The sequence below is a fragment of the Flavobacterium sp. 103 genome (assembly GCF_003096795.1).
In the GTDB taxonomy this organism is placed as follows: domain Bacteria; phylum Bacteroidota; class Bacteroidia; order Flavobacteriales; family Flavobacteriaceae; genus Flavobacterium.
The window spans coordinates 1,095,761-1,211,103 of record NZ_QENX01000001.1; the positions used below are offsets into that span (position 1 = coordinate 1,095,761).

Below are 115,343 nucleotides of genomic sequence, written 5' to 3' on the forward strand. Positions count from 1 at the left end.
ATCGCATCTGCTATATTTCCGGTACCTGCTTCAAAACGATTGGGCGCTTTGTGATATTTTATTTGCTCAAAAGTCACATCTTGTATCATATTCCCTCCCGATTGATAGGGTTCCATTTCATTCAGCAAATCTTCTTTACCATACAAAGCACCAATTCCTGTTGGGCCAAATAATTTATGACCCGAAAAAACCAACCAATCAGCATTGAGATAACGAACATCGACTTTCATATGTGAAACAGATTGCGCTCCGTCCAAAAGCACTTTGGCCCCAACAGCGTGAGCCATTTCGACCATTTGCTTGGCAGGCGTTACAGTTCCCAATGCATTTGATACCTGCGTAAAAGCAACCAACTTAGTTTTAGAATTCAACAATTTAGCATATTCATCCAACAGAATTTGTCCGTCATCATCCACTGGAATCACTCTCAATTTTAGTCCTTTTTTATCGGCTAACCGCTTCCAAGGAACAATATTGGCATGATGCTCCAAATGACTCACGATGATCTCATCTCCGGCCACCAGTTTATGGTTTCCCCAACTTTCAGCTACCAAATTGACTCCTTCGGTTGCTCCACGCACAAAAACAATTTCGTTTACTGAACCTGCATTCAGGAACATCCTTACTTTTTCACGGGCTGCTTCATAAGCATCTGAAGCACGTGCAGCCAACTCATGCGCTGCACGGTGAATATTAGAATTTTCATGTTCGTAAAAATAGGTAACACGATCAATCACTGACTTTGGTTTTTGGGTAGTCGCAGCATTATCAAACCAAATTAATGGTTTTCCATTTACCGTTTCACTCAAAATCGGGAAATCTTTCTTAATTAAATTAGCATCAAAATTAGACCCAACCCATCCGCTTCTGGATTGTGGTTGAATAGGCACAACAGATGAAATCACAGGTTTTCTGGAATCAAAAGCAAACGGATTTTCATCCAAAAAATAATAACTGCTCTTTGGTTCCAATCCAACTGACCCTTTTTCCAAAGGAATCCCAAAACTAGTGTTTACCAAATCCAATGCTGCTTTTAATTCAGCTTCAAAAGAAGCTCCTTCATATTCAAATGGCAAATAGGATGACTCTCCTTTTTTATCCTTTAAATTCAAATCAGAAAATCCAGTTTGTGGATCTTCCATCTTGACGTTATTACCTGTACCGATTGCAAACGGCGCTTCTCCACTTCCCAATGCATATTTTGAAGTATCAATTCCATTTAGATTTTGCTCAAAAAAAGCAGGATCTGAAACACTCGAAAAGGGATGTCGAGATTCCCCTACAGGTACTATATTAGCATAGGATCCAACTGATGGAGATCCACCAAAACCTCCCATCGACGGAGGAGATTGAGAAAAAACCAAAGGACTTCCAGCCTGATTTGGAATTACAGGTGGTGCATAACCAGATTGAGCCATTAAAGTATCATGGCCACTTACCGGAAATATGGTTTCTACCTGACCTAAATTACCAGCTGAGAGGAGTGTTTCGGCTATTTTAGTGGCGCGAGGATGTTCATTATGATCTGGGCTCAAGGAAATCTCTTTTGGAAATTCGTTGGGCAAAGCACTGAACAACTCATTGGCTAAATGCTGCAAATCCTCAATATTCGGCAATCCAGGATTGTTAGTATTTGTATTCATGATACTTGTCTATTTGCACATCTTCCAGCACCGCAATTGCATCATCAACAGTTACTACCAATGAACAATACAACGATACCAAATAGGAAGCAATCGCTTTTTCATTGATACCCATAAAACGAACAGATAATCCAGGAGATTGTTCTCCTTGCAATCCAGGTAAAATAAGTCCAATTACACCTTGACGACTCTCACCTGTGCGCATCAATATGATTTTAGATTTTCCGTTTTTAATTGGTAATTTATCCGAAGGAATAAGGGGAATCCCTCTCCAAGTTAGGAATTGGGAACCAAACATGGAAGTTGTTGGCGGCGGAACTCCACGACGGGTACATTCACGACCAAAAGCTGCAATAGCCAACGGATGCAACAAGAAAAAGCCCGGTTCTTTCCATACTTTGGTCAGCAATTCATCCAAATCATCGGGGGTAGGCGCTCCTGTCCTAGTTTTTATAATTTGAGAAGGAACCACATTGCTCAACAAACCATAATCTTTATTATTGATTAATTCGCTTTCTTGTCTTTCCTTAATAGTTTCAATAGCCAAACGCAATTGCTCTGTAATTTGGTTATATGGTTTACTGTACAAATCCGAAACACGGGTATGTACTTCAACAATTGTTTGAACCGCTGCCAAATTATACTCCTTGGGATTATCGATATAATCCACAAAAGTATTGGGAAGTGAACGTTCATCTCTCGCCGAACAATCCACTTCGATATGTGTAGCATCTTTAACTTTATTCAAACGGTACACCCCTGCTTCTACTGGAACCCAATGCAAAAGATGCGTAAGCCATCTTGGGGTTATTGTCCCCATTTGAGGAACCGAACGGGTTGCAATTGCTAACTGTCTCGCTGCTGCGTCTCCTAACGCAGTTTGCTGTTTTTTTAATTCTGCCATTGTTCTATTTATTAAGTTATATCTAATATTACTAAATCACGGACAAGGTTGATTCAAAATAACAGAACATGTACATAATCATGTCAAACAATTTCAAACCAAATCAAAAAAGAAAAGAGCCAATTTCTAAGAGGAGTTTCATTGACCATTAATCAGAAAAGCACGACTCTCAAAAAAACTGTTTCCAATCAAGAATGCATAAAAAAAGAATGCATTATTTTCTTCACTAATTTAGCACAATTATATAACTATCACAATAACAATAATTTAAATAATTAAATTTTAATACTAAAAAAAACAAGAATTCAATAAGCTAGAGTCGACTATTGATATTGGAGCAGGAACATTTGCTTTGTCCATTCACTATCGCTAGAGTGGCTTTTTTGCGAACATTATGCCATTTACCATTATTTATAAAAGAAAAAAAGAGTAAGAATAAACAATAAACACAATTATCGTAACGTACAAAAAACGAAAAACCCTGTAATGTATGAGGTTACAGGGTATTCTAACTAAATGTATTAAAACAAACAACTTTCAATCTCTTCAATCCTTGCAAAAATGTTTTACCCTTTAATAACGGGTAATGAAACTACGTTTCCTACTTCATTTCGCATGGTCATATTCAATTTATCCAATAATGACAATCTGTTGGAAACTAGTCCCGAGAACAGATTATAGGATATATTCATTTTTTTTAAATGAATTAATTTCTCCAATTCTAATGGAACTTGCCCCCTAAAATCATTGTCAAAAAGGTTTAAATTTTCTAATAATACCAGATTACCAATCGCCGGACTTAATTTTCCGGTAAATCTATTAGAATATAAAGACAACGATTTTAATGATTTTAACTCATAAAAAGAAACAGGTAATTGTCCCTGAAACGAATTTTCATATAATGATAAATTCTCTAACATCGAAAGTTTTCCGATTTGTGGAGGCAATTCACCAGACAATATATTTCGATCCAGTACTAATACTTTTAAATTAGGCAAAGTACAAATTGAAACAGGAATAAAACCGGTCAATTTATTAAACGAAAGGTCCAATATTTGCAAATTCTTCAGATTGCCGATATTGAGGGGAATTTCACCATTCAATAAATTGGTACCCAAATTTAGTTCCTGCAAATTCAACAAATTAGTAATCTCAACAGGAATACGACCCGTCAAATTATTGTTGTTTAAGTTTATCGAAATTACCTTATCGTCAACGACTTTTACTCCGTACCATTTGTTCATTGGCAAAGAAAAATCCCATTTATTAATCCATTTAGCACCATTGGTAGCTTGGTTTAATTTTATAAGGACATCCTTTTCTGCCTGCGAAACATTAGCAAAAACTGAAAGTGAAAATAGTACGGTAAAAATAAGTGTAATTTTATTACTCATTTGCTTTACTTAAATATTCATTGCTTCAAAAATAATTAAAAAGTTCGCTAACCAACAAAAAAAATCGACAAATTAACACAACAAAATATTTAACGAATACATATCTTACAAAAAAAGTGCAACAATTCAAAAAATGAATTATTGCACTTACAAAAAAAAAAATCAGGTATGACCCAAAATCAATTAACTCTGTCCCGTATGAAAAACAGAATTAATTTTACTGTACAACTCAGGAATTGTCCCATTCCAAAAGCCTATTTATTGTACTCATTTACCGAACAAAATAAAGGCAATGATTAAAGTAATGATAACATTAAACGTTTGTGCTAGTAAAAAAGCATAGAACGGTTTTTTACTATTTAAATTGAATAAATCTTTAAAATTGGTCTCTAAACCAATACTGGTAAAAGCCAAAGCAAACCAAATGCCTTGAAGGTTTTTCAAGCTGTCTTTCACCTCATCTCTTGTCTCCGACAACACAAAAAATGAAAAAAGCAAAGAAGCTCCTATAAATCCAAGTACAAACTTTGGAAAACGTTCCCAGATTATACTTAAGGTCGGTTTGGATTCGATAGCCTCCGACGATTCATTCTTTGTATATGTCCAGTACACGGATATTGCAAATGCAGCAATACCCAAAAGCACATTTTGTGAGAACTTAACAATTGTACTTATTTTCAATGCAGTCTCTCCTACCAGCGTTCCAGAGGCAACCACTGCTCCTGTAGTATCAATGCTTCCTCCCAGCCAAGCTCCGGTAACCTCCTCTGGAAAGTTAAAATACTTTGCTATAATTGGCATAAAAATCATCATGGGAATAGCTGTAATCAAGACCATAGAAATCACATAGGAAAGTTTTTTTGAATCTCCTTTGATGGCTCCAGAGGTCGCAATTGCTGCCGAAACACCGCAAATAGAAACAGCACTAGATATCATCATCGTCAGTTCATCATCTACTTTTAATTTTTTACACAACCAAAAGGCAAAATACCAAACAGACAATACCACGACCAAAGCCTGTGTTAATCCCAAAAGACCTGCCTTAAGAATATCCGAAAAAATGACACTGGTACCCAATAATATCAATCCAACTTTAACAAAAAGCTCGGTAGAAAGTGCTGAACGAAACCAAATTGGAAGCTTAAAAAAATTGCCGATGAATAAGCCTATAAAAAGACTAAAAATCACCGCTTCCAAATTGAGTGCTTTGACCTGCCCATTTCCTGCAATAATCAATGCAATAATGGTTAAAAAATAGACGGCAGGAAATCCAAGCAGAAAATTCTTAATCGATTTTCCAGTCAAAAAAATACCAAAAGACCCTACCGCCAACAAGTATATAAATTGTTGTAAAAGCGTTTTCAAATTACCTAAGCCAAAAACATTTTCGGTAAGTTCTTCATAATTCCCCCATTTAAAAACAGGAACCGGAAGAAGAAAAACCGAAAGCGATAACCCAATAATCAGAAAACCTAAGATTACTACCGTCCAATCTTCGTGAATAGCAAATTGTTTTGCGTTTTGTGACATTTTTAAAAATTTTTATTTAGAACTTAATCTTATTATTTATCCTTCACACATCGAAACCCTAAGTGATTACAGGCACTTGTTGTTTCTCCTTTTCCGCGGCTTCCCGCAACGTATCGAATGCAATATTGATCACTACATAAGAAAGATCCGCCTCTTTGAACATGTTTTTCGACGCCCGGTTCTTCGGAATCCTTACTAGTCGAAGGCCCTTTTGGATTATCACTAGGACTGTCTTTATAATAATCGTCACGATATAAATCGCTACACCATTCCCATACATTTCCTTCCAAATCATAGATCCCATAAGGATTTTTAGGGAAAGACTTTACAGGTGCAGCTCCTATAAAACCATCTTCAGCGGTGTTATTATTTGGGAAACTCCCCTGAAAAATATTGGCAGCCCATTTACCGTTTGGCTTAAGATCTGTCCCCCAATAATATTTCGTTTGAGATCTTCCAGCTCTCGCAGCAAACTCCCATTCGGCTTCGGTCGGGAGTCGTTTACCAGCCCATTTCGCATAGGCTTGTGCGTCTTCATAGCTAATTTGGACTACAGGATTATTGTCCAATCCAACGATGCTGCTTTCAGGTCCTGTTGGATGCTGCCAACTGGTACCCGGCACATATTTCCACCATTGCTGCATATTCTCCAAAGAGACTTTACCTGTTGGAGGTAAAAATACCGCAGAGCCCGGCACTAGATTTTCAACCGGTACACCCGGAAAATCAGCTGGATTCAATGGCCTTTCGGCTACAGTCACATAATTTGTTGCTTGCACAAAAGCGCCAAATTGGGCATTCGTAACTTCATTTTCATCCATCCAATACCCTTTGATACTCACTTTATGAATAGGCCTTGCATCAGGATAATCATTAGTTCCCATATTGAATTCACCGGATGCAACCCAAACCATTCCAATGGTTGAAGTAGCATCAAGAGCTTCTGGAACGTTCTTTGTCATTGCCCGAAGCAACAAAGCTTTTTTAGAAGTGTTTGCCTTGCAAAATGCTTGACACTCTTTTGTAGCCACAACTGACAGAGATTTATTTTCTTGCGCAAAAGCAGAACTTAAACCCGACAAAACAATTCCAGCTATTAAACTATATATCTTCATGTTTCTATTATTCATCATCCGTCGCCCCGAAAGCATAATGTCATTAAAACTAAGCCCAAACCTACCTAAAACTTTCTTCCGAATTTCCAACAGCTTCTCACAATCATTTAAAGAAATCACATTTATTGCTCATCATGTGATTCGCTTTACCTATTTGATAATACTCGAATCTCCATTCGGTCAAAATAACCAAAAAAACTTACCTTAATTCCACTACTTATCCCTTTCGGGAACAACTGATGACTATTTTTATTTATTTACGGCCAAAGCCAAATCAACATCCTTTTTCAAATCACCCAAACCGTCTTTTTTGAAAACAATTTTACCGTTTTGATACAAAATCAAAGTTGGAAATACGTTAACCGTTTTCAAATCGGCTATGACTTGTGGGCTTTCTTCCAAATCAATTTCGATAATTTTCAAATTGGTTCCGTATTGAGCTCTGATGGTTTCCAAAACAGGTTTTACTTTTTTGCAGGCTCCACAATAACGGGAACCGATATCGACCAAAACGGCATTGTTGTCGGCTATGATTTTTTTATATTCCGCCAATGATAATTTACTTTTCAAATTGGTATAAAAAGGCTTTCCTCCTCCTATCCAAGCTGCAATTCCTCCTTCTAAATCGTGTACATCGGAGAAACCGTTTTTCAATAATTCTTTGGCCAATGCGTTACTTCTTCCTGCACCGATTGAATAGATAAAAACTGGTCTTGAGTTATCCAATTGAGCAACATATTTCGCATAATTTTCCGTTTGCAGATTAAAATTAACCGAACCTTCAATATGGTTTAATTCAAACTCTTCGGGACTTCTGGCATCAATTATCTGTGGGCTTTTTTGACTTTTTATTTTTGTATAAAAAGCATCCAACGGCAATGTAATCGTGTTTTGATTTTGGGCAAAAGCACCCAACGCAACGAACAAGACTACCGCAGTGACACTATTTTTAAATCTTTTAAGATTGAACTGGCTCATATCGGTTTGGATTTGATGAAACGGACTCTTTCTTTTGAGAAATTGGCAAAGCAATAACGCCTTCTGCCAATGGGCTTCCTTCTTTTTTAGATTTGAATATTGGCCACAAAAACTGTGCATACCATTCTTCCTGTTTGTACGATTTCGTTCCGTAGGACTTAGGAAATTTGCGAGTAATTAAACCCGTTCCAAAAATCACGTCCCATAGGAAAAACATATTTCCAAAGTTGCCTTTAAAATGACCAATTCCGTCACCGCTTGTATCGGCATGATGCGCGTGATGAGTAGCTGGAGTCGAAATAAAGCGTTCCAAAACCCAAGCGATAGGATGCAAAATTCTGTATTTATAAAAGGGTTTATCCCAAGCAATACTCGAATGTGCTCCCAATGTTATGAAACTTTTTATCACCGTAACAAACAAGGCTGGCAATCCTAATCCTAAAAACGTCAATGTAGCCGTCAAGTAAATTTGGGAGAAAAACACGGTATAAATAAAGTTTTGTCTCGAAGCCATCGCCATTCCCATGTACGGAGCTGAGTGATGAGTTCTATGAAAACGCCATAAAAACGGTACCTGATGGTGCAAACGATGATACCAATATTGGGTTAAATCATCAGCTATAGCAATTAGGAAAAATCCTCCCCAAAATGGAACCCATGAAAGTGTATTCGCTAAATTTGGAATTAAAAATGGTAAAGCAGTTAAGCTAAAAAAAGCAATTACCGGAGGTAAAAGCAGTTTTGGCGCCAAAAAACAAACAATATCTATTTTACGTTCTGTTCCTGTCCATTGGTCGTCATATAAACCTGCCGCAAATTCAACAACTCCTAAAACGAGCATGAAAGCAACCAAACCCCAAGTGCGAATGTTCTCAAACGCCGGTTTTGCAAATTCCAAAAACGATGGCAATGTAAGGTGTGATTCTGTAACGATACCGTTATTTAATTTAAAATAAAGGTAAATTGCCAACACCGGCAAGCTGTACAACAAAAAACTGATACTCAAATCTCTTGTTAGTTTTCTTTTTAAATTTTGATCTAATGCCATGATTTACTATTTTAAAAAATGATTTACTAATGCTAAGCCACCAGCCAAAATAACTAGCGGCACTAAAAAGACAATCGCCCCGACGACAATCTTTTTTCCTATTATTTGAAAATCTATTAGTTTCATATCTGTGAATTTTAAAAGAATCAGGTCTTTTTTAAGTTCTGATAAAAGACCTGAATTCCAGATTGAGTTATTAATTAGTGCTACCTGCTTGGGTTGCTTTATGAATCAATTCCTGAAGATTTTGGTTTTTATCTCCAGTTGGGTTATGAATTCTTCTGGCAAATACATCTTGCCAATCAATTAACGGATAAAGGTTATTCTCTTTGGCTTGCTCATCAAACAGTTTTTTAAGTTCTTCCAATTTTTCAGGATACTTTTTAGCCAAGTTAACACGCTCGTTAAAATCCTCATTCAAATTGTACAATTCCCAAACATCAGCATCAAAATTACTGGCTACCGGTTTTTCATTTTTACCCAACGAATTTTTTAAGGCAAAAGAATCTGGAAGATGTGCCGCTGCCGCTTTCCAACCATCTTTGTAAATGGCTCTGTTACCAAAAATATAATAGTATTGTACTTTGTGTAATGACTCGGCTTTAGCATCATTTAAAGAAGCATATAAAGAAGATCCTTGTATTACATCTTGCTTAATTTCTTTAATATATTCTGGTGCTTTTATTCCGGCAATTTCCAATGTAGTAGGAAGTATATCCGTTACGTGGCTATATTGGTTTCTGATTCCTCCTTTTTCCTTAATCCCTTTTGGATAATGAATAATCAATGGATTACGAGTTCCTCCTTCTGAATGTGCATCTTGTTTCCAATTTTTGAAAGGGGCATTTGTAGCTTGTGCCCATCCCAAAGGATAATTGGTATTTAATCCTTTTGCAGTACCGATTTCTCCTATGTTGTTTAAATTATCCTGAAGATTTTTTTCATCAGAAACCCCTTGAGCAAAAAGATTTTGGCTAATTGTACCTTGGGTAGTACCTTCTTTACTGGCTCCATTATCACCAATTGCAAGAAAAATCAAGGTGTTATCCAGTTGATTGCTTTCTTTTAAATAATTTACCACTCTTCCAATTTCGTGATCCGTATAGGTAAGATATCCAGCATACACTTCCATGAATCTTGCATACACTTTCTTTTGGTCTGGGGTCAATTTTTTCCAATCAGTAATTAGTGGATTGCGTTCCGGTAATACTGCATTGGCAGGAATCACGCCCAATTTCTTTTGATTTGCCAACACTTTTTCACGATAAACATCCCAGCCTTCATCAAATTTTCCTTTATATTGATCACTCCATTCTGGGGCAACTTGATGTGGTGCATGGACAGCTCCTGGTGCATAGTATAAAAAGAATGGCTTTCCAGGTGCCGCTTTTTGTTGTTTAGTAATATAGCTAATGGCCTTATCGGTAATTTGATCTGTTAAATGGCGTCCATCCGGTTTTACATGTGCCTGATCTTCTACCAAATCAGGATTGTATTGATCGGTTTGAGAACCTAAGAAACCAAAGAAATGATCAAATCCTTTACCTGTTGGCCATCTGTCAAATGGTCCTGCATCGGTAGCATCTTCATCTGGAGTCACTCCATATTTACCAACTGCAAAAGTATTGTAACCATTCTCCCTTAAAATCTCAGCTATAGTTCCTTTATCCGCCGGAATTCTTCCGTCCCAACCTGGGAAACCTGCTGATAAAATAGTGTGTGAAAAACCACTAACGTGAACTCTTCCTGAATTTCTTCCTGTCAATAATGCCGCACGAGTTGGAGCGCAAATTGCCGTGGTATGAAAATTCGTGTATCGCAGTCCATTATTTGCCAAGGCATCAAAAGTTGGCGTTTGAATTAAACCTCCAAAAGCACTGGAAGCCCCGAATCCAACGTCGTCCAATAAAATCCAAACAATATTTGGTGCACCAGCTGGCGCTTTTACAGGCTCTGGCCAATATTCTTTGGATTCTGCCAATGTTTTACCGATAACGCCTTTATAGTTTGCATCCGGCTTATTTTGAGCAATGCTAAATTGTGCTACAAGCAAAGCAGTAACTAGTAGCCCTTTTTGAGGGCTTTTAAATTTTGAGCTGATTTTAAAATTTTTCATTTTTTATATAATTTAAGTTTAATAGCCTGGATTTTGTGGTAACCCTACTGGGTCAATGTTGCGTTCACTTTGAGGAATTGGATACAAATTATTTCTTTCGGAAACAGAATTTTTGGCAGTTACTTTTTTCACTTCGCTAACCAAAATTCCCCAACGCACTAAATCGTACCATCTTTGCCCTTCCTGAACGAATTCTTTTTTGCGTTCCTCACGAATAGCGTCTCTTAGCTGCACATTTGTAAGTCCTACTAAATCCACTGTTGCGTCCGGAGTTAAAATTGCTTTTCCAAAAGCCCTTCTTCTAACTTGATTCACTGCTTCAAGAGCCTCTGCTGTTGGTCCACTTTGCTCATTGGTCGCTTCCGCAAAAGACAATAAGATATCTGCATAGCGAATCACCGGAAAATTAATAGCCACATTCGATGGTGTCGCTAAGTTTGTGAGATCCAGGAATTTTTTAAAGAGTGGCTTCGGGAAAGTATAAAGTGTTCCAGTAGCAGGATTGAGCAATTGTTTTACATAACTCGCATCTCTTCTAGTATCTCCAGCCGCATAGATATCATAAAACAAGGCTACATCCGAAATAATATCAGCTGGCTCTGTGGCCGTAAATCCGGTAAAAGAAGTCGCTTGAAAAGTACTGCCGCTAGAACCATTCCCCGCTTGATTCGGTTCGAACTGAACAGAAAAAATATGTTCTTTTCCATTCTTTTTCGCTTTATTGAATATGTCTGCAAAATTTTCAAAAAGGGCATATCCGTAACCGCCATTAATGACTTCTTTGGTTTTAAGAATTGCATTTGGCCAATCTTTTCTAGTCAAATACACTTTGGCTAAAATCGCTTTTGCAGCTCCTGAAGTAGCACGCCCAGCCTCATTTGCCGGATATGTAGAAGGTAAACTTTGCGCATCCGTCAAATCCGAAATAATTTGCGCATAAACCTCGTCCACAGTAGCTCTTTTTGATTTTAAGCTTTCCAATTGAATGGAAGTTGGTTCATGCAAAACTATCGGAACCCCACCCCAAAGGCGAACCGCCTGAAAGTACAATAACCCCCTGATGAATTTAGCTTCATTAATCAATCTTGCTTTTACAACTTCAGAACCCGCTACTTTTGGAATATTATCAATAGCTATATTGGCTCTGTTGATTCCGTTATAAATTTGGCGCCAAGCCACTTGTACACGATCTGAAGTGGCATCATGAGTCAAACTGCTTAATGCCCTTACTTGAGGATTCGTAGCCGAAACTCCTGCAGCAGCATAATCGGAGCCCATATCGGTCAAGAAATATAGATTTCTTCCGAATAAACTTTGCTCTCCCGGATCAATACTCAATGAGGCATATACTGCTGTTACGCTTGCAACCGCATCATCTTGAGTTTTGAAGAAATTATCTTCGGTTATAAAAGAGGTTGGTGTTACCTCCAGCTCCGTGCACGATACTAATATCGTGGCACTTAATAGGAATGTTATTATTATTTTTTTCATCTGTAGATATTTATTATTTTTTTATCGGTCAGATGTAATTCGCATATCTTCATTGGTGTTTATGACCAATTTACAGTTAAGCTCATTTCATCACTTTATTTTTTATTTTACTTAGAAAGTTACGTTCACACCCGAAATGAATGTTCTTGAATTTGGATAAGCACCAAAATCAATTCCAGGATATAAATTATTTTGTTCATAGGAGCTTACCTCTGGATCATAGCCTGTGTATTTCGTCCAGGTAACCAAGTTTTCGGCAGATACATAAAATTTTATGCTCTGGGTTCCCAGTTTTGAAGAAATGCTCTTCGGAAATGTAAATCCTAATGTTATAAGCTTTAATCTCAAGAAAGAGGCATCTTCCACATAGCGTTCAGAAACTATTCCCAGTGGCGAGCTTGTTGCTCTTGGGATTTCATTGCTTGGATTTGTAGGAGTCCAACGATCCAATAAGGTAGCAGCGGCATTGGTTCCAAGAGTGGAGATTTCCAATTGCTGATTCAGGGCGTTGAATACTTTACCACCAGAAGCTCCTTGGAAAGAAAACTGCAAATCGAAGTTATTATAAGAAAGAGTGTTACTGAAACTTCCAACAAATTTTGGTTGCGAACTACCAAGATTTCCTTTATCAAGAGCGGTAATTACTCCATCTCCATTGGTATCTACATATTTTCGGTCCCCAACTTTTGTGTTAGCAAGACTGTTTATTTTAGGTTGGGTATTGACTTCTTCCTGTGTTTGGAAAATACCATTGGTTTTGTATCCCCAGAAAGTACCTAGAGGCAATCCTACTTTTACAGTTACGGGTTGTTGTTGCAACAAAGAACCATTTGGAACTACTGGAAAAAATTGGTTAACTCCATTTCCAATTTCCACTACCTCATTTTTATTGGATGAAAACACAAAGTTAGAATTCCATGAAAAGTTTTCAGTTTTTATATTTTCGGTAATCAATCCAATTTCAATACCTTCATTCTCAACACCTCCAATGTTCTGAAGAACTGTAGAATAACCAGAAGTCAACGGAATAGGAACATTTATTAATAAATCATTTGTTTTCTTGTAATAGGCATCAAAAACAAAATTGATTTTTCTGTCCAAAAGTGCTAAGTCCAAACCAATATTATATTGTGTTGTTTTTTCCCATTTCAAATCTGGATTTACTAAACGAGTTGGCGCCAATCCTGTTTGTATTGTACCTCCAAAAGCATAATTTACAGAACCTATTTGCGCCAAGGAAAGGTAATTACCAATTTCTTGGTTCCCAGTTGTTCCAACACTTAATCTAAGTTTAGCATCATTTATTACTTTAAGGTCTTTTGCAAAATCTTCTTCGGTTATGTTCCAAGAAAAACCTGCTGAAGGGAAATAACCCCAAAGCGATTCCGAGCCAAATCTTGAAGAACCATCAGCTCGTGCCGATACGGTAAGATTGTATCGCCCATCATAAGAATAATTTGCTCTTGCCAACCATGATTTCAATACGCTTTCGAATGCATCGCTATAGGGTTTTACCGCTACACCATCTTGTAAAGCATTGTAGGTATTAGCATCATTTACAAACTTATTTGCACCAGCATTAACCACTTCTCCTTGAGTGTATTGAAGTGTGTATCCTACCAAAGCCGAAAACTTGTTTTTTTCTCCAAAATGGGTATTGTAATTCAAAGTGTTTTCATTCAATACCGAACTTACTAATCTGTCACCAACAGAGGCTAGTCCTTTGGTTCCCGCTCCAGTTGTAGTCGTTGATGGAGCATAGTAATTTTGCTTGGTATTAATCACATCTCCGCTAACAGCAACTTTAGCAGTAATTTCTTTGTTGATTTTATACTCACCAAACAGACTGGCCAAAGTTCTATTAATTTTGGTCTCATTGATAGTGCTTTCCAAATCATTAATAGGGTTGCCTATAATTCCATTTACAGCTGTCGAATACGGATTATCAGTCAAATTATAGCTCCCATCAGCATTCTTAATAGGTACAACAGGAGGCGTATATAATGCAACAACTAATGGATTAGGCTGTCTCCCGGCGGCCGTACCACCATTGGTTCCTATACCGTTCGATATTGAATTGGAATAATTGACATTCACTCCAAATTTAAATTTTTGTGAATAATTTTTTTCGTAATTGGCACGAAGTGAAATTCGTCTGAAATCAGTTCCAATCACAACTCCATCCTGATCAAAATAGCCTGTTGAAACAGCGTATCTGGAACGGTCATCCCCTCCTGAAAATGTTAGTTGGTGACTCTGAATTGGTGCAGTTCTAAAAGCTGCCGACTGCCAGTCATATCCACCTGATTTTCTAAGGGCTTCAATCTGTTCAGCCGTAAATGAAGGAGCTTGTCCTATACTCGCCTGAACATCATTACGCAAACTTGCCCATTGTGCAGCATCAAGCAAATCGAGCTTTTTTGAAACTGATTGTACCCCAAAATATCCCTGGTACGAAATGGTATCCAAGCCTTTTGTTCCTTTCTTGGTAGTAATAAGGACTACTCCATTGGCACCACGTGAACCATAAATTGCAGTTGCTGATGCGTCTTTCAATACTTCAATAGACTCAATATCGGCAGGATTAATTGTAGAAAGCACATTAACACCCGCTCCGGCATTACTCACTCCAGCAGTACCATCATTGTTGTCATTATAAATCAATACTCCGTCTACAACATAAAGAGGTTCATTACCTGCAGTAATTGAGTTTCCTCCCCTAATTCGTACACTTGAAGTAGCTCCAGGACGACCTGAACTTTGGGTAACTACCACTCCAGGCACGGCTCCTCTCAATAAATTATCGGCAGAAGAAGTAACTTGATTTAGATTTGCTTTGGGAACAGAGGCTATGGCACCTGTGATGTCTTTTCTCTTTTGAGAACCGTATCCTACAACCACTAATCCGTTGAGTTCTTGAAGTTCTTCCTCCAAATTGATGATAACTGGGCTTCCGTCTGCAATGTATTCTGTTTTCTTATACCCTATATAAGTTACGACTAAGGTATAAGGGAATTTTTGACCCGTTTGAAAATAAAATTTACCTTCAGTATCTGTTACCACTGCGTGCGTGGTTCCTTTAATAGTCACAGTAGCTCCTGCAACAGGCAGATTCGTGATTTTGTTAACTACAGTTCCGTCAAGTTTCGACTGGATAAGTGGTTTAGTGTTTTGGGCATAGATTCCGACTGAAATCAGAAAAATGCCAATCCATAAAAGATTATATAATATTTTTTCCATTACTTTGTTTTGGTTTAATAAATAAGGAGTTTGAAAACTGATTTAATCAATTTTCATTTTCCGACTAACGATAACATTTTTTTAAGCCTGCCATTTCTGTTGCCGCAGAAATGGCTTTTTTTTTTATCTACAACACATTCGTTTTTTCATTTTATTTCTTTTTTTATTAATATTATTATTTGGATTGAATATTGTTTTTTTTGAAAAAAGGATATACCAAGCAATCAAAATAATTTATATCTATCTGTATAAATTATTTTTAAATTGATCATTAGAAAAATGGAAGATGGTATAAATTGAAGAATACTAACAGCAACAACACATTCGACGAAGAGTGTCGAATGATAAAGATCCTTGCTTGATCAAAAAAGAGATGTTTTTGATTGTCTTCAAAATTTTAGTTTTTAGTGTTAATATCGTTTTTTTAAACTCTACTATTTCTATAGACAAATGTAAGTTAAAAATATTAACTACCAAAAAAAATGATAACTATTTACTAAAAAAATGTTAACCCCTTTTAAATATCAAGTATAAAACCATTAAAAACAGAAAATTACATCTAATTCAGAAGGTGATTTGCTAAGAAATCCAATTAGTATTTATAAAAAAAAATGGCTTTTAATGCCATAAACAAAGTCAAGCTTTGACAAAATTTAAATTTTGAAGAAAAAACTGCAACAAATTAGGTTGTATTCAAAAAAAAATCAAAAGTGCACAAAAAAAGCGCAGTAATTTAGAAACTAAACTACTGCGCTTTTGGCAACCATAAAAAACTATTATTACTAACTAAACCAATTTATTTATTGTTTTGCAGTTTATTCATCTGCAGCCAAAACACCTTTGGCATTACTCGACACTTCCAACTGGAATGCAAGACCGGATTCATTAATCATCGTAAGATTAAAACCTTCTTTTTGGGCTAAAGCTTGAGAAACAGCGCCAGAAAAAGAATTATAAGCTAAATTAACACTTTTCAAATTATCCAATTTTGCAATTGTATATGGGATGTGTCCATTCATTTTATTGTCAAACAAACTTAAATTTTCGAGTGATTTTAATTTTTCTACATTCCAACTTATCTGTCCCGAAAATTTATTACTGCTCAAGACCAACTCTTTTAGATTTTTTAGTTCATATAATGACGCGGGAAGTTGACCAGATAATTCATTGTTGAATAAAGACACAACTTCTAATTCTTTTAAATTCCCAATTTGATTAGGCAATTCTCCTGAAAGCCTATTCATGAAAAGCATTAATGTATTTAAATGAGGTATTTCACAAATGGAATTCGGTATTGTTCCTGATAACTTATTAAAAGAAAGATTTAATTCTTTTAAGTTTTTCAATTTTCCAATCTTTTCAGGGATTGTCCCTGAGATTTGATTTTTAAACAAATTTAATTCTTCTAAATTTTTCAAATCGGTAATTTCATTGGGTAATGTCCCTACCAAATTATTATTGGAAAGATCGATTCCAACTACTTTATCATTTTGAATTTTAACACCGTACCAAGTTGAAACGGGTGCATTCAGATCCCATTTCACTTTCCATTGGCTACCATTTGTACTTTGATTCAATTTTATCAAAATATTTTTCTCGGCATTTGGAACGTTTGCCAATAACGAAATCGAAAAGACTACTGTAAGAAATAATGTAATGATATTTTTCATATGTAGATATTTACTGTTTTGTCGGTCATATGTAATTTGCATATCATCATTGGTGTTTGCAACCAATTTAGAATCATGCTCCTTTCATAATCTTTATGTTTACGTTTAATACAACAAAAGTAATGACAAAGTTCTATTAAATACAAAAATAATCGATTAAATACATTTTTTAATAATATATATAGTCTTTATATTACTTAATTTACATTTTAAAGACTTAAAATACATATCAAAAAATTAATTACATTTGATGCATAACCTTAAAACCTTAAATTATGGAAATGAATTGGATTGCAATTTTTGTAAGTGCATTAGCAACATTAGTAGTAGGATTTATTTGGTACAATCCAAAAGTCTTCGGTACTGCATGGATGAAAGAAACTGGCCTCACTCAAGAGGAACTGCAAAAAGGAAATATGTTGAAGATTTTTGGCTTGACCTATATTTTCTCTCTTCTTATCGTACTTGTTGAGATGTCATTAACAATACATCAAACAGGAGCTATGAGCATGATAGGTGGATACGCCAAAATAAACGAAGCGCTTCCTTCATTTAAAGCTTTCATGGCTGATTACGGTGCTGCCTTTAGAACATTCAAACATGGCGCTTTACATGGATTCATCTCCGGTTTGTTTTTTGCTTTCCCAATGATTGCAATAAACGGTTTATTCGAAAGAAAATCTTGGACATATATTTGGATACACGCCGGATACTGGATAGTTACCTTGACTATTATAGGAGCTTTGATTTGCGGATGGTTGTAAATCAAAGCTAAAAATATAAGTAAGCCTTATTTCTATACGTTATAGAAATAAGGCTTTTTTTATTGAAACAAACTTTCAATTTGACCTGCCAATTTAAAATCTCTGGTGGTCACTCCTCCCGAATCATGTGTATTCAAACGAATATTCACTTTATTATATACATTAAAAAGTTCAGGATGATGATTCATCCTTTCGGCCAATACTCCAACCTGTACTATAAAACCTAGTGCCTGAGTGAAATTCTTGAATTTGAAATCTTTTTCAATGGCATTTTTCTTGAAATGCCAATCTTTTAAATTTTCCAAAATGGGGCTTGCTGATTCTTCGTTATATGTTTGCATAATCGTTTCTTTTCTATAAAGTTAGAGAAAAGATACTGAGATTCAAAGTATCTAAGATTCTAAGATTTTGAAAAAGAATAATTACAGAATTCATAAAATTCAAATCGGAGTTCGATTATTACTTTTATTCTTTTTTTAGATAATACCAAAATAGCAAAAATGTTTCCCTTTAGCCCAATGTCATTAAGTTAAGGAAAAAAATAAAAAATAGCACGCAGATTCAGCAGATTCGGCAGATTTTTTTCTCATTTTTCTGCGGAAATCTGCGAAATCTGCGTGAAAAAAATAGTTTTTCCTTAACTTAATGGCATTGCCCTTTAGCCCCGATTGCTTCGCCAGTTCGGCTTTCAGCCTCGTGTGCGGGACAATGTCGAAAAAAATGCCAAATTTTCCTACTCCAAATCCAACTTAGAAACTTAATAACAATTTCATATAAATTGGCTAAATTTGAAAAAATATACTTACCCAATTTGAAAACAACACTTTCATATCAGATTTACGAGACCAATGCCCAACTTCCTGAAAACTGGAATGATTTAGGCTCTAAAAATATTTTTTTGTCCAAAGAATATTTTGAAATTCTAGAAAAGTCGGCTCCCAGTAATATGATTTGTCATTATATTGGTCTTTTTAAGGATCAAAACTTAGTAGGTATCGCGATCTCTCAATTTTTGGATTTAAACAAGTTGGAATCTTTTGGAGATAGAGATCGATGTGTTAAGGCTAGTGTCCGGAAATTTATTCTGAAAAATTTCGCTTCTCACGTTCTTCTCATTGGCAATAATATGCTCACAGGGCAAAATTCCTTTGTTTTTTCTGATTCCATATCGACAGTTGAAGGCATTAAAACTTTAAAAAAAGCAACTAATGATTTAAAATCTAAATTTAAATCGATAGGTAAAAAAGTGCACATCACCACTTTTAAAGATTATACTCAAAAAGATGTCGAAAACTTCACATCAGATGTCTTTACAAAAAACTATAAATATTGCATTCAGCCTAATATGACCTTTCCAATTCGTGATGAATGGAGAACGGAACAAGATTATATCGATTCTTTGATAAAAAAATATCGTGACCAGTATAAAAGAGCCCGAAAAAAAGCAGAAGGAATTGAAAAAAGAAAACTGCATCTAGAAGACATAATCAGGTATGAAGAAACGATTTATGACTTATACCACCACGTTGCGCAAAATGCGCCTTTCAACACTTTTTTTCTAACCAAAAACCATTTTAGGATTTTTAAAGAAACTTTAAAAGACAATTTCTTATTCTACGGTTATTTTTTGGATGAAAAACTTATTGGTTTCAACACATTAATCAAAAATGGCAGCACGATAGATACTTATTTTTTAGGTTATGACGATACTGTCCAAAGAGAAAAAATGCTGTATTTGAATATGCTATATGATATGATCGCTTATTCTATCAATAAAGGATTCAAAGAAATTATTTTCTCCAGAACGGCTTTGGAAATTAAAAGCTCTGTTGGGGCAAAGCCAATGGAAATGTTCGGTTTTATGGAACACAGTAATAAACATATAAACAAGCATGTCCCTAAAATATTTCCAAAATTGGAACCCGAAATTGCCTGGCAGGAAAGAAATCCATTTAAATAATTAACGAAATTTAGGCAACGGCTACCTTTAATTGTTTGGGCAAAATAGAAATTTCCAAAATACTTTCGGCTCCACAATACTCACCATCAATTTGAAAACTTACAGGAATATTAGTTTTTATGGTGGCTCTGTCTGTTGAAATTATTTCAATATCATCTGATTCAATCGGCATATTTCCGGTGATAATTTTTCCAAAAACAATTAAATCCAAATTTTTAAGAATCACTACTTCAAATTTGCCATCGTTCATTGCTCCATCCGGATTAATGATTACTCCAGTTCCATACTTTTGTGAATTGGCAATCACAATCATTCGAGCTACACATGCAATAGTTTGATTGTTTGCGGTGATTGTTGCTTCAAAAGGATCCTGCATATCTTTCAAAGTAGTATAGGCCTGAATGGCATATCCCCACATGCCGCGCGTTTCGCTATTTTCATAATTTTTGACGAGATCCGCATTGAGTCCAATATCACTCAAATGCAAACTTTTTTTACCGTTGATAGCAATCATGTCAATCTCAATATAATTACCATAAAAAGCAATCTCTAAATTTTCTTCAAGTGCTATTGGCAAATTCAAATCAACCGACAAACCGTTTGCGGAACCAGCTGGCAAAATCCCAAGAATTACATCATGCTTTTCTATTGCCTCAGCAACCATTTTTATTGTTCCGTCACCACCTGCAACCAAAATTCTTTCGGGTTGATGCTCTTTATACAATTCTCTTACTTTAAACAAATCACCTTCTCCAGAAGTCTCATATAAAATGAGTTCCAAATTTTCTTTCTTTGCAAAAAAACTGACCGCTTCCACAAATTGGGCTTTATCAACATCTCCCGATATTGGATTCACTACCATGATGATACTCTTTTTCATAATTTCGGATAGTATGTTAATAAAAAACAATAAATTTAGTCATAAATAAAATCAATCATATCAAATGAAGCCTTTTTTAAAATTATATCGTGGATATGCCAATGAACAAGAACTCATTGTCATGGGCCATGTTTTTAATTCCAACAAAGTCAAGGATTATGATTATAAAAAAAATAATTTCAAAAATGCGACTGCGATAATTAATTTATTTCGAGCAAAAACAAAACCAAATGCCGATGTGTATTTAAAATACAAAAATTCAACAATCCGTACGAGAACATTAGACGACGGTTATTTTAAGTTTTGTATTCCTGTTGATACTTCAGTTGGCTTTGGCTGGATTGATTATGAAGTAAGTATCATACATAATAATGAAAGCATAGTAGAAAAAGGAAGTTATATTCGCCCAACTGAAGGCAGTCTTGGAATTATCTCAGACATCGACGACACTTTTTTAATTTCTTACACATCAAATCCTTTAAAAAAACTGTATGTCTTATTATTTAGAAATGTAAACAGCAGAAAAATTTACCGAAACGTAGTTTCCCACTATCAAGCTTTAAGTTCTGCAGGCAGAAATAATAAAAACGAACAAAATGCCTTTTTTTATGTCTCAAGCAGTGAGTGGAATTTATATACTTTCATAATTCGTTTTACCGAAATTCACCAGTTGCCCAGAGCGGTTTTATTGCTAAAAGACATCAAAACAAGTTTAAAAGATTTTGTCTTTACAGGAAGAGGAGGCCACAACCATAAATTTGAAAAAATAAAACATATTTTGGAATTTTATCCAAATTTAAAATACGTTTTGCTAGGTGATGATTCCCAGGACGACCCCTATTTATATGAGGACATATGTAAAATTTTCCCTGTAAATGTAAAAGCGGTTTATATCAGACAAACTGGAAGTTCCAAGTCAAAAAAAGTTACATCCGTGCTGAACAACTTAAAGGAATTAAATGTAGAAATCTGCTATTTTAAAAACAGCGACGAAGCGATTGAGCATTCAAAAAGAATTGAAGTCATTTAGACCTAAAAACTAACTACATATAATAAAAAAAGCTCCGAAATGGAGCTTTTTTTATTATAAATTATCAATTTCTTCCTGAACAATTTCCCAGTCCAAAAGTAATTTATCCAACTCGGCTTTCTTTTTATTATAAGCTATAAAAAAAGAAGCATCTTCAATATGTTTATCATAATTGGAAGCCAACAATTTATCATCGTGCTGAATGTCTCTTTCCAATTGTTTAATTTGACTTTCAACTTTACTTAACTTATTTTGTAAAGCCTTGCCTTTTTTCTGATCTTCATAGGAAGCTTTGTTGCTTTCTTTTGCTACAGTAGCTTTCAAAGCATCTTTTTTCTCCACTTCACGCATATTTTCCATATTGCGTTCTTCCAAGAAATAATTGATATCCCCTAAATATTCTCTAATTCTTTGATCTTTGAATTCGTAAACAATATTGGACATTCCTTGCAAGAAATCTCTATCGTGAGAAACTAACAGTAAAGTTCCACCAAATTTTTGTAAAGCCGCTTTCAAAACATTCTTAGATTTGATATCCAAGTGATTTGTAGGCTCATCCATCAACAATACATTAATAGGTTGCAATAACAATTTACATAGCGCTAAACGGTTTCTTTCACCTCCGGAAAGCACTTTTACCTTTTTCTCTACATCATCACCACGAAACAGAAAGGAACCCAACATATCGCGTACTTTCATACGGTTCGTGTCCATTGCAGCATCTTCCATAGTTTGCAACAAGGTAATCTCTCCATCAAGATATTCGGCTTGATTTTGGGCAAAATAACCCAATTGTACATTATGACCTAATTTAATCGAACCTTGGTATTCAAATTCATTAACAATCGCTTTAATAAATGTAGACTTTCCTTGACCGTTTTGACCAACAAAAGCAATCTTACTACCACGCTCCACTAATAAACTAATATCTTTAAGAATGGTTTTATCGCCGTAGCTTTTAGTCACATTTTCGGCTTCTATAACTACTCTACCCGGCTCTTTGGAAACAGGGAAAGAAATATTCATAACCGAATTATCGTCTTCATCAACTTCGATACGTTCTACTTTATCAAGCTTTTTGATTAAAGATTGTGCCATCGAAGCTTTAGAAGCTTTGGCCCTAAACTTTTCAATCAGCTTTTCAGTCTCTTCAATTTTCTTAGCCTGGTTTTTCTGTGTCGCCAATTGTTTTTCACGAATTTCATGACGCAATTCTAAATATTGAGAATACGGCTTATTGAAATCATAAGCTTTCCCAAGAGAAATTTCAATGGTTCTATTGGTTACATTATCCAAAAACATCTTATCATGAGAAACGATAACCACTACTCCGGGATAATTACGCAAAAAGCTCTCCAACCAAATGATACTTTCGATATCCAAGTGATTAGTAGGCTCATCCAGCAACAAAACATCATTCGATTGCAACAACAATTTGGCCAATTCAATACGCATTCTCCAACCTCCGGAAAAAGTTTCAGTTTGGTTGTCAAAAACTTCACGTTTGAAACCTAGACCTAAAAGAATCTTTTCCGTATCACCAACATAATTATACCCGCCCAACAATTCAAAACGATGGGTATAATCAGATAAATCTTCAATGATTTGGCTATACTCTTCGCTTTCGTAATCTGTACGAGTTACCAAAAGGTGATTAATTTCAGCTAATTTTTTCTCGACAATTTTGATTTCGGTAAAAGCTTCATAAGCTTCTTCCAAAACTGTCCTTCCTCTTTCAAAATCAATATCCTGACGTAAAAAACCCAACCGAATTTCCTTCTCCTGAGAAATTACTCCAGAATCTGGAGCAAAGTCTTTAGCCAGTATTTTAAGCATAGTCGATTTCCCCGCACCGTTCTTTCCGACAAGACCAACACGGTCTCCCGCTCCTAATCGAAAAGTCACTTCCTCAAACAAATAAGAACCACCAAACGAAACCGATAAATTATGTATATTAAGCATGTATTATTATTTTATTCCTTTATGAATTAGTAAATTTGGTCTTTCTACAAATAGAAAAATTAAATTTTTTGCAAATGTTAAAAAAAGGATCCAAATTATATAGCATTTTAACAGGAACTTGTCCAAAATGCATGAATGAGAGTATGTATGTGGACAAAAATCCTTTACATTTAGGTTCAGTACTCAAGATGAATGAACATTGTAGTCATTGCGGTCTAAAATATCAAATTGAGCCTTCCTTCTTTTATGGGGCCATGTATGTTAGTTATGGTTTGAATGTTGGAGTAGGAATTGCAACTTTTATCGTATCCTATCTTATATTAAAAACCAGTATCCAAACTTCTTTTATTGCAATTATTGCAACATTAATTATATTATTTCCGATAGTATTAAGATGGTCAAGAAATATTTACATCAACATGTTTGTATCTTATGACCCAACAACTAAAATTTAATTAAACTTTCCCTGAACGCTTATTCGTAAATCTTTTAATATCGATTTCCCTATCGAGCTGAATATCACTTTCAATATTATCAAATAATGCTTTGGCCATTGCTGGGCCAAGCATTACACCGCGAGTTCCTAATCCATTTAATATATGAACTCTTTTATATTCTGAATGCGTTCCCACTAATGGTCTCCTGTCTCTAACAGTTGGTCGGACTCCTGCATAGTGTTCAATAATTTCAAAATCACATGAAATAATTTCTCGAATTCTCTCGATTAATTCCGCTCTTCCTTCTTCAGTAGGCAAATTGGTTTTATCTTTCCAATTATATGTAGCCCCAACTTTAAAAAAATCATTACCCAATGGCAAAATAAAAACACTGGTATTTACAACAACATCCAAGTTTAAAAGTGGAGCCTTAATAATAAACAATTCGCCTTTTGTACCATCCAAAGGAAGTTCATTAAAAAAAGGATTGGCATGTAGACCAAATCCCTCTGCAAACACAACATGCTTCGCATCTATATCTTTATAAGAAACTCCATCATCTTTAACAATTAAAGCACCATAATTAAAAGTTTCATTTCTCAAAAGTTGGTGAGATAACAGATAATCATGATATTCAGAAACCAACAAAGCTGTATCAACATATCCAGTCTGTAATACTTCACCATAACCAAAAGGAGAATCTATACCTTCAAAAGTTTTAAAGATTAAAGAAGTAGACAAAAAGGGTGCCAAAGCTGGTTTATCCGATGCAGCAAACCAATTATTTTGTTCTTCGATAGAGAAAAACTTTCTTAATATTGGTATTTTGAAATCGACCTTAGTTTCAATCTTATTGCTAAGTCGCGAGTAAAAGCCCTCCATTAATTGTAATTGCTCTTGAGCTTGCCAAACTTCACTAAAGCGCTTTAAGATAACAGGATTATAAAGCCCTCCAGCAATCTTAGAGGAATTTTGAGAATCATCGTTAAAAACCACGACAGTTTTATTATTCAACAAAGCCGTCTCAGCAAAAGAAATACCAGCCAAACCTGACCCAACAATTATATAATCAATCATAAATAATGTAATAAATGTAAAAAACAAAAAACTCTTACTTAAATTAAGTAAGAGTTTTTATTGTAAAATATTATGAAATTAGTAATTCCACATATCATGTTCGAAATCACGAATTTTATCTTTAATTCTATCAGATTCCAATAATTGATTCAAAGCATTTTCGTTTACATATTCAGTAATCAAACGGTCACCGTATACATTTTCTTCTTTGTAAATTACACCACTAAATTGACGTGAATCTAAAATTCTATCAAAAGAAACTGGCATAGCCGAATTTTTCTCGTTGAAAGCCAAATACTGATGCAAATAATCACGAATCGAAGGATAGAATATCCAGAACAAATCAATATAATCAGGATTTTCACTACCAACTTCTCTAGCTTCTGGAGCAATTGGACAGATACCTAATAAACGATATTTCAATTCACTTTGACGTTTATCAAAATACCAATACCCTTTTAATTTGTATCCTGTGATATCTTGTGCTGTTAGTTCTCTTTTATCAATAAATTGAGGATCTAAAACTTTAGCAACGGGAACAGTAGCAGGACCAACCACTTTTACTTTTTTACCTTTGACAGTTTTATAAGTAACCGACGCTTTTGCTTTTGGGTAATACAAGTCTCTATTGGCATTTACTTCTTCTCTACCTGCATTGGTAGTATCAATATAAGTAAATGAACTACTCATGTCTTTGAAAGTTTTTTTGGTATTAAAATAATCATCAGCATACACTTCAGTTATTTTATTTGTCTTAATACCTTTAATCAAAACATCAAATAATGATCTTCTGTCTTTTCCAATATTAGTTGAATCGATTGGAAAATAAAGAGGAAAATTAAATCTTTCGCTCAAATCAACAATCTCCCATGTAGTTTTACCCATCAATATATCTCTATCATCCACATAACCATAAGCCAATGGCTTATCATTGTCAAGAGATACTTGAGATTTAGTTTTTACCCCAATTTGATCTGGCGTCTTAGCATTCAGCAAATTAGACTGTGCAAATGAAGAAAAACTTCCCGCAACAAATGCTATAACCGCAACTAAATTTTTAGTCTTCATCTTTATTAATTATTAAGTTATTTAAGTAGAATAGTAACTTAAATATTATTGTATTTCGTAAATTACTGCAGCAGTTCTTGAAAGCATGATATCAGAACCAACCAATTTAGTTTTAATATCTGAAATAGTTACTTGATCTCCTCTTGTTGCTCTGGCTAAAGCAGTTTTACATTGTGCATTAACTCTGTCACCAGATACAATCACAGCAGCCTGTCCAGCAACTTTCAAAGTAAATCCAACAACATTCAATTGAACATTAAAATCAAAATCTGGAAGTTTTGCAGAAATTTGTGAAACTTCTAAACGAGACTTAGCTCCTTTAACAACTCCCATTTCTCCACCAATTGCACCAACTGGAGGTGGAATACCTTTAATTCTGTATGCTTTTTTATCTGACACTTTAGATCCGTCAGGCAAAGTACCTGTTACATTAATAACAACTTCAGAACCTTGTCCTGGATTCATGTTGTAAGCACCTGGTTTTCCAGCAGAACTCAATCCTGGAGCTGATGCTGAAACTTTATCAGCAGAAACTCCTGCAAAAGAAATTGTCATAGGATTAATAACACCTCTATAAACAACATTCATTTTATCTGCAGAAATAGTTGCTGAGTTTGGTTTTGGAACCACTACATAGTTTCCTACAATAGGAATAGCAACTGGTTTACCATCTTCCATAAAAGTAAAGTTACCATTAATGTCGTGTTCACCAACATTACCTGCACCAAAACTAAAATCAACTTGACCATCATGCAAAGCAGAACCAAGATTTAAATTACTACCGTTCACTACAACTTTAGTAGGAACTGTTGCTTTGTCAAAACGTCCAAGAACGATTTTTCCTTTTACAGCTTCTCCAGCGAAGAAAGCAGATTTTTCAGGAATTACAATTGCAGTATAATTTTTCATAGATGCAGCTGCAACAGCAGTTGAACCGGTTAATCTACTCAAAATTTGATTCTCAATTGTATTAACATCATTTTGAATAGCAGTTAACTTAGCCACAGAAGCGATAAGAGGGAAATGTTTAAAATTATAATCTAAATTATTTTTTTTAACACCTTCTCTATCAACTACATCTCCTGTATTGAACTTCGTATTAAACTCTGCTGCAATATCTTTAAATTTAGCATCGCTTCCAATTGCAGATTTAATAGCAGACTTATATGCCTCAACAGCTGCAACAACTTCTTTACCTTTTGCTGACAAGCCATCTCCACTAAACCAAGATTCATCTAATTTTGATGAATTATCCATAGTCTCGTATGGTAATTTACCATTCTCTTCTCTTTTTATATCTTTAGTAAAATCTGATTTCAAAGATTCTACATATTTATAAAAAGTATTAGTTGCTGCGTTAACCTTTTTCCCAATTTCATTAGGTACTTTATATTGCTCTGGTTTATCTTGCGCTTTAAGATCCAAATCCGCCAAAATAGCTTCATTTGAAGATAATGCTAAACCATTTGCTGTTTCAAATCTTTCATTTATTAATCCAAAAGCTGATAATACTTCTTTGGACATATTCAATGCTAACATCGCGATGAAAACCAAGTACATCAGGTTAATCATCTTCTGTCTAGGGGTTAATTTTCCTCCTGCCATTTTTTCTAATTAGTTTATTATTTAATATTATAATATATAGTTAAAAAACTAATTATCCTTTATTACTCATTGCAGTAAGCATACCACCATATACATTATTTAAAGATGCAATATTTGCAGTCATTGATTGCATTTGCTCTTTTAATTTACCAGCATTCTCGGCAATTTCTTTATTAGCTTCAGCATTTCTAGCAGCACTCTCTAACTGTACTTTATATAAGCTATTTAAAGATTCCATTTGAGCAGCAGCCATAGACAATTCTTCACTGTATTTTTTAGTTGCAGCGATAGAATCAACTGTAGGAGAAATATTTCTTGACGCATCTTCAAAATTTCTAATACTACTTCCAAGACTACTCATCAATTCACCATCAATTTTAGCTTCTTTTAACAATGCATCTAATTTAGAAGATAACATTCCGTCAGCATCATCAGAAGCAACTTCTTTTTTCTCTGATTTTTCACCACCTGCCAATTCAGGATATACCAACGACCAATCTAATTCATGTTCAACTGGTTCGAATGCCGATAGAGCAAAAATGAAAGCTTCTGTACAAAGACCAATTATTAATAACGCACTAGCTCCAGGGTAATGTTGAATTTTAAATAGGGCTCCGATAATTACTACTGCCGCTCCCATACCATAGGTAAAATTCATTGCTTTTTTGCTCAATATTGCCATCTTTTTAAAAATTTTAAAGTTAATTTATAGGTTATTTTTATTTAAATTTGGGGTTATTTTTTATTCTTACCGGTAGTCTGAGTTCCCATATAATCTTGAACTGTTCTGAATCCGATATAACTTCTAGCTGAATCTGCGTATTCAAATGCACGTGTACTTACTTGAAGGAAATAAGCAACATCTTTCCAAGATCCACCTCTTACAACTTTACGTTTATTTGAATTATCTATAACAGCAGGATTCATTGTAGATACAAAATCATAAGAGTTCGCATCATAAGCAGAATCCGTCCATTCTGAAACGTTACCAGCCATATTATATAAGTTATAGCCGTTAGTTTCATAAGATTTAGCCTCTACAGTATACAAAGCTTGATCTGCAGCATAATCACCTCTATTAGGTTTGAAATTAGCCAAGAAACATCCTCTGTCACTTTTTGTGTAAGGTCCTCCCCATGGGAAAGTAGCTGATTCAAGACCACCTCTAGCAGCGTATTCCCACTCTGCTTCTGTAGGCAATCTAAACGAGTTCACATTATCAACGTGATTTTTCTTAGATTTTAAATAGCTATTTTTGTTTAAAGTTCTCCATTCACAAAAAGCTTTTGCCTGACTCCACGTCACACCAACTACAGGATATTCACCATAAGCTTTGTGCCAAAAATAATCATTGTGCATTGGTTCATTATATGAATAAGCAAAATCCTTAATCCAAACAGTAGTATCAGGATACACTTTTACCTCTTCAGTTCTAATAAAATCTTGTCTTTTACCTACTTTAGCTTTAGCAGCAGCTTGAATATCCATCCATGTATAACGGAATTTAAGCTTATTTACATCTATAGTTCTCAATCCATTATAAGATGCTTCTAGAGGCAAATACATAGAATCCATTACTTCTGTGTAATACTCATCTGGATATTTTTTAACATCCTTAACTAATTTAGCTTTTCTATTCAATCTTTTATAAGCGTTCGGATCTTTATCTGTACCGATACTATAATAGTTATCATACATGTATTTATCGTAGGCAGTCATTTTTTCTGGATCGGAATTATTATTACTAAAAGAATAGTCAGCTATACTTCCTGTATTTTTCCCTTTACCTTTTCCATCGCTAGCTCCACCTTGACCGCTATCTTCAGCCAAAATAGCTAAACGAAAACGAATCGTAGAATCTTTTACCCATTCAACAAATTGTCGGTATTCACTATTTGTAATTTCTGTTTCGTCCATATAAAATGCCCTAACAGTAACTGTTTTTGTTGGCGCGTCTGCAACATTGGCAACATCATCATCAGATTTACCCATGATATATGATCCACCAGGTACTAGTGTCATTCCATAGGGTTTTTCAGGATGCCACTTTGCTCCTTTTACACCAACCAACTCTCCTTTGTCGCTTGATCTACCACAGCTAATCAACACTGTTAAAATTGCCGTAAATGCAATGAAATTCTTCATAAAAATTGGGGTTATCTATTCATTATTAATAGGACTGCAAACCTATTTATTTTTTATCTAAAAAACAATTCTTTTATAGTCACTTAATATTTGGTCAAATGTATGTTAAAAATTCTAAAAAAAAAATATTTTATCGCCAAAGCGCTAAAAAAGAACGACAAAAAACATCATTTTAAAATATTTGTAAGTATATCGTAAATATTTTAAATATCCACATAAAATTAACGCTTTTACTACAAATTCAATAAGCGATTTAAAACTTAAAATTTATATAACGTTTTTTCGCTGCGCTTTCCACCACCTTTCAGGCATTTCCTGATTACAGGCAGCCAAATACTCCTCATAAGAACACGGTAATAACGTGTTTTTTTTCAATTTATTGCTGGTGTTTGAAATAAATGGTATCTCAATCCACCAACGATCCGTTTTATCACTTTTATAAAATACCAAATCCTCTTCTTCAAGCGGAACTATATATTTTAAATAATTTTCTCTACTCCCAAAAGGATACTCATTTGATCTATAATGATAACCTTCTATAAAATACCAAAATATCTGCGCTATAATTACAGCTTCTTGTTTTGTATTATTGTGATTAAAAACTCCAAACGAACTTACTTTATCGCTTATCCCAGCATATCTCGATAATGTGCAAATTTCTTTACCATTAAATCCATTTGGGTTAAAAACTGTAAAATTACCAGAATCTGATGATTTTACTGAATTCAAATCTATACTCACAACATCTGCATCTCTAAAAACTGGTTCCGAAATTGAAATATTATTCGAAACTTCACCCAAACGATATGCATCAAAAAACAACTTCTCTATAAGATCAATTTCCTCCTGAGAATTGTAATAGGTCTGATAGCCAATATTACAAAAATTAAACAGATTATTAGGCTCATCTATAATAATTTTAGTTAAAAAAGAATCAGAACTAATAGTCTCATTTTCCTTACCAAAATCAAACCTACTATCAATAGATACTAAATTCACCATTTGCTCCAAATCATCGTATCCTCTATATAATGCATAGGTTAAATCCTGAGATCCTCCAATAACTATAGGTATGATTTTTCTTTTTATAAGACTTGAAGCTATTTTTTTTAATGCAAAAAAAGTATCCTCTTTTGAGTTTCCAGGAAGAATATCGCCTAAATCTCCAATTGTAACATTCCAATTACCTGGAAACATTCCATATAATTCTTTTCGAATCGCGTTTAGATCAACATCAATATTACAATCCTTATCACCTCTATTCTCAAGAACACCAATTATTGCAATATTAATTTTATTCAAATCGGGTATTGCTTCATTAGTATGTAAAACAATTTTACTGCCCAAATGTTGAGCAGACAAACCTAAAACATAGTTTAGAAATTCTTCACTTAATGGTTCTAAAAAATCAAACTCCATTTTTTGCTTCTTTTACCTCTCCTACATTACTTTCCACGAAAGAAAAAATGAGGACTAATTGAATTTAATTCTTTATTTCTTTTTGGCTACTGCTTTTTTAACGGCTGGTTTCTTCGCTGTAGCCGTTTTTTTGGATGCAACTTTTTTGGCCGGTGTTTTCTTGGCTGGTGTTTTCTTGGCAATCATTTCTTGAACTTCAGCCAATGTTAACTTTGTTGCATCAACATCTTTACTTAATTCAATTTTTATCTTGCCTTTCGTTATAACCGAACGACCCCAACGTGCCTTCTCAACTAATATTCCTTCTTCCTCCCAATTGTGAAGGACTTTATCAATATTCTTCTGTAATTTATCCTCAATCAATTCTTGTATATCCGACTGAGATAAATTATCAAAATTATATTTCTTACTTACATTTATAAAAATTCCATTCCATTTGATAAAAGGACCGAAACGACCAGTGCCTTTTTGAACTCCTTCTCCTTTATAAACAGCAATTGGAGCATCTGCGACAGCTTTTTCATCAATTAATTCCTGAGCCCTAACCATCGAAACATCCAAAGGATCTTCCCCTCTAGGCAAAGAGATGAAAACACTTCCATGTCGTACATATGGTCCATAACGACCATTACTCACTTCGACTTCTTCTCCTTTATATATACCCAAGTTTTTTGGAAGCAAAAATAAATTCAAAGCATCTTCTAAGGTAATATTACCTATATTTTGTTCGTGTCTAAGACTCGCAAATTTTTTATCTTCATCTTCAGCATCACCAATTTGAGCCATTGGTCCAAATTTACCCAAACGAACCGAAACTGGCTTCCCTGATTCTGGATCAATTCCCAATATTCGTTCTCCACTTTCTCTATCAGCATTGGCTTCGACATCTTTTACTGTTGGGTGAAATTTATCGTAGAACTCCTGCATCATCTTTGTCCACTCAATATTTCCTTCGGCAATTTCATCAAAATCCTGCTCGACTTTTGCAGTAAAATTATAATCCAAAATATTCCCAAAATTCTTTACCAAGAAATCAGTAACAATTGTTCCAATATCTGTGGGAACTAATTTTCCTTTATCAGAACCTGTATTTTCCTTAAGCAACTTCTCTGCTAATTTCCCAGATTGCAAAGTCAACTGAGTATAATTTCTCTCTAACCCTTCAAGATTTCCTTTCTCAACATAATTTCTGTTGATAATAGTCGAAATAGTTGGCGCATAAGTAGAAGGACGGCCAATACCTAATTCTTCCAATTTTTTTACCAAAGAAGCCTCTGTATATCTTGCCGCAGCTCTTGAATATCTTTCGGTTGCAGTAATAAAATTGTTTTGTAATTTTTCATTCACTTTCAAGGCAGGTAACAAACCTTCCTGCTCTTCCTCTTCATCATCATGTCCTTCAAGATACACTTTCAAAAACCCTTCAAAAAGCAAGACCTCACCTGAAGCAGTAAATATTTCACCATGATTATTGGCTTCTATTTTTACATTGGTGCGTTCCAATTTGGCATCACTCATTTGAGAAGCCAAAGTCCTTTTCCAAATCAAATCATATAAACGCGCTTGATCTCGGTCAATATTTACCGTATGAAGTGACATATCGGTCGGACGAATTGCTTCGTGAGCTTCTTGCGCCCCTTTACTTTTATTAGCAAAAACTCTTGGGTTAGAAAACTCTTTCCCATACGATTTGATAATTTCAGCCTGAGCTGCATCCATCGCCTCTTTGGACAAATTCACACTGTCTGTTCTCATATAGGTAATAAGTCCAGCCTCGTACAAACGTTGCGCCAATTGCATTGTGATTCCAACAGGCAAATACAATTTTCTTGCAGCTTCTTGTTGCAAAGTCGAAGTCGTAAAAGGAGCCGTTGGTGATTTTTTGGTAGGCTTAGTCTCTAAGTCCGCTACCTTATATGTAGAACCGATATTTTGCTTTAAAAAATCTTCGGCTTCTTTCTTTGTATTGAAATTTTTTGGAAGTTTGGCTTTAAAAGTCTTACCAGCTTCATTTGTAAACTCCGCTACAACCGAATAAGTTGCCACAGCAGTAAAGTTTTGAATTTCACGTTCTCTTTCCACAATCAATCGAACAGAAACCGATTGCACACGTCCTGCAGATAAACCACCTTTTACTTTTCTCCAAAGAACCGGTGACAATTCATATCCAACCAAACGATCCAAAACTCTTCGCGCTTGTTGTGCATTAACTAAATTATAATCGATTTCGCGTGGTTTTTCAATGGCTTTGAGAATAGCCGTTTTGGTAATTTCATGAAAAACAATACGCTTAGTTTTTTCTTTTTTAAGTTTTAATTCTTCCGCCAAGTGCCAAGAAATAGCTTCTCCCTCGCGGTCCTCATCACTCGCTAACCATACCATGTCGGCATTTTTAGCTAAAGTTTTTAATTTGGACACCAATGCTTTTTTATCCGAGGAAACTTCGTACTTGGGTTTAAATCCATTTTCGACATCAACACCAATTTCCTTAGAAGGTAAGTCGGCAATATGCCCGTAACTAGATTCTACCTGATAATCACTTCCTAGAAATTTTTCGATTGTTTTTGCCTTTGCAGGGGACTCAACTATCACTAAATTCTTTGCCATTTTGCTATTGTTTGAATCGCAAAAGTAATTTTTTTTTTTAAATATCAACCTTTCATTGATTTTAAAAACTAATTAAATCGGTAAATGAACGAATTCAACAACACAAAGCACATCTATTTTCATCAGTCTATAATGATGTAATCCCAACTTTAACCTGAAATAGGCAAAACCATTAAATACAAAAACCACCTTTAAAACAATAAAACAACAATTTCATTTCACCTATATATATAGGTATAAAAAAGAAAATTACATTTAATTTTTCAAAAAGTAAATCCATTTAATTATTTGGTTAAATTTACTACAAGAGACCAGATCAAATCTGCAAAATTATTTAATGAAACGAACTGAACAGCTACAAAAATTAAAACATAACCAAGCTTGGGACTTCATCATTATTGGAGGAGGTGCCAATGGACTCGGCGTTGCAGTAGATGCGGCAAGCCGAGGTTTCAAAACAATACTTCTCGAAGCGGTGGATTTTGCAAAAGGCACCTCAAGCAGAAGCACCAAATTAGTTCACGGAGGTGTTCGTTATCTAGAACAAGGCAATCTCTCCTTAGTCATTGAAGCGCTAAAAGAAAGAGGCTTAATGGAAAAGAATGCAGGACATTTGGTCAAAAATGAATCGTTCATTATCCCAAATTACAACTGGTGGGGAGGTTATTTTTATACCCTTGGTTTAAAATTCTATGATTTATTATCTGCCAGATTAAGCCTCGGAAGTTCTAAATATTTATCCAAGAAAAAAACATTGGAATTAATTCCTTCCCTTGAACCAAACGGATTACAAAGTGGCGTACTGTATCATGATGGGCAGTTTGATGACTCTCGATTGGCCATAAATCTGGCGCAAACAGCCCTCGAAAAAGGAGCTTGCGTGCTTAATCATTTTAAAGTTGTCCAATTAATAAAAGATGTCGAAAACAAAGTCACAGGCGTCAAAGCTATTGATCAAGAATCAGGAGAGGATTTTACTATACAAGGAAAGGCAGTGATTAATGCAACTGGTGTATTCACGAATGCCATCATGAAAATGAATGATACGGTTTATAAAAAATATATCGTTCCCAGCCAGGGTATTCATTTAGTATTTGACAAATCTTTTTTACCGGGTGATTATGCATTAATGATTCCGAAGACGAGTGACGGAAGAGTGCTTTTTGCTGTTCCTTGGCACGACAAAATTGTTGTGGGTACCACGGATACTTTGGTCAAAAAATCAAATATTGAACCAATAGCATTAGAAAAAGAAATTGAATTCGTATTGGAAACAGCGCAAAGATACTTAACCAAAAATCCAACACGAGCCGATGTACTTTCGGTTTTTGCAGGTCTCAGGCCTTTGGCAGCACCCGATAAAAAAGGGCAAAGCACCAAAGAACTTTCCAGAAGCCACAAAATAATTGTTTCCGAAACCGGGTTAATCACCATCACGGGTGGAAAATGGACAACCTACCGCAAAATTGCCGAAGAAATCGTCAACAAAGCCATTGCTGTACATCAATTAAGCCCAAATAAATGTATAACCGAACATTTGGCTATTCATGGAAACAAAAAAAATAGTGCTGAAGATTTTGAAAATCATTTATTCATTTATGGCACGGACAGCAAAGCCATTCTTCAACTGCAAGAAAACGAGCCCGAACTAAAGGAAAAACTACATCCTGATTACAATTACACTTTAGCGGAAGTTGTCTGGGCAATTCGAGAAGAGATGGCAACCACGGTTGAGGATGTTTTGGCGAGAAGGGTTCGATTGTTATTTTTGGACGCACGGGTTGCAATTTCTTGTGCAGACAAAGTAGCTCGTTTAATGGCAAAAGAATTAGGACATGACGAAAACTGGATTCAAAATCAATTGGCCGAATTTAAAACTGTAGCTAATGGTTTTCTTTTGAAAGAGTTTCGGGTTCCATAAAGCATATCAAACTCATTCTTTAAGATAAAATACAGCTATAAAAATGACTGCCTTAGCCCCGATTACATCACTATACCTTTATTTTCGTAGGAGTTCAGCGAACTTCGTTTGAAATGAAAAGCGGGAATTAGCTCCCTTACAACTTCACTAAATTATCAGAATTTGGAAGGACTTAAAAAGTTGTTAATTCTTCGGCTGACATCTTGTCATAATCACTGTATTTCCCTTATCTTTGCGCTTTGAAAATGCCATATGGAAAAGATAATTGAAGAAAGCAAACAAGGGAATAGCCTTGTTCTAGAACATAAACCAGAGAATACAAAAAAACTTTTTATAGAAAGCTATGGCTGTGCGATGAATTTTTCGGACAGCGAGATTGTGGCTTCCATATTGTCTGATGGTGGTTACAATACCACTTCAGTTTTGGAAGAGGCGGATTTAGTTTTAGTAAATACCTGTTCTATTCGGGACAAAGCGGAACAAACAATTCGCAAACGCCTGGAGAAATACAATGCGGTAAAACGCACCAATCCGAAGATGAAAGTTGGAGTTTTGGGATGTATGGCGGAACGTTTGAAAGAAAAATTTCTTGACGAAGAGAAAATTGTAGACCTAGTTGTGGGACCTGATGCCTATAAAGATTTACCAAATTTATTAAGTGAGGTCGAAGAAGGTCGCGATGCTATCAACGTGATTTTATCCAAAGAAGAGACCTACGGTGACATTTCACCAGTTCGATTGATGAGCAACGGAATTACGGCATTGGTTTCTATCACGAGAGGTTGCGATAATATGTGTACGTTTTGCGTGGTGCCTTTTACCCGTGGTCGTGAGCGCAGTCGCGAACCACAAAGTATTATGAACGAAATTCAGGATTTGTGGAGCAAAGGATTTAAGGAAATTACACTTTTAGGTCAAAACGTTGATAGTTATTTATGGTATGGCGGCGGTTTGAAAAAGGATTTTGTCAATGCTACTGAAATGCAAAAAGCAACAGCGGTGGATTTTGACCAATTACTGGAAATGGTAGCGGTTGGTTTCCCAAAAATGCGTATTCGTTTTTCGACTTCAAATCCTCAGGATATGCACGAAAGTATTTTGCACGTTATTGCGAAATATCCTAACATTTGCAAACACATACACTTACCGGTACAATCGGGCAGTAATCGAATCTTGAAAGAAATGAATCGTTTGCATACCAGAGAAGAATATATGGCTTTGATTGATAAGATTCGTTCTATCATTCCAAATGTTGCCATTACTCAAGACATGATTTCGGGCTTTCCGACAGAAACGGAAGAAGACCATAAAGACACCTTGAGTTTGATGGAATATGTAAAATATAATTTTGGTTATATGTACAGCTATTCCGAACGTCCTGGAACTTTGGCGGGAAGAAAAATGGAAGATGATGTTCCTGAAGAAACTAAAGCAAGAAGACTGCAGGAAATTGTCGATTTACAACAAAAACATGCTTGGATTCGTTCTGAGGAATTCATTGGCAAAACAGTGGAAGTTTTGGTTGAGAAAGTTTCGAAAAAATCTACTGAGGAGTTTTCTGGTAGAAATTCACAAAGCATAACTGTCGTTTTCCCAAAAGAGAATTATAAGATTGGTGATTTTGTGAATGTAAAAATTAATTCTTGCACCTCTGGAACTCTGAAAGGAGAAGCGGTAGGTTTGAGTGATATGAATTAGAAAAAAACAGACACAGATTTCACAAATTAGCACAGATTAAAAAATTATAGATGGAAAAAGAAATTACAATTGAATACAATCCAAACATAGACACTTTAGTAAAAGTCTCCAAGTATTTATTAATACGTATGCCTTTTTTAAAAATTGCTCCTTTTCTAATAGTAATATTTATTCTACAAAGCAATTTAGGAACTCTTTTAGAATCCAATAACAATGCTAATTCAAAAAATTGGGATATTATTGATGTCTTCCCTTTTGTCCTAATCATTACAATATGGGCTTTTGTCTATTTTCGAACAATATCGACAATGAAAAAAAATATACTGAAAAATAAAAAAAACCTAGAAACTCAAAAAATATTATTCAAAAACAACTCTTTCATTCAAGAAGGCGAAACTTTTAAAATAGAGAATTTCTGGAAAGATTCATATCAAATCAAGGAAACTAACGAGTGGTTTCTAATTTATTTACAGAAAAATTCTGCTTTACCAATTATCAAAGCAAATTTAAAAGACAATGAATACAATGAATTAAGACTGCTTTTTAATTCAATCGATATAAGAAAGAGTTTCAAAAATTAAAATTATTATGACCAAAAAAAATATACTTATCGCTTTGATTACTTTTATTATTGCTTTTGGAACAACATTCTATGTCATTAGAACTTATTTCCCAAAACACAAAGTTGAAAAAACAGCTATCCAAAAAGATACGCTAACAAAGCCTCAATAGTAGAAAAAGAATCGAACAGTTATTCAATCAAATTTCAATTTTAATAATCAGGAAAATTTTCAGAGATTTTTAATTTGTTACAATCTGTGAAATCTGTGTTAGAAAAAAAGCAAATGGATACAGTACAATCAATAAAACAGCGCTTTGAGATTATTGGAAATGATCCAAAGCTCAATCGTGCCATAGAAAAAGCAATTCAGGTTGCCCCTACCGACATTTCGGTTTTGGTGGCTGGAGAAAGTGGTGTAGGAAAAGAGAATATCCCAAGGATTATACATTCATTATCACACCGAAAACACGGTAAATATATTGCTGTAAACTGTGGAGCAATTCCGGAAGGAACTATTGACAGTGAACTTTTTGGTCACGAAAAAGGGGCTTTTACAGGTGCCACAAGCACCCGTGAAGGGTATTTTGAAGTTGCCAATGGTGGTACTATTTTCCTTGATGAAGTGGGAGAATTACCCTTGACTACACAAGTGCGTTTGTTACGTGTTTTGGAAAATGGGGAATTCATAAAAGTGGGATCTTCTCAAGTTCAAAAAACGAATGTCCGAATCGTGGCTGCGACCAACGTCAATTTATTCAAGGCTATTGAAAAAGGGAAATTTCGTGAAGATTTATATTATCGTTTAAGTACCGTTGACATTCAATTGCCACCACTTAGAGAACGAAAAGAAGACATCCATTTATTGTTCAGAAAATTTGTGGCTGATTTTGCCCAAAAATATAAAATGCCTCCATTGAAACTGGATGATGCCGCTATTTTGCTTTTGCAAAAGTTTCGCTGGAGCGGTAATATTAGACAATTGCGAAATGTTGCCGAACAGATTTCGGTATTAGAAACCAATAGAGACATTACAGCTGCGACTTTACAGACTTACCTTCCAAGCGAAGACAGTAATTTACCATCGGTAATTAAAGACAAAAAAAATGACAGCGATTTTAATACCGAAAGAGAGATTTTGTACAAAGTCCTTTTCGATATGAAAAGTGACTTACATGATTTGAAAAAACTGACATTGGAATTAATGCAAAATAGCAGCTCCAATGTTCAGGAAGCCAATAAATCGCTTATCAAAAAAATATACGGTTCCAAGGAAGAGGACAGTGAAATTGATTTTGAAGAAGAACCAAGAACTTCGTTTATATCCAATTCAAATAGAGAACAGAATTACGAAGAACAGGACAACAATAATTACCTTTTGGCCGAAACCATTGAAGAGGAAGAAATCTTGAGACTCGAACAAAAAGAAATCGAGATGATTAAAAAATCATTGGAAAAAAACAAAGGAAAAAGAAAAGCCGCAGCAGATGAATTGGGTATTTCGGAACGCACTTTGTATCGAAAAATAAAACAATTTGATTTATAACAAAAAATAAAATTTCAAAAAAACAAATTTCAAATCACTAATTCGATTTTTGTACATTTGAAATTTGAACCAAATTAGATTTTGGAACTTATACATTTTATGAAAAAAGCACATTATCTCTTATTAATAATTAGTTCATTCATCCTAAACAGTTGTTCGGTATATAACTTTACAGGAACCGGTAAAATTGATGCCAAAACATATCAGGTAAATTTCTTTCCAAACAATTCTGATTTGATTGAACCGGGAATTGACCGAACTTTTACACTTACATTACAGGACTTGATTCAGAATCAAACTAATTTGCACTTAGTAAAAAATGGAGGAGATTTAATGTATGAAGGAGAAATTACAGATTACCGCATCAGTCCAATGACTGCAACTGCCGACCAAAAGGCGGCACAAAACCGATTAAAAATTAGAGTAATGGTTAGATTTACCAATAAAAACAAGGAAGCTGACGATTTCGAAAAATCTTTTGAGTTTTATTATGACTTTCCTGCTGCCCAGCAATTGACAGGAGCAACGAAAGATGCCGCGATCAAAGAAATTTTCGAAAGAATTACTCAGGATATTTTCAATGATTCACTTGCAAAATGGTAACCGGCAGTAATCAGATTGCAGTTTTCAGTTAACAGAAAACAATTTAATTTTTTAGTGTTCGATTTCAGACAAAAGAATACTAAAATAACAAGACAAAACACTTAAATTAAGGAACACAAAAAAAATGAACGTTAGTAGCTATAATTATTTATTAAACCAACCCGAAGAAATCAACGAGATACAAACGGTGGCTTTAGAAAAAGTATTGGATGAATTTCCATTTTTTCAGAGTGCACGAGCGTTGCGTTTAAAAGGGCTGTACAATCAAAATAGCTACAAGTATAATTTTGCATTAAAAGTTGCCGCCGCACACACTACCGACCGTAGCGTTCTATTTGACTTTATTACTTCCGAATCTTTTACAGCTATTCAAAAAAAGACTTATGAGAAAAAAATTCAGGAACTCCTTAACATAACCGTAATTGACAGTCAAATCGTCGAAAAAGAAGAGATAACGCCAACTGCAACAACTCCATTGCAGCATTCTATCCTTACTTCCATAAAAGAGGCTAATGCTAATCCTGCTCAAAGCAATTCTCTCTTTATTGAAAAATTAGAAATCGATAAAAATGTTGAACAATCGATTCTCGACTCTATTAAGGAAGCTACACCAATAAAAACGGAAGAAGTAACAACGGAAGCTGAGAAAAATTTAGAAATTGGGAAACCACTGGATTTTTCAAAATCAGAAACACATTCATTCCATCAATGGCTTCAAATTTCGAGGATACAACCCATTATGCGAGAAAATCCACAAGAAAATAATAGTATGGCAAAAGAACCCGAATCTATCATTGACGAGAGTAAAAAGAAAAAAGCAGAATTGATTGATAAGTTCATCGAAACCAGTCCAAAGATTCCGCCTATAAAACCCGGAGTAGTCTTCACACCAAATATAGATCTCAACAAAGAGGATAATTCTTATTTAATGACAGAGACTCTGGCTAAAGTGTATTTGGAACAAAAAAAATATCAAAAAGCCATACAAGCTTATGAAATATTAATTTTGAAATATCCAGAAAAAAGTAGTTTCTTTGCAGACCGTATAAAGGATATTAAAATAGTACAACAAAATAACAATTAATAATAAATAGTATGTTTTCAATTTTTTTAGTTTTAATTACAATAGTATGTTTTCTATTGATCGTAGTAATAATGGTTCAAAACCCTAAAGGCGGTGGACTTTCTTCTACAATAAGTGGTTCTCAAATGTTAGGTGGTGTACAAAAAACTACTGATTTCTTAGACAAAAGTACTTGGACATTGGCAACTATATTAATTGCTTTAATCTTACTTTCAGGTTTAAGTTTCACAGGAACTTTAAGTGATGCTGATTCAAAAATCATTGACAACACTGAAACTGCAGCACCAAAAACTAATGCTCCTGCGACAAATGCTCCTGCACAAAGTACACCTGCAACTCCAGCAAAATAATTTATTTACATAAATACTCAAAATGCCAGCCTGTCAAAGCTGGCATTTTTTATAAGAAAAAATGTCAGTTTACGTACTGTGGCATAATTTCTGAAATACAACAACAGTAAAAATTAACATAAACATAAAAAATCATGACTTTAAACATTAAACCACTTTCAGATCGAGTTCTTATCGAACCAGTTGCAGCTGAAACGAAAACGGCGTCAGGGATTTTTATTCCAGATACCGCAAAAGAAAAACCACAAAAAGGAACTGTAGTTGCAGTAGGAAATGGAACTAAAGACCATACCATGACTGTCAAAATTGGTGATACAGTACTTTATGGAAAATATGCTGGGACGGAATTAAAATTAGAAGGAAAAGATTACCTAATCATGCGTGAGGACGATATCCTTGCGATAATCTAAAAAAGTGTTAAGTATAAAGAATTAAGTATCAAGATAACTTGACAACTTGAAACAAACTAAACTTTAAACAAAATTTAAAATGGCAAAAGATATAAAATTTGATATTGAAGCACGTGACGGTTTAAAACGTGGAGTTGATGCATTAGCGAATGCGGTTAAAGTAACCCTGGGTCCAAAAGGACGTAACGTAATTATTGGAAAATCTTTTGGTGGGCCAAACGTAACTAAAGATGGTGTTACAGTTGCCAAAGAAATTGAATTGAAAGATCCATTGGAAAATATGGGTGCTCAAATGGTAAAAGAAGTTGCTTCAAAAACCAATGATTTAGCTGGAGACGGAACTACAACTGCTACGGTATTGGCACAAGCTATCGTTAAAGAAGGATTGAAAAACGTTGCTGCCGGAGCAAATCCAATGGATTTGAAACGTGGTATTGACAAAGCTGTTGAAGCTATCGTTGCTGACCTTGCCAAACAAGCAAAAGTAGTAGGTAGCGATTCTGAAAAAATCAAACAAATTGCTTCTATCTCTGCCAACAATGATGAAGTGATTGGAGAATTAATTGCCAATGCTTTCGCTAAAGTAGGTAAAGAAGGTGTAATCACTGTTGAAGAAGCCAAAGGAACAGATACGTATGTAGATGTTGTTGAAGGAATGCAATTTGACAGAGGATACCTTTCTCCATACTTTGTTACCAATCCAGAAAAAATGGAAGCAGAACTAGAAAGTCCATACATCCTTTTGTATGACAAAAAAGTTTCTTCTTTAAAAGAATTATTACCAATATTAGAACCAATTGCACAAACTGGAAAACCATTATTGATTATTGCTGAAGATGTTGATGGTGAAGCTTTATCAACTTTGGTGGTAAACAAATTGCGTGGTGCCTTGAAAATCGCTGCTGTAAAAGCTCCTGGTTTTGGAGACAGAAGAAAAGCAATGCTAGAAGATATCGCTATCTTAACTGGTGGAACTGTAATCTCTGAAGAAAGAGGATATACTTTGGAAAACACAACATTAGAGATGCTAGGTTCTGCAAAAAGAGTAACTATCGACAAAGACAACACTACAATTGTAAGTGGTGCTGGAGAAGCAGATATGATCAAAAATCGCGTGAACCAAATCAAAGGTCAAATGGAAACTACGACTTCTGATTATGATAAAGAAAAATTGCAAGAACGTTTGGCTAAATTAGCTGGAGGTGTTGCTGTACTTTATGTTGGTGCTGCTTCTGAAGTAGAAATGAAAGAGAAAAAAGACCGTGTTGACGACGCACTTCACGCGACTCGCGCTGCTGTTGAAGAAGGAATTGTTGCTGGAGGTGGAGTAGCTTTATTGAGAGCTAAAAACGTTCTAAGCACTATTGCTTCAGACAATGCTGATGAGAAAACAGGTATTCAAATTATTTCTCGTGCGATAGAATCTCCTTTAAGAACTATTGTCGAAAATGCAGGTCTTGAAGGCTCTGTTGTTGTTGCAAAAGTTAGTGAAGGCTCTGGAGATTTTGGATACAATGCCAAAACAGATGAGTACGTAGATATGCTAAAAGCTGGAATCATTGACCCTAAAAAAGTAACTCGTATCGCATTAGAAAATGCTGCTTCGGTTGCGGGAATGATCTTGACTACAGAATGCGCATTAATCGATATTAAAGAAGAAAATGCAGGTGGAGGCCACATGGGTGGAGGTATGCCAGGAATGATGTAAAATCAGCATTAGATTTCAACTATAAAATCCGTCTTGAATTTCGTTCTTGACGGATTTTTTCATGCCTTTTCAGGAGTCCTTTTAGCGGAGTTCAATCAATTATTTTGGGAGCAGAAAGATTTGGCTTTTTTGCTGGCATTGTTCCCGCACACGAGGCTGAAAGCCGAACTGGCGAAGCAATCCGTTGCAATCTTTTTTGAGCCGAATAAAAATCGGCCCAAAAAAGGATTTTCACTGCTATCGGGGCTAAGGATTAGCATTTTATTTTTTTTGCAATCATCCAAAAAAAAACCGTCTTGTTCTCTTGAGCAAGACGGTTTCTTTTATTTAATAAATCTTAATGATGAACTACTTTTTTCTTAATTATTTTTAGGAAAACAGGCAAGGTTGATACCAATATAATTCCGATGACGATTTTCTCAATATGTTCTTTTAAGTCAATTCCCATTTCCAAAAACATGCCATAAAGATAATGTCCAGAAAAAATTAAAACAAAAGACCATAAAAAAGAACTTAGGATATTAAAAAACATAAACTTTTTTCTATCCATCGAGCCAATACCGGCAACTATCGGTGCAAAAGTTCTCACAATAGGCAAAAATCTTGCATAAATAATAGCTTTTCCGCCATGCTTTTCGAAAAATTCTTTAGACTGAAGCAAATACTTTTTCTTAAACAAAAGTGTATCTTCTCTATTATATAAATAATACCCGCTTTTGGCTCCAAACCAATAACCAACCATATTTCCAAAAACGCCTGAGAGCGCCACTAATGTTGAGAGTATAACAAGATTTACAAAATCACTTTCAATAAAAAGAATATTCTGAACCAAATCACGACTGTAAATTCCAGCAAGAAAAAGTAAACTATCACCTGGAAGAAAAAAACCGGCAAAAAGACCCGTTTCCGCAAAAACAATGAATAAAACAATGTACAAACCCAGTTGAATGCCACCAATTGTAAAAGTTATATAAAATTCAGGATTTACTAATTGGGTCCATTCAAAATTACTCATAAATTGTCATGTTTTATTTAAGCTGTGAAAGTAAGGATAATTTAGGTGAACCACAATTTATTAATTCATTTTAAAGTTTTATTAACGATTTAAAAACCACAAAAAGCATCAAAATTAAACTCCTATTTTGATGCTTTTTCAATTACTGAAAGTTACAAATTAATGGGTATAAAAAAAATTTGCGCTACAAAATCATTTACAACTAAATCATTATAATCTTTCATACTGACAACAACTATGAAGATTATCATAGTCTTCTTTTGTTGATTTTACCGAATCCGTATCATGACCTACTTTGGCTATTGCCTTTTTCACATCCATCAAAGAGCATTTTTCCTCATTAATAATTAAAGCCAATTGATGTGTCTCAATACTCCATGAAGCCGATTTCACTCCTGGAACTGAATAAGCTGCCTTCTGGATTCTCTTCTGGCATTGCTCGCAGTTGCCATTTACTTCGGTAGTATATTTAGCGTTTTTATTTTTCGTTTCTTGGCCTTGAGCCGAAATTGTAAAAACAGTCATTAGTAAAACTAAAAATAGGTTCTTAATGCTGCTGTTTCTAAATTCTTTAATATTTGTTTTCATTTTTATAAGTATTAAATTTTAAAATTATTTTTTTGATATTGATTTTTGATATTTTTCTATTTTATTTTTAACCTTAAACCTGCATAATACATCTGTCCAAATACGGGTGCATACAAAATAGTTGCATCAAAATAAGGACCAAAAGGATTTTGCGCATCCACTATTGCTGGATTTTGAGTGTAATTCCCAATGTTCTCGCCACCTATATACACTTCAAAAGTTGATGAAAATATTCTGGTAATTTGAGCATTCATCAAAGAATACGCTGGCGAATGTTCAGAAAGCTGATAGGCTACAGGATTTGAAGCCGTGTAAGGTAATTGTTGCTCTCCAATCCAATTGTAAGTGAAGTCAATTTTCCATTGTTGCCCTTTATCCTGAATATGAGTTTCATAACCTAAATTCCCAAAGAAACGATGAGCTGCCTGCAATGGTCTTTGATATTTACCCGACAAATAATCGGTTTTAATATCATAGTATTTGTAAGCCGAACGCAATTCCAAATGCTTAGCCAATTCATAATTGAACTCCAATTGAAAGCTGTTGGCATATGAAACACCATCCAAATTATGAAAAATTACTTGTTGCGGGCTTTGCATAATATCCACCACTACCTGATTCTTAAAATTGGTTCTATAAAAATCGGCGGTAACATCTCCATTTCGATTAAACAACTTGAAACCTTGCATAAAGCTCACACCATAATTCCAAGCAATTTCAGGGTCCAATCCATAAATTTTACCTCCTACATTTGTGATATCAAAAGTTCTGGAGCTGGCAAATAAGGTTTGATTTTCGGCAAAAATATTGGCAGGACGTTTTCCTCTACCGGCAGAAACTCTCAAAACTCCTTTCTCCCAAGGATTGTATTTCATATGAATTCTTGGTGTAACAAAAACACCCAAACGATTCCCATAATCTGCCCGACCTCCAAGAATCAAACTAAAATTATCTTGATTATCATAAGTATATTCAAAGAAAGCTCCAACTGTATTATCTATTCTGCTATAATCCGATGTATTTAAAAACTCATTATAGCTATCATAGGTAAAATTCAAACCTGTAGCAAACTTATTTTTTTCATTATTGATAATTGAATTAAAAATCAAGTTTGAATAAAAACTGTTTTGCTGCATGTTGTAGCCATTCAATCCAAAATAAGAATTCTGGTCATAGCTGGAAAAAGCATTTTGGAAACCAAAACTTTGAAATGGCATATCCTTAAAAACATAGCCTATTTTTGTGGAGACATCTATCTTTTTGGTATCGATTTCAGAACCCCAGGCGTTGGTTGTTCCTTTGTCTCTATCAGGATCAAAACTGGTTTCTCCCATTAATTTAGTATCATTCATATACTGCAGATTAATGAAACTAATCCAACCCGTTTCCGCATTATAATATTGATAGCGATTGAGTAAATTGAATTGTTTTTGCAAAGGATTATCCAGAAAGCCGTCGTCATTTTTATCCATTTTGGAATCTCGAATATTGCCGTGCAACAATAAACTGGTCGCCCATTTGTCTGACAATTTTTGATTAAAATTGGCATTTAGTTCAAAACGGGAATCGGTCGATCCATAAGCGTTCAATAAAACTGGAACTTCCGATATCGGTTTTATCAATTCGGTATTGATTTGACCCGATATGCTTTCAAAACCATTGACCACACTTCCCGCTCCCTTTGTAATTTGAATACTTTCTATCCAAGGACCAGGCGTAAAGGAAAGTCCATAAACCTGAGAAGCACCACGAACGGAAGGGATATTTTCCTGGGTCATCATCAAATAAGGGCTTGTTAAACCTAACATTTTGATTTGCTTGGTTCCAGTCAATGCATCTGAAAAATTAACATCTATTGAGGGATTGGTTTCAAAGCTTTCGGCAAGATTGCAACAGGCGGCTTTTAGTAATTCTTTTTTGGTTACTAATGTTGTATTACCAGTAAGTGTGTATGTTTTTTGAATGCTCTTGCGTTTGGCCTGGACTTTTATTTCTCGTAAAGTATCTTGTGAATAAGAATTAAAAGCAGCAAACAAAAGCACTAAAACTATTGTTAAGTTTGTTTTCATGATTAAAATTATAATGATTAAATATGTCAGACCTTAAATAAGGGCTCGACTGTAATTAAACATTACAATTTATCGTAAAGGAGGTATTGGCTATACAGCTTGAAAAGTGGCGGCGCATTGGCATCGCAATAATAGGTAAGAGACTGATTGTTTTTAAAACTAGGTACAGCTTTAAATACAACAGCATGAAATTCTGGAGCTAAAAAAACATAATCGAACTGAAAAGAAAAAGACTTAACAATTCCGTTATCTACTTTTTTCTGAATGAGGATTTTTTTGTCCTTGCAACAGCTGTCTTTTTTACTGACTACTTTTTTTTCGCAACAGCCTTTTTCACTTTGCATTGATGGCAAAGTAGAATTCAGTGAAACAGAAGATATTTCTCCTCCACAATAATGCACATTAAAAGCCAGACCTACATTGGAAACCAATAATAGAACGGCTAAAAATATACTTATGTGTCTTTTGAATTTCATAATACAAAATTAGCTTTATTATCAATTCTAAAAATCAAATTCTTGTTAATTTTTTTAAAGTGTCTCAGATTCTTAGCCTCTAAGTTTCTGAGCAAAAATTAACTGTTTAAACTCTCGTAAAAACCAAAACTACAATTCAAACTCCTGCCCCATCATAGGAACAATGCATCCAAAACCATATTTTTCTTGAATTTTGATTCTTAATTCATCTGCTGGTTCATTTTCACCATGTACCAAAAACACTTTTTTCGGAGCTTCCTCCAATTCCGAAAGCCAATTGATTAAATCCTTTTGGTCTCCATGTGCCGACAAACTTTCTATCTCAACCACTTTGGCTTTTACTTGATAGTATCTTCCGTGTATTTTTATATCAGTTGCGCCTTCCAGCAATTTTCTTCCGCGAGTACCTTCTCCTTGATAACCAACTATAATTATGGTCGTTTCTGGCAAACCTATATACCGTTCCAAATAACTCAACACCCTACCTCCAGTTACCATACCGCTGGCGGCAATAACTATTTTGGGCTGTTTATTATAAATGGTATCTATCGTTTCTTGGTAATCTGAAATTAGGGTAAACATTTTGCACATGGCGGTAAACTCATCTTGGTGCAAACGATGCCATTTTCTATTATTTACAAAAAGTTCCAGCATGCTTATCCCCATGGGAGTATCAATAATATAAGGAATATTCGGAATCTTATTTTCTTCCTTCAATTGCCAAAGTAAATACATTATACTTTGGGATCGCTCAACTGCGAAACTTGGAATTATGACAGTTCCACCGTTTCGAATCGTATTATTGATATGCATTTCCAATTCTACTTTAGGATCGATATCTGGATGCAATCTATTACCGTAAGTGCTTTCAAGGAAAACATAATCGGCTTTTTTAGGTTTTGTGGGCGGAAACATCAATACGTCATTATCACGACCAATATCCCCAGAGAAAACAACTACTTTATTTTCGAGTCTAAGCTCTATGCTGCATGCTCCAAGAATATGACCAGCATTTGTGAAAACAGCTTCAATCTCGGCATCTAATGCAATACTTTCATTGGGATTGATCACTCTGAAATGCGGAAAAACCTTTTCGGCCTGTGCTATTGTGTATAGCGGTTCTGCTATTTCGTGTTTTGAAAACTTTCCTTCATTTGCAATTCTGGCATCTTCTTCTTGAATTTTGGCACTGTCCAAAAGGATCAGCTTGGCAACATCTTTTGTTGGACTAGTGCAATATATTTTACCTTCAAAACCTTGATTTACTAATCTTGGCAACCATCCACAATGATCCAAATGACCATGGGTTAACAACACAAAGTCTATAGTCGAAGGCAAAATTGGCAAAGGTTCCCAATTGAGTTCCCGCAAGGCCTTTAATCCTTGAAATTGTCCGCAGTCTATCAAAATTCGAATGCCGTTACTTTCTACCAAAGTTTTGGATCCCGTGACCGTTCCTACCCCGCCAATACATGTAATTTTCATTTTAATTCAATTTAGATTAATTGTAAAAATACTAAGCCTCTGAGATTCTTAGATTCTAAGTTAATTTATAACTTTTAAATAGCCCGATAAAATCTTAGTCACTTTAAAAAACTATATAAACCTGCACAACTCTGATGCTTCTTTAATTACATTTTTTATTCGATTGGGGCTCAATCCTATTTTTTCCAAATCCTCTCTATTATTGATAATCTCACGAACCAAAATAATATCTAAAATCAATAATTTTTCTTTCTCAGAAAGAGTCAATGTCGTTAGACAAGTTATGGGATACAGCTGATGATTATCTATTTTAGTTTTCAAATTATTGCTTTTAGGGTAATCCCAACACAGCAAGTTAAGGTCCGAACATTTTGCAAAATCAATTGCATCAGTAGTAAAACGATTATTGGTAACAATCCAACATTTGGAAATAGTATCATTTTGAGAAAATATTTCATGCTTTCTCTCTTTCAAATCATTGAATCGGGACAATATATACATCGGCACTTTTACGTCTGTAGTGGCATCTCTGCCTACATGAAATTTGCACTCGACCATAGTAATGACATCATTATTTTTAAGCAAAACATCAACTTCATGTGAAACGCATTTGCCCCACAAAATCAAATTAACTTTGGTTTGATAATGTTCTGAAGAAAAAAGTCGGGCAATAAATTTTTCGAAAAAAAAACCTGCAGGTCCCAACAATCGGATTGCCTCTCTCAGATTATATCGCGCGGCATTCGAGTTGGAGATTTTTTTAAGAAGTCCAAAAGCCATCTTATAAATATGTTTGGTAGAAATACCTTCGTAAACTTCTTTTTCAATAAGTTGCAAAACATCATCAACCATGGCGGGAGCTGCTCCCGATTTAAGCAGAGATTGTTTTAATTTTGAGCGATTAAAATCAACAATAGCCCCTGAATGCTTTACAATTTTCATCTTTTCTAAATTCAACAATTAAGTTTACCAAATTCAGATTAAAGATACAAAATAACAGTCGTTATTTATTAAGTTTTTGATAATAAAACGCTGGTATAAAAAGAATTAAAAACAAAGGCTGAATCAAAAAACGGCGCACATAAAACAACAGTAGATTTTCCTGATTTTCAAAAAAAAGCAGCATACAAAAGAAAGAGGCAATTAAAATTATAAACAGAGAAAGATACAAAATCGATGCAAATGAAATCATCTCTTTATCTCTAAAAAGAAAATAAAGAATTCCTAAGGAAAGTATAGTATTCAAAAAAAAACGAAAAGATAATCCAAAAAACAACTTCAAATTATCAAACTCAGGCAAAGCTGATTTCATATAGTCTCCCTCAAAATAAACCAGAAAAGGATCGTAAAATAATTGTTTTTCAAACGCCCTAACAGACACCAATAGTATCATGAGCACCATTACGACAAAAATTCTAGTTTTATTTTGAAGCAATTTATTTAGCATATTTCGAAAATTTATTCACCCAAATTACCCATAAAACAAAGACAAAACCATAAATCATCAATGGAAAAAGAACACCATGCAGTAAATGGGATTGGTTAGGGAAATAATAAAGCAAAACGGTCAAAACTGCAATTCGAAGCACATTCAGAATATAAATTATAAGACTTCCACTAAAAATAAAAAGCAAGGTGTTTTTTAAGCTTCCTGAAAATGCTACAATAAAAGAAATAAATAAAATAACAACACTGATTCCGTTACAACCTTCTACAATCTTGGCAACACCTTGATTTTGAAAAAACACAGTAAAAACAGGACTATTATCACTTTCCACAATATAACTCGATTGATTCATCCAAGAAATAACTTCTTGTGTGTTTCTTGCCACCATTCGTGTTATTGTATCTACTTTTTCATTTTCAAAACCATTCAAAAAGAATTGATACAGGAACGTAAGCAATACATAAGTACCAAAAAAGCTAACAAGAAAAAGCAAAAAAGGTTTGTACTGGACGAAATATTTTTTCAAAATTAAATTTTTAACAAATTTATACAATTTTTAAAATTGGCTTTAAATACTTTTGTGAAAAATAACAGAACATGACTTTTCAAGAATTAAAGCCCAAAGTAAGTGAAATTACATTAAATACAACTCTCTCAAGAGATGAAAAACTTTTAGCAGTTTGTCAACTGTTGAGCGATTCCATTTCCTACTACAACTGGGTAGGATTTTATTTTGCCAATCACGAAGCCAAAACACTTCATCTAGGTCCTTACGTAGGTGCAGAAACTGACCATACAGTTATCCCTTTTGGAAAAGGAATCTGTGGTCAAGTGGCAATTTCCAACAATAATTTTGTTGTTCCAGATGTAAGCGCCCAAGACAACTATATTGCCTGCAGCTTTACTGTAAAATCTGAAATTGTGGTTCCACTTTTTGTAAATGGAGAAAACATTGGCCAAATTGACATTGACAGTCATGTAATAGATCCTTTTACAGAAGAAGATGAACGCTTCTTGGAATTTGTTAATGAGGAGATTGCAAAGTTGTATTAAAAAATTAAAGATTAAAAAATTCAAAGAGTCCTATTATAAGACTCCAAAAGCATTTAATCATTTAATTTTTGAATATTTCAATATTTTGCATTACTTTTGCACCCGTCTTATAATAGCTGTAAGACATACATAAAAATCATTAAATAATATTCGAATGTATTTAACTAAAGAGATTAAAGAAGAAATCTTCGCTAAACACGGAGGAAAAGCAGAAAACACAGGATCTGCAGAAGGTCAAATCGCGTTATTCACTTACAGAATTAGCCACCTTACTGAGCACTTGAAAAAAAATCGTCACGATTTCAACACAGAGCGTTCATTGGTACTATTAGTAGGTAAAAGAAGAGCTTTGTTGGATTACTTGAAGAAAACAGAGATCAACAGATATCGTGAGATTATCAAAGTATTGGGTATTAGAAAATAATCAATATATAAAAGAGGTGCGAGAGTGCCTCTTTTTTATTTTAGAGTTTAGAAGTTAAATTTTAAATTCTTAAATTCGATATTAATTTGAAAAGATTAATATTTAGATTAAAAAAAGTTTGGTTTTTCATTGGGTTTTAGGCATTAACTACGCAACAACTACAACTAACAACACAACTAGAACCCATTGTTTAATCACAAAAAATAAAGTATGATTCCAAAAGTTTCAAAAGAAATTATCGATTTAGGAGATGGCAGAAGCATCTCAATCGAGACCGGAAAATTAGCTAAACAAGCTGACGGTTCTGTAGTAGTTCAAATGGGAAATGCCATGTTGCTTGCAACTGTAGTATCTGCCCGCAAAGCCAGCCCTGGTATTGACTTTTTACCCCTAACGGTAGATTACCGTGAAAAATTTGCAGCAGCAGGTCGTTTCCCAGGTGGTTTTTTCAAAAGAGAAGCAAGACCAAGCGACAGCGAAGTATTAACAATGAGATTAGTAGACCGTGTATTGCGTCCACTTTTCCCAGATGATTACCATGCTGAAACACAAGTAATGGTTCAATTAATGTCTCATGACGAAAACGTTATGCCAGATGCACTAGCAGGCTTAGCTTCATCTGCAGCACTTGCATTGTCTGACATCCCTTTTTCCACTTTAATTTCTGAAGTACGTGTTGCACGTGTAGACGGAAAATTCATTATCAACCCAAGTCGTGCTCAATTAGAATTATCTGACATCGACATGATGATTGGAGCTTCAAAAGATTCTATCGCAATGGTAGAAGGTGAGATGAAAGAGATTTCAGAAAAAGAAATGGTAGAAGCGATTAAGTTTGCTCATGATGCTATCAAAATCCAAATCGCAGCTCAAGAAAGACTTGTTGAAGCTTTTGGTAAAAAAGAAACGCGTACTTACGAAAACGAAAAAGAAGACGAAGCTATTTACGCTAAAGTAAAAGCTGCGGCTTATGATAAAATTTACGCTATTGCAAAAGTAGGTTCATCTAAACAAGAAAGAACAGCTTCATTTGCCGAAGTAAAAGAAGAAGTAAAAGCTTTATTTACTGAAGAAGAATTGGCAGCAGACGGAGATTTAGTTTCTAAATACTTCTATAAAACTAATAAAGAAGCAGTTCGCAACGTAACCCTAGATTTAGGAACTCGTTTAGACGGAAGAAAAACAAACGAAATCAGACCAATTTGGGCTGAAGTTGATTATTTACCATCTGTTCACGGATCTTCAATCTTTACAAGAGGAGAAACTCAAGCATTGGCGACTGCAACTTTAGGAACTTCTAGAGAAGCAAACCAAATTGACTCTCCATCAGAACAAGGCGAAGAGAAATTCTACCTACACTACAACTTCCCTCCTTTCTCAACTGGTGAAGCAAAACCTTTAAGAGGAACTTCAAGAAGAGAAGTAGGTCACGGAAACTTAGCACAACGTGCTTTGAAAAATATGATTCCTGCTGATTGTCCTTACACTATCCGTATTGTATCTGAAGTATTAGAATCGAATGGTTCGTCTTCTATGGCTACTGTATGTGCTGGAACATTGGCATTAATGGATGCAGGTATCCAAATGATTAAACCTGTTTCTGGAATTGCAATGGGATTGATTACTGACGGAGCTCGTTTTGCTGTATTATCTGATATTTTAGGTGATGAAGATCACTTAGGAGATATGGACTTTAAAGTAACTGGAACTGCTGACGGTATCACTGCTTGCCAAATGGACATCAAAATCGAAGGATTGGAATACCACATCATGGAGGAAGCTTTGGCTCAAGCTCGTGAAGGTCGTTTACACATCCTTGGAAAAATAACCGAAACTTTGGCTGCTCCAAAACCGGATGTTAAAGCATATGCTCCAAAAATTATCACAAGAACAATTCCAGGTAATTTTATTGGTGCTTTAATTGGACCTGGAGGAAAAGTAATTCAAGAATTACAAAAAGCTACTGGAACTACTATCGTAATCAACGAGGTAAACGAAGAAGGTGTTATTGAAATTTTAGGTACTGATCCAGCTGGAATAGAAGCGGTATTGGCAAAAATCCAATCGATCACTTTCAAACCACAAATGGGAGAAGCATATGAAGTTAAAGTAATCAAAATGCTTGACTTTGGTGCGGTTGTAGAATATACTGCTGCTCCTGGAAATGAAGTATTGCTTCACGTTTCGGAACTTGCTTGGGAACGCACAGAAAATGTTGCTGACGTAGTTAATATGGGAGATGTTTTTATGGTAAAATACCTTGGTGTTGATCCAAAAACCAGAAAAGAAAAAGTGTCTAGAAAAGCACTTATCGCAAGACCTCCACGTGAGGAGAAAAAAGAGTAATCAGATCTTAGTTTACTAAAGGTTTATTTTATAGAAAAAACCCCGTTTCATCATGATGAAACGGGGTTTTTCGGCATAAATAAAATGAAAACTATTTGATTTTCTAATATCAAAAATAATTCCTACCTATATTAGCCGTGAAAAACACACTTATAATCCAAACCAAAATCAAAATATTAATAGAATCCGCATATAATTCAAACCTATTTTTTAAAAAAATATATTTTTTGCCTTTTATTTCAGAATAAGTTAAAAAAATAAAAATATAACAATTAGACTTGCTTTTGTAAGATTAAATATTACTTTTATAAAAAAATGTATGATTTTTCTAAAAATAAGTTTAAAATCATCTATTAGCAAAAAACCAACTACAAAAAAACCATTTAGAAAAAAATGCAATTTAGAAAATCAAAGATTAAACTTATAGTATTATTGACTATAGTTACCGCTGCTACGTTCAAAGCACAATCCCAAACCAATTCTGAAATTTTATTATATACTAAATTTGATTCCATTGTTGGAAAAGAAAACCTAGGGTTAAATAATGGCCCCCTCGCCTTAAACCCTTACAAAACGATTGGAGACAACAATATGTTCTTCAAAAACAACAAATACACTATTGGGAATCTAGTTTATGATGGTCAGCCCTATTTTAATGTAAAATTAAAATACGACATTTTTAAAGACCAATTGATTTTAAATCCACCTGAACAACCTGAACATATCGGAATTAGTCTAATTCAAGACAAAACAGATTCTTTTTCGATATACGGGAAAAATTTTGTTAAAATAACAAAGAGTCAAACCTCATTGCCTGAATTCATATCCGGTTATTATGAGTTAATAAAAATTAGCAAAAATTTCAATTTATACATTAAGCATTACAAAGACATTCTTAAAGAAATCAACGAAGAAGGAGTCTATTACTCCTTTCATCAGAAATATCAATATTTCATTGAATACAACAATAAATTCTACGAAATAAACAACAAGGCTAGTATTGTAAAAATATTTCCAGAGAACAAGAAAAACATCAATGCTTTCTATCAAAAAAACAGAAGCTTAAGCACAACTGACTATAATCAATTTATAAATAGTTTAATGATTTCTATTTATGATTCTTCAATAAACAATTCAAAATAATAAAAATGAGGAAAATATTACTCGTCCTTTTCACAGCCTTAATTCATTTTTCTTTACTAGCACAAAAAACCGGAGATACTTATTCTTTTGAGTTTAAAAACATAGACAGATTAAAAGCTATAGAAACTATTGAAGCTTCTACTCCATATCATTTTTACTTTGAAAAGGAATGGATGAATTCTGATAAAAGTTTAATCTCCGGAAGTTACAAGAACGTTACAATCACAACTCTTTTAGAGAGCCTCTTTAACAACACCTCTTTAAACTTTTATGTCACAAAAAACAAGATTATTTTGACTCAAAATAATGTTATTCATGAAAAATTGGCTGCCAATTATTTTGGAGCGATTAAGTCTGAAAACATTAATAAAGATTCTAATGATTTAACTGGAAAACCTGTTTTTTATCAGCAGTATGATTCTATAAATAAATCGTACACCAAGAACAATAATGGAGTCGTTTTCATTGGAAAAGAAACGACAATTACAGATGCCAAATTTTGTACCATAACCGGAACAATAATTAACACAACAACAGGAAAACCGGAATCCAATATTGTTATTAAAGTTAGAAACAAAAACATAAGTACAATAAGTGATAACGAGGGAAATTATTCCATAAAACTTCCAACGGGTACAAACATCATAGAAACAAGATCACTAAGCCACAAAAAAACAGTAAAGACTTTGGTGGTATATAATAATGGTGAACTAAACATCAATATAGCCGAAAATTCAAATCAGTTAGACGAAGTATTCATAAAAGGTAAAGGATCAAAAGCTCTAGAATCGGTTGTTTCGGGTGTGATCTCTATAGATATCGAAGCTATGAAAAATATGCCATTGATTCTTGGAGAAAGAGACATCTTAAAAGTAGCAACCACATTACCTGGTGTTAAAACTACCGGAGAAGGATCTGCTGGATTTAATGTACGTGGAGGAAAAGATGATCAAAATTTATTTCTTTTGGACAATGCAGTATTGTATAATCCACAACACTTTTTAGGTTTTTTCTCTTCTATAAATCCATACACAGCAAAAAAAGCTACTATTTACAAAGGAAGCATTCCAGCCGATTTAGGAGGAAGATTATCCTCTGTATTTGATATAACTACCAAAAACGGAAATCCTGAAACCATTACTGGTGAAGGAGCAATTGGCCCAATAACATCCAATTTAAGTGTAAGTGTGCCTTTAGAAAAAAACAAATCCAGCATCCTTTTTGGAGGACGTGCAACCTACTCAGATTGGGTCTTAAAATCTTTAAAAAATGACGATTTGGCCAATAGTCAAGCAAGTTTTTATGATGGTATTTTAAAATATAATAATGTTTTGAATAAAAACAACTCTTTAGAATCTACTCTTTATTATAGCCATGATAAATTCAGCCTTAGTTCTGACTCTATCTATTCCTACAGCAACAGACTTGCTTCTGTAAAATGGGATCATTCTTTTGATGAAAAAAACAAAGGAGCTGTAATTCTAACCAATAGTGAATACAAATACGATATTGACTATAATACAACTTTGAAAAATGCTTTTGTTTCTGGTTACAAACTGAATGAAACACAACTTATGCTAAAATTCAACTATTTGTATAGTAACAAACATAAATTCCAATATGGACTATCGAGCAAACTCTATAAAGTAGATCCTGGTTTTTTAAATCCTACAAAGCCCGACGCAACATTAAAACCTATAACAATTGATTCAGAAAAAGGATTGGAATCGGCTTTTTATGTCTCGGATAATTTTAAAATTAGTGACAAACTATCTTTGGATTTAGGCCTTAGATATTCTCTTTACGCTTCATTAGGAGAGTCAGATCAAAGAATCTATCAACCAAATGTCCCTCTTAATGATGCCACTGTCATAGAAACCAAACATTATGGAAACAACGAAGTGGTAACTACTTATGGTACTTTTGAACCACGTTTGGCAGCTCGATATTTATTAGCTGAAGATTTATCAATTAAAGCAGGATATGACAAAACGAGTCAATACATCCATTTGCTTTCTAGTAATGTAACTCAGTCTCCAACTGACACATGGGTACTTTCTAACTTAAATATAAAACCACAAACTGCGCAACAAGCATCTATTGGTATATTCAAGAATTTCAGCAACAATTTATACGAAGTTAGTTTAGAAACCTATTATAAAAAATCTAAAAACATTCTTGATTATAAAGTCGGTGCTCAACTACAATTAAACGAAAATGTTGAAACCGAACTTTTACAAGGTGAAGGAAAAGCATATGGAATTGAATTTTTGGTAAAAAAACAATTTGGACGATTAAATGGCTGGATAGGATATACCTATTCTCGAACTTTTATAAAGCTGGACAGTCAATTTAATGAAGAGAAAGTAAACAATGGTGATTATTTCCCAACTAATTATGACAAGCCTCATGATTTAAGTATGATTTTAAATTATAAATTCACCAAAAGATATAGTTTCTCATCTAACTTTGTTTATCAAACTGGAAGACCAATCACATACCCTATTGGTACTTATCAATACAACAACTCCAATTACACGTTATATAGTGACAGAAATGCTTTTCGTATTCCTGATTACTATCGTCTAGACGTTGGGATAAACATTGAAGGAAATCATAAAATAAAAAAATTGGCACATAGTTTTTGGAACATTTCTGTTTATAATGTTTTGGGTAGGGCAAATCCTTACTCCATTTATTTTGTAACCGATGGCAATGGACAAGTTAAAGCTTTCAAAACTTCGATTTTTTCAATACCTGTGCCAAGTATTACCTATAATTTCAAATTTTAATTGAAATAATGAAAATTAAATCAGCATCTAATCTTATCTTTTTACTACTATTATGCTTCATTTTTAATAGTTGTACTGAGCCCTATATATTAGAAACAAACACTTACGAAGAAGCGTTAGTAGTAGAAGCAACAATAACCAATGAACTCAAAAAACAGGAAATAACATTAACCAAAACTTCCCGATTCGAAGACAAAGAGACTCAAATAGAATCTGGTGCCGATGTTTTTATTACTGACAATGCCGGAACTCGTTATGACTTCGAGGAAGAATCCGGAAAATACATTTCTACAAAGGAGTTCCAAGCTATTCCAGGAAAAGAATATCGATTAACTATTAATACTAAAGATGGTCGATCTTTTGTGTCTTCAACCGAAACACTTACTCCCGTAAACGTTATGCAGGATGTAAAAGCAGCAGTAGAAACAAAAGACAGTTTAAGGGGTGTTGCTATTAGAGTAACTAGTTTTGACCCAACGAACGAAGCTAAATATTATAGATACGAATACGAAGAAACCTATAAAATTATAGCTCCGAAATGGGTTGCAACTAAAGCTATTCTTGACGACAATTCAAACATATTACTTGTACCCAATCCAGTAGACACAAAAGTTTGTTATAGCACAAAAAAAAATACTGCCTTAATTTTAACAAATACATCTCAACAAACTGACAGTCATTTGAATTATCGTGTGCGTTTTATCAGTGATCAAAATTACATCATTACCCACCGATATAGTATTTTGGTTAAGCAATATGTAGAAAACCTAGCTGCTTACACCTATTATGAAACCTTAAAAAAAATATCTGAATCAGGAAGCCTGTTAAGTCCTAGACAACCTGGTTACTTATACGGAAATCTAAGATCTACAAATAATCCCACCGAAAAGATAATTGGTTATTTTGATGTTGCCTCTGTTTCAACGAAAAGAATCTATTTCAACTATGAAGACTTGTTCCCTGGAGAATTTGCGCCGCCCTATTACACTAATTGCGATGAATTTTGCTACAGACCCGGTTTAGAACCTTATCCATGCAGAACTTTTGACGGTTTTATACAAGACCTGGGTTTAAATAAAATAGCTTATCAAAGTGCTAATGTCCCATCAAGCGTATATAATATGGTTAATATACCCTGTGGAGATTGCACTTCTTTTTCATCAAACATAAAACCGACATTTTGGGTAGATTAATTACATATTTATTTTTAAATTCTAAAAGCAAACAAATAGCTTCAGATTTTACAATTACCTCCAAAAAAAAGCGTGAACAAATGACTATGTATTATAATAAAATAATCTTCTTGCTACTAATCTGTTTCATTATAAACAGTTGCACCGAGCCGTATATATTAGAAACCAATACCTACGAAGAAGCCTTAGTAGTTGAAGCAACAATAACCAATGAACTCAAAAAACAAGAAATAACATTAACAAAAACTTCCCGATTTGAAGACAAAGAAACTCAAATCGAAAAAGGCGCCGATGTTTTTATCACTGATAATACTGGAACTCAGTATGATTTTGAAGAAGAATCCGGAAAATACATTTCTAGAACTGAATTCCAAGCTATTCCAGGAAAAGAATATCGATTAACTATTAATACTAAAGATGGTCGATCTTTTGTGTCTTCAACCGAAACACTTACTCCCGTAAACGTTATGCAGGATGTAAAAGCAGCAGTAGAAACAAAAGACAGTTTAAGGGGTGTTGCTATTAGAGTAACTAGTTTTGACCCAACGAACGAAGCTAAATATTATAGATACGAATACGAAGAAACCTATAAAATTGTAGCTCCAAGTTGGAATTTAAATAAAGCAATTGTAGTTCCTGCAAATCCAAACAACCCTCGAGCAGAACCAACTTATGCATTGATTCGTAATTCTCCTGACACTAGAGTTTGTTATAACACAAAAAAATCAACTGAAGTTTTATTGACAAGTACAGCTGAATTAAACGATAATCACGTCAATTTTAGCGTGAGATTCATCAGCAATCAGAATTACATTATCACAGAGCGCTATAGTATTTTGGTGAGACAATATATAGAAAACTTAGCTTCCTATTCCTATTACAGCACTTTAAAGAAACTGGCTGGATCAGGAAGTTTATTATCCCCGAATCAGCCAGGTTTTTTATATGGAAATTTAAGATCCGTAAATAATCCTAGCGATAAAATAATTGGCTATTTTGATGTAACTTCGGTATCAACAAAAAGAATTTATTTTAATTACATCGATTTATTTCCGGGTGAAGTTCCACCACCTTATTATACGGATTGCACCCCATTTTGTTATGGAGAACAGCCCTGCACACATATGGGAGGATTGATAGACGACATCGGATTAGGCAAAGTAACCTATGCCGGAAGTCCCAATTGGGTTAATGCTCCTTGCGGTGACTGTACAACATTTGCATCTAACGTTAAACCTCCATTTTGGGAAGATTAAAACAAACAAATTAAAAACAAATGACTTTTCATAATCAAAATAAAAACCAAAAAAGCCCTTCATCAATAACGTGTAAAAAAACACCTATTATGTTAAATGGGTTTGTCTTTTTATTGCTATCATGCTTTCTATTAAACGGATGTACTGAACCGTATATATTGGAAACCAACACTTATGAAGAAGCATTGGTCGTGGAAGCAACAATTACCAATGAACTCAAAAAACAAGAAATAACACTAACAAAAACGGCTCGATTTGAAGACAAAGAGATTCAAATAGAAAAGGGTGCCAAAGTTTTTATTACAGATAATACCGGAATTCAATATGACTTTAAAGAAGAATCAGGAAAATACATTTCTACAACTGAATTTCAAGCCGTTTCAGGCAAAGAATATCGATTAAACATTAAAACAAGCGATGGCAGATCTTTTGAATCTTCAACCGAAACACTTACTCCCATAAATCCAATGCAGGAGGTTAAAGCAGCAGTGGAAACAAAAGACAGTATAAGAGGCGTTGGTATTAGAGTAAACAGTTTTGATCCAACGAACACTGCCAAATATTACCGCTACGAATATGAAGAAACCTATAAAATAATAGCTCCAAAATGGGTACCAAGCAAATCAATTGCAACCAGTGAAATAACAATCGGAATTATCCCAAACCCAACGAACACCCGAATTTGTTATAGTACAAAAAAGAATACCGAGCTACTTTTAACAAATACCAACAATCTAAATGAAGCCCGACTTAACTTTTTAGTACGTTTTATTAGTAATCAAAATTATATTATTACTCATCGATATAGTATTTTGGTTAAACAATATGTTGAGAGTTTAGCCTCCTTTACGTATTACACTACTTTAAAAAAATTATCCGGTTCCGGAAGTATTTTATATCCTACCCAACCTGGATTTATAAATGGCAATATCAAAGCTGTAAATAATGAAAATGACAAAATACTTGGTTATTTTGATGTCGCTTCCGTTTCTACCAAAAGAATCTATTTTAATTATGAAGATTTATTTCCGGGAGAATTTCCACCGCCATATTATACCAATTGTGATCAAGACGTATATCCTCTTTGTTTTGGCCCCTTTCCTTGCAGGGGTGCAGATTTAATACAAGACATTAATTTAAATAGACTGGCGTATCAATTTCATGAAGGTATAGATTATCGCATGGTTCATATTGAGTGTGGAGATTGCACCTCTTTTTCATCAAACATAAAACCCCTTTTTTGGGAAGATTAAAATACATCTAATAAAATCATATATTTTGAAAAATTTAAAATACACCCTGCTCCTAGTTTTAACTATGGTTAACAAGCAACCGGCAATTGCCCAGCAAATCAGTTCATCCAATGAAAAACAAAATTTCTACAGCGATGAAACTGTGTTTCTCAGCACAAATGCAACAACATTTGTTACTGGAGAGACCCTTTATTACAAGCTTAACTGCCTGAAGTTATCCAACAAAACACCCAGTAATGTTAGTAAAATAGCTTATGTGGAACTTGTGGATAGTGACAAAAAAACGGTTTTCAAAAACAAAATTTATCTTGAAAACACTAAGGGTCAGGGTGATTATTTTGTACCTACCACTATTAAAACGGGTAATTACAAACTCCTTGGCTATACCAACTGGATGTTGAACCAAACTGTTGCGCCTTTTTTTCAAATTGATATTGTTATTATCAATCCATTTCAAACAGCTGAAAATCAAACTGCAGCAAGCAATGCCACCCCCAACACAGCTATAGGAGATACTCCAATACTGCCAGTTCAACAAACACAAAGTGTGACAACGAATGATTACTTAAAACTCAATTTAAACAAAAAAGCATTCGCAAATAGAGAACAAGTAAACATTAATGTTGCAACCCTAAATGAAATAGCCAAAAACGGAAATTATTCTGTCTCTGTTAGAAGACTAGAAGATTTGCCTTCAACGAAACAAACCTCTGCTGAAGAATTTTCAAAAATTGTTTCAAAAATAGAACCAATAAATAAAGGCAATAAAATTACTTTGCCTGAATTAAGAGGCGAAATGATTACTGGAAAAATTACTTCGAAAAACAATCCAAACGATATCCAAAATATAAATATTGGGCTATCTATTCCTGGAAAAACATTTGCTTTCAAAGTAGTGAAAACCGACAAAAATGGCAACTTTGTTTTCAATCTTGACAAACCCTACTACAACTCAGCGGTAAACATACAGGTTATCGATGACAAACGTTCGAATTATACCCTCGTATTAGACACACCTTCAACAATTGATTATTCAAAACTCAACTTCCAACCCAGCATAAACTTGACGCCTGCTCTTTCAGAAACGTTACTTAATCGATCAATAGCCAGTCAAATTGAAAATGCTTATTACAGCAATAAAACAGATAGTATTTTAAAAGCAAAATCAATACCCGCTTTTTACGAGCCAGTTGCCAAGGAATATGTTCTTGATGACTACACACGATTTCCAACGCTTAAAGAGACTGCTGTTGAAATTGTAAAAGAAATGTATTATGAGCAAAAAGATAAAAAATACACTTTACACTTAAGAGACGTTAGTATCTATACTCAATCTCCAGAACCAGCATTAGTACTTATTGATGGATTACTTTTACAGGACACCAATGAACTTTTTGAATATAACATGAAAAATGTATCCAAAATAAGTGTGATCCCTGGATTATATTACCTTGGTCCAAAAGCCTTCAATGGTCTCATCAGTTTTACAACAAAAACTCAGGATTTTGTCAGTAAACAATCCGGTTCCTATATCCTTGATGCATCAGTTTTAAGACCATCGATAAAAAAAGAGTATTACACACCAGACTATACAGACAAGGCTAAAAATGAAAGAATTCCAGATTATCGCTATCAATTGTTATGGCTTCCTCAACTTACATTAGCCAGCACTGAAAACCCTATATCCTTTTACACCTCAGATGTGACCGGAACATTCGAAATTTCGCTGGAAGGTTTTACAGACCAAGGGATTCCAGTCTCATTAAAAGACACTTTTGAAGTACAATAACATATTTAAAACCCCAATTCATGAATTTGATTTGGGGTTTTTACTTTATTAGGGCGTGACCCTAAAGCAAGAAATCCAGCAATAAAAACAGCATCCAAATCACACTTTCTAACACCTAAAGCTTAGTCTTTTTTGCGGTATTCTTTGCTTTCTTTGAGGTTAAATTTTTGAGCCTCTTTTTATAAAATCTGTGATAATCTCTTCCATCGGTACCCCATCCACATCTAGCAAATCAAAGTTGTTTCAAGCAATTTAAGGCAAATAATTCAAGGATAATTTAAAAAAATAATAAAATCATTACATATTATTCAAAGAAAAAAAATATCTTTAACGTGAAAATTATTAGCTTTTAACCACTTAAAAAAAAGACTATGTGTGATTCTACAAAAGAACTTTCTTTTACCCCTTACCCAACCATCCAAACTACCAAAATCAACACGGAAGTATTCACTTTCAAAAGCCCCGAAACTGTTACTTATCCCGTAGCTCCATTAGTGTCTGCAAAATTCTACACCCCAAAGGGAGGCCCATTGACACTAAAAGTGAGAGCCACACTATACATGAACTCCGAAATTCCAGACGCTCCTGTTGTAGAACCACCAGTTGAAAAAGACGGCGTTTTGACCATCAATTACGATTATGATTTTTCTATGGAAACCCCAGAAACTTGCGATGTGTGGTACGTAGAACTAGACTACACGTCTCCTACAGTGAAAAATATTACTACTATCATGTCCTATATGGTAAACTTAGATCCGGAAACTTCTAGAGGGACAGAAACACATGTTCCTTAAAATGAATAAAAGTTTTTTTTACATTATCTTATTAATCCCTTTTTTTCTTTTTTCACAAACCGAAGAGATAAATTTATTTGAAAAAAAAATACTTCAACAAAAAGTAATTGAATTCAAGGGAGAAATCAACTTTGTTAAAGCTCACTCTTTTTATTTAAAAAAAGAGTGGGATTCTACTTTAGTATATTCAATGAAGCAGTTAAGCAAAGGCAATATTAAAAACCTGTCAGATTATTGTCATTATTTCAGAGGAACAAGTTTCTTTAATAAAAAACTTTATAAAGAAGCACAAAAAGAATTTCTTTTAATTTCTAAAACTTTTGATCTTTTACCTATAAAAAATTTAACCCTTGGAGCTACCTTATTAGAATTAAGAGAATTTAAAAAAGCACTAACTTATTACATACAATCAGAAAAACAGTTTATTAAATTAAACAAAACAAGTTATCTAGCAGATGTATATAACGGAATTGGTACTACATATATTTTTTTAAAACAGTACAATGAAGCTGAGTTTTTTCTATTTAAAAATTTAAATCTAAATCTAAAAACACACAATAAAGTTAAAATTTGCACCTCATACATTAATCTTGCAAATTTATATTATGAGCAGTATAAAGACAATTTAGCTATTTTTTACTTTAAAAAATCGTATGATTTGTCAAAAAAAATAAATGATTTTGACATAAAAAGAAAGACTTCTAAAAACATGGCTGTTGTGGAAGAAAACAGAAGTAATTTCAAAGAAGCTTTAGCTTACAGAAAAGAATCAGAGCAATGGAAAGATTCTCTCAACAACCAAAGCAAAGTCTGGGCACTCGCTGACTACGAAAAAAAATATGCGGTAGCTCAAAAACAAAAACAAATCTCAGTACTTAAGGTAGAGAACAAACTAAAAGACACCCAGCGTAATGGTTTGTTTTATTCTGTACTAGCTTTATTATTACTTTTAATAGGAGGTGTTTATGTATATGCCCAAAAGGTAAAAAACAGCAAAATAATTCTCACTCAAAAAAACAAGTTAGACGAGCTAAATGCGACCAAGGATCAGCTGTTCTCCATCGTGAGTCATGATTTGCGGTCTTCGGTGAATGCCTTAAAAACCAGTAACACCAAATTAACCGCTTCGCTGGAAACCAAAAACTACAGCGAGCTAGATCAGCTTCTGCATCAAAATAGTGCTATTGCAAACAGCGCCTACAGTTTGTTGGACAACTTGCTTCATTGGGCATTGTTGCAAACCAAACAATTGTATTTTCATAAAGATTCGGTGCATTTGTATTCCATCGTGCAACAAATAGAATACAACTACAAACCTTTACTACTTGACAAAGCCATTACTTTTGAGAATGCTGTTTCCAAAAATAGTTTTATCTTCGTAGACCTTGACTCACTAAAAATTGTATTGCGCAACCTGCTTGACAACGCCATTAAATTCTCCCAAGAGAATGGTGAAATCAAGATTTATACAGTTGAAACAAATACCGATTTTTGTCAACTTGTGATTCAGGACAACGGTTTAGGGATGAGCCAAGACACCATAAATGAATTGCTTGAAGACAATGAGTTATTGGCCAAGAAAAGCAATTCGGAGATTATAGGCACAGGGCTCGGTTTGCAATTATCCAAACAAATGATCAAGAAAAACAGAGGAATGCTAGCCATAGAAAGCGAATCCAACAAAGGAACTAAGATTATATTGACGCTCCCAAAAACAGAACAAAATGGATAACATCAATGTGCTTATTATAGAAGACACCCCGGAGCAAAGTGACGCACTGAGTAAAGTCTTACTAGCCAATAAATACAATATTGTAGGCGTTGCCAGAAGCTATACTGATGCACTTACTTTATTCTATCAGAACCCAGTGGATATTATTGTTATCGATGTTTTTCTTGACGGTAAACCAGATGGAATCACCTTTGCCGAGACCATTAACATTGTGCCAAACTCATCCAAACCTTTTGTATTTTTGACCAGCTCACAAGACCGTCAGATTTTTGAAAGAGCCAAACTTACCAAGCCTTTCAGTTTTCTAATGAAGCCTTTCAATGAATTGGAAATTCTTTACGCCTTGGAAATGGCAGTCGAAAAATTCTACGAACAAACCAATGTATTTTTAAGTGAAGATCAGGATACTGTAATCAGTAATGATTATCTGTTCATCAAAAAGAAAAATGCACTGAAAAAAGTGTCTCTCCAAGACATTCTTTACATCGAAGTGGAGGAACGTTATTGCAACATTATTACCGAGAAAGAAAAATTTGTAATCCTGATTTCATTAACCAAAATCAGCGGACTTCTCGACAAAGACAAATTCGTCAAAACGCACAGAAACTATATTGTCAACACCGACAAAATAGAAGAAATCATCTTGGCCGACAATCTTGTCATCCTCAAAGGAAACCACAAAATAAATCTTAGCGACACCTATAAAGATTTCATAAAGAAAATGAATATTATATCGTAATACCCCTCTATTGAATACCTCAAATGTTCCCTCCCGAATGTTTGTTTTTTTTATCCAAATAGTAGGCATTTTTTCCAAAAATTGAATATGCTGGCTCTTTAGCCCTGATGGAAGCGGCATCCCGCGCTTTTTCTGCGCGGAATATAGCGGACAGCAGGAACGATGCTTACTGATAAAGCCTGTTCTTTCGCTCCTTAAAACCTTTTAGAATTAATTGTTCCGGATTTATAATCTTCTTGGATTATTTCTGAACCTGGATTTACATATTCAACCTCCCCTTTCATGACAGTAAAAAACGCATTCATGACATTTCTTTTAAAAAAAGGTGATTTGCTATTTACTTTTACTCTACCAAAAAATTAAAAAACAGAATTACCATGAGACTAGAACTTAACAACCAAACAAATATGCAATTCAAAACTATTTTTAACAAAATCAATCCTTGGATTGGACTTATAGCGTCATTATGCCTTATTATTCCGAGTTTGTATGACATCCTAGACGAACCTTTTTTGCTCACATCTGACCACTTGATTTTAGCTGCTGGCGTGTTTTTTATGATTTTATTTTTAAAACAAATCTTTGATAGAATTATCAATTTAGAAGGAATGGAATAAAACCCACGAAGATAAAGAATAGCCTATGCCATTAGCCCTATTTCTTGTATTAACTAATTTTAACTAATCCTCCAATTAACAATTAAATTAGTTAGATTTACCTGTCTCAATATTTTTTGGGGCAGGTATTTTTATTTAATTGAAAAAAAATAATCCAACTATTGTAACTTTTTTGAAACCCCATACGTATAATCACTTGTACACTTAAAAAAATTGAGGAGACAGAAACATGAGACAACTTAAAATCACCAAGCAGGTTACCAATCGTGAAACCGCTTCATTAGACAAATATTTACAAGAAATTGGAAAAGTTGACCTTATTACCGCTGACGAAGAGGTAGAATTAGCTCAAAGAATTAAAGCCGGGGATCAAAGAGCCCTTGAGAAATTAACAAAAGCCAATTTACGTTTCGTAGTTTCGGTAGCCAAACAATACCAAAATCAAGGTCTTACCCTTCCCGATTTAATCAATGAAGGAAATCTTGGATTGATAAAAGCAGCACAACGTTTTGACGAAACTCGTGGATTTAAATTCATTTCATACGCTGTATGGTGGATTCGTCAATCGATACTTCAAGCTTTAGCCGAACAATCTCGTATCGTTCGTTTACCATTAAACAAAATTGGTTCTATCAATAAAATCAACAAAATGTACGCCTTATTAGAGCAATCTAATGAGCGTCCACCATCTGCTGAAGAAATTGCAAAAGAACTGGACATGACCGTAAATGACGTAAAAGAGTCTATGAAAAACTCTGGTCGTCACTTATCTATGGATGCTCCTCTTGTAGAAGGAGAAGATTCGAACCTTTATGACGTATTGCGTTCTGGTGAATCTCCAAATCCGGACAGAGAGCTAATTCACGAATCATTACGTACCGAAATCGAGCGTTCACTTGAAACATTAACTCCTAGAGAGGCCGATGTAGTGCGTTTGTACTTTGGTCTTGGTGACCAACACCCAATGACATTGGAAGAAATTGGAGAAACTTTTGATCTTACTCGCGAACGTGTTCGTCAAATAAAGGAAAAAGCAATCCGTAGATTGAAACATACTTCAAGAAGTAAAATTTTGAAAACGTATTTAGGTTAATATAAAATACCCCCAAATTAAAATTTTTAAAAAAGTAATTTTAACTATTTTAATAGAACGTGAACAACAGTCTGATTAACTGTTCGTTTTTTGATTGATGATTGAAACTCCGGCTGATTACCGGAGTTTTATTTTTATCAATAAAACCGCGGTCTGTTCGAACTTCGTTCTCGGGTTTTGCTTCGTACTATTCGCCTTTTTGGGCTCGGGTCCGGAGTTTTATTTTTTTAGGCTAATTCAATTTTAGAGCCAACATCCTTTCTTTAAAATTATTTGGGCGTAACCCTTCGTAAAAACTTCGGGTCGGGCTTTCTGTTGCAATCTTTTTATTTTAAAAAAAATAAAAAGGATTTCCACTTCAATCCCTTACGCAAAACCGAGATACCCCCAAATAAAAAAACTTTCGCCATTGCTTTAAAAAAACTACTTTTGCAAAAAATACACAACTGTAAAGATGTACTGTGGTACGTCTCAACATAACAACTACACAATGAAAAACACAATTATTGCTCCCTCAGTTTTGGCTGCAGATTTTGCCAATTTGCAACGAGATATAGAAATGATCAACAACAGTCAAGCCGACTGGTTTCACATTGACATCATGGATGGCGTTTTTGTTCCGAATATCTCTTTTGGAATGCCAGTTCTTGAAGCTATCACAAGACACACTAAAAAAACAGTTGACGTACATTTGATGATTGTCAACCCAGACCAATACATTAAAACATTCAAAGATCTTGGTGCCGATATCTTGACTGTACATTATGAAGCCTGCACTCACCTGCACAGAACCCTTCAAGCCATCAAAGCGCAAGGGATGAAAGCTGGTGTGGCATTAAATCCGCACACGAGTGTTGATTTATTGGAAGATGTAATCAATGACATTGATATGGTTTGCATCATGAGCGTGAATCCTGGTTTTGGCGGACAGTCTTTTATTGAAAACACTTATCTTAAAGTGAAAAAGCTAAAAGATTTGATTACCAGAAAAGGAGCCTCAACTCTAATAGAGATTGACGGTGGCGTTACCAATAAAAACGCTTTACAGTTGGTTGAAGCTGGAGCGGATGTACTAGTTGCAGGGAGCTTTGTATTTAAAGCCGAAGATCCTATTCAAACCGTAGCCGATTTAAAACAATTGACAACAGTATAAAAATTCAAAAGTCCCAATACTCACAAGAGACATTGGGACTTTCTTCTTTAGTAAACACTTATCACTTGTACTGATCAATTAAATACTTTATCAAATCGGTTGTGGTTACTATCCCAACCAACAAATGGTCTTCACAAACCGGCAAGGCATGAAATTCTTTACTCGCCAATATTTCAGCAGCTTCCTTAATGGTAGTATCAGGCGTAATGGTAATTAATTTTTTGGCCATAACCTGTTCGACGGTAAACATATTATAAACGGTTGTATCCACAACCTCTTCATCATCATCTATTGCGTCTGCAAAAGAAATACGCAATAAATCGGTATAACTTAGCATTCCAATTATGGTTGAACCATTCACTACAGGAATGTGCCTAATTTTATAATGTTTAAAGAGAGATTCGGCCTTTGTTAAATCATCTGAAATAGTCAGTTTAATTATATTTTTGGTCATAATTGTCGACACGGGAACTTGCTGTCTCATAACACCCTAATTTTAAATTGTAAGTAAATTTAAAACAGAAAATCAATCCAAAATATGATGTTTATCAGTTGTTAATCAAAACTATTTTTAGATATTAATATTTCATATTCAGCATCAAACCCACTTTCGTATACAAATCCGGAAAACGCATTTTAAACTCCAAAGGCGTTTCAAAATAATTCTCTAAGATCACAGCCAGAAATTCATACTGGTTGGTAAATGCATAAACCCTGAAATAATTGGATTGCATCAATTGTTCCCTCAATACAGCTTCACTTACTTCTTCATTAATAATAGTATACATCCTAGAAAAAAGCATAGCACTACTATCATTACTTTGCAATCCATGATAATGCAAAACGTGGACAAATTCATGAATCCCAAGATTTAAATTATCAGAAGATATATCAAATCCCTTTTGAAAATCTTCCCAAGAGAAAACAACCGTTTTTGTATTGGGATTAAACTCCCCCTTATGGTATTGTTTGGTAATCCTAGAATAATAGATTGACGGATATATGATTATTTTATCAAAGACCTCGGAAAGATATTCTCGCATACCAAAAGACAGCATAGTAAATGTGGCGGCAACATGAACTTTTATATCTTCGGTGATAGCAAAATTTTCACGACTGACAAATTCGTATCTACCCAAAAAACAAGCTATTCTATGCTCGAAATACACTTTCTTTTTATCCGATAAACTAATATAAAACGGGAATTGTGTGTTTAAAAAATGGAGAGCATTAGAACTAATTTTCTTTGGGAAAAGGCAAAAATGAACAAAAAGAGGTTTTCCAAATACAAAACCAAAACCGTATTCAAAAAGCCTAAAAAGGACGACTAGAAAAGCAATTAAAACAAAAAAAGTAAGACTAAAAGTAAAAACTACTAGTATAATGTTATCCATAAACAGATTTGGAAGCTTGGGTTAGGTTTAAATATAAATAAAAAAAAGCAAAATCATAAAATTCATTTACGATTTTGCTTTTGTTGTGTGACCGCGGAGGGGTTCGAACCCCCAACCCTCAGAGCCGAAATCTGATATTCTATCCAGTTGAACTACGCGGTCAATTGATTTTAGATTGTTGATTAACGAGTTTAGATTTAAAATCGTTAATCAACCGCCTATTTTATTTTAAGTCAATAATTTCTTTACAATAGTAGAAATGGTTTTTCCTTCAGCAGTCCCACCCAATTGAGCTGCTGCCAATCCCATTACTTTACCCATCGAAGCAATTCCTGCTGCGCCAGTCTCTGCAATGATTTTTGCAACAACAGCTTCCACTTCTGCTTCGCTTAATTGAGCTGGCAAGAATTTTTCGATTACTACGATTTGCGCCAATTCTGGTTCTGCCAAGTCCATACGATTTTGTTCTGTAAATATTCTGGCGCTTTCTTTACGGGTTTTAACTAATCTTTGAAGTAATTTAATCTCGTCATCAGCCGATATTTCTTCTTTTGAACCAGATGCAGTCTGCGCCAATAAAAGTTCCGATTTTATAGCTCTTAAAGCCTCTAACGCTACTGTATCTTTGGCTCGCATGGCGGTTTTGATTTCGTCCATGATTTGAATTGATAAACTCATATTCTGTATATTTTAGATTTTAGATTGTTGAATTTAGATTTAAGATTCAAACTGCAAACTGAAGTCTGCAAACTGAATACTTAAAAAACTGCCCCAGATGGAAATGAAAAGCCTTTTTGAAAGAAACTATACTTTTTCTTGAACCAGAAAAACGAATGAATCCCGATAACTATCAGGACTCTCTTGTTCTTAGAAAAAAAATAGTTACGACAAAAAACTTGTAATGTACAGCTGGATAAGGCCCGACAAATTTAGAAAATTTAACTCGCATTAACAACTTCTTATCTGATGCTTTATACTCAAAAAATAGCCCGAAAATATCATTTAATTTTCGGGCTATCTCAAAATGGTTTGAGTTAGTTAATCTACATTGTCATGTAAATAAGAGTTGTTGGAACGCAACTGCAAATCATTATTACTATCTGTTCCAACTGATATTCTTGATGTAGAATTATTAGTTTGTGAACTGCTTAGATCGATACCAAATCTTTTGTAGGCTGGCTCTCTTTCTAGTTCATCCACTCTTGATACATTATCATGGAACTTATAATTGAAGTCTTTAAGTTTTTTTCTTCTTTCCTCAGCCCTGAATCTAAGCGTTTCTTCGATTGTCATCTCAACTGGAGAATTATTTCCCAGAACAGGCGTCTCTGCTATTGGCTCAGACACTTGCTTCATAGTGATATTCAATTCGGCTGGTATTATTTCCTCAATTTTGGCGACAGGTTTGCTTTCTATCAAGTCATTCTCTGTTTCCATGTATTCTTCAAGCGAGTATTTTATGATACCGTTATCCGACAATTCGGTTACAGGAACAAACTGAACAGGTTCTACTACTTTAATATCTCTTGTTTCATTTGTCAATTCAAACAAAAAATTATTTGACTCAACTTTTGCTTGAACAGGTTCTGGTTTGCTTAATGGCAAATCGAATGAAAAAGCAGTTTGATCTTGTTTTTCTTCAAAACGTATTGGTTCTGACCTTACTTGCGCAACTTGCGCAGCAACAGGATTTGTAACGACAAAATCGATCTCTTTCATAGGAGAAACAATTTCGAATGTTACATCTAAATTTTTAATAAATTCTGTCATCCCAATTAATTCATCTTCATTGATTGAAGCAATTATCGGAGATTCAACTACAGACTCAGGCGTTACAACATCTTCAATTAAGTCGAAAACGATTCTTTCTTCTGTATTATTAGAAATAGAAGCTTCACTATTTAAATTGAAACCTGAAACAGTATTTTTTGTTAAATCAAAAACACTTTTTTGTTCCTCTCCAAGTGTGTGTATTATTTTTTTAGGCTCAACATTTACGATTTCGTTTTGTTGTTCCACATTAAAACCTGTAGCGATAATGGTTACTGCAATAGCATCACCAAGACTTTCGTCTTCACCAACCCCCATAATAATATTGGCATTAGAACCTGCTTCGTATTGAATATGCTCATTGATTTCGGCAATTTCATCGATAGTAATTTCATTGGTTCCAGAAACGATAAGCAACAATACGTTTTTGGCTCCTGTGATTTTATTATCGTTTAAAAGTGGAGAATCTAATGCAGCAACAATTCCTTCCTTAGCTCTATTTTCACCAGATGAAACAGAAGATCCCATAATAGCCGTCCCGCTATTATACAATACTGTTTTGGCATCACGTAAATCGATATTTTGAGTATAGTGATGTGTTATTACTTCGGCAATTCCTCTAGAGGCAGTTGCCAAAACTTCATCCGCTTTTGAAAACCCGGCTTTAAAACCAAGATTTCCATATACTTCTCTTAATTTATTGTTATTGATAACGATCAAAGAATCGACTTGCTTGCGCAATTTTTCGATACCAATAAGCGCTTGTTCTTGACGCACTTTACCTTCAAACAAGAATGGCAAAGTTACTATTCCTACTGTAAGTATGTCTCTTTCTTTGGCTAGTTGAGCGATAACTGGCGCAGCTCCTGTTCCAGTTCCACCACCCATTCCGGCAGTGATAAATACCATTTTGGTATTGACATCCAACATTTTTTCAATGTCAGCAATGCTTTCTATAGCTGATTGGTGTCCAATATCTGGATTTGCTCCAGCGCCTAATCCTTCAGTCAAATTCATCCCTAACTGAATTTTATTAGGCACGGCACTATTGTCCAATGCTTGAGAATCGGTATTACAGACGATGAAATCCACGCCTTTAATTCCTTGTTTAAACATGTGGTTTATAGCGTTACTTCCGCCGCCACCTACTCCAATTACTTTGATTACATTTGATTGATTTTTTGGCAAATCAAATGAAATACTTCCAAATTCTGTGTTGCTTGGCATCATATGGGGTTTTAATTTTTTATTAACTTTATCTTTTACTACTCTAGGCTTGGGGCAAAAAGGAGGGCTGATAATTTATTCTATTTTATTATTATTCTGCGTTGTCCAAAAAATCTTTAATCTTGTCCACATATTTATCAAAAAACGATCTTCTTATTTTGTTCTCAGTAGATTCCTCTCTAATAGGATCTACTTGAAGGACTCTTTCAGGTTGTACATAAACCTCTTCTTTAATTTCTACTTTCTCTTCAACTATAGGCTCTCTATAATAAGTTACTTTTTCAGCAGTGACGGTAGCTTGCATTTTCACCGCACTTTGTGTCTTGTTTTCAATACTGTTCATCACCAGTCCAACAGCTGTTGCATATAACGGACTTGAGATTTCTTCGTCTGAGTTTCCAGCTAGATGTTCGTTTGGATAACCAATTCTAGTATCCATTCCGGTAATGTATTCTACCAATTGTTTGATATGCTTCAATTGTGCACCACCACCTGTAAGAACGATTCCAGCAATCAATTTTTTACGAGGGTCTTCATGTCCATAAGCTCTTACTTCTGTGAAAACTTGTTCAATGATTTCGACAACTCTGGCATTAATTATTTTCGAAAGGTTTTTTAACGAAATCTCTTTAGGTTCTCTTCCTCTTAATCCCGGAATAGAAACAATCTCATTGTCTTTATTTTCTCCTGGCCAAGCTGAACCAAATTTCACTTTCAACAATTCGGCTTGTTTTTCTATAATCGAACAACCTTCTTTAATATCATCAGTAATTACATTTCCTCCAAATGGTATCACAGCAGTATGGCGAATAATTCCATCTTTGAAAATAGCCAAATCAGTTGTTCCTCCTCCTATATCGATAAGGGCAACTCCAGCTTCTTTTTCTTCCTGGCTCAAAACTGCATCGGAAGAAGCTAACGGTTCCAATGTCAATCCTGACAATTCGATACCTGAACTTTGAATACATCTACCAACGTTTCTGATAGAAGAAGCCTGTCCTACTACAACATGGAAACTACTTTCCAGCCTTCCACCATACATTCCGATTGGTTCCTTAACATCCGATTGCCCATCAATTTTAAATTCTTGAGGCAATACATGAATAATCTCTTCTCCTGGCAACATGGCCAATTTATGAACCTGATTAATCAATAAATCAATATCACTTCCACCTATAACTTCCTCAGGATTGCTTCTGCTGATGTAATCACTATGTTGAATGCTTCTGATATGCTGACCTGCAATACCTACTACAACATCTTTTATTTTATATCCTGAATTATTTTCCGCTTCAAGTATTGCTTGTTGAATAGATTGAATAGTTTGCGTGATATTATTCACAACGCCTCTTGCTACACCCAAACTTTTAGATTTACCTACACCTAAAATTTCAAGCTTACCATATTCATTCTTTTTGCCTATCATGGCAACAATTTTCGTCGTCCCAATATCTAGACCTACTGCAATGTTCTCTTTTTCCATTTTCTATTATTTTGTGCAAACTACTTGTTCCGTAAATCTGAGATCTATTTTTTTATACTTATCCAAAGAACCATCCAAACTTACTTTTTGAAAAAAAGCTTTATAGTTTTGGAATTTACGTTCTACATTTATCAAACTACCAAAATCAATTTGATAATTATAATTTCTATTGAGCATTAATAAGCTACCATTAGGCATAATTTGTATACCAATGATGTTTTTTCTCAAAAACGCATCATCATAAATTATCTTAAATAATTTAAATAAATCTTTGTTGTTTTTCTTGTTTATCTCCCCAGAAACAAGTGGAACTCGAGCTGTAAAATTCGCTGACAAAGGCATGGTATCACCCTCACTGTCAATATAGAAGGAACCCTCATCATTAAAGACTCTAGCTATAGGCGTCTTTTGTTTCACAACTGCTTTTAGAACACCATCGATACTCACATACACATCTGCCTTCTCGATCATTTCTTGAGCATTTAATACTTGCTCCAATTTATTCAAATCTAGCCTATCTTTTCTTATGGTTTTAGCATCCGAATTATTTTCTATCAACAATTTATTAACCGTTTCATTTTTTAAATAAAGAGAGTTTTCGCCTACAAAAACAACTTCAGATTTAGTTAATTTTCTCTTAGAATTTCGTTTGGATGTAAACGAAAAAAGAAAAATCACCAAAACAAACATCAGTAATAATCTTATATTATTCCAATTAAAGACTTTCATACAATGCTTTTTTAATTGAAGGAACCATTTCTCCCAAATCTCCTGCACCAATTGTTACAATAACACGCGCATCATTAGCCAAAATCGAAGGAATTAAATCTTCCTTACTAACAATTTTTTTATGCTCATTTGTCATTTTATCCATTAACCATTGTGAATTAATACCTTCCATAGGCAATTCACGGGCTGGATAAATTTCCATTAAAAAAACTTCATCAAAAGCCGACAAACTTTTAGCAAAATTATCTGCGAAGTCTCTTGTTCGACTGAATAAATGCGGTTGAAAAATAGCTAACACTTTTTGACCCGGATACAATTCTCGAACGGCTTGATGAACGGCATTAATTTCAGTTGGATGATGTGCATAATCATCAATATATACTAATTTATCTTCTTTAATTTGATACGAAAAACGTCTTCTGATTCCCTTAAAAGAAACCAAAGCTCTGGCAATAACATCGGTTGGGGTGCCGTATGTTATTGCCATCGCTAATGCCATTAAAGCATTCATTAAATTATGCTTACCTGGCAATCCGAAACGCAAATCTTTAATGAGTTCGTTTGGGGCTTTAACATCAAAAACATAACTACTATTTTCTATTCTTACATTGAAGGCTTCAAAAACTGCGTCTTCATTAACTGCACAAATCACCCCTTCGATAGGTAATTCATTGGTTATAAAAAGCTTGCTTTTATCTTCAACTTTATTTGCAAATTCTACAAATGATTCTTCAATTGCTGCACTCGTACCATAAATATCCAAATGATCAGCATCCATAGAAGTTATACATGCAATATTTGGGTGTAAATGCAAGAAGGAACGATCAAACTCATCTGCTTCAACAACGGTAACTGTTTTACCGGTTCCAATTAAATTAGAATCATAATTCTCAACAATTCCACCAATAAAGGCCGTCACATCAGCTCCACTTTCATATAAAATATGCCCTAAAATACTTGAAGTTGTTGTTTTCCCATGAGTACCTGCAACCGCAAAACAAAAAGTATCTTTGGTAATAATACCCAAAACTTCTGCTCTCTTTTTTACTTGATATTCTCTTTCCAAAAAATAATTCCACTCCGAATGTTTAACAGGTACTGCCGGTGTAATTATTACCAATGTATTTTCAACATAATAATCACTTGGAATTAGATTAATATTATCTTCAAAATGAATATCAATCCCACTTTCAATCAATTCATTGGTAAGAATGGAAGGCGTTTTATCATAGCCGGAAACTTGTTTTCCGATAGTTTTGAAATAACGAGCCAAGGCACTCATTCCGATGCCTCCAATTCCAATGAAATAGACGTTTTTTATTTGATTTAAATCCATTTTATTTCTTATTTTAATTTATCCAGATTATCCACTTCCATTCTACACATTCGACATACTAATCGATTCATTAACTTTATTTTTTAATCAACTTAACAATTGCATCGACAATTTGTTCAGTCGCTTTTGGCTTAGCCAATAATTTAATATTTTCACTTAATTGATCTTGCTTCCCTTGATCTTTTATCAACGATTCAAATACCAAGCTAAAATCTTCATCCAATTGTGATTCTTTAAGCAAAATAGCTCCTTTTTTATTTACTATTGCCTGTGCATTTTTAGTTTGGTGATCTTCGGCCACATTAGGCGAAGGAATAAAAATCACTGGCTTACCAACAATACACAACTCCGAAACAGAAGAAGCCCCAGCTCTCGAAATAACTATATCTGCAGCGGCATAAACCAAATCCATTCTTTCGATAAAGGCAACTACTTGTACATTATGCTTAATATATTTTTTATAATCCTCTAAATAAAATTTCCCACATTGCCATATCACTTGCACATTTAAAGAAAGCAGATTAGCCAATTCTTTTTCGATCAATTGATTAATTCTTCTGGCGCCAAGGCTACCACCAAGAACCAGCAGTGTTTTCTTGGATGGGTCCAAATTAAAATATTCGATAGCTTCTTTTCTTTTGTCTTGTATATCCAATAAATCTTGACGAACTGGATTCCCCGTCAAAATCATTTTGTCTTTCGGGAAAAAACGCTCCAGATGATCATAGGCAACACAAATGCTATTAGCCTTTTTACTCAAAAGTTTATTAGTAATCCCCGGATAAGAATTTTGTTCTTGGATTACGGTTGGGATATTCATGCTATTGGCCATTTTCAATAATGGTCCACTGGCAAATCCACCTGTACCAATAACAACATCCGGCTGGAATTTTTTTATAATTTTTCTAGATTCCCATAAACTATTCAATAATTTGAATGGGAACATTGCGTTTTGAATTGTTAGTTTTCTTTGTAGACCAGCAATCCAAAGACCTTTTATTTTGTAACCCGCTTGAGGCACTTTTTGCATTTCCATTTTGTCTTTGGCACCAACGAACAAAATTTCAGCATCGGGAAAACGAGACTCCAATTCATTTGCAATTGCAATTGCAGGATAAATATGTCCTCCTGTCCCACCTCCACTCAAGATAAATCTATGTTTTGCCATTTTGAAAAAATTTCTAAGTTGCTTCTTTTAATACTAAATTGTAACGAACTGTATTATTTTAAAATATCTAATAAACCCAATTATTTCAACACCGCATCCATTGGGTTTGTTGAATTATCCGTAATAGAATAACCGCTTGTGTCAAAATTGTCATTTACATTTTTAAAATCTGCTTCCTCAAGATCTGCTTCCAATTCTCTATCTATAAGTTTTTGAAGTATTTCTTCTCTTTTTTCTTTTTCTAATTTTTCCTGTGCAATTTCCTCTTCTTTCTTGGTCACGCTCAAAATAATTCCGAGTCCGAAACAGGTCATCCAAATCGAACTACCTCCACTACTTATCAAAGGCAATGTTTGTCCTGTAACTGGCAATAATTCCACCGCAACTGCCATATTAATCATGGCCTGAAAAATCATTGGAAAGCCTAAACCTATTACCACTAATTTTCCAAAGAGCGTATTCGCCTTATGTGAGGCAACTACAAATCGGAATAACAAAAGAAGGTACAATATTAGAACCCCCAAACCTCCAACAAGTCCATATTCTTCAACAATAATGGCATAAATAAAATCGGAAGAGGACTGTGGCAAGAAATTTTTCTGAACACTTTTCCCTGGTCCTAAACCATATAATTGACCTGAAGCAATAGCAATTTTAGCCTTTTCTATTTGATAATCATCCTCGTCTGCTTTATTACTTGTAAAATTCTCAATACGACTTTGCCAAGTCCCTACCCTACTGAAAAATTTAGATTCAGGAAAAGCTTTTGACATTAAAAAAAACAAAAACAAAATCACAACTCCAGAACCTATGATAAAAAATATGTACTTCAAAGGATATCTACCTATAAAAGCAAGCATAACTACCATTGCAAAAATTAAAGCCGTGGTCGAAAAATTTGCCGGCAGAATAAACATCAAAGTTATAAAAACCGGAGTCCATAGCTCCCATAAAGAGGACTTGAAAGTAATAGGCGTCTCTCTGGTTTTAGATAAATAACGAGCAACAAAAATAAACAACATAATCGCCGCCAGTGTAGAAGTTTGAAACGACAACCCGATGAATGGAATCTGAATCCATCGACTGGCATTGGCACCTGCAATCACAGTTCCTTTAACCAAAGTATAAGCCAATAAAATCCAAACTACAGGCAATCCCGCTTTTGAAATGGCTCTGAAATAATGATAAGGAATTTTATGAACCCAATAAATAATTAAAAAACCAATACAGATATGGGCAAAATGCTTCACCAAATAACCCAAAGTATTCCCAGTACCATGCCCTAAATAAGCCAAATTACTACTTGCACTAAAAACTGGCATAAAGGAAAACAGGCCCAACAAGGCCACGAATGACCAAATGCCTTTATCTCCTTTTAGCTTGTTAATTAGTTCTTTCATGATAATCTTTGTTTGAAGGTTTATTTTGTTTAAAGTTTAAAGTTGAGTGACATCAACCTTAAACTTTAAACTTTTAAACTCTTTTTTTATAAATTCTTTACCGCTTGTTTAAATTGCTTTCCTCTGTCTTCATAGCTTTCAAACAAATCAAAACTGGCACATGCTGGAGACAATAACACTGTATCTCCTTTTTCAGATAAACGTTGGGCCATACGAACAGCTTCACTCATACTAGTTACTTCAACCATTATATCAACCACATTCCCGAAGGCATCAATAATTTTTTTATTATCAACTCCTAAACAAACAATTGCTTTTACTTTTTCACGAACTAACGACATTAATTCATGGTAATCATTTCCTTTATCAACTCCTCCCACTATCCAAACAGTAGGTGTGTTCATACTGTCTAAAGCGAAGAATACTGAATTTACATTAGTAGCTTTTGAATCATTGATATATTGAACATTCTGAATCTTCAAAACTTTTTCCAAACGATGTTCAACACCTTGAAAATTAGATAAACTCTCACGAATCGTTTCTTTTCTTATTTGCAAAATTTTTGCAACAGAAGTGGCTGCCATAGCATTCTTTAAATTATGTTTTCCTTCTAATGCAATGTATTCTGTGTCCATTGTAAACTCTTCTTGGTTGATCTTTACTTCCATTTTGTTATTTTTTATATAAGCTCCTTCAGTAAATTCGTCGGTTAACGAAAAAGGAATTAATTTGGCTTTAACTTTATTTTTACTCAACCATTCTAAAATGGCTTCATCATTTGCATCGTAAATAAGGAAATCTTCCTCCGTTTGATTCATCGTGATACGAAACTTAGACTCTATGTAATTTTGATATTTGTACTCATATCGATCTAAATGATCAGGACTAATATTCGTTATTATAGCAATGTCTGGTCTGTAATCCACAATTCCATCTAACTGAAAACTGCTCAACTCAATTACATAAAAATCATAATCATTATCTGCGACCTGCCATGCAAAACTTTTACCTACATTTCCGGCTAACCCAACATTCAATCCTGCCGTTTTCAACAAATGATGAGTAAGCATTGTGGTAGTTGTTTTCCCGTTACTACCTGTTATTCCGACCGTAAAAGCTTTGGTAAAAGGAGCGGCAAATTCAATCTCGGAGATTACCGCAATACCTTTACTTTTTAATTGCTTCACAATTGGTGATTTATCAGGAATACCGGGGCTTTTCATAACCAAATCGGCATTCAAAACTAAACCCTCAGTATGTTTTTCTTCTTCCCAAGCGATGCCGTTTATAATTAACACCTCTTTATAACTGTCTTTTATCTTTCCAAAATCGGAAACAAAAACATCATAACCTTTTTTCTTACCGAGAATAGCAGTACCAACACCACTTTCTCCTCCCCCTAAAATCACTAGCCTCATACTATCTCAGTTTCAGTGTAACAATTGATAAAATGGCCAGCATGATAGCTACTACCCAAAACCGCGTCACTATCTTACTTTCATGATATCCCTTCTTTTGATAATGATGATGCAGTGGTGACATTAGAAAAATCCTTCGCCCTTCTCCAAAGCGTTTTTTAGTATATTTAAAATAGCTTACTTGCAAAACAACAGAGAAGTTTTCAACCAGAAAGATTCCACACAATAAAGGAATTAGCATTTCTTTTCGAACAGCAATTGCTAGTACCGCAATAATTCCTCCGATAGTTAAACTTCCTGTATCTCCCATAAAAACAGATGCTGGGTAGGAGTTGTACCAAAGAAAACCAATCAAAGCACCGAGAAATGAAGCTATAAAAACGGTCATCTCACCCGAATTGGGTATGTACATTATGTTTAGATAGTTTGAGAAAATAATATTACCCGAAACAAATGTGAAAATCGCTAATGCAAAAACCGAAACCGCAGAAGTTCCTGCAGCCAGACCGTCAATACCGTCAGTTAAATTGGCCCCGTTTGAAACTGCTGTGATTATAAAAATGACGATTGGAATAAAAACCAACCAAGCCCATTTTTCATACCCTTCGCCTGTCCAAGCTAATAATTCGGCATAATCAAATTCATTATTTTTGAAGAAAGGAATTGTAGTTGCAGTTGATTTTTCCTCCATTGAAGCTGGTTTAACAACAGTTTCTGTAGTTTGTTTAAAAATATCAACCTTACCTGTATCGGTTCTAACGGTAACGGCAGGGCTGAAATACAGAACTGACCCAACAATTACTCCTAGTCCAACTTGACCAAATACTTTAAATATACCTTTAAGACCTTGTTTGTCTTTCTTAAAAATCTTAATATAATCGTCAATAAAACCAATAGTTCCCATCCATAAGGTGGTAACTATCAATAAAACAATATAGATATTATGCAGTTTAGCAAAAAGTATCACAGGAACCAAAGTCGCAAATATGATAATGATACCCCCCATTGTTGGTGTACCCGCTTTTTCATTTTGTCCAGCCAACCCCAATTCACGAACTGTTTCTCCCACTTGCTGTCTACTTAAAAAACCAATTATGCGTTTTCCATAAATGGTAGACAATAACAATGATAACATCAATGCTAAGGACGATCTAAAGGTGATGTATTGAAAAACCCCTGTACCAGGAACATCCATTACTTTGTCTAAATATTGAAATAAGTAGTATAGCATATTGTTTTATTTTAACAGTTGATCTAAAATCTCTTTTACATTTTTCATGTCATCAAAATCATGACGTACCCCCTTGATTTCCTGATAGGTTTCATGCCCTTTACCAGCAATCAATATAATATCATTTGGCTGTGCCAATTGACAAGCTGTTTTAATCGCTTGCAGCCTATCCGTAATCGACAAAACTTTTTTGAAATTTTGAGCTTGAATCCCTTTTTCCATTTCTTGAATAATGGCTTCCGGCTCTTCGTTTCTAGGATTATCCGAAGTCAAAATTACTTTATCACTTAATTCTGTGGCGATATTGGCCATAACAGGGCGTTTTGCAGTATCCCTGTTTCCACCACACCCCACAACTGTTATTAATTGTTCATTATTGGTTCGTACATCGTTAATGGTATTCAAAACATTTTCGAGTGCATCTGGTGTATGAGCATAATCTACTATAGCCGTTATGTTTGTATTGGAAACAATATATTGGAATCGTCCAGAAACACTTTCCAATTCAGACATCAATCGCAATACTTCCAAACTATCTAACCCTAATTCTACAGCCGTTCCATATATTGCCAACAGATTATAAGCATTAAAAGTTCCAATTAATTTCACCCAAACTTCATTACCATTTATTTTCAACAACAAACCAGACAATTGATTTTCTAGAATTTGTGCTTTATAATCGGCATACGTTTTTAGAGCATAAGTAAGTTTTTTGGCAGCAGTATTTTGAAGCATTACTTGCCCATTTTTATCGTCGATATTGGTAAGAGCAAAAGCATCACTTGGTAAATGATCGAAAAAAGATTTTTTTACATCTCTATATTCCGCAAACGTCGGATGATAATCTAAATGATCATGGGATAAATTAGTAAATATTCCTCCTCTAAAATGCAAAGCCTCAGTTCGCTTTTGGTGAATACCATGCGAGCTTACCTCCATAAAACAATATTCAACACCAGCATCCACCATTTCCTTGAGGAAAGAATTTATAGTTATAGAATCTGGAGTAGTATGGGTTGCTTTATATTCTACATCATCAACTAAAATCTTCACAGTAGAAAGCAAACCTACTTTAAAATCTGCTTTTTTAAACATTTGATATAACAGAGAAGCAATAGTTGTTTTACCATTCGTTCCTGTAATACCAACCAATTTTAGCTTTTGCGATGGATTACCAAAATAATTGGCAGCCATAAAAGCCAAGGCGGCATTGGTGTCTTTCACACACACATAAGTCACTCCATTTTGCAGACTAGCCGGAAGCGTATCACAAATAACCGCTGTAGCACCAAGTCCAATTGCTTTTTCAATAAAATCATGCCCATCTGAAATAGTCCCTCGAATCGCAATAAAAACGTCATTTTTTTCTACTTTTCTAGAATCAAAATTCAATTGGTTTATAGCAATTTCGGTAGAACCCGTTACAGATTCTATCGCTACTTTATATAATATGTCTTTTAGTATACTCATGATAATTCCAATAGAATTGATGAATTTTTTACAATACTTTGTCCCGCTTGAATGGATTGTTTTTTTACTTTCCCAATTCCAATAGCTTTAACCTTTAAGCCCAAATTCTCCAATAACGCAACTGCATCCATTCCTGACATTCCTTTCACATTTGGAACAGAATTTTGCTTTTTCTGCATTTTTACATAATAGGCATTATAACTGCTCTCTTGTTTTGGATTAGGATTATCTAATTTCTTAATCACATTCGTAGAAGGCGTATCTGTAAATATTTTTTGGGCAATTCTCTTAAAAACTGGCCCAGCAACATCGGCACCATAATAATCATTACCCGAAGTATTAGGTTTATGAACCACTACAATGCAGGAATACTTAGGACTATCAGCTGGAAAATAGCCTACAAAAGAAGAAACATAATGTTTATCTTTTCCTCCATTTGCCGCATAATTTGCTTGCGCTGTCCCCGTTTTACCTGCCATAGAAAAATCTTTGGAATACAATTTTGACCCTGTTCCTTTTTTTACCACATTAACCAAAACTGCTCTTACTTTTTTTAACGTTTCAGGAGAACAAATCCTTGGATTCATAACTTCTGTATCGTATTTTTTTATGGTCTTATTCCAAGCTTTGATTTCAGAAACTAATTGTGGTTTTACCATTACTCCATTATTAGCAACAGCATTATAAAAGGTTAAAGTTTGCAAAGGTGTAACCGAAACTCCATATCCGAAAGCCATCCACGGAAGTGAAATGTTAGACCAATTTTTATCTGTCGGTTGCGGAATAACTGGCCTTCCTTCACCCTTAAAAGCCAATCCTAGTCTCTTATTTAAACCATAGGAATTAATATGATTCACAAACTTCGTAGGATTATTTTTGTAATTATTATAAACGGCTTGAACCATTACTGTATTCGAAGAAACTTCAAATCCTCTAGCCAAAGATATTTTACCATAACCTCCTTCATGAGAGTCTCTTACTTTCCTTCCTGAGTAAATAACAACTCCACCGTGACTATCATATACAGTACTTGTATCCGCAACTTTATCTTCTAAAATCGACATCAAATCAACTAATTTAAAAGTAGACCCTGGCTCATGGGATTCAGCGTAAGCATAATTGGTAGTTTCATAATAACTACCATCAGTTGCTCTTCCTAAATTTGAAATGGCTTTGATATGACCTGTCTTGGTTTCCATAACAACTACGCAACCATGATCTGCTTCGTATTCTTCCAATTGTTTCAACAAAGCATGATGTGCAATATCCTGAATATAAACATCTATCGTTGAGATAACATCATATCCATCTTGTGGTTCTACTTCATTTACATCACGGATAGGTTTCCATTGCCCTTTAGCAATTTTTTGTTTTAATATCTTACCGTCTTTTCCGTTTAGGTATTTACTATACGCCCACTCGATCCCTTTTCCGTCTGAATATCCTTCAGGCATTTTTCTTTCATAACCAATAGTACGCTCAGCTATGTGTCCAATTGGATGTTCTCTAACTGTTTTTTGCTCAATTATAATTCCGCCCTTATAAGCTCCCAAATTAAATAACGGAAAGCCTTTTATTTTCATATATTCAGTATAACTCAACTTTTGAGCCACCAAAAAATATCTGTTTTTATGCGCTCTCGCTCTTCTTAATTCACTTTGAATTGTACTGCTGGATTTTTTAAGCAGCATGCCTAATGAATCCGAAAGCAATTTTACATTTTTCTCAAAAACTTCTGTTTTTGGTGCAACAGCATCAAAACGAATTGCATAATTAGGAATTGAGGTTGCCAAAAGGCTTCCATCAGCTGAATAGATATTCCCTTTATTTGCAGGAATAACAAAATTTCTAACTGTTCTTTCTTTAGCTAATTCTCGATAATGATCTCCATCAACCCATTGAATATTAGTTAACTTAACAGCAATGGCAATTGCCATCAAAAAGATGAAAACGGCAACCAAGTAGGTTCTATAGGATATATATTTATCTTCTACTGCCATATTCTTTCTAAGAAATTTTTCTCTTTAGGTTCTTCAACTTCTATTTTAACTGGAGGAACGGTTGATGGGAAAATTTGTTTTTCTTCCATCTTAGCCGAAACCGTAGATTCCATTTTGAGTTTCATCAACTCAGAACGTCTGTCTACAAATTCAGAACGCAACTCTTTTACTTTATTGGTCAATTCAACAATCTTAAATACTTTTTGTTCGTAACGCTGTGTATTGGCAATCATTATTATAGCAAGTAAAATCACAAAGACAATAAAGCGCCAATTTTTGACTGCGTTATCATCTATAAGAAACTGTGCTTTTAATATGTTATAAATTCCACCTTTCATTTTATTACTTTTTCTCAGCAATTCTCAACTTAGCACTTCTGGCTCTATTGTTTATTTTGATTTCTTCGTTATCAGGAACAATTAATTTTCCGATAGTTTTAAAAGGAACCGAAAAATTTCCATAAAAATCGCGCTCAGGCTCTCCTTCGAACATTCCATTTTTTATGAATCTTTTTACCAATCTATCTTCTAATGAATGATAAGAAATCACACTCAATCTTCCTCCTGGTTTCAAAATTTCAAGGGATTGTTCCAAAAACTCTTTCAAAACATCCATTTCTTGATTTACCTCAATACGAATCGCCTGATAGATTTGAGCCAATATTTTATTTCGAACTCTTTCAGGCAAATATTTCGCCAAGACTTCTTTCAATTCATCTGTCGTTTTGATTAATTGATGCTCTCTAGCTTCTATAATTGTTCTGGCCAAAGCTGGTGCGTTTTTCAACTCTCCATAATCCAAAAACACTCTTCTCAAGTTGGCATCATCATATTCATTTACTACTCGATAGGCATTCAAATCATTTTTTTGACTCATTCTCATATCCAGTCCGGCATCAAATCGAGTCGAAAAACCTCTTTCAGGTACATCAAACTGATGAGAAGAAACTCCCAAATCTCCCAAAATACCATCGACTTCTTTTATACCATAAAAACGCAAAAACCTTTTTATAAATCTAAAATTTTCGTTAATAAGCGTAAATCTTTCATCAGGCAAAGCATTTGCTAAAGCATCTTCATCTTGGTCAAAGGCAAACAATTTACCATTTGGCCCCAGCCTACTCAATATTTCCTTTGAATGACCACCTCCTCCAAAAGTTACATCCACATAAACTCCGTCTGGGTTTATATTCAAGCCATCTACCGAAGCATGTAGCAATACTGGATTATGATATTCCATTGTCGTCGTCATTTAAATTACCCATTACTTCCTCGGCTAAATCCGCAAAATCAACATCTGCACCGTCTATTGATTTCTCATACAAATCCTTATCCCAAATTTCTACAATATTAACTGCAGAAGAAAAAACCACATCTTTATCAATACTGGCAAAAACCACTAAATCTTTAGGAACCAACAACCTACCCAATGCATCAATTTCTACCACTTTTACTCCAGCCGTAAAACGACGGATAAAGTCATTGTTTTTTTTTACGAAACGATTAAGTTTGTTGATTTTTTTCATCATCAAGTCCCACTCTTCCATAGGATACAATTCCAAACAGGGCTGAAATACAGAACGCTTCAAAACAAAACCGTTTTGAAGCGAGGAAGCCAATTGCTTTTTTAAGGGAGAAGGTAATAAAACCCGTCCTTTTGCATCGACTTTACACTCATATGTTCCTATAATTGTGTCCAAGTGAATAGTGTTAATTGTATAAAGCAAAAATATATAAAATTTTACCACAATTTACCACTATATACCACTTTGTTAATAAGTTTAACCACTTTTACTCGAAAACGCTTAGTTTATAGACAATCAGAACGTTAGCCAATACACCGATTATTTGTAAGAAAGATTGTGTTTTGTTTAAAAGCCTGCATTTTTGATTATCAAAGCACACTCTTAAAAGCCTAAAAAATCCATCAATTATTAGTTAAAAAACTAACGAAATATCCAGTCAAAACCTTTCTTTTCAGGAGAGACAATAAAAGGTTAAAAAATAGCCACTAAAATTCTTTTTAATTTTATAAACCCTATATTTGTGAAAAATTGAAAATTGTCATTTAAAACATGGAAAAATACTATAAAAAAGAAGGCAAATACGGATATTACGAAGCAGGAGAAGGAATTCCGATTGTCATCTTACATGGTTTAATGGGGGGACTTAGCAATTTTGACGCTGTGGCTAGTTACTTTTCTAACAAAGGGTACAGAATCATCATCCCCGATTTACCTATTTACACTCAAAACATATTAAAAACAAACGTAAAGAGTTTTGCTGTCTATGTAAAAAACTTCATTACTTACAAAAAATTAGACAGAGTCATTCTTTTAGGGAATTCACTTGGAGGACATATTGCATTATATCATACTAAAATGTTTCCTGAAAAAGTATCAGGACTGGTAATTACCGGAAGTTCTGGACTATACGAAAGCGCCATGGGAGACAGTTATCCAAAAAGAGGCGACTACGAATACATTAAGAAAAAAGCTGAAGATGTATTTTACGACCCAAAAATTGCAACACCAGAACTCATTGACGAAGTATATGCAACCGTAAATGATCGTATAAAATTAATCAAGACCTTGACTATTGCCAAAAGTGCCATTCGTCATAATATGGCCAAAGATTTACCAAAAATGCATGTGCAAACCTGTATTATTTGGGGAAAAAACGATCAAGTTACCCCTCCCGATGTAGCGGATGAATTCCACAGGTTATTACCTAATTCCACTTTGTACTGGATTGACAAATGTGGTCATGCCGCCATGATGGAACAACCAGAAGAATTTAACAAGCATCTTGAAGACTGGCTTACCCACACTCATCTTAGAGAACACTAATCGAAAAGGAGAATTTTATACTCAAAAACATGAAAATTAATACTGCCGAATTCGTAATAAGCAACTCAGATGTAAGCAAATGTCCAAAGGACTTTTTGCCGGAATATGCTTTTATTGGTCGTTCCAATGTTGGAAAGTCATCATTGATTAATATGTTGACTAATCACAAAAAATTAGCAAAAACATCTGGAAGACCTGGAAAAACACAGCTTATCAATCACTTTTTAATCAACAACAATTGGTTTCTAGTTGATTTACCGGGCTATGGTTATGCTAAAGTTTCTAAAAAAACAAAATCTGTTTTTCAAGAATTCATCACTGATTATTTTGAAACAAGAGAGCAACTGGTTTGTGCTTTTGTTTTAATTGATGTTCGTCATGAAGCACAGACAATCGACATTGAATTCATGTCGTACATGGGAGAAAGTGAAATTCCATTTTGCATTATTTTCACTAAGGCCGATAAAATCAGTAAAGTAAAAATCGATTCACATATTGCAGCTTATAAGAAACAAATGTTTGCCAATAATTGGGCTGAAATGCCACAATACTTTGTTACTTCGGCGACAGAATCAACAGGAAAAGAAGAATTATTAAACTACATAGACGAAGTAAACCAAGAAGTATTCAAAAATAATTCGGAGTTTTAAAATCTTTACACTTAAAAAAACAAATCCCAAAACTGAATTTTTAATTTCAGCTTTGGGATTTTTTATTTCTAATAATTAGAAAAATTAATTCACCTCATTAAAAGCTGTTAATTTTTCAAAGTCATTTATTATCAAATCTCCCTGAACTTTTACGAGTAACAGTTCAGATCCATTTTCAATTTCAACAATAACCTCCTTCAGCTGTTCACCTTTTTCAAAAGAGTAAATGCGAATTTTTTCGTTTGTATTCGCTGAATGAAAAATTTCCTCAAAATCATTATTCTTCAAAAAAACATCAAATTTAGTTTTTAAAGATTCTGGATTTGATTTTGAAATCAATACATGAAACTTTTTGATTCCCGAAATTTGCTTAGTCAAATCTTCAAACTCCTCCTTACCAATAAGTGTTCTGACCAGAAAACGGGAAGCTCCAAAAGAAACTGCAACCTCTTCTTTATTTTCTTTCCTAAATGTTTCATAAGGCGCTTTGGATCCACAAGAAACCAAAACTAATGCTAGCGATAATGCAATTATATTCTTCATAATTTCTGTTTAAAATAAAGACGATTATCCTTTTCTTTTGTAACAGAAATTTATAAAAACTATTTCTTCAATTCTAGTTTCTCAGCAAAATAATCACAGAAGTCCAACATCGTATCCGACATCTTCTCATCATTTGTAGCTCTTTTGAAAGTATCCGCCATAGCGACTAAGGTTTGATGGAAGAAAATTTTCATTTCATCAACAGGCATTTCTTTAGTCCACAAATCGATACGCATGCTTTCCTTGGCTTTGCTATCCCAAACATTAAGCATGATTGCTTTTGATTCTGATAGCTCCACTCCTCCATCCTTTGCAGTCCAAAAAAGCTTTTCCGGAACGCGGTTTTCATCCAATTCGACTAAAAATTTAATTTCTGAGGTATTTTTATTTGACATTATTTCTTGGGTTTGTATTTTGATTTTTCGAAAATTTCTTTGGCATCCGTTTTTAATAACTGATCTACCGTAACATCATTATTTATCATAAAAGACCTAACAATTTGCCAGCCTATCCATGAACCTACTTGCCCTGGAGAATCATTATCTATTTCTAAATAAAATTTTGAAAAAGGAGCTGGATCAATAAAACGAGAGGTCAATTTTTGTTCATCACTAAAAAGCATTTCTCTTTCAATAAAATAGCGCCATATATAACTTTCATTTTCTTGGCACCAAACAATTTGCTCTGGAGTGTATCCCATTTTTTCGGCATCGCTGTATTCCGGAAGCAAAAGATCCTTTAAATAGAGTTGCTTTCCAAAATAAATCATTTGAGACAACAAATTTTTATCCGTTGGAGGAGCAATTTTTCCTAATGAAAAACTCTTCACTACATCTGGCATCATTTGTCTTTCTTCAAAATTTTGCTTCAGATATTTCGGAAAAGTATAAAACTTATGCTCTTTTCCCAAATACAATTCTAATGAAATTATAATCAACGAATCTGCATAAATTGCTTTATTCGCATAATCCATATCCGAAATTAGCGTAATCAGTTTAGGCGTTTTAGTCTTAGGAAAATAATATTTCATATGCTGAACCAAAGTTTCCACCTCATTTTGTATTCCATCAGTTGAGGCATACTTTTTCTCTACTTCCGTATATACTTCTCTCCAAATTGGAGCCGTCATTTTATTTATCCAAACGCTATCATTAATAGCTGGTGAGAAAAAATAAGGATATTGCTTTTTTAATTTTGCCAGATCGTTTGGAGAAGTTTCAAAGAACTGCTTATCAAAACGTTCCACTTTAATTTTATCCATTGGTGTTTCTTCAATAGCTTTTTCGACTTTGCTTTTTTGGTCACAAGACAATAAAAGCAAACTGCAAACTATCGTTGAGAGAAATAATTTCATGTTATTTTATTTATTTATCAGTTTCTAGACTGGTTTAAAGAATAATTCACAAATCTTCATAAGCTATTTCAACCTAAACCAAACATCCTATATCTAATTGTATAATTTTATTTAAATTTGTTTCAAAAGGAATTCCGAAAAACAATACACTTATTTTTTTGCAAATATACATCCCTGCTTTTTAAAACTTAAACTATTATGACTAAAAAAAGAACCCTCCAAATCGAAAAAGTAAACACTCATATCGTAGAATGGCTAAAAAGCTATGCTGAAAATTCAAAAGTTAATGGATTTGTAATTGGAATATCCGGCGGAGTAGATTCGGCAGTAACCTCAACACTCTGTGCACAAACAGGTTTGAAAGTATTATGTGTCGAAATGCCAATTCATCAGGCACATAGCCATGTCACTCGCGGACGCGAACACATTGAACAATTAAAAGGACAATTTCCAAACGTCAGTAGTGTTGAAGCGGACTTGACTTCGGTTTTTCAAGATTTCATAAAACAGGTTCCAGAAACAAGTGATTTACACAAACTACATTTGTCCCTTGCAAATACCCGCTCCAGACTAAGAATGACCACTTTATATTATTTTGCTGGTATATATGGTTTATTGGTCGCTGGAACCGGAAATAAAGTAGAAGATTTTGGAGTCGGATTTTACACTAAATATGGAGATGGCGGAGTTGACTTAAGTCCAATTGCAGATTTAATGAAATCTGAAGTATATCAATTGGGAACCTATCTAAAAATTCCAAATTCTATTTTGACAGCAGCTCCGACAGATGGATTATTTGGAGATGAACGAACAGATGAAGATCAAATAGGAGCGAGTTACGACGAATTGGAATGGGCTATGAATCTAACTGACTCAGAAACAAATACAAATACATTTTCAGAACGCGAAAAAGAAGTCTTAAAAATCTACAAAAAACTCAATCAGAACAATCAACATAAGATGAATCCTATACCTGTTTGCACAATAAACTGTTAAAAAAAAATAATTTGTCCGAAAAATTAGACTTATATGAAAATATTTTTTTAATTTTATATCTTCAAAAACAATCCTAAAACTAAATACCATGATTAAAGTTTGTTTAGCAGATAACTATCCTGTAGTACATTTTGGAATAAAATCGTACTTCAAAGACCATTCGGACATTTCCATTGTTGCCAACGTTGGTAATTTCGCAATGGTAAAAGACATCCTTCTTACCAAAGAAATAGATGTTCTTGTATTGGACCTAGAACTTGAAGGCTTATCAAGTATTTTTGAAATCAAATCGGTTTTGAAAAATTTTCCAAAAACAAAAATTATTTTTTACAGCGGTCTTTCAGAACAGATTTACGCTCCAAATGCAATTAAAGCGGGAGTTTCTGGTTTTGTTCACAAAACCGAAAAACTGGAAACTTTGGGTCAGTCGATCATCAAAGTAAACCAAGGCAAAATCATCATGAATGAAGCAGTCATGAAAAACATTGCTTTGATTGCAAAACAAAGCAAAAGCGAGCGTTTGTACAGAAAACTTTCAAATCGTGAAGTGGAAGTATTACGTTATTTAAGCGATGGTAAGAAAAACCACGAAATTGCTGAGATTTTATCGCTCAACGAAAAAACAATCAGTACTTACAAATTACGATTGTTGACTAAATTAAACGTAACGAATCTAGTAGATTTAGTAAATAAAGCTAAAACTTTAGAAATCGTTTAACTGTAGCGTGACATGACTCTTCCTAATTTTTTCGAAAAAGAATTAATTAGTTTATAGTAGTCCATCGCCATAGACATAGACTCTGTATTATCTGAACCTGGTTCATTTGATACAGAGTTTTTTAATTCCTCTATAATTTTGTCTACCAAGTACCAACGCATCGTCAAAATAGTTTCGGATACATATTGACTGATAGTCTCGTTTTTGGTTTTAGGAATAATGTTCTGTCCTTCCCAATTGTGCAATACCAATCGCTCATCTTCCATCAATATATCAGTCACTTCTTGAGCAAAGTCGGAATTTAAATGCATTAAATATTTTTCAAACTCTAAATTTTCATTCTGCAGAAAATATTGGATTAAGTCATTGAAAATATCACGGAATAAAGGATTGGCAAGTTCCACCTCATCTTCCTGCAAACTAAGATAAATCCTTTGATAAACTTTATACTCTTTCTTTTCGGTTACATTTTCGATTTCACCCGATTCATTTGTTCTGAGGTAAACATCTTCAAATTCTTCTGTTTTGTTACCATACAACAAAAGAATCTCAATTATTTTGCGCTCCAAACGATACAATACATCCACTTTTGCAGCTTGAACAGGATTTTCATTTTTTACAATTTCAAAAGCTTTTTGTTCCTGTTTTGCTTTTTTCCCTACTTCGGTAACATCCTTTTGAACCAATTGTGCCAAAGTGCTTGTCAAAACCTGCTCGGAAATATCCATTATTCTGGAACATTCCTGAATGTAAATCTCGCGCTGGATTCTATCCGGAATTTTCGAAATACTGGCAACCATATCCCGAATCAAATCGGCTTTCTTAACGGGATCATTTTTGGCATCATTCATCAAAAGGGATGCTTTGAACTGAATAAAATCCTTGGCATTATTTTCTAAATAGGCAACTAAATCTTCATAGGACGTTTTTCTGGCAAAACTATCAGGATCTTCTCCATCAGGAAATGCACAAACTCTTACGTTCATTCCCTCTTCAAGAATTAAATCGATTCCCCGAATAGAAGCGCGAAGTCCCGCATCATCTCCATCAAATAGCACGGTAATATTTTTGGTCAATCTATTAATTAATCTTATTTGATCTGGTGTAAGCGCTGTTCCCGAAGAGGCCACAACATTTTCAATACCTGCTTGATTAAACTGAATAACATCGGTATAACCTTCAACCAAAAAACAATTGTTAAGTTTAGCTATTGATTGTTTGGCCTGAAAAATACCATACAACACTTTACTTTTATGGTAAAGATCACTCTCTGGGGAATTTAAATATTTGGCAGCTTTTTTATCATTGGTCAAAATCCGACCTCCGAAACCAAGCACCCTTCCAGACATACTCTGAATAGGAAACATCACCCTGCCTTTGAATCGGTCAAAAGGGCGATCTTCCCTAGCAATGGTCAATCCTGTACTTTCCAAAAATTCCATTTTATAGCCTTTTCCTAGAGCTTCTTTTGTAAAAGCATCCCAAGTTTCAGGAGAATATCCCAAGGCAAATTTCTTGATGGTCTCATTGGTAAAACCACGTTCTTTAAAATATGAGAGTCCAATGGCCTTTCCTTCTTCAGAATTTAAAAGTGTAGTATGAAAATAGGTCTTGGCAAATTCAGAAACCAAATACATACTTTCGCGAACATCAGTATTTAATTTTTCTTCTTCTGATTGTTCCGTCTCTTCAATCTCAATATTGTATTTTTTAGCTAAATACCGAATGGCTTCCGGATACGTAAAATGCGAGTGTTCCATTAGGAAAGCAACGGAGTTTCCACCTTTGCCAGAGCTAAAATCTTTCCAAATTCCTTTCGCTGGCGAAACCATAAAAGAAGGGGAACGCTCATCCGAAAACGGACTCAGCCCTTTGAAATTACTTCCTGCTCTTTTTAACTGTACAAAATCTCCAATAACCTCCTCTACTCGAGCGGTTTCAAAAACAGTATCTATCGTTGCTTGTGATATCAAAATTTATGAGAATATTTAATGGTAATCTTTTCGAAAATTCGAACAGTTACAAAAATACACAAATCAAACTTTATAATTCAAAATAAAAAAAGTGCTTCATTGCTGAAACACTTTTTTTACATTAAACAACTTAACTAATCATTAATTAAAATCGAAACGAAGTCCTAACGAAATATTGTTTTGGTCAACTGCATTATTTTCGAACAAAGGCTGTAAATCGTATTTTAAATACAAGCTTGTTGATTTGTAACCAACATACGTACTCAACCCATAATTGAAATCATTTACATTATAATTGCCTTTCGTTTTTTGCTCCACATCATTCCCAACAGCATCATCATAACAAAGAATTTGTTTGGATTTCACCCTAAATCCAGCATATCCTCCCAAACCAACTCGCATGCTTTTATGGGTTCTAAAATAATTAGCATCATCTCGTATTTCTTTCTTAGTAAAATCAAATTCCAGATGCAAAGGCACCATGATATACACATTTCTAAATCTGGATTCATCTAAATGCACTGAACTGGTTACCAAATCGGTTTGCGCACCGTTTTTCATAAAGTAACGATCATCAGTTGCACGTAGATTGTTATACATCAGCGACATTCCATATTTAAAATGTAGCAGATTATCTTCTTTTAGAATTCTTGTGTTGTATGTAAATCCCCATTCGTAGAAGTGAGATTTCCAATATTTAAAATCCGAATGAGCCACTTGTTTGTTCGTTACTAAATTATTTACCCCAAGTGCAAACACAAACTGAGAAGTGGTTCTTTTTTCACCATTAAAACATTTTTTCTTCGAAAAATAATCTTTACTGAAATGAATGGTAATAGCGGCAGATGAGTCTTTAGCAATGCTTTTAATCTTTCCATCTACTTTGTCTTGCACTATTTCATGCAATTCCTCTTCCAGTTTTGTGATTTGATCTTCAATAGCAACAGCTGAAGATTCGGCTAATTCTTTCTTCTTTTTATCTGCTTCTTCAGCAGTAATTTTATTTTCGGACAATTCGACATTCACCTCCTCAACCTTAATTTTTAATTTTTCTTTTTCTTCTTTTACGATTGTCTCCATCTTGAAAGCAACCTCTTTTGTTCTACTTTCAAATGATTCTTGAGCTCTCATTTTGCTTCCGAAAAGGCATACGAATACTACTAAGTAAATTTTAAAATTCCTCATGTTTGTTTGTTTTTAAATGTGATTGATGATTTATTCTGAATTCCGATTGCTCAAAGCCAATTTCACTGCTTTAAAATTTTGATTTACAGTTTTAATTGCTTTTTCTCTAAAAGTAAGATCTAGTTCACCATCGACTTGAGTAAGCAATTCGTTCGAATTAACTTTAACATTCGATTTGGCTACCGCAGAACTCTTTCTTGGAGAGGCATTATCTACCGATGCTAATAGCTCGTCAGCATTAACATACTTTGGTTTTGTTGGAACTACTTTCTGTTCCGCTTCTTGATTGATGATTACTATTTGTTGTTCTTGAACAATTTCTTTTTCTGCAACTTGAATTCCTGAATTTGACAAAACACTGTCAGAACCAACTTCCGATTTTGTTCCTGTTGACGCCAATTGCTTTTCAATATTTTTTGTCGCTTCAACTCTTTTGAGCAAATTTATTTTTTCTGGCACAGTTTTTATTTCAGGAATAACTTTCGATTCATTAACTACAATTTTATCCTTATTAATAACATTTTTATTTTGATTAAAATACAAAGTACCTATTAGCAAAAAACCTAGAATACTTGCAGCAATATACATCCACTTAAAGCTGCGTTTTGGTTTTTCGGCAACAGTAAGCATAGCATCTAACCTATCCCAAGAAGCTTTTGAGGGGGTAATCTCCCTTGCATTAATCTTTTCTTTAAATTGATTTTCTGTAACACTCTTTTTCATCCTATTATTTTTTACTCAAGAATACTTCTCTTTATTTTTCAAAATATTTATTTGATTTTTCAAAATTCTTCGAGCATGTGCAAATTGGGATTTGGAAGTACCTTCATTAATTCCCAACATACTTCCTATTTCTTTGTGCTTATACCCTTCTATAACAAATAAATTAAAGATGATTTTGTAACCATCCGGCAAACCGTCTATCAAACTTTGAATATCTTCTATAGAAAACTGAATATCGGCTTCACTATCCACTTCTTCAAAACCTACGGAATCTTCTATAAAATGAACCTTTTTTTGAACCCTGATAAATGAAATACATTCATTAATCATCGTTCTCCTAATCCAGCCTTCAAAACTTCCTTTGTTTTCAAATCGTCCTAAGTTGACAAACACTTTCATGAAAGCAGTAATCATTACATCTTCGGCCAATTGCAAGTCTTTTATATACTGCCGGCAAACACTTAACATTTTTGGCGAATATTTGGAATAAATACATTGTTGAGCCTGTCGGTTGTTTTTGACAGCCAAAGCAATTATTTCATTTTCTTCCTGATGTAAATTAATTACTTTCAAAGTGGTTTAAAAAAGTGGTTCTATATGTATAGACGAGAATTAATGCAAAAAGGTTGCATGGGTTTAAAAAAAAAATATCAATTTCAAAAATCAATGACAATAACAATGTAAAAATCAATAGCAATTACTTTTGAAATTGCCATTGATTTTTGAAATTGATATTGATATTGAAAACTATTTCTTTCTTTCGATAACGTAATTCACCATCAGAATAAGTGCTGCTTTATAATCGGATTCTGGATAATCGTTCAGCAGTTGTAGTGCTTCTTGCTGAAATTCTACCATTTTATTTTCGGCATAAGTCAAACCTTGATTATCTTTTACAAAAGCAATCACTTCTTTAACTCTTTTTTTATCCTTGTTGTGGTTCTTTATCGAGTTGATAAGCCAACTTTTCTCTTTTGAAGTACAATTATTAAGAACATGAATTAATGGCAAAGTCATTTTTTGTTCTTTGATATCGATTCCTGTTGGTTTTCCAATAGCTTCTTCAGAATAATCGAATAAATCATCTTTAATCTGGAATGCCATTCCGATGAGTTCACCAAACTTTCTCATGTTCTCTACCTGAATCTCATCCTCGACAACCGATCTAGCACCAAGAGCACAACAGGCTGCAATAAGTGTAGCCGTCTTTTTTCGGATAATTTCGTAATAAACAGCTTCGGTAATATCGAGCCTTCTGGCTTTTTCTATTTGAAGTAATTCACCTTCGCTCATCTCTCGAACAGCAACAGAAATAATTTTGAGTAAATCAAAGTCTCCATGATCGATAGAAAGTAACAATCCTTTGGACAACAAATAATCCCCTACCAAAACAGCAATTTTATTTTTCCAAAGCGCATTAATGGAGAAAAAACCTCTGCGACGATTACTATCATCCACCACATCGTCATGAACCAATGTTGCCGTATGAATTAATTCAATTACACAAGCTCCTCTATAAGTTCGCTCGTTGACAGAACCTTTGGATACCATTTTGGCCATCAAGAAAACAAACATAGGTCTCATTTGTTTTCCTTTTCTGTTGACGATATAATATGTAATGCGGTTTAAAAGAGCAACTTTGGAGGTCATTGATTCGTAGAACTTTTTTTCAAAAAGTTCCATTTCGTAAACTATTGGCTGCTTTATTTGTGTAGTAATATTCATTTAGATGTCAAATATACTATTTTAAATAAAAAAACGTTAGTCATAATATGTTAAGTGTAAATAATTATTTTGTGATTTTATACTAGTAATTATATTCATTGATTCTTTTACGCTATAAGTTTCTTGCAAAACGGTTTTAAGTATGATTATAACTTTATAAAAAATAGTGTTTTATAGTAACTCCATTACTGGAACACAAATAACATTACTCAAAAAAATCCTGAAAATATTGATTCCCCTTAAAAGGAATTATTCTTTTATTATTTTCAAAAAGAAAATAAAGTCTTTAGACTGAATTTCTTTTTTGAAAATTAAACATCTTATAATAAACCTTAAATCTATTAATTATGAAAACAAAGATTTTTTTCATTGCTTCATTCATAGCAATAGCCCTATTTATTAGTTGTGACAATTCAGACAATAGTTCTGATAACACGAATCCAACTTCTCCAACCAGCCAGGTAGCTGTAGACAACAAAATTGACGCTTCCATTGAAGACGTTTCAAATATAGCAGAAGATCAATTTTCTATGAAACAAAGCGGTACAGCTAAGTCATCTGAAACGGTAAAAAGTTTTTTGCCAGCCTGTGCTGTTACAACATGGACATATGTAGACGGAACATTTACTGGCACAATTGATTTTGGAACTGAAGGCTGTACTCTTGAAAACGGAAATGTATTAAAAGGAAAAATCACTCTTTCTTTCTCAGGAAATTTCATGACTCCAGAGCAAACGATTACTTATTCCTTTGATCAATTTTATCACAACGGCAACAAAATTCAAGGTAGCAAAACCATTATAAGAACTCTTAAAAGCACCGAATTACTTGCAGCAGTGCATCCTGTATTCACTTGTACCGTTGACATGACTATAACTTTTGAAGACGGATCTGTTTATACTAGAACAGGAAATAGAATAAAAGAAATGGTAGAAGGTTATGATACAAAAGGCAATTGGAGTGATAATGTTTTCTTGGTAACGGGAAGTGAAACCACAGCCTGGCCAAATGGAGACACTAGTTCAAGTACTATTAAAACACCGTTACGTTATGAAATGGCCTGCAAAAAACCATTCCCTGTTTCTGGTACTGTTTCAAAAGTTAAAAATGGCGTTGAAACATTGGTCGATTATGGAACTGGAGAATGCGACAATCTAGCCTCTGTTACTACTGGAGGTGTGACTACTACTATAGAATTAAAAAAATAAAATAACAACTTTCTTAAAAGAAAAAAAGCATTAAAATGAGCCTAACTGTTCATTTTAATGCTTTTTTTTCTTTTAGTTTGATATTTAAGCTTCTTTATTGGCTAATTGCCCACAAGCTGCATCAATATCCTTTCCACGGCTTCTTCTTACTTTTACCACAATTCCAGTGTTCTCAAGTGCTTTTATATAGGCATTTATAGATTCTTCGGAAGCTTGTTGAAATTCCCCATCATCAATTGGATTGTATTCAATCAAGTTTACTTTACAAGGGACATATTTACAGAATTTCACTAAGGCATCTATCGAGGCTTTATCATCATTAATTCCTTTCCAAACCACATATTCATAGGATACTTTGCACTTTGTTTTTCGATACCAATATTCAAGTGATTCTCTTAGATCTGCCAAAGGGAAATTTTCACTAAAAGGCATGATACGGGATCGGATTTCATCAATAGCAGAGTGCAATGAAACCGCCAATTTGAATTTAACATCGTCATCTGCCAATTTCTTAATCATTTTGGGAATCCCTGAAGTAGAAACCATAATACGTTTTGGAGACATTCCCAGTCCTTCTGGAGAAGTGATCATTTCAATCGCTTTCAAAACATTATTATAATTCATAAGTGGCTCACCCATTCCCATAAAAACAATATTCGAAAGTGGATGATTGTGATACAGCCTGCTTTCTCTATCAATCGCAATTACTTGATCGTAAATTTCGGCCGGTTCCAGATTACGCATACGTTTCAATCTTGCAGTAGCACAAAAATTACAATCCAGACTACACCCCACTTGACTCGACACACAGGCAGTTGTTCTGGTTTGCGTTGGAATCAAAACACTTTCTACTACCAATCCATCATGCAACCTAACCGCATTTTTAACAGTTCCGTCTTCACTTCGTTGCATCGTATCCACTTTGATGTGATTGATAACAAAATTATCTTCCAGCATGGCACGAGTGCTCTTGGCGACATTAGTCATATCCTCAAAGCTATGCGCACCTTTACTCCACAACCATTCGTAGACTTGATTGCCTCGAAAAGCTTTATCCCCATTGGTTACAAAAAAATCTCTCAATTGGTCTTTGGATAGTGCCCGTATGTCTTTTTTCTCAATTTGCATGGTGCAAATTTAACGACATTTTGTTGATATCGCAATTTTAAATAAATGCCCCTAAAATAACTTATATACTGAAGAGCAGTTTCGGCTTTTTAAAATTCAATAGTATTCATTGGCGATTGCCCCAAGAAAAAAAAATACGCATCCAATTTATATAAATCCTCTTGAGTATTTATTCAAGTTGTCAAAAAAGAAAATTTCCGATTATTTTTAAAACCTTAAAAACATTTTTTTAAATATTAACAAAATAATTGGCGGAAATAAACTACATTTTAGATATAAAATTTTTAATAGATCAAATAAAGAACAAATCAAACAACAGAGAAAAACATCCTTCATCAAAATCTTACAAAAAGACCCTAAAGTCTTATATACAAGTATATTAAGGTTATTTTCACTTGAAAAAAATGTAACAAAAAGCAGTAAAAAAAACGATATAGTCAACAACTTCATCTAATCGTTAAATAAAATACCATTTTTATATTTTTCTTAACATGATTTATATCATATTCCTATTTTGACTTCCATCCTAAATTTGTACCAGTTAAGTAAGTAAAAAGATTTTAAATCAAAAATCAGAACGAAATCTTACTGCTCTAACAAAACTTTAATTACAATCAATTTAAATAAAAAGTCATGAATTCAAAAATTAAAACAATTATCACCTCAATGGTTTTGTTTACAATGACCTTAACTGTAAACGCACAAAAAGCCTACAATTTAGATGCAAAAACAAATTTTTCTGTATTCGGCACCTCTACATTGCATGATTGGGAAATGAAATCACCTTCAAGAACAGGAACAGCCAATCTTACGGTAACCGATTCAAAAATAACTGACATTAATAGTATTGACATTACTCTTCCTGCCGAAAGCATTAAAAGTGAAAAAAAGAGCATGGATAAGGTAGCTTACGAAACTTTAAAAACAGACAAATTCAAAAACATTAAATATGTTTTAAAATCCGCTGACAAAGTAAACGAAACTACTTGGAACCTTACCGGTACCTATACCATCGCAGGAGTTTCTAAAGTCCTAAAAACACAAGTAAAAACCACAGTAACAAATGGAGTAGTAAACATACAAGGATCCAATAAAATAACATTCACCGAGTTTGGCATGAAATCTCCTACGGCCATGTTTGGAGCAATAAAAACAGGAGAAGACTTAACAATAAAATTCAATTTAAACTTTAACTAAATACCATAATCATGAGAAGAATTTATTTCTTAGCAGTAGGGCTATTATCAATGGCCGCTGCAAACGCTCAAGTATCATTTGGGCAAATGCAAAATCAAATTTCAAGAAGCAAAGATGGAATTAACGTTTTTGACGTACAAAAAGACGACAAGGAATTCAAAGGACTAAGTGTTGACTTAGGAGGCGCATTCAATATGGATTTCCAAGCAATAAATTCGTTCAATGATCAACCAGCAAATTTTCCTGCACCTTCAAAAATTACTGGATATCGATTAATGAATACTGAAAATAATTTCGTTCTTCCTGCTGCCGATATGACTATTGGAGCTCAATTGTTTGATGGTGTAAGAGTAAATTTAGATATTTATTTAGCTTCAAGACACCACAATGACACTTATGCAAGAGGTGGATATTTACAAATTGACAAGCTAGACTTCATCAAAAAAGACTTTTTGGCTGATATAATGAAATACGCAACCATTAAAATCGGACAAATGGAGAACAACTATGGTGATGCTCACTTTAAAAGTTCAGACAACGGTAGCACGCTTAGAAATGCATTCGTTGGAAATAATATCATGAATGCATTCACTACTGAGATGGGTATCGAAGTATATTACAACAGAAACGGATGGGTAAGCATGTTAGGTGCCACAAATGGAAATTTAAATCAAAGTACTCAAGAAGTGGCTTATCCTACTCTTTCTCCTGCTACTCCAGATGCAAATACAGCAGTTAGCCCAACAATCTTGGCCAAATTTGGTTATGACAAACAACTCAACGAAGATTTGAGAGTAAGACTTACAGGTTCTTACTACCATAATGCAAACTTGGGTAATTCAAACTTATATGCTTCTTCTAGATCAGGATTTGGTTTTTGGGGTGTATTGAACAATAACGCTTATAAAAATAACGGTGTTGATGTTGCTAGTAATTTTAATTCAACTTCCACTCCGGAAGCAACTTTCAACCCTAATTTCAAAAACTGGGCTACTTCCTATATGATTAACCCATTTGTAAAATACAAAGGTTTTGAATTCTTTGGAACTATCGAATTAGCTTCAGGAGGAGATAAAGCAGGGGTCGACAACAAACGTACTGCTGACCAATATGCTGGAGACATTGTTTACAGATTTGGAAAAACTGAACAATTCTATATCGCCGGAAAATACAATACAGTATCTGGAAAAATATCTAATGCTGATGCCAAAAAAGTTACTGTAGACAGATTTGAATCAAGTATTGGTTGGTTCATGACTAGAAACATAGTGGCAAAATTAGATTATGTAAGTCAAAATTACAGAAATTACACACAATTTGTAGGAAACGTGCCTACTGGAAATGCCAACAATTTTTATGGTGGTAAATTCAACGGTCTTGTATTTGAAGCAGCAATTTCATTCTAATATGTTTCAAAGGTTATCATTAATAGTTATGGGTTTGGCACTTTTCTTCATACTTGGAAGTGCTAAACCCATTTCTTTATTAATTGACTCCAATATTATCATCATTGAAAGACTGGAAATAGAAATCGTAGGAAATTCGACTGTTGGCCGATACAATTGTTCCAACTCCCTTGCATACAGAGACACCATTTATTTAAACTCAAACACTAAAAACAGTTTAAAGTCTGAGATCTCAATGAACAATTTTGAATGTGGAAACAGAATTATGAACAAAGACGTAAAAAGTACTGTTAAAGCAACTAAATTTCCCAAAAGTACCGTCACCATTACCAATATAAAACCTTTTGGAGCCAATTACAAATGCAGTTTGACTTTTCGCATAACTGACAAAACCCTTTCATACCAGAACATGGTTTTAAAAACCACAAAAGAATCACTTGAAGGTGTTGTAGCAGTAAATTTTTCAGACATTGCTCTTGAACCACCAACAAAAATGGGAGGCCTCATAAAAGTAAAAGATGAATTCGTGATTCATTTCAACTTGTACAAACAATAATTCCATTACTTCCTTCATCCCAGTTCCTAATTAAAACAATTGTTTTTATTAGGATTTTTTATTTTATAATGGGTTCTAAAAACCTTCCCAATACTTTTTAAAAAATAAAAATTCGAACTGTAGACTATCTCTTAACGTTGTACGATGACACTTTCTTCTGCATCGGGGTTAACAAATTTCATCACATTTCTAAAATCCTCAAAAAAAGAAGCTCTGGGAAATTTTATTAAAAAAATTCATGAAAGACATTGACTAAAAAACTTTAATTACATAAACAATTTTTAAGAGCATTTTTCAGAAAGCCAAAGTCTTTTTCCGTTACTTGGCCAGAACTTAATCTCAATTTCTAATAGAGCACAAAAAAACAAAATCGTTAAAACGATAAAAATCAAGCAACTAATTTAATGCCATATGTTTTTTATAACTTTTGTTTTATTAAATTTGTCATAATCCAAAACTAAAAACATACTTTCTGGATCAATTTAGTTAAAATAATACTCTTACCAAAAAAGAGTTTTGGTAGGTTTTGATAAAAGGCAGAAATAAAAAAATTATGTTAAATAGTCCCAAAAACAACATAATTATATTTTAACAAAAAAAAACACTTACATTTTCATTTTTCTTTAAATAGAGCAAAAATTATTATTTTCAAAAAAAAGACATAATTATCGTTTGAAGAATCAACATTTATAAAATTACAGCTTTTACATTTTATATTAACAAGAATAATAATAACATTGTATTTGAAATTAATTTTATCTCACACATTTTATCTAATAATCTAAGTTAATCTAATGCTTTCAAAACAAATTAATTAAAAACTAAAAATATTTTCCAAACACGATTACTAACTAATTTTCACAAAAGTCATGAAAACAATTCTTAAAAAAATTTCTACAACCTTGACATTATTTATGATTGTAATGTCCGCAAATGCCCAAAAGAATTATACGTTGGATGCTAAAACAAATTTTTCGGTATTTGGAACCTCAACATTGCATGATTGGGAAATGAAATCAGCTTCAAAAACTGGAACCGCAAATTTAACCGTCGCTAACTCAAAACTAACAGCCATCACCAGCATTGACATAACCCTACCCGTAGAGACAATAAAAAGCGAGAAAACCAAAATGGATAAAATTGCCTATGAAACTTTAAAATCAGACAAAAACAAAAACATCAAATATGTTTTAAAATCTGCTGAAAAAGTAAATGAAACAACTTGGAACTTAACAGGGACTTATACTATAGCCGGTGTGAGTAAAGAACATAAAACCCAAGTTAAAACATCAGTTACCAATGGAATTGTTAATTTACAAGGATCAAACAAAATAACTTTCAAAGAGTTTGGTATGAAATCCCCAACTGCTATGCTTGGCACAATAAAAACTGGAGAAGATTTGACAATAAAATTCAACATTAACTTTAAATAAAAGACCATGAGAAAAATTATCTTTTTTGCAGCCGGTATATTTTCCCTGACCGCCGTTAATGCGCAGGTTTCTTTTAGAAAAATGCAAAATATGATTCCTCGGAGCAAAGAGGGACTGAACGTATTTGATGTCAAGAAAGATGACGTTCCTTATGACGGTATGAGTGTAGATCTAGGTGGCGCTTTTGCTATGCAATTTCAAGGACTAAAATCCTTTAACGACCAACAAGAAGGCACATATCCAGCTCCCAATGGGGCTTTGATTTCTGGAAATGCCGGAACTACGGGTTACAGATTAAACGGTTTAGAAAACAACTTCAATTTACCTGCAGCCAATTTGACTTTTGGAGCTCAATTAGCTGATGGAGTACGTGTAAATTTAGATGTCTACCTTGCATCCAGACACCATAACGAAACTTGGGTAAAAGGTGGCTATTTACAAATTGACAAATTGGATTTCATCAAGAAAGGGTTATTGGAAGATTTAATGAAATACACCAGCATAAAAATCGGTCAAATGGAGAATAACTACGGTGATTCCCACTTTAGAAGAACTGACAATGGTAATGCTCTCTTGAATCCTTTTATTGAAGCCAATATCATGGATTCCTTTCAAACGGATATGGGAATGGAAGTATACTACATCAGGGACGGTTTGGTAAGTATGTTGGGAGTTACAAATGGCAAATTAAACCAAGGTGTTGCCGAGTTTATTCCAGGTTCTGCAACTCCAACTGCTCCAGATCCAAACACTACGGTAAGTCCAACTGTTTTAGCTAAATTGGGATATGACAAACAATTGGACGACGATTTAAGAGTAAGAATCACAGGATCCTACAATCATAATGCCAACATGAGTTCAAACCCATGGGGGTCAGACAGAGCCGGTAGCCGCTATTTTGGGGTGATGTCGCACCAAGCTTATTCGTATAATACAACTCCTGTAGCAAATAACTTTGACCCAGCTTCTAATGCCACCACCGGAAGATTCAGCCCTGGATATTCAAACTGGTACACCGCATTCATGATTAATCCATTTATCAAATACAAAGGATTGGAGTTCTTTGGAACTTTAGAATTCACAAGTGGTGGAGACAGAAAAGGAAGTGATGACACTCGAAAAGTAGATCAATACGCAGCCGATTTAGTTTACCGATTTGGAAATACAGAACAATTCTATGTTGGCGGAAGATACAATATCGTTTCAGGAAAATTATCTAACGCTTCTGACAAAGTTAATGTAGATAGATTCGAAGCTTCTGCTGGATGGTTCATGACTAAAAATATTATTGCTAAATTAGCCTACACAAATCAAAACTATTCAGACTATTCCCAATACAGCGGAAACAGTTTAAACGATCTTTACGGAGGTAGTTTTAACGGAATTATGTTTGAAGCGGCTATAACTTTCTAATATGAAACAAAGAATATTATTTACAATTATGGGTTTAGTTCTTTTCTTTTTACTGGGAAAAGCTAAACCCATTTCCTTACTTAATGCTGAACCAAACATCATAGTTATCGACAAACTGGAAATCGAAATTTTAGGAAATTCCACTGTGGGTAAATACAATTGCGCCAACTCACTCGCATATAGGGATACTATTTATCTAAACTCAAACGTTAAAAACAGTTTGAAATCAGAAATCTCTATGAACAATTTTGAATGTGGGAACAGAATTATGAACAAAGACCTTAAAACCACTGTTAAGGCAACCAAGTTCCCAAAAAGTACCGTTACCATTACCAATATAAAACCTTCCGGAACCAATTATAAATGCAGTTTGAATTTTCACATAACAGACAAAACTCTTTCATACCAAAACTTAGTTTTAAAAAACACCAAAGAATCTCTTGAAGGAATTGTAGCTGTAAAATTTTCAGATATTGGTCTAGAACCACCAACAAAAATGGGAGGTATCATAAAAGTAAAAGATGAATTCGTGATTCATTTTAACTTGCATAAATTATAAAATTAATTTCTTTTTTACTTCTACTTACTAAAAACAGATGCGCAGTTAAATTTTTTCGTTTTTATAATAGGCAAAAAAAAGCTTTCTCATTGCTTTTAATTTAAAGCCAAATCATTAAACCTTCTACAAAATCAAATCAACTCCTTTTTTATAAATGTTAAATGAATAACTTTACGACAAATTTCAACAACGCGCAAAATGCATTTCATTTCCCAAGATTTAGAAGATTATATAGAGCAACATTCTGAAAAAGAACCTGAATTACTGGCAGCACTTAACAAGGAAACCTACCAAAAAATATTATTGCCCAGAATGCTCAGTGGTCATTTTCAGGGACGGGTTTTAAGTATGCTTTCTAAATTAATTCGTCCTGTAAACATTCTCGAAATTGGAACTTACACGGGCTACTCGGCTTTGTGTTTGTGCGAAGGCATGCAGGAAAACGGACAATTACACACCATTGATATCAAGGAAGAATTGGTTGATTTTCAGCGGAAGCATTTTGACAAGTCGCCTTGGGGCAAGCAAATTGTACAACATTTAGGTGAAGCTGTAGATATCATACCAAATCTGGATTTGAAATTTGACTTGGTTTTCATTGATGCCGACAAAGAAAATTACTTGAATTATTTTGAAATGATTTTGCCAAAAATGAATAAAGGCGGCATCATTTTATCCGATAATGTGTTATGGAGCGGTAAAGTACTCGAGCCGATACATCCAAATGATATCAGTACCAAAATACTTGTGGAATACAATCAATTGCTTAAGGATGATCCAAGGGTAGAAACTGTTTTATTGCCTATACGCGATGGATTGACGGTGAGTCGGGTGCTTTAAATTTTAGATTGCAGATTCATAAAAAATCCCATTCGTTCGTGAGCGAATGGGATTTTTTACTAAACCTCTGTCTGTTTTATGCTAACTGTATTCTATATCCTGCTATCAATATCTTTCAGAAATCTTAAATCTTTCCAGTTTTTAGTGCCCACTGGTATGCTTTATACATCAGATATCCCGTAATTAGTCCGCACAAATATCCGGCAAGAATGTCTAATGGATAATGCAATCCCAAATAAATTCGGCTGTAAGCAAAGATCAACGGCCATAAAAACAAGAAACCAAAAAACTTAAAATTTTTCTTGAAAATAAGGTATAAAAAAGTAGCCACAGCCATGGTATTGGCAGCATGCCCAGAGAAAAAACTAAAAGAAGTTCGAACTTGAACTACTCTGATAATAGTATTAATTTCGGGATTATTACAAGGTCTTGCTCTTTGAAAAGTATATTTAAACAGATTGGTTATTTGGTCAGTAGCCAACAGCAAAAAAGCAATAAAAAGCAACAAATAACCTGTTTGCTTTATTCCGATTTTTTTATAAATAAAATAGAATAACAATAAAAAAAAGGGAATCCAATTAACTTGTTTGGTAATGATAAGCCAAAGTCCATCGTAGGTTTCGGAACCTAAACCGTTGAGGTAAATAAATAATTGGGTATCTAGGGCAAGTATTTTTTCTAGCATTACATTTGTCGCTTTATAGGTCCTGTCAGATCATCTAAAACGGTTGTCCCATCAGGATTTTTGGTACCACTTAGCACACTGTCTTTTGTCTTGTTAACTTCAGTACTGAATGTTTCGGTAATTCCGTTTAATGTATTGGATGTTTCTCCCAAAAGATTTGTCTTTACTTTATTGATTTCAGAATTGATACCACCAGTTAAACTATCCAAGGTCTTTTGATCAAAACCATTAGCTTCGGCACCTTTTTGAATTTCGCTTTTAATATCGTTGGTTGCGTTTTTAAGCTGTGCCATTGCTTTACCCATAGTCCTTGCGATTTCTGGCACTTTATCGGATCCAAAAAGCATCAATACGATAAACATAATAAAAACTAATTCGCCTCCTCCTATTCCAAACATAATTTTTGTATTTAATGAGCAAAGATATTAAAATTTAAAACTTTGTGTTTTAATTATTTCATAAAAAAGGTGCTAAGATGCTAAGTTTCTAAGACTCTAAGGATTTAATTACCCTTGAAAAATCTTAGCCTCTCAGTACCTTAGCACCTTAGTAGCTCTTTTGCAATTAATCAAATTTAGATTTCGTTTCCACTTTCGGCCACGAATTATTGGTTACGTCAATATCGGCAGTTTCCAGTTTTGGATCGATTAAAATTTGTTTGATAGCTTTGTTAGTGGCGTACACTTTCTTGGCTGTTTCATTATTTTTTCTCCAAATTTGAGCTGGATATTTGTAATTATCCATCGTCCCATCTTCATAAGTAATTTGAACAATAATTGGCATTGGCATTCCACCAGGCTTATTGAACTCTACTTCATAAAAGTATTTTGGGTTTTTCAAAGCTGCCTTTTCTTCAGCAGTAAGTTTTTGATTTACATATTCTGAAAGAGTACTTACTTCTTCTATTTGCAATGGCTTCTTTGAAGCTGGATTCAATTCTGGATTATCTCCAGCAATTAAATACACAAATGGTCCTTTTTCCACTCCACTACGTCCTTTTCTAACTTTTACATCTTTCAAAGCTACAGTTGGAGTTTCTGTCACATAATATTGTTTTACATCGCTAACACCAATATCTACAAAGTCTGTAGAATAAAACCAACCTCTAAAGAACCAATCCAAATCTACTGCCGAAGCATCTTCCATTGTTCTGAAAAAATCTTCTGGTGTTGGGTGTTTAAATTTCCATCTGTTAGCATATACTTTGAACGCATAATCAAACAACTCACGCCCCATAATTGTTTCTCTAAGAATATTAAGCCCTGTAGCTGGTTTTCCGTAAGCATTATTTCCAAACTGAATGATGTTTTCAGAGTTCGACATAATAGGTTCCAACATCTTTTGATCTCCACTCATATAAGGAACAATATTCTTGGCTGGTCCACGTCTGGAAGGGAAATTAGTCCCCAATTCCTGTTCAGCCATATATTCCATAAAAGAGTTTAATCCTTCGTCCATCCATGTCCATTGGCGCTCATCAGAATTCACAATCATAGGAAAGAAATTATGTCCTACCTCATGAATCACCACTCCTATCATTCCGTTTTTAATTTGTTCGCTAGTCACTCCATTCTCATCTGGACGACCAAAGTTCCAACAAATCATAGGATATTCCATTCCTTGATCTTCAGCCGAAACTGACACCGCCTTTGGATAAGGATAATCAAAAGTATGAGAAGAATAACTTTTTAAAGTATGTGCAACCATCTTTGTTGATGTTTCTCCCCAAAGCGGATTGGCTTCTTTAGGATAAAGTGATTCTGCCATAACAACTTTTCCACCCAATTGCACCGCCATTGCATCATAAATAAATTTTCTTGAAGTGGCGATTCCAAAATCCCTTACGTTTTTAGCGCTAAATTTCCATGTTTTCTTTTGATCCGAGAATCCCTTTTCAGCAGCTACAGCTTCAGCTTGAGTCACAATAACCACAGGTTTATCAAATGATTTTTGAGCTAATTGATATCTTTTTACTTGTTCTGGCGTAAACACTTCGCTTCTGTTCATTAACTCCCCAGTAGCATCAACAACATGATCCGCAGGAACCGTAATGTTTACATCAAAATTCCCAAAGGGCAAAGCAAATTCTCCACCTCCCCAAAATTGCATATTTTGCCAACCCTCCACATCATTGTAAACTGCCATTCTTGGATAAAATTGGGCAATAACATAGAGTCTGTTGCCTTCTTTTTCGAATAATTCATAGCCTGAACGACCTCCATCTTGCTGATAATTATTGATATTGTACCACCATTTTATAGAAAAAGTCATGCTAGTCCCTGGTTTCATTGGCGTAACCAAATTGATGCGCATCATCGTTTGATTAACGGTATAGGATAATGGATTTCCTTTAGCATCTTTTACATATTCAATGTTAAAACCGCGATCCAATCCCTCTTTCAAATATTCATTGGCAAATTTATTTACAGGCAAAACAGCCTCTATTTTTTCATTTTCAACCAATGGAGACTGAGAGTTTTTGGCAGCTTGGTTTTGATCCATTTGCACCCACAGATATTCTAAATTATCAGGTGAATTGTTATAGTAAGTAATGGTTTCAGAACCGCTTAATTTAGCATTTTTATCATCCAGCTCTACATCAATTTTATAATCAGCCTGTTGTTGATAATAAGCTGGTCCCGGAGCTCCTGCTGCGGTACGAAACATATTTGGAGTTGCCAATAAATCATACATTTGACTGAATTTATTGGTGTCATATTTACCAGGTTGTTTCACAGCTGGTGTAACTGCTTTTTCTTGTGCCAATAAAATTGTTGGAAGAATAAATAAAAATGAAAATTTTCTCATAAACTAGCGTTTAAGTTGTTTTTAGGCGGTGAAAATAACAATTTTAAATAGAATTGTTGTTTCCCATCAATATTTTAACACTTGTTTAGTAGAACTCTCAGTAAAAAGAAAACTTTTCTTAGTACTAAATGCTGTCACGTGGACTATATTTTGCTGTTCGGCAAAACAATCAATTAATACGGAATTATAAATTTCGAGAGCATTTATTTTCGAAATTTCTTTAACGTTTAAATAGCAAACCAACACATCACCATCCATTTCCTTGCTCAAGAAATTCATTGTTTTGGGTTGTCCATTGACTTTAATGGTAAAATTTTCGGCTAGGTATTTTTTTAATAAATCTAACGACTCGACAGTCTCTTTATCAGTTCCCAAAAAAAACTTTCTGTTGTATTTTTTTTCCAGAGTTTTATTGAGGTCATCAACAAATATGCGAGAAGTAACTTGGAGCATTTTTTTTTCGGGTGCATAATTTATTTGGTAAATGGCCATGTAAAATTTATGGACACCAAAACTGCTTATCGAAAATGCAAAAAACAATAAAAGAGCGACAACTATACCTTTTTTCATTTTTCAAAAGTAGCAATATTTTTGAACTCATTGTTTTTTGCAATTAAAAAATCCATTATTTCAAATTCTTGATTTGTATTGACAAAAGTTTTTGATTTTGGATCATTTTCGCAAAACAAGAGAAATAAACCTACTTGATCGTCTTTCAATTTTAACTTATCCGTAAAAAAAGAATAACTGACACTTTGCATGGCAACAGTAGTAAAACCAACATCCGAAACCAAATCAGATTTATTCGGATTGTTTTTAAATAAGTTTTTGAAAATTTTATTATAGACTCTAATGACGTCCATATTGTTTGGATCTCCCGTTCCTGTTGGCATCATTAAAATATTATCCGGATTGGATTGTTGGTCATCATAATACTGAGTGTCCACAATTTTTTGTGTATTCCCAAATTCCGGATGCGGACCATTTTTAGCATAAACAACTACTGCCAGCAATTGATTGGCAACGGCATTAAGTTTTATTCTGTAAAAAGAAGAAGAAATATCTTTTTCTGAAAGGACTACTTTTTTACTTTTAAAACCTAAACTAGTAAAAACCAAGGTATCTTTTACTTTAGCCAAAATGCTGAAATATCCCTTTGTATCAATTATTGAACCTGTTTTTGCATTTATATTAAAAACCAAACCATTTTCAATAGCAATAGAGTCATTTACCACTTTTCCATGCACAGTTTTACGGGTCAATACCTGACCAAAAGCAAGATGACAACTCAAAAACAAAACCAAGATTCCTAATACATTTCTCATTTGTAATTACTTAAAGTTTAACAACTTAAAAAAGCAGTTTCAGTATCAAAACGATACCTTTGCGCCTATTAAAATTACAACTTTATTTTAATCTTAATGATATCTACTGCTGTTATTTTTTATAATTTCTTCTGAAAAAGTATTTAAATTTTGATTGTCATTTTTTTTTTGAAAAAGATTCCTGAATCAATACCGAACAATATTTCCACCATTAAAAACAAAACATTTCAATAACTATTATTCTTTACTTACCCTTTTTTGATTGTAAACAATAGAAAGATTTGCCATTAGAAACATGCTCATCGTTTTATCTTTTAGACTTAAAGATTCAACAAATCGCTTATCTTCAACACAATAATACTGAAATCCTTTGATGAGTTCTTCGGGAATTTTTAAGGTTCTGGTATAATATTTATTTCCAAAAAGATATTCTAATTTTTTTAATAATAATTCTTTCTTTTCTATTTCAACATTCATTTTAAGAATCTCTTTATCCCCTGAAATAGAACTGAACAGCCCTTGAATACCACCAGAATTAGAATATAATCTTCGCTCTTGTGGCGTAAATTTAACTTGTCCTCGAGGAATTATCCCTAAGTTTTCAGCCGATATATTGGCATCTTTATTAATAATCACCTCATCCAATTCAACAGCGTTAAAAATCATATCTACTTCCATCATTCCCGAATTGTATTCGTGTTTGTACACGTATTTTTTCAAATACTTATAATCAATTCCTGAGAAGTTCAAAATATCCCCTTCTTTTGTCTGTATAGAAAAGCAGCCATCTTTATCGCTTACCGCCATCATTTTATTCATGCAATTGATAACACTAATCCCATCCAATTTTTTTGTATCGGATACAACTGTTCCAATTATGATTTTTTCAACATTCGTTTGCGCTGTCAATAACTGATTTTGGCCTAATAAAACAAGTAATACAATTATACTATTTTTCATTTATAACAAATAAAATTCAACAATTTAGGCTTAATTATTTTCGACATCACTTTGTCTGTTTTTAT

At 34.1% G+C, this 115,343-nt stretch carries 103 protein-coding genes and 1 tRNA gene (2 of these 104 running past the window's edge); 42 read left to right on the forward strand and 62 right to left on the reverse strand.

Annotated elements, in window-relative coordinates; genetic code table 11:
• From C8C85_RS04475 to C8C85_RS04525, 11 genes are all read right to left on the reverse strand, one after another.
• On the reverse strand, nt 1–1,643 hold the 5' portion of the coding sequence (locus C8C85_RS04475; RefSeq protein ID WP_116796007.1) for a family 2A encapsulin nanocompartment cargo protein cysteine desulfurase. It extends 367 nt beyond the left edge of the window; 1,643 of the gene's 2,010 nt are visible here — the first part of the coding sequence; it begins with the start codon at nt 1,641–1,643; its stop codon lies beyond the left edge, outside the window.
• A complete protein-coding gene (locus C8C85_RS04480; RefSeq protein WP_116796008.1) occupies nt 1,627–2,547 on the reverse strand; it encodes a family 2A encapsulin nanocompartment shell protein in 921 nt (306 codons plus the stop codon). Before C8C85_RS04480 ends, C8C85_RS04475 begins: the two co-directional genes overlap by 17 nt.
• Before the next feature lie 566 nt (nt 2,548–3,113).
• Nucleotides 3,114–3,941 (reverse strand): leucine-rich repeat domain-containing protein, encoded by an 828-nt coding sequence (locus C8C85_RS04485; protein WP_116796009.1) that lies wholly within the window; start codon nt 3,939–3,941, stop codon nt 3,114–3,116.
• A gap of 267 nt (nt 3,942–4,208) precedes the next feature.
• Entirely contained in the window at nt 4,209–5,471 is a 1,263-nt protein-coding gene (locus C8C85_RS04490; protein ID WP_116796010.1) for a YeiH family protein, read from the reverse strand.
• A 32-nt stretch (nt 5,472–5,503) separates the two neighbouring features.
• On the reverse strand, nt 5,504–6,586 hold the full coding sequence (locus C8C85_RS04495; RefSeq protein ID WP_116798365.1) for a formylglycine-generating enzyme family protein: 1,083 nt from the start codon (nt 6,584–6,586) through the stop codon (nt 5,504–5,506).
• Nucleotides 6,587–6,835: 249 nt separating this feature from the next.
• Nucleotides 6,836–7,564, reverse strand: coding sequence for a rhodanese-like domain-containing protein (locus C8C85_RS04500; protein ID WP_116796011.1), 729 nt, complete (start codon nt 7,562–7,564; stop codon nt 6,836–6,838).
• Nucleotides 7,545–8,612: a sterol desaturase family protein gene (locus tag C8C85_RS04505; RefSeq protein ID WP_116796012.1), complete on the reverse strand. Its 1,068-nt coding sequence runs from the start codon at nt 8,610–8,612 to the stop codon at nt 7,545–7,547. Before C8C85_RS04505 ends, C8C85_RS04500 begins: the two co-directional genes overlap by 20 nt.
• Nucleotides 8,613–8,808: 196 nt before the next feature.
• Nucleotides 8,809–10,728 (reverse strand): arylsulfatase, encoded by a 1,920-nt coding sequence (locus C8C85_RS04510; RefSeq protein WP_116796013.1) that lies wholly within the window; start codon nt 10,726–10,728, stop codon nt 8,809–8,811.
• An 18-nt stretch (nt 10,729–10,746) separates the two neighbouring features.
• Nucleotides 10,747–12,219 carry a RagB/SusD family nutrient uptake outer membrane protein gene (locus tag C8C85_RS04515; RefSeq protein WP_116796014.1) on the reverse strand — a complete coding sequence of 491 codons (1,473 nt, stop codon included), beginning with the start codon at nt 12,217–12,219 and terminating at the stop codon, nt 10,747–10,749.
• 111 nt (nt 12,220–12,330) lie between these two features.
• Nucleotides 12,331–15,459, reverse strand: a complete 3,129-nt coding sequence (locus C8C85_RS04520) for a SusC/RagA family TonB-linked outer membrane protein (protein ID WP_116796015.1) — start codon at nt 15,457–15,459, stop codon at nt 12,331–12,333.
• An 815-nt stretch (nt 15,460–16,274) separates the two neighbouring features.
• The gene (locus tag C8C85_RS04525) at nt 16,275–17,129 is read right to left on the reverse strand and encodes a leucine-rich repeat domain-containing protein (protein ID WP_116796016.1); all 855 of its coding nucleotides are present in this window, start codon (nt 17,127–17,129) and stop codon (nt 16,275–16,277) included.
• 275 nt (nt 17,130–17,404) lie between these two features.
• Between C8C85_RS04525 and C8C85_RS04530 the strand changes: the two genes are divergently transcribed.
• The gene (locus C8C85_RS04530; RefSeq protein WP_116796017.1) at nt 17,405–17,893 is read left to right on the forward strand and encodes a DUF1761 domain-containing protein; all 489 of its coding nucleotides are present in this window, start codon (nt 17,405–17,407) and stop codon (nt 17,891–17,893) included.
• Between the two features lie 59 nt (nt 17,894–17,952).
• On the opposite strand, the gene C8C85_RS04535 is transcribed toward C8C85_RS04530, so the two are convergent.
• Nucleotides 17,953–18,234 (reverse strand): 4a-hydroxytetrahydrobiopterin dehydratase, encoded by a 282-nt coding sequence (locus tag C8C85_RS04535; protein ID WP_116796018.1) that lies wholly within the window; start codon nt 18,232–18,234, stop codon nt 17,953–17,955.
• 470 nt (nt 18,235–18,704) lie between these two features.
• Between C8C85_RS04535 and C8C85_RS04540 the strand changes: the two genes are divergently transcribed.
• On the forward strand, nt 18,705–19,853 hold the full coding sequence (locus C8C85_RS04540; RefSeq protein WP_116798366.1) for a GNAT family N-acetyltransferase: 1,149 nt from the start codon (nt 18,705–18,707) through the stop codon (nt 19,851–19,853).
• Between the two features lie 10 nt (nt 19,854–19,863).
• On the opposite strand, the gene C8C85_RS04545 is transcribed toward C8C85_RS04540, so the two are convergent.
• Nucleotides 19,864–20,733 (reverse strand): diacylglycerol/lipid kinase family protein, encoded by an 870-nt coding sequence (locus C8C85_RS04545; protein ID WP_116796019.1) that lies wholly within the window; start codon nt 20,731–20,733, stop codon nt 19,864–19,866.
• A 64-nt stretch (nt 20,734–20,797) separates the two neighbouring features.
• On the opposite strand from C8C85_RS04545, the gene C8C85_RS04550 reads away from it, so the two are divergent.
• Nucleotides 20,798–21,763: an App1 family protein gene (locus C8C85_RS04550; RefSeq protein ID WP_116796020.1), complete on the forward strand. Its 966-nt coding sequence runs from the start codon at nt 20,798–20,800 to the stop codon at nt 21,761–21,763.
• A 54-nt stretch (nt 21,764–21,817) separates the two neighbouring features.
• On the opposite strand, the gene C8C85_RS04555 is transcribed toward C8C85_RS04550, so the two are convergent.
• Complete coding sequence (locus tag C8C85_RS04555) at nt 21,818–23,725, reverse strand: ABC-F family ATP-binding cassette domain-containing protein (protein ID WP_116796021.1); 1,908 nt, start codon at nt 23,723–23,725, stop codon at nt 21,818–21,820.
• A gap of 74 nt (nt 23,726–23,799) precedes the next feature.
• Between C8C85_RS04555 and C8C85_RS04560 the strand changes: the two genes are divergently transcribed.
• Complete coding sequence (locus tag C8C85_RS04560; RefSeq protein ID WP_116796022.1) at nt 23,800–24,180, forward strand: DUF983 domain-containing protein; 381 nt, start codon at nt 23,800–23,802, stop codon at nt 24,178–24,180.
• On the opposite strand, the gene C8C85_RS04565 is transcribed toward C8C85_RS04560, so the two are convergent.
• The 7 genes from C8C85_RS04565 to topA all read right to left on the reverse strand — a co-directional run bounded on the left by C8C85_RS04565 (nt 24,181) and on the right by topA (nt 34,083).
• Nucleotides 24,181–25,239, reverse strand: coding sequence for an NAD(P)/FAD-dependent oxidoreductase (locus C8C85_RS04565; protein WP_116796023.1), 1,059 nt, complete (start codon nt 25,237–25,239; stop codon nt 24,181–24,183). It lies immediately after the preceding gene.
• 78 nt (nt 25,240–25,317) lie between these two features.
• Nucleotides 25,318–26,307, reverse strand: coding sequence for a gliding motility protein GldN (gene gldN, locus C8C85_RS04570; RefSeq protein ID WP_116796024.1), 990 nt, complete (start codon nt 26,305–26,307; stop codon nt 25,318–25,320).
• A gap of 45 nt (nt 26,308–26,352) precedes the next feature.
• Nucleotides 26,353–27,912 carry a gliding motility protein GldM gene (gldM, locus tag C8C85_RS04575; RefSeq protein ID WP_116796025.1) on the reverse strand — a complete coding sequence of 520 codons (1,560 nt, stop codon included), beginning with the start codon at nt 27,910–27,912 and terminating at the stop codon, nt 26,353–26,355.
• A 52-nt stretch (nt 27,913–27,964) separates the two neighbouring features.
• Complete coding sequence (gene gldL, locus C8C85_RS04580) at nt 27,965–28,594, reverse strand: gliding motility protein GldL (RefSeq protein WP_116796026.1); 630 nt, start codon at nt 28,592–28,594, stop codon at nt 27,965–27,967.
• Between the two features lie 53 nt (nt 28,595–28,647).
• Nucleotides 28,648–30,057: a gliding motility lipoprotein GldK gene (gene gldK, locus C8C85_RS04585; RefSeq protein WP_116796027.1), complete on the reverse strand. Its 1,410-nt coding sequence runs from the start codon at nt 30,055–30,057 to the stop codon at nt 28,648–28,650.
• A 267-nt stretch (nt 30,058–30,324) separates the two neighbouring features.
• On the reverse strand, nt 30,325–31,476 hold the full coding sequence (locus C8C85_RS04590; RefSeq protein WP_116796028.1) for a formimidoylglutamase: 1,152 nt from the start codon (nt 31,474–31,476) through the stop codon (nt 30,325–30,327).
• Between the two features lie 72 nt (nt 31,477–31,548).
• Nucleotides 31,549–34,083, reverse strand: coding sequence for a type I DNA topoisomerase (gene topA, locus C8C85_RS04595; protein WP_116796029.1), 2,535 nt, complete (start codon nt 34,081–34,083; stop codon nt 31,549–31,551).
• Nucleotides 34,084–34,420: 337 nt separating this feature from the next.
• Here topA and C8C85_RS04600 point away from each other — a divergent pair, with 337 nt between their 5' ends.
• The 11 genes from C8C85_RS04600 (at nt 34,421) to C8C85_RS04645 (ending at nt 44,325) form a co-directional block, all read left to right on the forward strand.
• Complete coding sequence (locus C8C85_RS04600) at nt 34,421–36,004, forward strand: glycerol-3-phosphate dehydrogenase/oxidase (RefSeq protein ID WP_116796030.1); 1,584 nt, start codon at nt 34,421–34,423, stop codon at nt 36,002–36,004.
• A gap of 252 nt (nt 36,005–36,256) precedes the next feature.
• Complete coding sequence (gene miaB, locus C8C85_RS04605; RefSeq protein WP_116796031.1) at nt 36,257–37,702, forward strand: tRNA (N6-isopentenyl adenosine(37)-C2)-methylthiotransferase MiaB; 1,446 nt, start codon at nt 36,257–36,259, stop codon at nt 37,700–37,702.
• 50 nt (nt 37,703–37,752) lie between these two features.
• Entirely contained in the window at nt 37,753–38,283 is a 531-nt protein-coding gene (locus C8C85_RS04610) for a YcxB family protein (RefSeq protein ID WP_116796032.1), read from the forward strand.
• A 7-nt stretch (nt 38,284–38,290) separates the two neighbouring features.
• Entirely contained in the window at nt 38,291–38,434 is a 144-nt protein-coding gene (locus C8C85_RS18425) for a hypothetical protein (protein ID WP_165818093.1), read from the forward strand.
• Between the two features lie 113 nt (nt 38,435–38,547).
• Complete coding sequence (locus tag C8C85_RS04615; protein WP_116798367.1) at nt 38,548–39,807, forward strand: sigma-54 interaction domain-containing protein; 1,260 nt, start codon at nt 38,548–38,550, stop codon at nt 39,805–39,807.
• A 99-nt stretch (nt 39,808–39,906) separates the two neighbouring features.
• Nucleotides 39,907–40,410, forward strand: coding sequence for an LPS assembly lipoprotein LptE (gene lptE, locus C8C85_RS04620; RefSeq protein WP_116796033.1), 504 nt, complete (start codon nt 39,907–39,909; stop codon nt 40,408–40,410).
• A 124-nt stretch (nt 40,411–40,534) separates the two neighbouring features.
• Nucleotides 40,535–41,494 (forward strand): tetratricopeptide repeat protein, encoded by a 960-nt coding sequence (locus C8C85_RS04625; protein ID WP_116796034.1) that lies wholly within the window; start codon nt 40,535–40,537, stop codon nt 41,492–41,494.
• Nucleotides 41,495–41,505: 11 nt separating this feature from the next.
• Nucleotides 41,506–41,844, forward strand: a complete 339-nt coding sequence (gene secG / locus C8C85_RS04630) for a preprotein translocase subunit SecG (protein WP_111409973.1) — start codon at nt 41,506–41,508, stop codon at nt 41,842–41,844.
• A 134-nt stretch (nt 41,845–41,978) separates the two neighbouring features.
• Complete coding sequence (gene groES / locus C8C85_RS04635) at nt 41,979–42,254, forward strand: co-chaperone GroES (RefSeq protein WP_100431955.1); 276 nt, start codon at nt 41,979–41,981, stop codon at nt 42,252–42,254.
• Nucleotides 42,255–42,333: 79 nt separating this feature from the next.
• Entirely contained in the window at nt 42,334–43,962 is a 1,629-nt protein-coding gene (groL, locus tag C8C85_RS04640; RefSeq protein WP_116796035.1) for a chaperonin GroEL, read from the forward strand.
• Between the two features lie 33 nt (nt 43,963–43,995).
• Nucleotides 43,996–44,325 carry a hypothetical protein gene (locus C8C85_RS04645; protein WP_116796036.1) on the forward strand — a complete coding sequence of 110 codons (330 nt, stop codon included), beginning with the start codon at nt 43,996–43,998 and terminating at the stop codon, nt 44,323–44,325.
• Here C8C85_RS04645 and C8C85_RS04650 read toward each other — a convergent pair.
• From C8C85_RS04650 to xrtF, 8 genes are all read right to left on the reverse strand, one after another.
• A complete protein-coding gene (locus C8C85_RS04650) occupies nt 44,300–44,977 on the reverse strand; it encodes a DedA family protein (protein ID WP_116796037.1) in 678 nt (225 codons plus the stop codon). The two genes, C8C85_RS04645 and C8C85_RS04650, sit on opposite strands and share 26 nt — an antisense overlap.
• Nucleotides 44,978–45,187: 210 nt before the next feature.
• Nucleotides 45,188–45,565, reverse strand: coding sequence for a heavy-metal-associated domain-containing protein (locus tag C8C85_RS04655; RefSeq protein WP_243412045.1), 378 nt, complete (start codon nt 45,563–45,565; stop codon nt 45,188–45,190).
• Nucleotides 45,566–45,621: 56 nt separating this feature from the next.
• The gene (locus tag C8C85_RS04660; RefSeq protein WP_116796038.1) at nt 45,622–47,634 is read right to left on the reverse strand and encodes a TonB-dependent receptor plug domain-containing protein; all 2,013 of its coding nucleotides are present in this window, start codon (nt 47,632–47,634) and stop codon (nt 45,622–45,624) included.
• 62 nt (nt 47,635–47,696) lie between these two features.
• Nucleotides 47,697–48,110, reverse strand: a complete 414-nt coding sequence (locus C8C85_RS04665) for an HYC_CC_PP family protein (protein WP_116796039.1) — start codon at nt 48,108–48,110, stop codon at nt 47,697–47,699.
• Between the two features lie 129 nt (nt 48,111–48,239).
• A complete protein-coding gene (locus C8C85_RS04670; protein WP_116796040.1) occupies nt 48,240–49,595 on the reverse strand; it encodes an MBL fold metallo-hydrolase RNA specificity domain-containing protein in 1,356 nt (451 codons plus the stop codon).
• Between the two features lie 111 nt (nt 49,596–49,706).
• Complete coding sequence (locus C8C85_RS04675; RefSeq protein WP_116796041.1) at nt 49,707–50,537, reverse strand: restriction endonuclease; 831 nt, start codon at nt 50,535–50,537, stop codon at nt 49,707–49,709.
• Between the two features lie 61 nt (nt 50,538–50,598).
• Nucleotides 50,599–51,042, reverse strand: coding sequence for an exosortase F system-associated membrane protein (locus C8C85_RS04680; protein ID WP_116796042.1), 444 nt, complete (start codon nt 51,040–51,042; stop codon nt 50,599–50,601).
• On the reverse strand, nt 51,032–51,568 hold the full coding sequence (gene xrtF, locus C8C85_RS04685; protein WP_116798369.1) for an exosortase family protein XrtF: 537 nt from the start codon (nt 51,566–51,568) through the stop codon (nt 51,032–51,034). Before xrtF ends, C8C85_RS04680 begins: the two co-directional genes overlap by 11 nt.
• 71 nt (nt 51,569–51,639) lie before the next feature.
• Here xrtF and C8C85_RS04690 point away from each other — a divergent pair, with 71 nt between their 5' ends.
• From C8C85_RS04690 to rpe, 15 genes are all read left to right on the forward strand, one after another.
• Nucleotides 51,640–52,095 carry a GAF domain-containing protein gene (locus C8C85_RS04690; RefSeq protein ID WP_116796043.1) on the forward strand — a complete coding sequence of 152 codons (456 nt, stop codon included), beginning with the start codon at nt 51,640–51,642 and terminating at the stop codon, nt 52,093–52,095.
• Nucleotides 52,096–52,249: 154 nt separating this feature from the next.
• Entirely contained in the window at nt 52,250–52,519 is a 270-nt protein-coding gene (rpsO, locus tag C8C85_RS04695; RefSeq protein ID WP_077374687.1) for a 30S ribosomal protein S15, read from the forward strand.
• Nucleotides 52,520–52,729: 210 nt separating this feature from the next.
• Nucleotides 52,730–54,865: a polyribonucleotide nucleotidyltransferase gene (locus C8C85_RS04700; RefSeq protein WP_116796044.1), complete on the forward strand. Its 2,136-nt coding sequence runs from the start codon at nt 52,730–52,732 to the stop codon at nt 54,863–54,865.
• A gap of 393 nt (nt 54,866–55,258) precedes the next feature.
• On the forward strand, nt 55,259–56,008 hold the full coding sequence (locus C8C85_RS04705) for a hypothetical protein (protein ID WP_116796045.1): 750 nt from the start codon (nt 55,259–55,261) through the stop codon (nt 56,006–56,008).
• Between the two features lie 5 nt (nt 56,009–56,013).
• Nucleotides 56,014–58,800: a TonB-dependent receptor domain-containing protein gene (locus tag C8C85_RS04710; RefSeq protein WP_116796046.1), complete on the forward strand. Its 2,787-nt coding sequence runs from the start codon at nt 56,014–56,016 to the stop codon at nt 58,798–58,800.
• An 8-nt stretch (nt 58,801–58,808) separates the two neighbouring features.
• Entirely contained in the window at nt 58,809–59,993 is a 1,185-nt protein-coding gene (locus tag C8C85_RS04715) for a DUF4249 domain-containing protein (protein ID WP_116796047.1), read from the forward strand.
• A 110-nt stretch (nt 59,994–60,103) separates the two neighbouring features.
• Nucleotides 60,104–61,249 carry a DUF4249 domain-containing protein gene (locus tag C8C85_RS04720; protein WP_243412046.1) on the forward strand — a complete coding sequence of 382 codons (1,146 nt, stop codon included), beginning with the start codon at nt 60,104–60,106 and terminating at the stop codon, nt 61,247–61,249.
• A 20-nt stretch (nt 61,250–61,269) separates the two neighbouring features.
• Entirely contained in the window at nt 61,270–62,502 is a 1,233-nt protein-coding gene (locus C8C85_RS04725; protein WP_243412047.1) for a DUF4249 domain-containing protein, read from the forward strand.
• A gap of 25 nt (nt 62,503–62,527) precedes the next feature.
• The gene (locus C8C85_RS04730) at nt 62,528–64,291 is read left to right on the forward strand and encodes a hypothetical protein (protein WP_116796048.1); all 1,764 of its coding nucleotides are present in this window, start codon (nt 62,528–62,530) and stop codon (nt 64,289–64,291) included.
• 371 nt (nt 64,292–64,662) lie between these two features.
• Nucleotides 64,663–65,085, forward strand: a complete 423-nt coding sequence (locus C8C85_RS04735; RefSeq protein ID WP_116796049.1) for a hypothetical protein — start codon at nt 64,663–64,665, stop codon at nt 65,083–65,085.
• 1 nt (nt 65,086) lies between these two features.
• Entirely contained in the window at nt 65,087–66,817 is a 1,731-nt protein-coding gene (locus tag C8C85_RS04740) for a tetratricopeptide repeat-containing sensor histidine kinase (RefSeq protein ID WP_243412048.1), read from the forward strand.
• Nucleotides 66,810–67,556, forward strand: coding sequence for a LytR/AlgR family response regulator transcription factor (locus C8C85_RS04745; RefSeq protein WP_116796050.1), 747 nt, complete (start codon nt 66,810–66,812; stop codon nt 67,554–67,556). The genes C8C85_RS04740 and C8C85_RS04745 overlap by 8 nt, the downstream gene beginning before the upstream one ends.
• A gap of 377 nt (nt 67,557–67,933) precedes the next feature.
• A complete protein-coding gene (locus C8C85_RS04750) occupies nt 67,934–68,173 on the forward strand; it encodes a hypothetical protein (protein ID WP_116796051.1) in 240 nt (79 codons plus the stop codon).
• A 229-nt stretch (nt 68,174–68,402) separates the two neighbouring features.
• Entirely contained in the window at nt 68,403–69,266 is an 864-nt protein-coding gene (locus C8C85_RS04755; RefSeq protein ID WP_007804760.1) for an RNA polymerase sigma factor RpoD/SigA, read from the forward strand.
• A gap of 490 nt (nt 69,267–69,756) precedes the next feature.
• A complete protein-coding gene (rpe, locus tag C8C85_RS04760; RefSeq protein WP_116798373.1) occupies nt 69,757–70,419 on the forward strand; it encodes a ribulose-phosphate 3-epimerase in 663 nt (220 codons plus the stop codon).
• Between the two features lie 61 nt (nt 70,420–70,480).
• On the opposite strand, the gene C8C85_RS04765 is transcribed toward rpe, so the two are convergent.
• The 17 genes from C8C85_RS04765 to C8C85_RS04845 all read right to left on the reverse strand — a co-directional run bounded on the left by C8C85_RS04765 (nt 70,481) and on the right by C8C85_RS04845 (nt 88,744).
• Nucleotides 70,481–70,903, reverse strand: coding sequence for a CBS domain-containing protein (locus C8C85_RS04765; RefSeq protein ID WP_116796052.1), 423 nt, complete (start codon nt 70,901–70,903; stop codon nt 70,481–70,483).
• Between the two features lie 94 nt (nt 70,904–70,997).
• Nucleotides 70,998–71,813 (reverse strand): zinc-dependent peptidase, encoded by an 816-nt coding sequence (locus tag C8C85_RS04770; RefSeq protein ID WP_116796053.1) that lies wholly within the window; start codon nt 71,811–71,813, stop codon nt 70,998–71,000.
• An 88-nt stretch (nt 71,814–71,901) separates the two neighbouring features.
• Nucleotides 71,902–71,975: transfer RNA gene (locus C8C85_RS04775), tRNA-Arg, on the reverse strand.
• A 66-nt stretch (nt 71,976–72,041) separates the two neighbouring features.
• Nucleotides 72,042–72,491, reverse strand: coding sequence for a GatB/YqeY domain-containing protein (locus C8C85_RS04780; protein ID WP_116796054.1), 450 nt, complete (start codon nt 72,489–72,491; stop codon nt 72,042–72,044).
• Nucleotides 72,492–72,851: 360 nt separating this feature from the next.
• Nucleotides 72,852–74,810, reverse strand: coding sequence for a cell division protein FtsZ (gene ftsZ / locus C8C85_RS04785; RefSeq protein WP_116798374.1), 1,959 nt, complete (start codon nt 74,808–74,810; stop codon nt 72,852–72,854).
• Nucleotides 74,811–74,901: 91 nt separating this feature from the next.
• Complete coding sequence (gene ftsA / locus C8C85_RS04790; RefSeq protein ID WP_116796055.1) at nt 74,902–76,293, reverse strand: cell division protein FtsA; 1,392 nt, start codon at nt 76,291–76,293, stop codon at nt 74,902–74,904.
• Between the two features lie 6 nt (nt 76,294–76,299).
• Nucleotides 76,300–77,022, reverse strand: coding sequence for a cell division protein FtsQ/DivIB (locus C8C85_RS04795; RefSeq protein WP_116796056.1), 723 nt, complete (start codon nt 77,020–77,022; stop codon nt 76,300–76,302).
• Nucleotides 77,009–78,358, reverse strand: a complete 1,350-nt coding sequence (gene murC / locus C8C85_RS04800; protein WP_116796057.1) for a UDP-N-acetylmuramate--L-alanine ligase — start codon at nt 78,356–78,358, stop codon at nt 77,009–77,011. The genes C8C85_RS04795 and murC overlap by 14 nt, the downstream gene beginning before the upstream one ends.
• Nucleotides 78,359–78,434: 76 nt before the next feature.
• The gene (gene murG, locus C8C85_RS04805; RefSeq protein ID WP_116796058.1) at nt 78,435–79,526 is read right to left on the reverse strand and encodes an undecaprenyldiphospho-muramoylpentapeptide beta-N-acetylglucosaminyltransferase; all 1,092 of its coding nucleotides are present in this window, start codon (nt 79,524–79,526) and stop codon (nt 78,435–78,437) included.
• 80 nt (nt 79,527–79,606) lie between these two features.
• Nucleotides 79,607–80,926: an FtsW/RodA/SpoVE family cell cycle protein gene (locus C8C85_RS04810; RefSeq protein WP_116796059.1), complete on the reverse strand. Its 1,320-nt coding sequence runs from the start codon at nt 80,924–80,926 to the stop codon at nt 79,607–79,609.
• Nucleotides 80,927–81,012: 86 nt separating this feature from the next.
• Complete coding sequence (gene murD / locus C8C85_RS04815) at nt 81,013–82,344, reverse strand: UDP-N-acetylmuramoyl-L-alanine--D-glutamate ligase (RefSeq protein WP_116796060.1); 1,332 nt, start codon at nt 82,342–82,344, stop codon at nt 81,013–81,015.
• 1 nt (nt 82,345) lies between these two features.
• The gene (gene mraY, locus C8C85_RS04820; RefSeq protein WP_116796061.1) at nt 82,346–83,575 is read right to left on the reverse strand and encodes a phospho-N-acetylmuramoyl-pentapeptide-transferase; all 1,230 of its coding nucleotides are present in this window, start codon (nt 83,573–83,575) and stop codon (nt 82,346–82,348) included.
• Between the two features lie 6 nt (nt 83,576–83,581).
• Entirely contained in the window at nt 83,582–85,045 is a 1,464-nt protein-coding gene (locus C8C85_RS04825; protein ID WP_116796062.1) for a UDP-N-acetylmuramoyl-L-alanyl-D-glutamate--2,6-diaminopimelate ligase, read from the reverse strand.
• Entirely contained in the window at nt 85,042–87,045 is a 2,004-nt protein-coding gene (locus C8C85_RS04830) for a penicillin-binding protein (RefSeq protein WP_116796063.1), read from the reverse strand. The genes C8C85_RS04825 and C8C85_RS04830 overlap by 4 nt, the downstream gene beginning before the upstream one ends.
• Nucleotides 87,036–87,383 (reverse strand): FtsL-like putative cell division protein, encoded by a 348-nt coding sequence (locus tag C8C85_RS04835; RefSeq protein WP_116796064.1) that lies wholly within the window; start codon nt 87,381–87,383, stop codon nt 87,036–87,038. The genes C8C85_RS04830 and C8C85_RS04835 overlap by 10 nt, the downstream gene beginning before the upstream one ends.
• Before the next feature lie 4 nt (nt 87,384–87,387).
• On the reverse strand, nt 87,388–88,296 hold the full coding sequence (gene rsmH / locus C8C85_RS04840; protein ID WP_173503614.1) for a 16S rRNA (cytosine(1402)-N(4))-methyltransferase RsmH: 909 nt from the start codon (nt 88,294–88,296) through the stop codon (nt 87,388–87,390).
• Entirely contained in the window at nt 88,271–88,744 is a 474-nt protein-coding gene (locus C8C85_RS04845; protein WP_116796066.1) for a division/cell wall cluster transcriptional repressor MraZ, read from the reverse strand. Before C8C85_RS04845 ends, rsmH begins: the two co-directional genes overlap by 26 nt.
• A 375-nt stretch (nt 88,745–89,119) precedes the next feature.
• Here C8C85_RS04845 and C8C85_RS04850 point away from each other — a divergent pair, with 375 nt between their 5' ends.
• Entirely contained in the window at nt 89,120–89,893 is a 774-nt protein-coding gene (locus tag C8C85_RS04850; RefSeq protein WP_077373371.1) for an alpha/beta fold hydrolase, read from the forward strand.
• A 29-nt stretch (nt 89,894–89,922) separates the two neighbouring features.
• A complete protein-coding gene (yihA, locus tag C8C85_RS04855; protein WP_116796067.1) occupies nt 89,923–90,543 on the forward strand; it encodes a ribosome biogenesis GTP-binding protein YihA/YsxC in 621 nt (206 codons plus the stop codon).
• 84 nt (nt 90,544–90,627) lie between these two features.
• On the opposite strand, the gene C8C85_RS04860 is transcribed toward yihA, so the two are convergent.
• Genes C8C85_RS04860 through gldB form a run of 3 tightly spaced genes read right to left on the reverse strand, consistent with a single transcriptional unit; the run spans nt 90,628 to nt 92,440 of the window.
• Nucleotides 90,628–91,086 (reverse strand): DUF4252 domain-containing protein, encoded by a 459-nt coding sequence (locus tag C8C85_RS04860; protein ID WP_116796068.1) that lies wholly within the window; start codon nt 91,084–91,086, stop codon nt 90,628–90,630.
• A 59-nt stretch (nt 91,087–91,145) separates the two neighbouring features.
• Nucleotides 91,146–91,481 (reverse strand): gliding motility protein GldC, encoded by a 336-nt coding sequence (gene gldC / locus C8C85_RS04865; protein ID WP_111409904.1) that lies wholly within the window; start codon nt 91,479–91,481, stop codon nt 91,146–91,148.
• The gene (gene gldB, locus C8C85_RS04870) at nt 91,481–92,440 is read right to left on the reverse strand and encodes a gliding motility lipoprotein GldB (protein ID WP_116796069.1); all 960 of its coding nucleotides are present in this window, start codon (nt 92,438–92,440) and stop codon (nt 91,481–91,483) included. Before gldB ends, gldC begins: the two co-directional genes overlap by 1 nt.
• Nucleotides 92,441–92,638: 198 nt before the next feature.
• On the opposite strand from gldB, the gene nadE reads away from it, so the two are divergent.
• Nucleotides 92,639–93,436, forward strand: coding sequence for an NAD(+) synthase (nadE, locus tag C8C85_RS04875; RefSeq protein ID WP_116796070.1), 798 nt, complete (start codon nt 92,639–92,641; stop codon nt 93,434–93,436).
• Nucleotides 93,437–93,524: 88 nt separating this feature from the next.
• Nucleotides 93,525–94,154, forward strand: coding sequence for a response regulator transcription factor (locus C8C85_RS04880; protein ID WP_077373388.1), 630 nt, complete (start codon nt 93,525–93,527; stop codon nt 94,152–94,154).
• Here the strand turns inward: C8C85_RS04880 and dnaG are convergent.
• From dnaG to C8C85_RS04905, 5 genes are all read right to left on the reverse strand, one after another.
• Entirely contained in the window at nt 94,151–96,127 is a 1,977-nt protein-coding gene (gene dnaG / locus C8C85_RS04885; RefSeq protein WP_116796071.1) for a DNA primase, read from the reverse strand. The genes C8C85_RS04880 and dnaG overlap by 4 nt on opposite strands.
• Nucleotides 96,128–96,268: 141 nt before the next feature.
• Nucleotides 96,269–97,312 (reverse strand): hypothetical protein, encoded by a 1,044-nt coding sequence (locus tag C8C85_RS04890; protein WP_116796072.1) that lies wholly within the window; start codon nt 97,310–97,312, stop codon nt 96,269–96,271.
• Between the two features lie 30 nt (nt 97,313–97,342).
• Nucleotides 97,343–98,035, reverse strand: coding sequence for a hypothetical protein (locus C8C85_RS04895; RefSeq protein ID WP_116796073.1), 693 nt, complete (start codon nt 98,033–98,035; stop codon nt 97,343–97,345).
• Between the two features lie 15 nt (nt 98,036–98,050).
• Entirely contained in the window at nt 98,051–98,608 is a 558-nt protein-coding gene (locus C8C85_RS04900) for an RNA polymerase sigma factor (RefSeq protein WP_116796074.1), read from the reverse strand.
• Nucleotides 98,609–98,782: 174 nt separating this feature from the next.
• A complete protein-coding gene (locus tag C8C85_RS04905; protein ID WP_116796075.1) occupies nt 98,783–99,760 on the reverse strand; it encodes a polyprenyl synthetase family protein in 978 nt (325 codons plus the stop codon).
• Between the two features lie 347 nt (nt 99,761–100,107).
• Between C8C85_RS04905 and C8C85_RS04910 the strand changes: the two genes are divergently transcribed.
• Nucleotides 100,108–100,968: a hypothetical protein gene (locus C8C85_RS04910; protein ID WP_116796076.1), complete on the forward strand. Its 861-nt coding sequence runs from the start codon at nt 100,108–100,110 to the stop codon at nt 100,966–100,968.
• 84 nt (nt 100,969–101,052) lie between these two features.
• Here the strand turns inward: C8C85_RS04910 and rlmN are convergent, their stop codons facing one another.
• Entirely contained in the window at nt 101,053–102,096 is a 1,044-nt protein-coding gene (gene rlmN, locus C8C85_RS04915) for a 23S rRNA (adenine(2503)-C(2))-methyltransferase RlmN (RefSeq protein ID WP_077376932.1), read from the reverse strand.
• Between the two features lie 633 nt (nt 102,097–102,729).
• Here rlmN and C8C85_RS04920 point away from each other — a divergent pair.
• The 7 genes from C8C85_RS04920 to C8C85_RS04950 all read left to right on the forward strand — a co-directional run bounded on the left by C8C85_RS04920 (nt 102,730) and on the right by C8C85_RS04950 (nt 109,500).
• Entirely contained in the window at nt 102,730–103,293 is a 564-nt protein-coding gene (locus C8C85_RS04920) for a YceI family protein (RefSeq protein ID WP_116796077.1), read from the forward strand.
• A gap of 11 nt (nt 103,294–103,304) precedes the next feature.
• Entirely contained in the window at nt 103,305–104,699 is a 1,395-nt protein-coding gene (locus C8C85_RS04925; protein WP_116796078.1) for a hypothetical protein, read from the forward strand.
• Between the two features lies 1 nt (nt 104,700).
• Nucleotides 104,701–105,255, forward strand: coding sequence for a YceI family protein (locus C8C85_RS04930; protein ID WP_116796079.1), 555 nt, complete (start codon nt 104,701–104,703; stop codon nt 105,253–105,255).
• A gap of 869 nt (nt 105,256–106,124) precedes the next feature.
• Complete coding sequence (locus tag C8C85_RS04935) at nt 106,125–106,688, forward strand: YceI family protein (RefSeq protein ID WP_116796080.1); 564 nt, start codon at nt 106,125–106,127, stop codon at nt 106,686–106,688.
• A gap of 6 nt (nt 106,689–106,694) precedes the next feature.
• Complete coding sequence (locus C8C85_RS04940; RefSeq protein WP_116796081.1) at nt 106,695–108,101, forward strand: hypothetical protein; 1,407 nt, start codon at nt 106,695–106,697, stop codon at nt 108,099–108,101.
• A gap of 1 nt (nt 108,102) precedes the next feature.
• Entirely contained in the window at nt 108,103–108,660 is a 558-nt protein-coding gene (locus C8C85_RS04945) for a YceI family protein (protein ID WP_116796082.1), read from the forward strand.
• A 198-nt stretch (nt 108,661–108,858) separates the two neighbouring features.
• Nucleotides 108,859–109,500 carry an O-methyltransferase gene (locus tag C8C85_RS04950; protein ID WP_116796083.1) on the forward strand — a complete coding sequence of 214 codons (642 nt, stop codon included), beginning with the start codon at nt 108,859–108,861 and terminating at the stop codon, nt 109,498–109,500.
• 124 nt (nt 109,501–109,624) lie between these two features.
• Here C8C85_RS04950 and C8C85_RS04955 read toward each other — a convergent pair whose 3' ends face one another.
• From C8C85_RS04955 to C8C85_RS04985, 7 genes are all read right to left on the reverse strand, one after another.
• Nucleotides 109,625–110,185 (reverse strand): phosphatase PAP2 family protein, encoded by a 561-nt coding sequence (locus C8C85_RS04955; protein ID WP_116796084.1) that lies wholly within the window; start codon nt 110,183–110,185, stop codon nt 109,625–109,627.
• The gene (locus C8C85_RS04960; RefSeq protein WP_116796085.1) at nt 110,185–110,583 is read right to left on the reverse strand and encodes a twin-arginine translocase TatA/TatE family subunit; all 399 of its coding nucleotides are present in this window, start codon (nt 110,581–110,583) and stop codon (nt 110,185–110,187) included. Before C8C85_RS04960 ends, C8C85_RS04955 begins: the two co-directional genes overlap by 1 nt.
• Before the next feature lie 166 nt (nt 110,584–110,749).
• Nucleotides 110,750–112,993 (reverse strand): M1 family metallopeptidase, encoded by a 2,244-nt coding sequence (locus C8C85_RS04965; RefSeq protein ID WP_116796086.1) that lies wholly within the window; start codon nt 112,991–112,993, stop codon nt 110,750–110,752.
• 66 nt (nt 112,994–113,059) lie between these two features.
• Nucleotides 113,060–113,563: a DUF6702 family protein gene (locus C8C85_RS04970; RefSeq protein ID WP_116796087.1), complete on the reverse strand. Its 504-nt coding sequence runs from the start codon at nt 113,561–113,563 to the stop codon at nt 113,060–113,062.
• A complete protein-coding gene (locus tag C8C85_RS04975) occupies nt 113,560–114,318 on the reverse strand; it encodes a hypothetical protein (protein ID WP_116796088.1) in 759 nt (252 codons plus the stop codon). Before C8C85_RS04975 ends, C8C85_RS04970 begins: the two co-directional genes overlap by 4 nt.
• Before the next feature lie 237 nt (nt 114,319–114,555).
• Nucleotides 114,556–115,278 (reverse strand): hypothetical protein, encoded by a 723-nt coding sequence (locus tag C8C85_RS04980; RefSeq protein WP_116796089.1) that lies wholly within the window; start codon nt 115,276–115,278, stop codon nt 114,556–114,558.
• A 30-nt stretch (nt 115,279–115,308) separates the two neighbouring features.
• Nucleotides 115,309–115,343 carry the 3' portion of a carboxypeptidase-like regulatory domain-containing protein gene (locus C8C85_RS04985; RefSeq protein WP_116796090.1) on the reverse strand. Its footprint extends 739 nt past the window's final position, so the window shows 35 of its 774 coding nt (coding positions 740–774); the start codon falls outside the window, past its right edge; its stop codon occupies nt 115,309–115,311.

Excerpts from the sequence above, each read along its gene's own strand:
- rsmH (WP_173503614.1), bottom strand. The coding sequence starts at position 88,296 with ATGACGACGACAATGGAATATCATAATCCAGTATTGCTACATGCTTCG.
- C8C85_RS04715 (WP_116796047.1), top strand. The coding sequence starts at position 58,809 with ATGAAAATTAAATCAGCATCTAATCTTATCTTTTTACTACTATTATGC.
- topA (WP_116796029.1), bottom strand. The coding sequence starts at position 34,083 with ATGGCAAAGAATTTAGTGATAGTTGAGTCCCCTGCAAAGGCAAAAACA.
- C8C85_RS04940 (WP_116796081.1), top strand. The coding sequence starts at position 106,695 with ATGAGAAAAATTATCTTTTTTGCAGCCGGTATATTTTCCCTGACCGCC.
- C8C85_RS04675 (WP_116796041.1), bottom strand. The coding sequence starts at position 50,537 with ATGAAAATTGTAAAGCATTCAGGGGCTATTGTTGATTTTAATCGCTCA.
- C8C85_RS04795 (WP_116796056.1), bottom strand. The coding sequence starts at position 77,022 with ATGAAAGTCTTTAATTGGAATAATATAAGATTATTACTGATGTTTGTT.
- C8C85_RS04735 (WP_116796049.1), top strand. The coding sequence starts at position 64,663 with ATGTGTGATTCTACAAAAGAACTTTCTTTTACCCCTTACCCAACCATC.
- C8C85_RS04835 (WP_116796064.1), bottom strand. The coding sequence starts at position 87,383 with ATGAAAGGTGGAATTTATAACATATTAAAAGCACAGTTTCTTATAGAT.
- C8C85_RS04950 (WP_116796083.1), top strand. The coding sequence starts at position 108,859 with ATGCATTTCATTTCCCAAGATTTAGAAGATTATATAGAGCAACATTCT.
- C8C85_RS04665 (WP_116796039.1), bottom strand. The coding sequence starts at position 48,110 with ATGAAATTCAAAAGACACATAAGTATATTTTTAGCCGTTCTATTATTG.
- C8C85_RS04510 (WP_116796013.1), bottom strand. The coding sequence starts at position 10,728 with ATGAAAAATTTTAAAATCAGCTCAAAATTTAAAAGCCCTCAAAAAGGG.
- C8C85_RS04490 (WP_116796010.1), bottom strand. The coding sequence starts at position 5,471 with ATGTCACAAAACGCAAAACAATTTGCTATTCACGAAGATTGGACGGTA.
- groES (WP_100431955.1), top strand. The coding sequence starts at position 41,979 with ATGACTTTAAACATTAAACCACTTTCAGATCGAGTTCTTATCGAACCA.
- C8C85_RS04485 (WP_116796009.1), bottom strand. The coding sequence starts at position 3,941 with ATGAGTAATAAAATTACACTTATTTTTACCGTACTATTTTCACTTTCA.
- C8C85_RS04525 (WP_116796016.1), bottom strand. The coding sequence starts at position 17,129 with ATGAAAAATATCATTACATTATTTCTTACAGTAGTCTTTTCGATTTCG.
- C8C85_RS04555 (WP_116796021.1), bottom strand. The coding sequence starts at position 23,725 with ATGCTTAATATACATAATTTATCGGTTTCGTTTGGTGGTTCTTATTTG.
- C8C85_RS04960 (WP_116796085.1), bottom strand. The coding sequence starts at position 110,583 with ATGTTTGGAATAGGAGGAGGCGAATTAGTTTTTATTATGTTTATCGTA.
- C8C85_RS04480 (WP_116796008.1), bottom strand. The coding sequence starts at position 2,547 with ATGGCAGAATTAAAAAAACAGCAAACTGCGTTAGGAGACGCAGCAGCG.
- murG (WP_116796058.1), bottom strand. The coding sequence starts at position 79,526 with ATGGCAAAACATAGATTTATCTTGAGTGGAGGTGGGACAGGAGGACAT.
- C8C85_RS04935 (WP_116796080.1), top strand. The coding sequence starts at position 106,125 with ATGAAAACAATTCTTAAAAAAATTTCTACAACCTTGACATTATTTATG.
- C8C85_RS04600 (WP_116796030.1), top strand. The coding sequence starts at position 34,421 with ATGAAACGAACTGAACAGCTACAAAAATTAAAACATAACCAAGCTTGG.
- rlmN (WP_077376932.1), bottom strand. The coding sequence starts at position 102,096 with ATGCAAATTGAGAAAAAAGACATACGGGCACTATCCAAAGACCAATTG.
- C8C85_RS04755 (WP_007804760.1), top strand. The coding sequence starts at position 68,403 with ATGAGACAACTTAAAATCACCAAGCAGGTTACCAATCGTGAAACCGCT.
- C8C85_RS04830 (WP_116796063.1), bottom strand. The coding sequence starts at position 87,045 with ATGGCAGTAGAAGATAAATATATATCCTATAGAACCTACTTGGTTGCC.
- C8C85_RS04860 (WP_116796068.1), bottom strand. The coding sequence starts at position 91,086 with ATGAAGAATATAATTGCATTATCGCTAGCATTAGTTTTGGTTTCTTGT.
- C8C85_RS04970 (WP_116796087.1), bottom strand. The coding sequence starts at position 113,563 with ATGAAAAAAGGTATAGTTGTCGCTCTTTTATTGTTTTTTGCATTTTCG.
- C8C85_RS04625 (WP_116796034.1), top strand. The coding sequence starts at position 40,535 with ATGAACGTTAGTAGCTATAATTATTTATTAAACCAACCCGAAGAAATC.
- C8C85_RS04930 (WP_116796079.1), top strand. The coding sequence starts at position 104,701 with ATGTTTCAAAGGTTATCATTAATAGTTATGGGTTTGGCACTTTTCTTC.
- groL (WP_116796035.1), top strand. The coding sequence starts at position 42,334 with ATGGCAAAAGATATAAAATTTGATATTGAAGCACGTGACGGTTTAAAA.
- C8C85_RS04560 (WP_116796022.1), top strand. The coding sequence starts at position 23,800 with ATGTTAAAAAAAGGATCCAAATTATATAGCATTTTAACAGGAACTTGT.
- C8C85_RS04740 (WP_243412048.1), top strand. The coding sequence starts at position 65,087 with ATGAATAAAAGTTTTTTTTACATTATCTTATTAATCCCTTTTTTTCTT.
- C8C85_RS04520 (WP_116796015.1), bottom strand. The coding sequence starts at position 15,459 with ATGGAAAAAATATTATATAATCTTTTATGGATTGGCATTTTTCTGATT.
- C8C85_RS04745 (WP_116796050.1), top strand. The coding sequence starts at position 66,810 with ATGGATAACATCAATGTGCTTATTATAGAAGACACCCCGGAGCAAAGT.
- C8C85_RS04610 (WP_116796032.1), top strand. The coding sequence starts at position 37,753 with ATGGAAAAAGAAATTACAATTGAATACAATCCAAACATAGACACTTTA.
- gldM (WP_116796025.1), bottom strand. The coding sequence starts at position 27,912 with ATGGCAGGAGGAAAATTAACCCCTAGACAGAAGATGATTAACCTGATG.
- C8C85_RS04880 (WP_077373388.1), top strand. The coding sequence starts at position 93,525 with ATGATTAAAGTTTGTTTAGCAGATAACTATCCTGTAGTACATTTTGGA.
- C8C85_RS04945 (WP_116796082.1), top strand. The coding sequence starts at position 108,103 with ATGAAACAAAGAATATTATTTACAATTATGGGTTTAGTTCTTTTCTTT.
- murC (WP_116796057.1), bottom strand. The coding sequence starts at position 78,358 with ATGGATTTAAATCAAATAAAAAACGTCTATTTCATTGGAATTGGAGGC.
- C8C85_RS04780 (WP_116796054.1), bottom strand. The coding sequence starts at position 72,491 with ATGAGTTTATCAATTCAAATCATGGACGAAATCAAAACCGCCATGCGA.
- lptE (WP_116796033.1), top strand. The coding sequence starts at position 39,907 with ATGAAAAAAGCACATTATCTCTTATTAATAATTAGTTCATTCATCCTA.
- rpe (WP_116798373.1), top strand. The coding sequence starts at position 69,757 with ATGAAAAACACAATTATTGCTCCCTCAGTTTTGGCTGCAGATTTTGCC.
- ftsA (WP_116796055.1), bottom strand. The coding sequence starts at position 76,293 with ATGGAAAAAGAGAACATTGCAGTAGGTCTAGATATTGGGACGACGAAA.
- C8C85_RS04530 (WP_116796017.1), top strand. The coding sequence starts at position 17,405 with ATGGAAATGAATTGGATTGCAATTTTTGTAAGTGCATTAGCAACATTA.
- yihA (WP_116796067.1), top strand. The coding sequence starts at position 89,923 with ATGAAAATTAATACTGCCGAATTCGTAATAAGCAACTCAGATGTAAGC.
- C8C85_RS04710 (WP_116796046.1), top strand. The coding sequence starts at position 56,014 with ATGAGGAAAATATTACTCGTCCTTTTCACAGCCTTAATTCATTTTTCT.
- C8C85_RS04505 (WP_116796012.1), bottom strand. The coding sequence starts at position 8,612 with ATGGCATTAGATCAAAATTTAAAAAGAAAACTAACAAGAGATTTGAGT.
- mraY (WP_116796061.1), bottom strand. The coding sequence starts at position 83,575 with ATGCTATACTACTTATTTCAATATTTAGACAAAGTAATGGATGTTCCT.
- gldN (WP_116796024.1), bottom strand. The coding sequence starts at position 26,307 with ATGAAGACTAAAAATTTAGTTGCGGTTATAGCATTTGTTGCGGGAAGT.
- C8C85_RS04670 (WP_116796040.1), bottom strand. The coding sequence starts at position 49,595 with ATGAAAATTACATGTATTGGCGGGGTAGGAACGGTCACGGGATCCAAA.
- C8C85_RS04850 (WP_077373371.1), top strand. The coding sequence starts at position 89,120 with ATGGAAAAATACTATAAAAAAGAAGGCAAATACGGATATTACGAAGCA.
- C8C85_RS04895 (WP_116796073.1), bottom strand. The coding sequence starts at position 98,035 with ATGAAAAAGAGTGTTACAGAAAATCAATTTAAAGAAAAGATTAATGCA.
- C8C85_RS04655 (WP_243412045.1), bottom strand. The coding sequence starts at position 45,565 with ATGAAAACAAATATTAAAGAATTTAGAAACAGCAGCATTAAGAACCTA.
- miaB (WP_116796031.1), top strand. The coding sequence starts at position 36,257 with ATGGAAAAGATAATTGAAGAAAGCAAACAAGGGAATAGCCTTGTTCTA.
- gldC (WP_111409904.1), bottom strand. The coding sequence starts at position 91,481 with ATGTCAAATAAAAATACCTCAGAAATTAAATTTTTAGTCGAATTGGAT.
- gldL (WP_116796026.1), bottom strand. The coding sequence starts at position 28,594 with ATGGCAATATTGAGCAAAAAAGCAATGAATTTTACCTATGGTATGGGA.
- C8C85_RS04690 (WP_116796043.1), top strand. The coding sequence starts at position 51,640 with ATGACTTTTCAAGAATTAAAGCCCAAAGTAAGTGAAATTACATTAAAT.
- C8C85_RS04975 (WP_116796088.1), bottom strand. The coding sequence starts at position 114,318 with ATGAGAAATGTATTAGGAATCTTGGTTTTGTTTTTGAGTTGTCATCTT.
- C8C85_RS04565 (WP_116796023.1), bottom strand. The coding sequence starts at position 25,239 with ATGATTGATTATATAATTGTTGGGTCAGGTTTGGCTGGTATTTCTTTT.
- C8C85_RS04495 (WP_116798365.1), bottom strand. The coding sequence starts at position 6,586 with ATGAAGATATATAGTTTAATAGCTGGAATTGTTTTGTCGGGTTTAAGT.
- gldB (WP_116796069.1), bottom strand. The coding sequence starts at position 92,440 with ATGAAATTATTTCTCTCAACGATAGTTTGCAGTTTGCTTTTATTGTCT.
- murD (WP_116796060.1), bottom strand. The coding sequence starts at position 82,344 with ATGAGGCTAGTGATTTTAGGGGGAGGAGAAAGTGGTGTTGGTACTGCT.
- C8C85_RS04515 (WP_116796014.1), bottom strand. The coding sequence starts at position 12,219 with ATGAAAAAAATAATAATAACATTCCTATTAAGTGCCACGATATTAGTA.
- C8C85_RS04590 (WP_116796028.1), bottom strand. The coding sequence starts at position 31,476 with ATGGAGTTTGATTTTTTAGAACCATTAAGTGAAGAATTTCTAAACTAT.
- C8C85_RS04980 (WP_116796089.1), bottom strand. The coding sequence starts at position 115,278 with ATGAAAAATAGTATAATTGTATTACTTGTTTTATTAGGCCAAAATCAG.
- C8C85_RS04890 (WP_116796072.1), bottom strand. The coding sequence starts at position 97,312 with ATGAGGAATTTTAAAATTTACTTAGTAGTATTCGTATGCCTTTTCGGA.
- secG (WP_111409973.1), top strand. The coding sequence starts at position 41,506 with ATGTTTTCAATTTTTTTAGTTTTAATTACAATAGTATGTTTTCTATTG.
- C8C85_RS04910 (WP_116796076.1), top strand. The coding sequence starts at position 100,108 with ATGAAAACAAAGATTTTTTTCATTGCTTCATTCATAGCAATAGCCCTA.
- C8C85_RS04965 (WP_116796086.1), bottom strand. The coding sequence starts at position 112,993 with ATGAGAAAATTTTCATTTTTATTTATTCTTCCAACAATTTTATTGGCA.
- C8C85_RS04920 (WP_116796077.1), top strand. The coding sequence starts at position 102,730 with ATGAATTCAAAAATTAAAACAATTATCACCTCAATGGTTTTGTTTACA.
- C8C85_RS04660 (WP_116796038.1), bottom strand. The coding sequence starts at position 47,634 with ATGAAAACAAACTTAACAATAGTTTTAGTGCTTTTGTTTGCTGCTTTT.
- C8C85_RS04750 (WP_116796051.1), top strand. The coding sequence starts at position 67,934 with ATGAGACTAGAACTTAACAACCAAACAAATATGCAATTCAAAACTATT.
- rpsO (WP_077374687.1), top strand. The coding sequence starts at position 52,250 with ATGTATTTAACTAAAGAGATTAAAGAAGAAATCTTCGCTAAACACGGA.
- C8C85_RS04700 (WP_116796044.1), top strand. The coding sequence starts at position 52,730 with ATGATTCCAAAAGTTTCAAAAGAAATTATCGATTTAGGAGATGGCAGA.
- C8C85_RS04680 (WP_116796042.1), bottom strand. The coding sequence starts at position 51,042 with ATGCTAAATAAATTGCTTCAAAATAAAACTAGAATTTTTGTCGTAATG.
- C8C85_RS04955 (WP_116796084.1), bottom strand. The coding sequence starts at position 110,185 with ATGCTAGAAAAAATACTTGCCCTAGATACCCAATTATTTATTTACCTC.
- C8C85_RS04535 (WP_116796018.1), bottom strand. The coding sequence starts at position 18,234 with ATGCAAACATATAACGAAGAATCAGCAAGCCCCATTTTGGAAAATTTA.
- C8C85_RS04765 (WP_116796052.1), bottom strand. The coding sequence starts at position 70,903 with ATGAGACAGCAAGTTCCCGTGTCGACAATTATGACCAAAAATATAATT.
- C8C85_RS04905 (WP_116796075.1), bottom strand. The coding sequence starts at position 99,760 with ATGAATATTACTACACAAATAAAGCAGCCAATAGTTTACGAAATGGAA.
- C8C85_RS04500 (WP_116796011.1), bottom strand. The coding sequence starts at position 7,564 with ATGAGCCAGTTCAATCTTAAAAGATTTAAAAATAGTGTCACTGCGGTA.
- C8C85_RS04705 (WP_116796045.1), top strand. The coding sequence starts at position 55,259 with ATGCAATTTAGAAAATCAAAGATTAAACTTATAGTATTATTGACTATA.
- C8C85_RS04615 (WP_116798367.1), top strand. The coding sequence starts at position 38,548 with ATGGATACAGTACAATCAATAAAACAGCGCTTTGAGATTATTGGAAAT.
- C8C85_RS04545 (WP_116796019.1), bottom strand. The coding sequence starts at position 20,733 with ATGAAAAAGAGTATCATCATGGTAGTGAATCCAATATCGGGAGATGTT.
- C8C85_RS04725 (WP_243412047.1), top strand. The coding sequence starts at position 61,270 with ATGACTTTTCATAATCAAAATAAAAACCAAAAAAGCCCTTCATCAATA.
- C8C85_RS04770 (WP_116796053.1), bottom strand. The coding sequence starts at position 71,813 with ATGGATAACATTATACTAGTAGTTTTTACTTTTAGTCTTACTTTTTTT.
- C8C85_RS18425 (WP_165818093.1), top strand. The coding sequence starts at position 38,291 with ATGACCAAAAAAAATATACTTATCGCTTTGATTACTTTTATTATTGCT.
- C8C85_RS04650 (WP_116796037.1), bottom strand. The coding sequence starts at position 44,977 with ATGAGTAATTTTGAATGGACCCAATTAGTAAATCCTGAATTTTATATA.
- C8C85_RS04810 (WP_116796059.1), bottom strand. The coding sequence starts at position 80,926 with ATGAAAGAACTAATTAACAAGCTAAAAGGAGATAAAGGCATTTGGTCA.
- ftsZ (WP_116798374.1), bottom strand. The coding sequence starts at position 74,810 with ATGCCAAGCAACACAGAATTTGGAAGTATTTCATTTGATTTGCCAAAA.
- C8C85_RS04925 (WP_116796078.1), top strand. The coding sequence starts at position 103,305 with ATGAGAAGAATTTATTTCTTAGCAGTAGGGCTATTATCAATGGCCGCT.
- gldK (WP_116796027.1), bottom strand. The coding sequence starts at position 30,057 with ATGAAGAATTTCATTGCATTTACGGCAATTTTAACAGTGTTGATTAGC.
- C8C85_RS04825 (WP_116796062.1), bottom strand. The coding sequence starts at position 85,045 with ATGAGTATACTAAAAGACATATTATATAAAGTAGCGATAGAATCTGTA.
- nadE (WP_116796070.1), top strand. The coding sequence starts at position 92,639 with ATGACTAAAAAAAGAACCCTCCAAATCGAAAAAGTAAACACTCATATC.
- C8C85_RS04550 (WP_116796020.1), top strand. The coding sequence starts at position 20,798 with ATGAAGCCTTTTTTAAAATTATATCGTGGATATGCCAATGAACAAGAA.